Consider the following 113,598-nt stretch of genomic DNA (forward strand, 5'->3'; position numbering starts at 1 on the left):
CGATCACGGCGGTCGCCGCGACGTCCCGGGCGAACCGCCGGACTTCCGCCACGCTGAGGCGGTCGTCGAGGGGAGCGACGATGCAGCCGCCATCCAGCACCCCGTGCTGCGCGATCACCACCTGGCGCGCGTCGGCCGTATCGACCCAGACCAGAACCGGGGTCTTGGGCCAGTAGGCGCCGGACGACCTGAGCCTTACGGACACGGCCCGGGCGCCGTCCAGCCATTCGCCGAAGCGCAGGCTGCCCGCGGGCGACCGGACGGCGACCGCATCCGGCGTCGCCCGGACACGTTTTTCGAGGAGATCCGGCAGGGTCAGTCCGCCCGCTCCCTCGAAATCGAGGGTCCTCAGAAACTCACTGATTTCCTTGCGGCTCACTTTCCACCCCGGCGATCACTTGCGGTCCGTCAGAAGATCGACCAGAAGCGCCCATTCGGCGGGCCAGCTTTCCGGCGTCGTGTAGTTTTCCTCGCTGCGGATGCGATCGACATGGCTCGCCACGTCCTCGACCGTCAGTCCGCCCCGATCGACGGGATGCTTGAAGAAACCCGGCGTGCGTCCCACGAAGATCCGGGCGACCGAGCCGGAACCGGCGGACCAGGTCTCGCCGGTCCATGGGCATTCGCGCGACGCGAAATAGCCCACCACGGGCGCCACCAGCTCGGGGACGACCATATCCTCGCCGACCTGATGGTATTGGGGCATCTCGACATCCTCGGTGAGCTGCGTGGAGGCCATGGGGGCGACGGCGTTCACCCGGATGCCGTGTCTGGCGCCTTCGAGCTTGAGCACCTGCAGGAGCCCGAACACGCCTCCCTTGGCCGCCGCGTAAGGCGCGATGCCCCCGTTGCCGAACAGCGCGACCCCGGACGTGGTGAACACGATCCGGCCGTACTGCTGCCGGATCATCTGCTGATAGCACGGCTGCGTCACATTGAAGGCGCCCCACACGTGCACGTCGAAGATCGGCGCGGCGTCGGCAAGGTCGAGTTTGTTGAACGATGTGAGCGAAATATTCCCGGCGTTGTTGACCAGAATGTCGATGCGCCCGTATTCCGACAAGGCCAGGTCGGCGATCGCCCGCCCGCCTTCGCGAGTGGATACCGAGGAGGTGTCCGCCACGGCCTCGCCTCCCAGCGCGCGGATTTCCCGGGCGGTGAGTTCCGCCGAGCTCGCAGACGCGCCGTCGGGCCCTGTGCGGACGCCGATGTCGTTCACCACGACCCGGGCGCCACGAGAGGCCAGCAGCATGGCATACGCGCGGCCCAGCCCGCTGCCCGCGCCGGTCACGATCGCGACCTGGCCCTCGTAACGGAAATTCGCATCCGACGCACCACTCGATTGATGTACCATGTCTCCATCCTTGCCAGCCAAGTTTTTTCTTGTATGTCCATACTCTAAGTGACGCCGCACAAAAAAGCAATAGTGACGTCACTTTTTTTAAAAAGCAGGAAATGCTCAAGAAAGCTCCGGAACCGAACCTTCCCCAGCCCACCACCCCGAAGGGGCGGGCGACCCTGGCCCGCATCCTGTCGAGCGGCCGAGAAATCTTCGGCGAAGCCGGCTACGTCTCGATGCGCATGAGCGATCTGGCGGAAAGGGCCCAGTTGTCGATGGGCGCCCTTTACCGCTACTTCGACAACAAGGACGACGTCTTCCTGGCGATCATCCACGACATCCACAACGAGCTGTACGCCGCCAGCCGGCCCGACGAACGCCAGATCTTCCGCGATCGCCCCGGCGACGCGATCCTCGAATCCAACCGCGGCTACCTGGGCCACTACCGCAACCACCGCAAGGTGATGCGGGCGTTCATCGAGGCGACCATGGTGGACCAGCGCTACGATGACATGTGGTGGTACATGCGGGAACGCCACATCGTCCGGGTCGCCACGGCGCTGGAGCGCGACCACGGCATCACCGAGATCAATGGCATGCCGGCGCGGACCTCCCTGGAAGCCCTGGCCTCGATGACGGAACAGTCCGCCTACGTCTGGTATGCGCACCCCGATACCGCGGCCGACATGCTGCCCGTGGACGACGCGGCACGCATCGTCAGCGAAATCTGGTGCTGCACCCTCTTTTCCAGGAACATGGCGGACCGCTGATGCTGGCTACGGACGAGTTCTGCAATACAATGGCCCGCAACATGGCGAGGCCCGGCCTCGCTTAAGGATACTCGGAACAAGTCCCCGCGCCGCGTGCATCCGCGGGCTCGGGCGGTCTGCGGCGTTGCCCATCCTCGCGATAGCACCGGCTGTCGCTGCGATTCGCGCCTTGCCGCCCACCCCGATTCGCGGCGCCCGCTTTCCGCTCGACTTGTTCCGAGTATCCTCAACGCTCATCAAGCAACGGGAACGACCCATGACTGAACGTGAATCGATGGAATACGACGTCGTCGTCGTCGGAGGCGGTCCGGCCGGGCTTTCAGCTGCGATCCGCCTGAAGCAGCTGACCGCCGAACGCGGCCAGGATGTCAGCGTCTGCGTGCTGGAAAAGGCCGCCGAGATCGGCGCCCACATCCTTTCGGGCGCCGTGATGGATCCCCAGGCGCTGAGCGAACTCATCCCCGACTGGAAGGAACGCGGCGCCCCGCTGGACGTGGCCGTCTCGGACGATCGGTTCCTGTTCCTGACCGAATCGGGCGCGCGCGCCACCCCGGCCTGGCTGCTGCCGGACTGTTTCAAGAACCACGGCAACTACATCGTGCGCCTGGGCCACTTAACCCGCTGGCTGGGCGAGCAGGCCGAGGCCCTGGGCGTGGACGTGTTCCCCGGCTTCGCCGCCGCGCAGATCCTCTATACCGAATCCGGCGCCGTGCGCGGCGTGCTGACCGGCGACATGGGCGTGGCGCGCGACGGCAGCCACACCGACGCCTACCAGCCCGGCATGGAGCTGCTGGCGCGCTACACGATCTTCGCCGAAGGCTCGCGCGGCCACCTGGGCCGCCAGTTGATCGAAAAATACCGCCTGGACGCCGGCCGCGACCCGCAGAGCTACGCGATCGGCATCAAGGAACTCTGGGAAGTCGATCCCGCGCAGTCGCGCCCCGGCATGGTCATGCACACCGCCGGCTGGCCGCTGGATTCGGACACCTACGGCGGCTCCTTCCTGTACCACCTGAACGACAATCTGGTGGCCGTGGGCCTGGTCGTGGGCCTGGACTACGCCAACCCGTGGCTCTCGCCCTTCGAGGAATTCCAGCGCTACAAGACCCATCCGGCGATCCGCGCCACCTTCGAGGGCGGCAAGCGCATCGCCTACGGCGCGCGCTCGCTGACGGCGGGCGGGCTGCTGTCCCTGCCCAAGCTCTGCTTCCCCGGCGGGGCGCTGGTGGGCTGCGAGGCCGGCATGCTGAACGCTTCCCGCATCAAGGGCAGTCATTCGGCCATCAAGTCCGGCGCCCTGGCCGCCGAAGCCGCTTTCGACGCCCTGGCCGCGGGCCGCAGCCACGACGAACTGACCGCCTACCCGGCCGCCTTCGAGCGCTCCTGGCTGCACGCCGAACTGAACAAGTCGCGCAACTTCAAGCAATGGTTCAAGAAAGGCCGCACCATCGGCACGCTGATGACCGGCATCGAGCAATGGCTGTTCAAGGGCAGGATGCCCTGGACCATTCACCGCACCAAGCCGGATCACGCCTGTCTGCAGCCGGCGGCCGAATGCGCGCGCATCGACTACCCGAAGCCCGACGGCAAGCTGACCTTCGACCGTCTCAGCTCGGTATTCATCTCCAACACCAACCACGACGAGAACGAGCCCGTCCACCTGACGCTGAAGGACGAATCCGTCCCGGTCGCCGTCAACCTGGCAAAGTTCGGCGGCCCCGAGGCACGCTTCTGCCCGGCCGGGGTCTACGAATTCGTCAAGACCGAGACCGGCGAGGACCGCCTGCAGATCAACGCCCAGAACTGCGTCCACTGCAAGACCTGCGATATCAAGGACCCGACGCAGAACATCGTCTGGGTGACGCCTCAGGGCGGCGAAGGGCCGGTCTACAACGGCATGTAAAATGCGCTCCGGGCGCCGCGCGGGGCGGTGCCCGGTTCCGATCACGCAGGTCTGCCGGGCGGGAGCCCATCACCGATGGATATCGCCTTCGCCACCAAATTCCTGGGCGCCCTGTTCGCCATCATGAACCCGTTCATCACCCTGCCCCTGTTCCTGGCGGTCACGGCCAACAAGACCGTGGCCGAGCAGCGCAGCCAGGCGGCGGCGATCCTGCTCTACACCTTGGCGATGTGCGTCGTCATCTCGCTGGCCGGCAGCCACATCATCCACTTCTTCGGCGTCAGCCTGGATTCCTTCCGCGTCGCCGGCGGCCTGGTGCTGAGCGGCATCGCGCTGTCCATGCTCAACGGCCAGCCGATCACCTCGCATGAACGCGCCACCCAGGAAAAGAATGTCGGAGGCCTGGCCGCCCGCGCCGAGGTCGAGGACAACCCCGCGTTCTATCCGCTGACCTTTCCCATGATCGTCGGGCCAGGCACCATCGCCACGCTGATCATCTACGGAGCCCAGGCCCACCAGTCGAGGCAGTACCTGGCCTTCGGCGTCGTGCTGGCGATCGTCCTGGCCGCCCTGTTCGCGGTGCTGTATTTCGCCGCATCCATCGGCAAGCTGCTCTCGACCAAGATGCGCGTCATCATGGCCCGCGTCATGGGCATGATCCTGGCGGCCATCGCCGTGGAAATGATGTTCGCGGGCATCAGGGCGCTGCTGCCGGGGCTGGCGCACTGACATCCGGACAGCACCGGATCCCGACACCGCCAACAGGCCCGGCACAGCCTGCCGCTGGAGGCGGCCTGACCAATCCAGAGGGCAGGCTTGTCGTCGCGGATGGGCTTTGCCCCCGAAGCAAGCGAATACCGACGGTTCGTGACCCGTGAGACACGGTGAAGTTTCACAGGCTTTTCATGTCGGACGCGGCGGGGAAAGCCGCACCCATCGGCTTCAAGCGAATTCCCGGCGCCAGGCGTTTCCACGGCAGATCCGCGGGATCGGCCGTCATCGGTCCGGGAGCTTTGGCGACGAGCACCGCATGGGCGATAGGCTGAAAATCGGCCCGGAAATGCACGGAACTCTTATTGACAAGAATCTTCATCGCCTCTGGCGTCACGCCCGCCATGCGGTAGAGGTTGCGATCCAGCATCTGAGCTTTGCCACTGCTCGCAACGATCAGTACGCCCTCGATTCGCAACAGCGCCACAGGGCCGACATCCGCCATCATTCCATTCATCATCGGTCCGTCATAGCGGCAGATCCCATCGGAAAGGCCAACCACATCGAAATGGCCGAGGAGCGGCGCATCGCCCGTCGTGCCAGAGATGCCGCCCAGCGCCAACTCCACTGTGGCGCCCATACCGGCACGCTGCGCCTCGGCCACTGCATGCGGGTCCCAGATCAGCCCGATGGCGGCTTCGCGCGCGCCGTTATGCAGCAATGCCCGCAACATGCCCATGGTATTGGAGTCCCCGCCGGCACCAGGATTATCTTGCGTGTCGGCAATGACGACAGGCCTATCGGCATGTTCAGCAAGGCGCATGGCCTCACGCACCGCGTCGTCCGGCGAAAGAAAAGACACATCCCATGCGGCCTCGTCGGCCAGCATCTCCTCGTGCAATGTCCGCACGGCATCCTCCACCGCGGCGGCGTCCTCGCCATAGCCCCAGATCACCGGGCCGCATTCCGGGAAATCCGCCGCGGGAAAGCCCGGGGCGAAGGACAGCGAAGCGACCCCTCCCTTCTCCAGCGCACCCAGCCGCGCATACATGCTCCGGGAAGGTTCCAGCAAAGTGCACATGCCATTGATGGGAATCAGGAAAGGCAGGCGCCTCGCGGCGCGATGCAGCGCCTTCTTGGCCTGAAACAGATGTTGCAGCAGTTGCGCGGCGCGTTCGCCGGTCTCCGCCATATCGACGTGCGGATAGGTGCGGAAGGCCACCAGCGCATCGGCGGTATCGAGCATGCATCGCGTGACATTGGCGTGCAGGTCGAGCGATGCCACCAGCGGGACGTGCGGCCCGATGACACTGCGCAACCGCGTCAGCAGAGTACCTTCTCCATCGTCCAGATGCTCGGCCACCATCGCACCGTGCAGGTCGAGATAGACCGCATCAAAGCCGCCCGCACGCGCCGCGGCAACGATCTCGCCCGCAATACGCTCGTAGGCATCTTCCGTGACGTGCGCCGACGGACTGGCGCCCGCCCAGATCACGGGCCGCGGTATCCAGCCGTTGCGTTCCGCCGCGCGAATGAATCCGCCCGCCGGAATATTGACGTCGCGCAGCGCCAGCACGTCGGCGCCGCGCGCCAGTGCCGGAAACCCTTCGCCGCGCTCGAAGCTGGCATAGGTGGCTTTGGAAGGTGCGAACGTATTGGTTTCGTGCTGGAAACCAGCAATCAGAATACGGGTCGTCACGGGTTTCTCCGGTAGGAATGATTTCAAACGGCCGCTGCGCCTTGCCGCAGTGTCGGTGTACGCGCAAGCACCAGCATTGCGGCGCCCGCGATCAGCAGCGCCACCATGACGAGCAGGCCCGCCTGCATGCTTCCGGTGGCCGTGCGCACCCAGCCGATGATGGTTGGGCTGAGAAAGCCTCCCAACAGGCCGATCGTGTTGATCAGCGCAATTCCGCCGGCGGCGGCATCGCCCTTGAGATATTGGGAAGGAATGGCCCAGAACACGGTATAGGCCGCCCACAGCATCGCGGTGGCAATCGTCATGCAGACCAAGGACACGGCCAGCTGGCCGCTGTACAGTGTGGCCGCCGCAAGCGCAGCCGCGCCGATGAGCGCGGGCACCGCACTGTGCAAACGCCGTTCGCCACGACGGTCGGACCGGCGGCCGAGCACGACCATCGCAATCGCGGCGCCGATGTACGGGATCATTGAATACAAGCCGATTTGCATGGTGTCCGTCACACCATCGGCCTTGAGGATGGATGGCAACCAGAAGCTGACGGCGTAGATGCCACAGATCATGGTGAAATAGGTGAACGCCAGTTGGTACACGTGCGGATCCCTTACCACTCGGCCAAAGGAATGTTGATTCGCATCCGGTGTGCGCAGTTCGGCCGCAATCATGCGCTTCTCACCGTCTGTCAGCCACTTGGCATCGGCGGGCCGGTCCGCAAGCACACGCAGCGTCAGCAGCCCCAGCAGCACGCAAGGCAGTCCTTCGACCAGAAACATCCACTGCCAGCCCGCCAGGCCATGGACGCCGGACATCGACGTCATGAGCCAGGTGGACAACGGAGAGCCGAAGATGCCGCCGATCGGCCCGGCCAGCATGACGACGGCCATGACGCCCGCCATGCGCTGCTGGCCATACCAATAGGTCAGGTAGAAGATCATCCCGGGAGCGAATCCGGCCTCGAACACACCGAGCAGGAAGCGCAATACATAGAACATCGTCTCGCTGTGCGCGAACATCATGCCTGCCGAGGTGAGGCCCCACAACACCAGGATGCGCGCGATGGTCTTGCGTGCGCCGATACGCGGCAACAGCAGGTTGCTGGGAATCTCGAACAGGACATAGCCCAGGAAGAAAATGCCCGCGCCCAGTCCATACGCGGCATCGGACAACCCGAGATCGCTTTGCATCTGGAGCTTGGCGAATCCTATGTTGACGCGATCCAGGTAGGCAAACGTGTAGCACAGCAGCAAAAAGGGAAGCAATCGCCAATTGAGCTTGCGATATAGCGCCCGGTGCTCCGGACCCTCATGCTTCCGCGGCTCGTTTTGGGGGGTGGAAATGAACATGAGGTCTCCTTTATTTAATATTGCCGCGTCATGACTGCGCGTGACTGGAATCGTCATCCAATCGCGTGATTTTAGAAAGAGCAACTTAAGTATGATATCGTTGCTCAAAGAGCAACATTCGGAGGCCGGCATGCGAGAACTGAACCAGCGCAGACTACGCTACTTCCACGAAGTATTGACACACGGTTCCATCCGAGGCGCGGCGGACAGCCTGAACACATCGCCATCGGTGATCACACGCCAGATCAGGCTGCTGGAGGATGAAGTCGGCGCCCCTCTGTTTGATCGCTATGCCCGCGGCGTACAACCGACCGAGGCGGCGACCTGCCTGCTCGAATACTGGCGCGGCTGCCAATCACAACAGGAATTGTTCGAGGGCCGATTGCATGCTTTGCACGGCTTGCGGCACGGGCGGGTGCGCATCGTGTCCAGCGAAGGCTTCATAGACAGCCTGATGGACGAAGTACTGACCGACTTCTGTGCACGCTACCCGGACTTGGACGTGACGGTCGAGGTGCTGCCGGTCAACAATGTATTGCAGGAAATAGCGGAAAGCCGCGCACACATCGGCCTGGCCTACAACCCGCCGCCACATGCGGAGATCCGCTGCGTCGCAACCTCTCCACAGCCGGTGGTGTTGCTGGTCCGGCCCGGCCATCCGCTTGCAATGCGCGGCGGCATGGTTGCTGTGCAAGAACTGAGCCATTACCCGCTCGCGATCATGCCGCCCGCCTTTGGGCTGGGCCAGATTGTGCAAACGCTGGCCTATGTTGAAAACATCCGGCTACAACCCACGCTGACAACCAACTCCCTTGCTGCGCTGCGGAGCTTTGTCAAGCGCAACGACGGCATCACCCTGATCAGTGCTTTCGCCGCCTATCGGGAACTGCGGTCGGGGGAACTCGTGACGCTGCCTGTTTCTCATCCCTTGTTCGCGGCGGCCAAGGCGCAAGTTCTGACCAAGACGGGCAGAACGCTCGGAGTGGCCGCGGAAACGCTGATGTCGAAAATCCTCAGTGACATGTCGATGCTCAACGGGCGGAATCATGCCCAGTGACCCGCAGACCCCGGGATTCCAGGCGGAAGTGCCTGGCTAACGCATTTTGAGTACCCATCACAAACTGTGGACGCCGGTCCGGGGCCCTCACCTCGTGATTTACGTTCCACGCTTCCTCTCCACACTCGGTCGCCCTCGTGCAGTTGCGCTTCGCTTCGTTCGTCGTGACCAACTGACGGCGGGACTTTCACCTGCAGGTATGCGCCCATGTCGGGCACACCAGGAGTGCGCCCATGCCGGGCGCACCTGAAAAAAGGGGCAAGGGGAATCCCCCTGCCCCTTCGGCTGTGTCCGGCGCTCTGGATCACAGAGCGCCTTCCAACACGCTTTACCGCACCTGGGCCAGTTGCTCCAAGATGCCGGGGTTTTCCAGAGTGGACACGTCCTGGGTGATGGGCTCGCCCTTGGCGACCACGCGCAGCAGGCGGCGCATGATCTTGCCAGAACGCGTCTTGGGCAGGTTTTCGCCGAAACGGATCTCGCGCGGCTTGGCGATGGGGCCGATTTCCTTGGCCACCCAGTCGCGCAGTTGCTTGGCCACGGCGGCGGCCTGGTCGCCCTCGGGCAGCGAGCCGTTGAGCACCACGAAGGCCACTACGGCCTCGCCGGTCGTGTCGTCCGGACGGCCGACCACGGCGGCCTCGGCCACCATTTCGTGCGCCACCAGGGCCGATTCGACCTCCATCGTACCCAGGCGGTGACCCGAGACGTTCAGCACGTCGTCGATGCGGCCCATGATCCAGAAATAGCCATCCTTGTCGCGCTGCGCGCCGTCGCCCGCCAGGTAGTAACCCTTGAGCTCTTCCGGAAAGTAGGTCTTCTTGAAGCGCTCCGGGTCGCCCCAGATCGTGCGGATCATCGAGGGCCACGGACGGCGGATCACCAGGAAGCCGCCCTTGCCGCGCTCGACCTCTTCGCCGGTCTCGTCGACGATGGCGGCGTCGATGCCCGGCAGCGGCAGCGTGCAGGAACCCGGCTTCAGCGGAGTGACACCCGGCAGCGGCGTGATCATGTGCGCGCCGGTCTCCGTCTGCCACCAGGTGTCGATCACCGGGCAGCGCTGCCCGCCGACGTTGTTGTAGTACCAGACCCAGGCCTCGGGATTGATGGGCTCGCCCACTGAACCGATGATGCGCAGGGAGCTCAGATCGAAGGACTTGGGATGGACCTTGGGATCGGCCTCGGACAGCTTGGTCAGCGACCGGATGGCCGTCGGCGCGGTGTAGAAGACCGTGACCTTGTGCTCCTGGATCATCTTCCAGAAGCGCCCGGCATCCGGATAGGTGGGCACGCCCTCGAAGACCACCTGGGTCACGCCGGCCGCCAGCGGGCCGTAAGTGACATAGGAGTGGCCCGTCACCCAGCCCACGTCGGCCGTGCACCAGAACACATCCGCCGGCTTGGCGTCGAAGGTCCATTTCATGGTCATCAGCGACCACAGCAGGAAGCCGGCGCTGGAATGCTGCACGCCCTTGGGCTTGCCGGTGGAACCGGACGTGTACAGGATGAACAGCGGATGGTCGGCGTCGACCGGAACCGGCGGGCAGTCGGCGGACTGGCCCTGGACGACGTCGTGCCACCACAGGTCGCGGCCGGCGTTCCACTGGACGCTGGAACCGGTGCGCTTGTAGGTGATGACCTTGCGCACGGCGTCGCAGCCGCCCATGGCGATGGCCTCGTCCACGGCGTCCTTCAGGGGGATGGACTTGCCGCCGCGCATCTGCGCGTCGGCCGTGATCATCAGCGTGGCGCCGACGTCCACGGTGCGCTCATGGATGCTCTTGGACGAGAAGCCGCCGAATACCACGGAATGGATGATGCCCAGGCGGGCGCAGGCCTGCATGGCGACCACGGCCTCGATCGACATCGGCAGGTAGATGATGGCGCGCTCGCCGGCCTGGTAGCCCAGGGATTTCAGGGCGTTGGCGAATTGCGAAACCCGCGCGTGGAGTTCCTTGTAGGTGACCTTGGTCACCTGGCCGTCGTCGGCCTCGAAGATGATGGCGGTATGGTTCTCGACCGGAGTGCCCAGGTGCTTGTCCAGGCAGTTGGCCGAAACGTTCATCTGCCCATCGGCATAGAACTTGTAGAACGGCTTGTTCGACTCGTCCAGCACTTGGGTGAAGGGCTTGGACCAGACCAGGTTTTCATTGGCCAACCGGGCCCAGAAGGCGTTCGGATCGCGTCTGGCTTCGTCGCACAGGGCCTGGTAGCCCTCCATCCCCGACACGTTCGCCTGCTTGACGAGGTCCGCCGGCGGCGGAAACACCCGGTTTTCCACCAATATGGATTCAATTCCCGTGGTCATGGCTCGCTCCTGAGTTTAGTGATGTTTAATGACGCGTTCACTTTATGTTTGAATGTTGCAACCGTACCGCACGATACTTACTCGACACTGACAAATGCAACCCGGCCCCGGCGGGAAGGCGCTCCAGCGCGCGGTCAGGCGACGGGGGCCCGGTCCGGCCCGGCGCCCGCGGACGCATCCGCGTCCCGGGCGCGCATGCCGCGTTCGAAATCCAGGCGTCCCAGCAGCGCCAGCCCGGCCAGGAAGAACAGGCCGGTCGTCAACAGGGCGGCGCGGTGATTGCCCCCCGTGGCCCAGACCAGCATGCCGTAGGACAGCGGCCCGAAGACGGCCGCCAGCTGCACGGCGAAGGTCCACAGGGCGAAGAATTCCGCCGGGCGGCCGACCGGCGCCAGCACCCCGACCATGGCCCGACCCGCGCTCTGGCTGGTCCCCATGCACAGTCCGGCCAGCGCGGCGGCCGACCAGAACACCGGCAGCGAGCGGGCCGAGACCGCGAGCAGCACCATGACGATCCAGCCCAGCAGGGTCAGGGCCAGCGCCCCGCGGTGCCCGATGCGGTCCTGCAGGTAGCCGAAGCCGAAGGCCCCGGCGGCCGCGCCGATATTCACCAGGAACACCAGCAGCATGGTCTCGCGCATGCCGAAGCCCATGACCTCGGTGGCATAGACGGCCGACAGAGTGATCACCACCGCGATCCCCGCCTGATAGCAGACGATGCACAGCAGCAGGCGGCGGAAGTCGGGAAAATCGCGGCGGGTCTCGCGCCAGGCCGTCCGCAGTTGGGCCAGTATCGCGACCGGCTCCCGGTCCGCCCCGGAACCGGGCTCGCGCAGCCACAGGAACGCCGGCAGCGCCGCCGCCGCGAACAGGACGGCCGTCAGCCCCATGATCCAGGGCACGTAAGCCTGGGCCGGCAGTCCGCGGGATTCCGCCGAGGCCGCCACCCACAAAGCCAGGCCCAGGGCCAGCATGCCGCCGAAATAGCCGAAACCCCAACCCCAGCCGGACACCCGTCCCATGGCTTCGGGACGGGCCAGCCCCGGCAGGAACGAGGCCGCCGCCGATTCGCCGATGCAATAACAGACATTGGAGAGCGCCAGCCACAGCAGCCCCCGGAAGATGTCGCCCGGCCCCACGCTGGCCAGCGCGGCGGTGGCCAGCACGCACCCGGCGGTACTGGCGAACAGCAGCCGGCGATGCCCGGCCCGGGCATCCGCCCGTGCGCCCAGGCCCGGCATCCACAGCATCACCGTCAGATAGGACAGGGACAGGGCCGCCGTCAACGCCAGGGTGCCCCAGCTTTTCCCGGCCGCCACCACGCCGACGAAATAGGCGTTGAAAACCGTCGTCAGCACCACGGTGGTATAGCCGGAATTGGCGAAGTCGTACATCGCCCAGGACCAGACTTCGCGCCGCCCCACCCCCGGCTTCAACAGCGGAACAGCGGCGGCCTCGCTCCTGCCGGGGCCGGCCCGGCCCGCTTCGGACGGATCCGGGCGCCCCCCGGCCCCGGGCCCGGACGCGTCCCGGTTCCCGCTCACAGCGCGGCGCGGATCTGGTCGAGCGCGCCCGGATCCTCGATCGTCGTCAGATCGCCCGGATCACGGCCTTCGCACAACGCCACGATGACCCGTCGCAGGACCTTGCCGGAACGCGTCTTGGGCAGGGTATTGACGAAGAAGATGCGGGCCGGACGGGCCACGGCGCCGTTGCGCTGCTCGATGACGCGCTTGATCTCGGCTTCCAGGCGGTCGCGGGCGCCAAGCTCGTCGAGCGCGGCGGGGTTGCGCAGCACGGCGAAGGCCATGGCCTCCTGGCCCTTGAGCTGATCGGCCACCCCCACCACGGCCGATTCCGCCACGGCCGGATGGGTGTTGACCGATTCCTCGATCTCGCGTGTGCCCAGGCGGTGCCCGGCAACGTTGATCACGTCGTCGGTGCGGCCCAGGATATACCAGTAGCCGTCGTCGTCCACCAGCCCCCAGTCGGAGGTCGAATAGCAGAGGCGGCCGGGGAAGGATTGGAAATAAGTGCGCACGAAGCGCTCGTCGTTGCCCCAGATCGTGCTCATCGCGCCCGGCGGCAGCGGCGGCTCGATCGCCACCACGCCCTTCTGGTTCGGACCGCAGTCCCGGCCGGTGGATTCGTCGATCACCCGCGCGTCATAGCCGTAGACCGGGAAGGACGGGCTGCCGAAACGGGTGGGGACTTCCTCGATCCCGGGCTGGGCCGAGAGGATCGGCCAGCCGGTCTCGGTCTGCCAGTAGTTGTCGATCACCGGCTTGTCCAGGGCCTCGGACAGCCATTGGCCGGTGAGTTCGTCGAGCGGTTCGCCCGCCAGGTAGATGCGCTCCAGACTGGACAGGTTGTGGCGGCGCAGCAGGGCAGGATCGTGCTTCTTCAGGACGCGGATCGCCGTCGGCGCGGAGAACAGCACGTTGACGCGATAAGTCTCGACGATGCGCCAGAGAATGGCGGCGTCGGGGCGCACCGGCGTGCCTTCGTACATGACGGTCGCCTGGCCGTTGAGCAGCGGCCCGTAGACCACATAGGAGTGCCCCACCACCCAGCCCACGTCGCTGCTGGAAAAGTAGACGTCGCCCGGCTTGCCGCCATAGATGTATTCCATGGACGCGCACAGCGCCACCGCGTAGCCGCCGACGTCGCGCTGGACGCCCTTGGGGTTGCCCGTCGTGCCCGAGGTGTACAGGATGTAGCTGGGCTTGTTGGACTCCAGCCAGACCACCGGCACCTGGGCGTCCAGGTGGCGCGCCCGCAGCGGCGCGTACTCCAGGTCGCGTCCCGCCGTCAGGTCCATGGGCGCCAGGCCCCGGTTCACCAGCACGACGCGCTCGGGCGCGTGGGACGACTGGGCGATCGCCTGGTCCAGCAGCGGCTTGTAGGCGATCGGCCGCCCGCCGCGCGAACCGGCGTCGGTGGACACGATCACCCGGGGCCGGGCGTCGTCGATGCGCTGGGCCAGGTTGTGCGCGGCGAAACCGCCGAACACGACGGAATGAATGGCGCCGAGACGGGCGCAGGCCAGCATGAAGAAGGCGGCCTGGGGGATCATGGGCAGGTAGATCAGCACGCGGTCGCCCTGGACGATCCCCAGTTCCTGCAGAGTGGCGGCGGCCGCGTTGACCTCGCGCGCGAGGTCAACGCGGGTGTAGACGATTTCCTGGTCGACTTCCGTGGACACCCAGATCAGGGCGGGCTGGTCGCCCCGGGTGTCGAGCCAGCGGTCGACGGCGTTGTAGCACAGGTTGGTGCGCCCGCCGACAAACCAGCGCGCGAACGGCGGCCGGGAATAGTCCAGGACCCGGGTGAAGGGGGTTTCCCAGTGGATGCGCCGGGCTTCGTGCGCCCAGAAGGTCTCCCGGTCCTGGACCGACTGGCGATGGAACTCGCGGATTTTCTGCATGGATTCGTCTCCGGTGCCACCCTGTGGCCCGAGCGGACCGCGGGTGTTTCTATGAGGAATTGAATGGGTGACATGCTACACCCTGGCCGGACCATACAATGCCAGTCTGACACGAGACTGACGGAAGACGGCGAAGGCGGCGTGGAGGCCGGCACAGTCTTTTCCAAACCGTAGATGAGTCTGAACTTGCAGAGAACAGGCTGTTCAGGCGGCCTTGGCGGCGGATCGTCGATGGATGGTTGCAAACAGCGCCGAGCGTGCCTTTTGCAGCTGTTCGGCGGCTTCATTATCACTCATGGCCCGCGCCTGGATGAGCAGGCTCTGTAGGGTGATACCGGGCTTGAGCCCACGGGCAGGCGCCGGCAGACTGTGCAGCTTCTCCAGCGGGGTTCGCACGAGCGCTTGAGGGTAGGTGGTGCGGATCTTGCCTTTGGCATCGATCGTCTGTTCGGGGAACAGGCAAGGGCGGTGCATGTTCAGGTAGGGCACGAGGTGCTGCTCACAGAACGCGTTGATGGGCCGGGCGTGCTTTTGCGGGATGTGGGCGTAGCCGAAGGTGCGCCGGATGACCACGCCGTTCTTGGCCTCGACCAGGGCATTGTCGTTGGTGTGGCGGGGCCTGGACTTGGTGAACTCGGCGTTCAGCTTGTCGAGCAGGGCGGCCACGCGGTGGTTGATGTATTCGCCGCCGTTATCGGCATGAACCCCGCGGATGCGAAACGGGAAGCAGGCGAGCATCTGTTCGAGCACGGGCAGCAGGAACGCCTCGGAGATGCGTTCGCAACAGGCGACGACCTGCCACTGGGTGATGCAATCCACGGCGTCGATGTAGTACACGCCCTTGATGCCGTCGTAGTCGCCCTGGTGCACGCTGTCGATGCGAATGAAGCCTGCGCGGCCTGCGGGCTCGGGGGCCTTCCTGATCGCGATGGAGACGGCTCGGCTGGGTCGGGTCGGCTCCCAGTGGCCGCGCGTCTGCCGGTAGCGCGCCTGGTGGCGTAGGTTGTACAGGTGGGAGACGGAGATCGTGGCCAGGCGCTCATAGCGCGCGTCGCCGTAGACCAGCCAGGCGCGTTGGCACAGGTGGCGAGTGGCCGCCCCGCTCAGGTTCTCGTGCAGGGCATCGAGCCTGGCCAGCGCGGTGATGTCCCCCTCGGTGTAGCGGCGCGTAAAGCCGTGCGCGGGCGCGTGGCGCTGCCCAAGCGGGGTGTGATCGCGGAATCGGGCGATCAATCGGCTCAGGTGCTGGCGTGAGTAGCCACTGGTCGCGAGCAGGTAGCGGATGACCAGTCCCTTCTGGACGCGAGTGAGCGAGGGGTATCGAAAGCGCTGCAGCACCGACAGGACGTGCACCTGGCGCTGCGCTTGGGTGCCAGCGGCGACCTGTGGCTCCAGGCCAGCGGTGCCGGCCAGGAATTGTTCCAGGCTCTCCAGGCTGGTGAGCCGTTCGTCGTGTAAGGTCAAGATCATCTCCCGATGATCGACGACCCGCGGCCAAAGCTCCAGACTCATCTGATGTTGGAATCACCAGGCCCCCTTCAGACTCATCTGATATTGGACAGGGCTGGCACTTTACTCAATCCGGCCGATCCACTACACTCGGAGAGTTGTCCGCAGGGCGGGCAACCTACAAGATCAACCCGGCGTCCGGTATCCGGCCAGCCTGCGATCCACGTCCCGGTTCTTCGACCGCCGTGGCCACGCGAGGCGACCGCGGACGGCGACATCCGAAGATCCGCCCATGCCTCCGCCTCACTCCGCCCCAGATCAGCCGAATCCGCTCCGCCCCCTGGCGACCCGTTCCCTGAAACTGCTGCTGTGCGCTGGCCTCGTCGCGCTGACTGGCTGCGCGACCCAGCCCCGCAAGACGGCCGAAGCGGACCTCACCTCCAACCATCTGCTGCGCGACAGCTATCTGCTCAGCACGCAATCGGATCCGCTGGGCGCCTGGCTCGACAACAAGCGCAGCCTGGCCATCGACTATCCCGAATCTTATGGCGCCAGCCAGGCGCCCAGGAGCATGGCGTCCACTGCCATGAAGTTCCTGGGAGTCAAGTACCGCTACGGAGGCGACGCCCCCGGAGAAGGCTTCGACTGCAGCGGCCTGGTCGCCTACGCCGCCGAAAAATCCCTGGGCCTGAAACTGCCCCGCCGGGCGCGCGAGCAGGCTCAGCAAGGCGTTTCCGTGGACCGCGACGAACTGCGGCGCGGCGACCTGGTGTTCTTCAATACCCTGGGCCGCCAATTCTCGCACGTCGGCATCTATCTGGGCGACCATAAGTTCCTGCATGCGCCGCGCACCGGCGCCAGCATCCGCGTCGACAGCATGGACATGGCCTACTGGCGCAAGCGCTACAATGGCGCCCGGCGCCTCCAGGCGCAGTCCGACACCAGCCAGCCCGTGACCCTCGAACCCGCGGTCGTCGAACCCGCGGCCAGCAAGAAGCAGGCAATCGGCAAGAAGCAGGCAAGCACCAAGCGCGTGGCCGCCAAACCCGCGACCGCCAAGCGCACGGCCGCCAAGCATACGACCGCCAAGCGCACGGCCACCAGGCACACAACCGCCAAGCGCTAGTGTCCTGTCTGGCTAATTCCGATCCTTACCTTCGGCGCCCGGGCTGGCCATGCTGCGTTGCTTGTCCACCTCACCGCTTGCAAGCCGTGAGCCGGTCCAAGCCACAGGTGCAGAGATACAAGGTGGAGAGGTACCGCAATCCGGGACGTGCCGCGCAGCGCGGGGGCGCCATTTCTCATCGCCAGGCACATTGCCCGCGCGCTCTTTCCGTGACCGCCTACACCTGCAGGACCAGCCTGCCCCGTGCGCCCCGTCCTTTGCACGCCACGCGCACCACCGGCCGGTCCGTGTTTTCCTCGCGCAACGGGCACGCTTTACAGTAGCCGCACTGGTCCAGGGCCTGCTGCATGCTGCACACCGACCGCCGGCAAGCCAGTACCCGGATGCCGGCGCGCTGCGCCGCCAGGCGGAACGTCTTCATCACGTTGTGCCCGAGAAAATCCGTCAGCAGGATGACCAGGTCCGTTCCGGAGGGCAACACGGGCGCCTTCTTCTGATGCGAGGGATCGCGGCCGCTGATGTGATGGCGGATGGCGATGTTGTGGTCGCGCAGCAGGTCCGGAATATTGCCCAGCCGGTCCGCGCCGACGATCAATGCACTGACTTGGGATTGCGCCATGGGATGGACTCCTGGAGGTGGGCCGGCGCGGCATGACCGGCTTGTCATCGTGGTTTTGATAGTTAATGATAATCATTCCCATTAACAAACGCAATTCTGTTTTGTGTAAAAAGTCTTCGCGCAACCTCCGGATTTACCCCGAGGCCGGCTGTCCGCCCTCAGGGAAATTCAGCTTTCAGTCAATTTTCATTCAGAAAGTTGTTACCAGGCGTGGCGCACAATTTCCGGAAAAGAATCCTTTCCAACCGGAGACACATCATGCTGCACACTCTGTTGCGCGACGGGCTGCCTTGCGCTGCCCTGGCCCTGGCCCTGAGCCTGAGCAGTCCCGCCAGCCAGGCGGCCGGCAACGAGATCATCCTGGGCGCGTCGGTCCAGTTGACCGGTCCCGTGGCCAACACCGGACGCTACTACAAAGACGCCTACCAACTGGCGGTCGACCAGATCAACCGCAAGGGCGGCGTCGAGATCGGCGGCAAGAAATACACGCTGGCGCTGAAGATCTACGACAACCAGTCCGACGTGAACCTGAGCGTGCGCCAGTACACGCAGCTGGTCTCCAAGGACAAGGTGAACTTCCTGCTCGGACCCTTCGCCAGCAACTTCGCCCTGGCCGACTCCGCCGTCTCGGAAAAGTATCAGATCCCGATGGTCCAGGGCGGCGGCGCCTCTGACCAGATCTTCTCGCGCGGATTCAAGTACGTCTTCGGCACCCTGGCGCCGGCCAGCAACTACTTCGGCAGCACGATCTCCATGCTGAAGCAGCTCAAGCCGGCCCCCGCCCAGGTCGCCCTGCTCTACGCGGATGACGCCTTCGACGTGTCCGTGGCCAAGGGCACCCGCCCCCTGCTGGAAAAGGCCGGCCTGAAGACGACGATCGACGAGCGCTACAGCAGCAACGCCAGCGACTTCAATACCCTGCTGTCGCAGATCAAGGCCAAGCAGGCCGACGCCGTGCTGGTCGCGGGGCATGAAACCGAGATCCTGAACTTCATCCGCCAGGCCAAGAGCCTGGACGTCTCGCCCAAGCTCTATTCCTTCACCGTGGGCGTGCCCAGCGAGGACTTCCGCAAGGCCCTGGGCGCGGACGCCGAATACGCCTTCGGCATGACCGCCTGGCTGCCCAGCGAAACGCAAAAAGACGACTGGTTCGGCGACGCCGCCCAGTTCGCCAAGGCCTGGGGCGCCCAGTACCGCTACGAACCCGACTACCACGCCGCCTCCGGCGTGGCCGATGTCGAAGCGATCGTGAAGGCCATCGAGAAGGCCGGCACGCTCGATCCCAAGGCCGTGCGCGACGCCCTGGCCGCCAGCGACTTCCAGAGCCTCTACGGGCACATCGCCTTCGCCGACAACGGCCAGATCAACCTCGATCAGGTCGTCATCCAGGTGCAGAACGGCAAGCCGGCGGCCGTGTTCGACGGCAGCAAGTTCCTGCGCGACGCGAAGTACCCGATGCCCGACTGGTCCAAGCGCTGATCCCCCCTCACGATCCCGAGAGAGCCCGTCTTGGACCTTTTGCTGCAAGTCCTCGTCAACGGCATCCTGCAGGGCGGGCTGTACGCCATCATGGCGCTCGGCCTGGCCCTGGTCTGGGGGGTGCTCAACATCGTCAACCTGGCCCATGGCGCCTTCATCATGCTGGGCGCCTACATCTCCTGGTACAGCTTCACCTGGCTGGACCTGGATCCCTTCCTCGGGCTGCCCATCACGGCGGTCCTGATGTTCGGCGTCGGCTACGCCGTGCAGCGCGGCATCCTGAACCTGGTCGCCCGGGCGCCCATGTTCAACACGCTGCTGATCACCTTCGGCCTGGAGGTCGTCCTGACCTATCTGGCGCAGCTGGTGTTCTCGGCTGATTTCCGCACCATCAACCCGTCCTATTCCGGCCAGAACATCGACGTCCTGGGCCTGACCATCCCGATGGTCCGCCTGGCGGCGTCGGGCCTGGCCATCCTGCTGACGCTGGTCATGTGGCGCTTCCTGCTGCATACCCGGCTGGGCCGGGCGATCCGCGCCACCGCCCAGAACCTGTCGGCGGCGCGCCTGCACGGCGTCGAGCCGCGCCACCTGTACGCCGTGACCTTCGGCCTGGGCCTGGCCCTGGCCGGCGCGGCCGGCGGCCTGTACGGCACCGTGTCGCAGATCAACCCCTACATCGGCGCGACCCTGACCGCCAAGTGCTTCGCCATTTCCATCATCGGCGGACTGGACACGCCCCTGGGCGTGATCGCCGGCGGCCTGGTGCTGGGCCTGATCGAGGCGCTGGCCACCCTGTACATCGGCCCGACCTTCGCCGACGTCGCCAGCTTCGGCGTCCTGGTGCTGGTGCTCATCGTGCGGCCCAGCGGCCTGCTGGGGAAGACGGCATGAAAACCTTACGCATCCCGTTGATCCTGGCCGTGCTGGTCGCGCTCGCGCTGCTGCCGCTCTATGGCTCGGACACCGTCATCCAGTTCGGCATCAGCACCCTGCTGCTGGCGGTGCTGGCCCAGGGCTGGAACATCATCGGCGGCTACGCCGGCTACCCGTCCTTCGGCAATTCCACGTTCTATGGACTGGGCGCCTACGGTGTGGGCATCGCCATGGTGCAGTGGCACTTGCCCTTCGCCGCCGGCCTGGCCTTCGGCGTGGTCCTGGCCGTGGTCTTCGCCATCTGTCTGGGCATTCCGGTGCTGCGCCTGAAGGGCCATTATTTCGCCATCGCCACCCTGGCCCTGGCTCAGGTCATGGCCGCCATCGTGTCCAACGTCGAACTGGCCGGCCAGAACATCGGCCTGGTGCTGCCGCCGCTGAACAACGATCCGCTGTTCTATGAACTCTCCCTGGGGCTGCTCGTCCTGGCTACCCTGACAGTCTGGTGGCTGACCCGCAGCCGCTTCGGCTTCGGCCTGATCGCCATCCGCGAAAACGAGGAAGGCGCGGTCGTGATGGGCGTGGACACGACGCGCTACAAGGTCCTGGCCTTCGCCCTGGCGGGGCTGTTCAGCGCCCTGGCCGGCGGCATCCAGGCCTACTGGATCACCTTCCTGGACCCGGCCAGCGCCTTCGACATCACGCTGAACGTGAAGATGATCATCATGGCGGTCTTCGGCGGTCCGGGCACGATCCTCGGCCCCATCATCGGCTCCTTCATCCTGTCGGCCATCTCCGAATTCCTGTCCAGCGAGGTCACCAGCATCGCCGGCCTGTTCTTCGGCGTGGTCATCGTGATCGCCGTGGTGCTGATGCCGCGCGGCCTGGCCGACGTGGCGCGCCGCTTCCACCAGACGGGCTGGCGCTATTTCATCGAAAACATCCGGATGCATCGGCTATGAGTTCAAGTGCGATCCTCGAGGCTCGCGGCCTGACGCGCCGCTTCGCCGGGCTGGTGGCCGTGCACGACGTCAGCTTCGCGCTCGCGCCCGGCGAGATCCTGGGCTTCATCGGCCCCAACGGCGCGGGCAAGACCACGCTGATCAGCCTGCTGAGCGGCACCCTGGACCCCTCCGAAGGCGAGGTCTGGTTCGACGGCAGGCGCATCGACCGCATGGCGGCCTTCCGCCGCGCGCGCCTGGGCATCGGCCGCACCTTCCAGATCATGCAGCCCTTTCCCGGCCTGTCGGTGCTGGACAACGTGGCGGTCGGCGCCCTGTTCGGCCGCGGCCAGGGCCAGGCCAGGCTGGCGCTGGCGCGCGAAAGCGCCCGCGAATGCCTGCGCTTCGTCGGGCTGGGCAAGCACATCGACCACCGCGCCGAGGACCTGGGCGGCCCCGACCGCAAGCGCCTGGAACTGGCCAAGGCCCTGGCCATGCAGCCACGCGTGCTGCTGTGCGACGAGGTCATGGCCGGCCTGAACCTGGTGGAGATCGACGAGGTCATCGACATCATCCGCAAGGTGCGCGACACCGGCATCAGCATCATCGTCATCGAACACGTCATCAAGGCGATCCGCACCCTGTCGGACCGCATCATGGTGCTGCACCACGGCGAGAAGATCGCCGACGGCGCGCCCGACAGCGTGCTCACCGACAGCCGCGTCGTCGAAGCCTATCTCGGGAAGAAGCGCTCATGAACGCCACCTCCTCCCCGCAGGACGCGCTCCTGCGGATCCGCGACCTGTCGGCCGGCTACGGTCTGGTCGGGGTGCTGCAATCGATCTCCCTGGACGTCCGGCCGGCCGAATTCCTGGCGCTGGTGGGCGGCAACGGTGCGGGCAAGACCACCCTGCTGCGCACGATCTCGGGCCTGCTGCCGATTCAGTCGGGCACCATCGAATGGGAGGGCCGGCCCATCGGCGGGCTCACGCCCGACGGGATCTTCCGCCTGGGCATCGTGCAGGTGCCCGAGGGTCGCCAGCTCTTCCCCCGCATGTCGGTGCAGGACAACCTGCTGATGGGCGCCTACCGGCGCGACGACAAGGCGGGCGTGCGGGCCGACCTGGAGAAGGTCTACGGCCTGTTTCCCCGCATGGCCGAGCGGCGGCGCCAGCTGGCCGGCAGCATGTCCGGCGGCGAGCAGCAGATGTGCGCCATGGCGCGCGCCCTGATGGCCCGGCCGCGCCTGCTGCTGGTCGACGAGATGAGCCTGGGGCTGGCTCCGATCATCGTGGACCAGCTGATGGACAACCTGACGGCCATCCGCGACCAGGGGGTCACCATCCTGCTGGTCGAGCAGGACATCCACCTGGCGCTGGCGGCGGCCGACCGGGCCTACGTGCTGGAGACCGGCCGCATCGTGCGCGAGGGGCCGGCTCGCGATCTGATCGAGGATCCGGAGCTGAAGCGGGCCTACCTGGGAGTCTGAATCACCCGGGTTCCGCCTAAGCCGCGTCCCGCACCGGCGGCGCCAACTGGGCGACAGCCTCGGCCACCACGTCGCGCGACAGCTCCGGCGCCAGCATTTCCATCAGCACGTAGACGAAATCGCGCAGGAACACCCCGCGCTTGATCGCCACGCTGGTGGTGTGCCGGCCGAACAGGTGCCCGGCGGGCAGGCCGACCAGCCCCTTGTCGCGGCGCGGGTCGAAAGCCATGCCGGCGATGATGCCGATCCCCAGGCCGATGTCGGCATAGGTCTTGATCACGTCGGCGTCGATGGCCTCCAGCACGATGTCGGGTTCGATCCCGGCCTTCTCGAAGGCCGCGTCGATGGCGCGCCGGCCCGAGAAAGCCCGGTCGTAGGTCACGATGGGATACCGGGCCAGGTGCTCCAGCGACAGGTTGCGGGCGGCGCTGGAAGTCAGTTCCGTCAGGGGATGATCCGGCGGCACCACCAGGGTGTGCTCCCAGGAGTACACCGGCAGGGCCACCAGGCCCGGGGTCTGCGCCAGGGTCTCGGTGGCGATGGCCAGATCCGCCTGCTCGTGCAGGACCAGCCTGGCCAGGTGTTCGGGGTTGCCTTCGGCCAGCGACACGTGGACCTTGGGGAAGCGCGCGCGGAATGCCGGGATCACGCGCGGCAGCAGGTAGCGGGCCTGGGTATGGGTGCAGGCGATGACCAGGGAGCCTTCGTCGCGCTGGGCGAATTCGTCGCTGACCTTCTTCAGGTTGTCGACCTCGCGCATGATGCGGTCGATGACTGCGGACACGGCCTGGCCCGGCTTGGTCAGGCCCTTGAGGCGCTTGCCGTGGCGCTCGAAGATCCGCACGCCGAGCTCGTCCTCGAATTCGATGATGGCCTTGGACACCCCCGGCTGGGACGTGTACAGCGAACGGGCGGCTTCGGTGAGGTTGAAGTTGCGCCGGATCGTTTCACGGACGAATCGGAATTGCTGCAGGTTCATGACGATGGCCCTATAGGAAGAGCCATTATATGTAATATAGAACCTGGTTAATATGACTTTTTGTTATTTGTTTAGGTTCAAGGATATCCTGGTCCGGCATCCTGGACCGCCTCGCCCGCCGGCGGGACGGCCGACGAGGCGCGGCGGGCCGCCGTCCCGCGCGGGGGGCGGCGATCCCGTGAAGAACTCCGGTCCGAGGGCCGGAGCTTCTCCGGCACCATACGGAGGAGCCTCCGGCACCGGGCAGGAATGACCTCGTCCTGACGGACGAGGCTTGCGCTTTGGCACGTGGTCACGCCATCGAGATCGTGGTGTTGATCTCGCGCGGGTGCGCCTGCCAGCGGGCGGTCACGGTCTTGGTCTGGGTCCAGAAGTAGATCGACTGGCGGCCGTTGGGGCCCAGGTCGCCCAGCTTCGAGGCGCGCGAGCCCGTGAAACTGAACCAGGCCACCGGCACCGGAATGGGGATGTTGATCCCGACCTGGCCGACGTCGATGTTGTTCTGGAAGTAGCGCGCATGGCCGCCGTCCTGCGTGAAGATCGAGGTGCCGTTGCCGTTCGGGTTGGCGTTGATGAATTCCACCGCCTCTTCCAGCGTGTCCACCAGCACCACCGACAGCACCGGCCCGAAGATTTCCTCGCGGTAGATGCTCATGCCGGACTTCACGCCGCCGAACACCGTCGGCCCGACGAAGTTGCCTTTCTCGTAGCCGGCGACCTTGACGCCGCGGCCGTCGAGCAGCAGTTCGGCGCCCTCTTCCACACCTTTCTGGATAAAGCCTTCGACGCGCTGCTTGGCGGCGGGCGAGATCAGCGGCCCCAGGTCCGCCTGGCGGTCGGTGCCGACGTTGATCTTCAGCTTGCGCGCACGCTCGACGAAGTCGGGCAGCCACTTCTGCGCCTCGCCCACCAGCACCAGCACGGAAATCGCCATGCAACGCTCGCCGGCTGCGCCGAAGGCGGCGCCCAGCATCGAGTTCAGGGCGGCCTCGCGGTCGGCGTCGGGCATGACGACACTGTGGTTCTTGGCGCCCATCATGGCCTGGCAGCGCTTGCCGGCGTTCGAGGAGCGGCGGTAGATCTCCGTGCCGACGCGGGTCGAGCCGATGAAGGACACGGCCTTGATGTCGGGATGGTCGCACAGGGCGTTGGCGACATCCGGACCGCCGTGCACCACATTCAGCACGCCCGGGGGCAGACCGGCCTCCAGGGCCAGCCGGGCCACCATCAGCGAGGCCGTGGGATCCTGTTCGGATGGCTTGTAGACGAAGGTGTTGCCGCAGGTCACGGCGATGGGGAACATCCAGCACGGCAGCATCACGGGGAAGTTGAAGGCCGTGATCCCGGCGCAGACGCCCAGGGGCTGGATGACCGAATAGACGTCGATGCCGGTGGCGGCGTTCTCGGCGTAGTCGCCCAGCTGCAGGGTATTGGCCGACACCGCATGGTCGACGCCTTCGAGGCCGCGCGCAACCTCGCCCTCGGCATCGGGCAGGGTCTTGCCGTGCTCGCGGGAAATGGCCTCGGCGATCTCCGGGGTGTGTTCCCGCAGCAGCTGGGCAAAGTCCGCCATGATCTGGCGGCGCTTGGCCTGGCTGGTGTTGCGCCAGGTCTTGAAGGCCTCCTTGGAATTGGCCACCGCCCGCTCGACTTCGGCGGGCGTGGCGAAAGGCACCCGGGCGACCACTTCCTGGGTCGCCGGATCGATGACGTCGCGCCATTCCTTGGTTTCGGACTGGACGAATTCCCCGCCGATCAGCAGCGGGACGCGTGGGATGTCGCTCATTAAAACCTCCTGGGTGAATTCGGTGGACGTCCGGTTCCGATGGGCGTCCGGTGGACATTCGATCGACGCGGGACTCAGTGCTTGACCAGCGGGCAGGCCGAGGCCGACAGGGGCTGGAAGGCGTCCTTGGCCGGAATGGTGGCCACCAGCTTGGACAGATCCCATTCACCCTTGGATTCGGCCGGCGTCTTGACCTCGTACAGGTACATGTCGTGGATCACCCGGCCGTCGGGGCGGATGGAGGCATTGTGCATGATCGGGTCCTGGATCGGAATCTCGCGCATCTTCGCCGCCACCACGCCGCCCTGAGTGGAACCGGTGGCCGCCACGGCCTTCAGGTAATGCAGCACGCTGGAATACACGCCGGCCTGCGTCATGGTCGGCTTCTTGCCCTGGTAGGCCCGGGCGAAGCGGTCGGACCAGGTGCGCGAGGCGTCGTCGAAATCCCAGTAGAAGCCGTCCACGTAGCTCAGACCCTGAGCGTTTTCCAGGCCCAGCGCACGCAGGTCGGACAGGAACACCAGCAGGGACGCCAGGCGCTGGCCGCCCTTGACGATGCCGAATTCGCGCGCCTGCTTGATCGCGTTGACGGTGTCCTGGCCGCCGTTGGCCAGGGCCACGACCTGGGCGCCGGAACTCTGCGCCTGCAGCAGGTAGGAAGCGAAGTCGGGCGCGTTCAGCGGATGCGGGACGGACCCCTCGACCGTGCCGCCCAGGGCCTTGACCATGTCGGAGGCGCCCTTCTCCAGGGAATGGCCGAAGGCATAGTCCACCGTGATGAAGAACCAGGACTTGCCGCCCTTGTCGAACATGGCCTTGACGCCGCCGATCGACTGGGAATACACGTCGAACATCCAGTGGAAGCCCACCGGGGAGCAGTTCTTGTTGGTCAGGTCCGTCGTGGCCGGGCCGGAGAACATCACGACCTTGTCCTTTTCACGGGCGATGTTCTGCACCGCCAGGGCCACCGCGGAATTGGTCAAGTCGGCGATCGCCGTCACCCCGTCGCGGTCGAACCATTCGCGGGCGCGCGCCGCCCCCACGTCCGCCTTGTTCTGGTTGTCGGCCGACACCAGGTCGATCTTCATGCCCTTGCACTCGGCCTTCAGGCAGTCGTCGATGGCCAGTTGCGCCGCCGCCACCGAACCCATGCCGCCCATGGACGCGTAGGTGCCCGACATGTCGGTCAGCACTCCGATCTTGACGGGCGGAGTCGCCGCCTGCGAAACAGGCATGGACATCGCGGCGGCGCACAACACGGCCGCCAGGGTGGGCGTGAATTTCTGCATGGTCTCGTCTCCGTTGTCGTTCAGACCCGCCCTCTGCGCGGCGGGATCGGGAGTCATTGCTCCCCGGCTCAGTTTAGTTGTGTAAAAAACTTATTACCATCAAAATATTTGCACATTCATTGACGATATTTGCACAAGGAAAATCATGGCCGACTGGGATGCGATCCGCTATTTCCTGGAAGTCGCCCGCACGCAGCGGGCCAGCGCCGCCGCCCAGCGCCTGGGGGTGCGGCACAGCACCGTGACGCGGCGCATCCGCGCGCTGGAGCAGGACCTGGGCGTGACACTGTTCGAGAAGTCCCGCGCCAGCGGCTACACCCCGACCGAGGAAGGCCTGCGCTTTTTCGCCCACGCCGAACAGGTGGAGAGCACCCTGCTGGCAGCCCGTGAATCCCTGTCCGGCGCCGCCCAGATGCCTTCGGGCCACCTGCGCATCGGCTCCACGGAAGGCTTCGGCAGCACGATCCTGACCCCCCTGATGGTGGACTTCCAGCGCCGCCACCCGGCGATGACGCTGGACATCATGCCGGTGCCGCGCTTCATCAGCCTGTCCAAGCGCGAAGCCGACATCGCCATCGCGCTCGAACGCCCCCAGCGCGGCCCCTACCTGTGCACCAAGCTGGCCGACTACAGCCTGCGGCTGTACGGCACCCGCGACTACCTGACCCGCCACACGCCGATCCGGCGCCAGGCCGACCTGGGCCGGCACACCTTCATCGGCTATGTGGACGAGCTGCTGTTCAGCGACCGGCTGCGCTACCTGGACGACCTGGTGCAGCCTTCGCGCGTGGTGTTCCGCAGCACCAGCGTGCTGGCCCAGTACCAGGCGACCCTGGGGGGCCAGGCGCTGGCGATCCTGCCCTGCTTCCTGGCGGCCCAGGACGAGCGCCTGGAGCCCGTGCTGGCCGACTCGATCCTGGTCACGCGCAGTTTCTGGATGTACTGCCACGAGGACCTGCGCCGCACGCGCCGCGTGATGGCATTGTGGGACTATCTGAAGCAGGCCGTGGCCTTGAACCGCGATTTGCTGCATGGCCGCGCCCGGGGGCTGCGCACCCCGGCCGGGGACTGGACGCCGTCCTACGCCGCCGGACGCCCGGCATCCGGCGCGGACCGCGCCGCACCGGCGGCGTCCACCGCCTGAACGGGCGTCAGGCCGGCCGGATCTTGCGGCGCCTGGGCTTGGGCATGCGCACCCGCCGCCACATCAGCCCCAGGCCCAAGGCCAGGAAGGCGGCGTGCACCAGCCACAGGCCGACACCGAAGGACAGCGCGCCGTTGGCGATCCAGCCGCGCGACAGGTTGATCAGGTTCATGTACAGCAGCGCCAGGAGGCCGGCGACCAGCAGGTCGCCCGAACGCCCCAGGCGTGGATTGACCGCCCCCAGCGGCAGGGCGATGAGCGCCAGGTTCAGGACCGCCAGCGGCAGCGACAGCCGCCACATCAGCTGGGACATGGATTCGGAGTCGCCCTGGGCGATCAGGTCCAGTGTCGGGCGCGCCTTGATCTGTTGCAGGGCCTGCTGGCGCCTGGTTTCCAGCGCCCCGGGGTCGGTGCGGCTTTCGATGCGCACGCCGTAGTGGTCGAAATCCAGCAGGCGCATTTCGGGCGAGCCCGGCTTCAGGTCGTAGCGATGCCCCGGCCCCAGCACCAGGAAGCGGTCCCCATTGGCCTCGGTGCGGATGGCGGCGCTTTCGGCCGTGACCACGCTGAGCCAGTCGGGCTCGATGATACGGGCCACCACCCGGCCCAGTTCATCGGCCGGCCGGGTGGGCGATTCGGCGAAGAAGACCCGCCGGCCGTCGTCGGTCTCGATGAACTGGCCGGCCGAGACCTTGGACAGATCGGAACGCTGCTCGAAACGCTGGCGGTATTCGGCGATCTGGCCGTAGGCCCAGGGCGAGGCGGACAAGGTCAGCACCGCCACCACGGCCGCCACCGGCAGGGCGAAGCGCATCACCGGCCGCAGCCACTGTCCCAGCGACAGGCCGCTGGCGAACCAGACGGACATCTCCGATTCCCGGTAGCTGCGCGTGACGGTGGTCAGCACCGCCACGAACAGGGTCACGGACAGGATCACCGGCAACGCGGTGATGCTGGAAAAAGCCGCCAGGCCCAGCACCACGTTGGCCCCGATGTCGCCATTGGCGGCCTCGCCCAGCAGACGCACGATCAGCACGCTCAGCCACACCACCAGCAGCGTGGAAAACACGATGCCCGCGTGGCTGGTGATCTCGGAAAAGACGGCGCGCTTGAACAATGACATGGGAAAATGCGGAATAATGGACCGTCTACTCCCGAATCCACCGGACCCAAGGAAAACGAATGGAATTTAGCACAACGACGTCGGCATCCCTGCACACGCTGAAAACCCAGGCCCTGGCCGTGGGCGTGTTCCTGGACGGCGTCCTGAGCCCCGCGGCCGACGCCCTGGACCAGGCGTCCAAGGGCGCGATCAGGGCCCTCGTCAAGGCGGAATTCGACGCCGCCCCCGGCGGCATCCTGACCCTGCACGCCCCCGCCGGCATCGCCGCCGAACGCGTCATTTTACTCGGCCTGGGCTCCCAGGACCGCCTTCTTGCGGCCACGCTGGCGCGCGCCCACGAGGCCCTGGCGGCCTACTGCGTGCGCGCCGGGCTGGGTCACGCGGTCTCCACCCTGTGCGCCCTGCCCTGCGCGGACGCCGACGTCGCCGATTGCGCCCGCGCGGCGGCCCGGCTGGCGAGCGCCGCCACCTACCGCTACGACACCACCTTCAGCAAGCCCAAACCCGCGGCCAAGCTGCGCTCCTTCATCCTGCACCTGGGCCGCGGCCAGGCCGCCCGCGCCCGCACGGGCCTGGACCAGGGCGCCGCCATCGGCGCGGGCATGAATCTGGCCCGCCTGCTGGGCGACCTGCCTCCCAACGTCTGCACCCCCACCTATCTGGGCAATACGGCACGCGGCCTGGCCAAGCAGTTCAAGACCCTGAAGGCCGAAGTCCTGGACCAGAAAAAGATCGAAGCCCTGAAGATGGGCTCCTTCCTGTCGGTGGCGCGCGGCTCGGCCGAACCTCCCGCCTTCATCGTCCTGCGCCACACTCCGGCCGGGGCCGCCGCCCGCAAGGCCGCCCCCATCGTGCTGGTCGGCAAAGGCATCACCTTCGACGCCGGCGGCATCTCGCTCAAGCCCGGCCCCGGCATGGACGAAATGAAATTCGACATGTGCGGCGCCGCCGGCGTGCTGGGCACGATGCGCGCCGTGGCCGAGCTGAACCTGCCACGCGAAGTCATCGGCATCGTTCCCAGTTGCGAAAACCTCCCCAGCGGCACGGCCAACAAACCCGGCGACATCGTCACCAGCATGTCGGGCCGCACCATCGAAATCCTCAATACCGACGCCGAAGGCCGCCTGATCCTGTGCGACGCCCTGACCTACGCGGAACGCTTCAAGCCCGCCGCGGTGATCGACGTCGCCACCCTGACCGGCGCCTGCGTGATTGCCCTGGGCCACGTCAACAGCGGCCTGTTCACCCAGGACGAGACCCTGGCGGCGGACCTGCTCGCGGCCGGCCGCCAGGCGCTGGATCCGGCCTGGCGCATGCCCCTGGAAGATACCTACCAGGATCTCCTGAAATCCAATTTCGCCGACATGGCCAACATCGGTGGCCGACCCGCCGGCTCGGTGACCGCCGCCTGCTTCCTGTCGCGCTTCACCGGCAAGTACCCCTGGGCGCACCTGGACATCGCCGGCACCGCCTGGCTCGAAGGCAAGCAGAAAGGCGCCACCGGCCGCCCCGTGCCCCTGCTGGTGAGCTACCTGCTGGGGCAGTGCCAGGCATGAGCGCGCCGGGCCGTCGCAAGCATGGGGACATGATCCGATGAGCCGGGTGGATTTCGCCTACGGCGCGGTCCACCGGCTGCGCATGGCCTGCGGCACGGCGGCGCGCCACGTCGGCGCGGGCCGCCGGCTGCTGGTGTACTGTACCGACGAACGCCGCCTGCGGCGCTTCGACGCCCTGCTCTGGGAATTCGAGCCGGCCAGCTTCATCCCGCACGCCCTGGCCGGCGATCCCCTGGCCGGCCAGGCCGACGTGCTCCTGGTGGCCGACGCCGCGACCCTGGCCGGCACGCCGCCCCTGGGCTGGCTGCTGAACCTGGACCTGGACTGCCCGCCACAGGCCGAACGCTTCGAACGCATCCTGGAAATCGTCTCCGGCCACGAGGCCGACATCCAGGCCGCCCGCAGGCGCTGGAGCCTGTACCAGCAGGCCGGCCACGACGTCCGGGGCCACCGCCTGCCAGCCGGCCACCCCGTCGCCGGGAACCATCGCGGCGCCTGAGTGTCCAATGATTCGAACCGCCATGCCGCGCCTGCCCGGGATAGCTCCGATCGATGTCTCTTTCACATGGACGACACCGTTCAGCTTGTTGTAAGATTGAAATGATTCCGGCCGCTGCCATGCACCGGCCCCACGCACCACAGGAAACCGCCATGTCCGACTTCCGCCACACCCTCCCCGACGCCGGCGCCTATGCCGCCCCGGCCGCCGCCCGCAACCGCGTCCTGCGCAACACCTACTGGCTGCTCGCGCTGTCGATGATTCCCACGGTCCTGGGGGCCGCCGCCGGCCTGGCCTTCGGCATGAACCAGGCCATGGCCACCAGCCCCGGCGTCAGCACGCTGGTGTTCCTGGTGGGCGCCATCGGCCTGATGTTCATGATCGAGCGCAACAAGAACTCCTCGCTGGGCGTCGCCCTGCTGCTGGGGTTCACGTTCTTCATGGGCCTGATGCTGTCGCGGCTGCTGGGCCACGTCCTGGGCCTGGGCAACGGCGCCCAGCTCATCATGCTGGCCTTCGGTGGCACGGCGGCGGTCTTCGGCACCATGGCCACCGTCGCCACCACCACCAAGCGCGACTTCACCCACCTGCAGAAATTCCTGTTCGTAGGCGTGGTGCTGCTGCTGGTCGCCATGGTGGCCAACATCTTCCTGCAGATCCCGGCCCTGATGCTGACCCTGTCGGTGCTGGCCATCGGCATCTTCTCCGCCTTCCTGCTGGTCGATCTGCAGCGTGTCGTCCAGGGCGGCGAAACCAACTACGTCTCCGCCACCCTGGCGGTCTACCTGGACCTGTACAACATCTTCACCAACCTGCTGATGCTGCTGGGCATCTTCGGTGGCAACCGCGAATGATTCCCCGACCGGGACACACGGAATGGCGGGCTTCGGCCCGCCGTTTTTTATCCGCGGTCGATTAAGAACGTCTTTTTACCGCCGGGCCGTCCCAAGGCAGAAAGCGCCCCCCGGGGGGATGAGCCCGGACGCGGGAAGTCCCCGCGGACTGGCCTGCGCCTGGCGCATCCGAGCGGCATGCGGGCCGCGAGATGGACGGCAAGCAAGCATCAGCTTGCGCAGCGCGGGGGCAATTTCCTTATCCCCTCCGCGGCCACCAGGCCCACCGCGATCCAGATCGGCACATAGGTCAGCCACTGCGCCGGGGCCACGGGCTCGCCCATCAGCAGGAACGCCACCCAGAACAGCAGCACGGGCTCCACGTAGCTCAGCAGCCCGAACAGGGACATGGGCAGCATCCGGCTGGCCGCCAGGTACATGGACAGCGATACCGCGCTCAGCAGGCCCAGCAGGGGCACCTGCAGGATCAGGCGCGGATGGGCGGCGAACAGGCGCATGGCCTCGGTCGCCTGCGCCTGCAGGATCACGATGGCCACCGGAAGCAGGAAAAACATGTCGAACCACAGGCTGGTGAGCGCGTCGACCCGCAGCCGCCGGCGCAACATGAAGTACGGCGGATAGCCCAGGGCGACCAGCAGCGTGGTCCAGGACACCGTCCCCAGCCGCCACCACTCGTGCCCGACGCCCAGGGCGGCGAACGCCACCGCCCAGGCCTGCCAGGCGCTGAGCCGCTCGCGATAGAACAGCCGCCCGACCAACACCATCACCAGCGGCAACAGGAAATAGCCCATGGACACGTTCAGCGCATGGCCGTGCAGCGGCGCCCAGACGAACAGCCACAGCTGCACCCCCAGCAGGGCCGAACACACGATCATCGCCGCCAGGAAACGGCTCCGGGAGAAATCCCGTGCGGCCTGACGCACCGCCCCCCAGCCGCGTGCCCGCTGCACCACCAGCGCCAGCATCGGCAGCCCCATCAGGATCCGCCAGGCGAACACGATATCGCCGTCGAAGGGCCGCATCAGCGTCGCATAGAAATACATGGCGGCGAACAGCGCCGAGGACGCCACCGACAGGAGGATGCCTTTTTTCATCGCCGGGCCGTCCCAAGATGAAAAGCGCCCCTCCTGGGCGGGCGGCAAGCCGCAGGCGCAGCGTGGGGGGTATTTTTCATGCGTGCTTCAATAGCGCTGCAGGTCCATCAGCACCTGGCGCGTGCGCAGTGGCACATCCAGCAGTTCGTCCAGACGTTCCCGCAGCGCCTGGCGCAGCGCCGGCTCGGCGCCAGCCAGGTCGAAATCCGGCATCGGCGCGTCCAGCCCGTAGCCGGCCTGCTCCAGCAGCAGCCACTCGAAGCGGCGCAGCGCGGCGGCGTGGGGACGGCCGCCCCGCGCGCCGGCCAGCGCGTCCAGCGCGGCCTCGTAGGCGTCGAACACGCCCGGATGCGGATCCTCGCGCGCCAGCAGGCGCAGGATCAGCTCGTTCATGTACCAGCCCGACATCATGGCCCGGCCGTCGAGCAGCCGGATCGGGCCGGACTCGGCGCGCGTCAATGTATGCACCTCGGCCGAGCCGGTCCAGGACAGCCAGAGCGGCTGGAAACCGACCAGCACCGGGCGCAGCGCCGAATAGGGACGCTTGGCGCCCTTGGCCACCAGCGCGACGCAGCCATGGTCGCGGGTGAAGGCCTGGACGATGAGGGAAGTTTCACGCCAGGGACTGGCATGCAGCACGTAGCCGCGCGCATCCAGGATGCGCTGGCCGCGTCTACTCATAGCCCAGTTCCCGCAGGGCAGCCTCGCGGTCCGACCAGCCCTTGCGGACCTTGATGTAGACGTCCAGGAAGACCGGCTTTTCCAACAACCGCACGATGTCCTGGCGGGCCTCGGTGGCAATGCGCTTCATGTGCTGGCCGCCCGCTCCCAGCAGGATGGGCCGGTGACTGTCGCGCTCGATCACGATGCAGGCCGCGATGCGCGCGCCTTCGGCGTTTTCTTCCCACTGCTCAATGACCACGGTGCAGCCGTAGGGCAGTTCGTCGCCCACCAGGCGGAAGATCTTTTCCCGGATCAGTTCGGCCGCCAGGAAGCGCAGCGGCCGGTCCGTCAGGGTGTCGGGCTCGAACAGGTGTTCACCCTCGGGCAGGTGGCGCGCGATCTCCTGGAGCAGGACCTCGAGCTGCACGTCGCGCAGCGCGCTGACCGGCACCACGGCCGCATAGGGGAATTGTTCCATCAGGCGCGACACGTAGGCGAACAGGGCGTTCTTGTCCTTGATCGCATCGACCTTGTTGACCGCCAGGATCACCGGCCTGTTCTTCGGCAGCAGCGGCACCACGCCGGCGTCGCCCGCCGACCATTTCCCGGCCTCGACCACATGGACCACGACGTCGACTTCCGCCAGGGCCTGGGTGACCACGCGATTCATCATGCGGTTCATGGCCCCGCCGTGACGCGTCTGGAAGCCGGGGGTGTCGACGAAGACGAACTGGTCCCGGTCGCGCGTCAGCACGCCGTGGATGCGGTGGCGGGTGGTCTGCGCCTTGCGCGAGACGATGGACAGCTTCGCCCCGACCAGGGCGTTGCCCAGTGTGGACTTGCCCACGTTGGGGCGTCCCACGATAGCGACGAAACCGCAACGACTGGGGCTGGGAGCGTTCATTTCTTGTCCTGAGTCTTCGGGTCCTGGGGCTTCGGGTCCTGGGGCTTGTCCTGAGCCACGGCCACGGGCAGGGACAGCTGCGCCGGCTTGCGACGGCGCGCCGGCCGGCGCGCCGGACCCAGGGATTCGATAGCGGCGATCGCCTGGCTGGCGGCGGCCTGCTCGGCCGCCCGCCGGCTGCCGCCGGAGGCCTGCGCCCGGACGCCGAGCGCCGGGATCTCGCACGCCACGTCGAACATCTGGTCGTGCGCCGCCCCCCGGGTGGCGACGACCTCGTAGTGCGGCAGGGGATGGCCGCGCCCCTGGACGAGCTCCTGCAGCAGGGTCTTGGGATCCTTGCCGAAGGTGCGCAGGTCGATGTGCGCCAGGATCGGACGGTACAGGCGTTCGATGACGCGGCTGATTTCCGGATAGCCTCCGTCCAGGTAGACGGCGCCGAAGACGGCTTCGAGCGCGTCGGCCAGGATCGAGGGCCGGCGGAAGCCGCCGCTCTTCAGCTCGCCCTCGCCCAGACGCAGGTGGGCCGACAGGGACAGGGTCTGGGCGATGTCGGCCAGAGCGGACTGCTTGACCAGGTTGGAGCGCACCCGCGACAGATCGCCCTCGTCCATTTCGGCGTGCTCGTCGAACAGCAGCGTGGAGACGATGAAATTCAGCACCGAGTCCCCCAGGAATTCCAGGCGCTCGTTGTGCGGCATGCCATGGCTGCGGTGGGTCAGTGCCCGCTCCAGCAGGCCCGGATCCCGGAAGCGATAGTCCAGAGCGGACTGCAGGGAATCCAGGGAGGCCATCACTCGAATCCGCCGATCCGGCTGGGCGAACCGAAGTTCATCCAGATGAAGAAGGCGCGCCCGACGATGTTGCGGTCCGGCACGAAGCCCCAGTAGCGGCTGTCCAGGCTGTTGTCGCGGTTGTCGCCCATCATGAAGTAATGGCCGGCCGGCACCGTGCAGCGCACCCCGTCGGGCAGGTAGGAACAGGCCTGGAAATCCGGGAAGCGCGTGATGGGCATCAAGTCCTGCGGCGCCTGGGTGTTGAGCAGGATGCGGTGCGACACATCGCCCAGCTGTTCCCGGTACTGCCCCACGTAGACCGCGCGGTCGGGCTCGTAGTAATCGCCGTCGCGGACGCGCTTGACCGGTTCGCCATTGACCGACAGGACCTTGCCGCGGTATTCGATCACATCGCCCGGCACTCCGACCACCCGCTTGATGTAGTCCACCGAGGGATCGACCGGGTAGCGGAAAACGACCACGTCGCCGCGCCGGGGCGAGCCCAGGTCGAGGACCTTGCGGTCGATCACCGGCAGGCGGATGCCGTAATCGTACTTGTTCACCAGAATCAGGTCGCCGTTTTCCAGGGTCGGCAGCATGGAGCCCGACGGGATCCGGAAGGGCTCGACCACGAAGGAACGCAGCACGAACACGAACAGGATCACCGGAAAGAAGCTGACGCAGTATTCCACCCACCAGGGCGGGCGGGCGGCCTGCTCGTAGATCTGGTCGCATTCGGTCTGCAAGGCGGAGGGATCGAGCCCGGCGGCGTTGTTGCGGCAGGCCTGCGAGGCCGCTTCGGCGCGGGCGCGGCGCCGGCCACGCAGGACCCCGACGTCCAGCAGCCAGACCAGGCCCGTCACGACCAGTGCGACGAACAGCAACAGGGCGAAATCCCAACTCATGCGGTATGTCCTTGCTTATCTTGCTTATTTGTCTTCGACCTGCAGGACGGCCAGGAAGGCCTCCTGCGGGATTTCCACGTTGCCGACCTGTTTCATGCGCTTCTTGCCGGCCTTCTGCTTTTCGAGCAGTTTCTTCTTGCGCGTGATGTCGCCGCCGTAGCACTTGGCCAGCACGTTCTTGCGCAGGGCCTTGACATTCTCGCGCGCGACGACCTCCGCCCCGATGGCGGCCTGGATGGCGATGTCGAACATCTGGCGCGGGATCAGGCCGCGCATGCGCGTGACCACGTCCCGTCCCCGGTGACGGGCATTGGCGCGGTGCACGATCATGGACAGGGCGTCGACCCGGTCGCCGTTGATCAGCAGATCCACGCGCACCACATCGGCGACGCGGTATTCCTTGAACTCGTAGTCCATGGACGCATAGCCGCGCGACACGGACTTCAGGCGATCGAAGAAGTCCAGCACGATCTCGGCCAGCGGGATCTCGTAGCGCAGGTGCACCTGGCGGCCGTGGTAGCTCATGTCCAGTTGCACGCCGCGCTTGGCCGTGCACAGCGACATCACCGGCCCCACATATTCCTGGGGCATGAACAGCGTCACGGTCATGACGGGTTCGCGGATTTCCTGGATGTGGCCGACCTCGGGCATGCGCGAGGGGCTGTCCACCATCAGCAGCGTACCGTCGCGGTGCAGGACCTCATAGACCACCGACGGCGCGGTGGTGATGATGTCCATGTCGAATTCGCGCTCCAGCCGTTCCTGGACGATGTCCATGTGCAGCAGCCCCAGGAAGCCGCAACGGAAGCCGAATCCCAGCGCCTGTGAGACCTCGGGCTCGAACATCAGCGAGGAATCGTTGAGCTTGAGCTTCTCCAGGGAATCGCGCAGTTGATCGTATTCGCTGGATTCGACCGGATAGACCCCGGCGAACACCTGCGGCTTGACTTCCTTGAAGCCCGGCAGGGGCACGGCGGCGGGCTTGCCGGCCAGCGTCAGGGTGTCGCCGACCTTGGCGTGTTCCAGTTCCTTGATGCCGGCGATGATGAAGCCGACCTCGCCGGCCGACAAGCGATCGCGCGGCTGGGACTTGGGCGTGAAGACGCCCAGTTGCTCGCACAGGTGGGTGGCGCCGGTCGCCATCAGCAGGATCTTGTCCTTGGGCCGCAGGGTGCCATTGACGATGCGCGCCAGCATCACCACGCCGACATAGTTGTCGAACCAGGAGTCGATGATCAGGGCCTGCAGCGGCGCATCGGGATCGCCTTGGGGCGGCGGTATCCGCGCCACGACGGCTTCGAGGATCTCGTCGATACCCAGGCCGGTCTTGGCGCTGGCCTGGATGGCGTCGGTGGCGTCGATGCCGATCACGTCCTCGATCTCGGCGGCGGCGGCATCCGGGTCGGCCGAAGGCAGGTCCATCTTGTTCAGGACCGGCACGACCTCGACGCCCAGTTCGATCGCGGTGTAGCAGTTGGCCACGGTCTGTGCCTCGACGCCCTGAGTGGAGTCCACCACCAGCAGCGCGCCCTCGCAGGCCGACAGCGAACGGCTGACCTCGTAGGAGAAGTCCACGTGGCCCGGAGTGTCGATCAGGTTCAGGGCATAGACGCGGCCATCGGCCGCCATGTAGCTCAGCGCCGCCGTCTGGGCCTTGATGGTGATGCCGCGCTCGCGCTCGATGTCCATCGAATCCAGGACCTGGGCTTCCATTTCGCGGTCCTGCAGGCCCCCGCAGCGCTGGATCAGGCGGTCGGCCAGGGTCGATTTGCCATGATCGATGTGCGCAATGATGGAAAAGTTGCGGATGTGGTCCATAGGAAGCCAGAAAGAAAAGAATGGAAAAGGGAACGCCGCAGGGCGTCCCCTTCTCGTTCAGGCCGTATTTTAGCTTTTTCCCGGGCGGGGGATCATTGGGGCTTGATGATCACCCACTGGGACTGCTGGTCGCGGCTGACCAGCAACACGGCCGGGCGGGATTTGTCCAGGCCCTTGACGATCTGGGCGTACTGCTTCGGGCTGGAGATGTCGGTGTCGTTGATCCGCAGGATCACGTCGCCCGGCTCGAGTCCGGCTTCCGCCGCCGCGCCCTCGGCCTGGTCGACCACCACGCCCTGGTCGCCGGCGTCGGCCGGCAAGGCCTTGACCTTCAGGCCCAGGCGGTCCGCGCTGTCACTGGAGGACGGCGCCTCGCCGCTCTGGACCGCGGCCTTGTCGTCGAGTTCGGCGACCGTGGTCTTGAGCTCCAGCGACTTGCCCTTGCGCCAGACCTGGATCGCGGCGTCGGTGCCCGGGCGGGTCGCCCCCACCAGGCGCGGCAGGTCGGTCATGTGCTTGATGGCCTGGCCGTTGAAGGCCGTGATCACGTCGCCCGGATGCACGCCGGCCTTGGCGGCCGGGCCATCGGCCTCGACACTGCTGACCAGGGCGCCCTGGCCCTTGTCCAGCCCCAGGGCCTTGGCGACGTCGTCCTGGACCTCGGTGATCTGCACGCCGATGCGGCCGCGGGTGACCTTGCCGTGGGCCTTGAGCTGCTCGACCACGCGCATGACCTCGTCGATGGGAATGGCCAGGGAAATGCCCATGAAGCCGCCGCTGCGAGAGACGATCTGGGAATTGATGCCGACCACTTGGCCCTGCAGGTTGATCAGCGGGCCGCCGGAATTCCCGGGATTGACGGCCACGTCGGTCTGGATGAACGGCAGGTAGTCGCCCGTGTCGCGGTTGATCGCGCTGACGATGCCGGCCGTGACGGTCGAGTCCAGGCCGAAGGGCGAGCCGATCGCCAGCACCCACTGGCCCTTGCGCAGCTTGTCCGAGTCGCCGACGGGGATCGGCTTGAGGCCGGAGGCCTCGATCTTGATCAGGGCGATGTCGGTGCGCGCGTCGGTGCCGATGACCTTGGCCTTGTATTCCTTGCCGTTGGTCATGGTGACGAAGATACCGTTGGAATTATCCACGACGTGGTTGTTCGTCAGGATGTAACCATCGCTGGAGATCACGAAGCCCGAGCCGATGCCGCGCGGCACCGTGCGCTCGCCCTGTGCCTGGGGCGGCTGCTTGGGGCGCGCGCGCGGGTTCTGGTTCTGCTGGCCGAAGCCGGGCGGCATGAAGTCCGGCCCGAAGAACCAGCGGAACAGCTCGGAGGGATCGCCATCCCCGGGCATCATGGGCGAGCGGCGAACCGGCACGGCCTCGGTGGTGCGGATGTTGACCACCGAGCCTTCGGTCTCGGCCACCACCTGGGTGAAATCGGGCAGCGCCGCGCTGGGGGCGGCCACCGCCTGCGCCTGGGCGGCGCCGATGGGCAGGGCGGTCGCCAGCGCCAGGCAAACGGCGGCGCTCGCCGCCGCGCGCGTCGCGGCGGCGGCATACGGCAGATGAAAAGCCATGGAATTCTCCTTGGAGGATACGAGGATCACTGGGCGGCCCGGGGCAGGTATTGCACCGCGTGGGCCAGGTCATGCACAGTCTGCGCGGGCACCTCGCCGACGGCGGTCAGCCAGTAGGAAGCCAGCCGCATGCGGTAGATGCTCATTGCGCCCTGTCGCAGGCCGCCCTGTCTGACGGTTTGATCGCGTTTCGGGTCAAAGGTTTCAATGAAGATCGAAATCGCCGCCAGACCATCGGACAGCACCAGTTGGTCCACCGTGTGGTCCGGCCCCATCTGGCGCGTCAGTTCGGCGATAGGCTGGAAGCCGGCGGGGGGCGTGAAGCGCCAGCCCCGCGCAGCCAGATTGGCCGGCTGGCTGGATTCCGTCCGCAGTTGCCAGTCGCGCGTATTCCAGCGCGAGGCCAGGGCCCCCGGGGGGATTTCGGCGCCGAAATGGACGCTGCTGAAGGCCACCTGATCCACCAGCCGGCCCTGGGCGTCCAGGGTCTGGCTCTTGAGCAGCAGATGGTTCTTCAGGTCGGTGCAGATCCGGTAGCTGTAGCGCAGGGTGTCGCGCGCCCGCAGTTCCGAGACGGTGCATTCGCGTCCCGCCACGCGGTAGGCGCGGTCCAGGGTCTTCCAGTCGTAGTGCTGGGCGATGGCCGCGTCCTCGCCCAGCAGCAACGCCGGGAAATGGTCGCTGTGCGCGGGCCGTATCACAATGAGCCTGTGCTCCGGCAGCAGGCACTGTTCCATGCCGTTCTGCCGCAGGCATTCCTGGGGGGAACCGTCCAGGACTTCCTGGCGTTCCCGCTCGCCGGTGCCGTCGACCTGGTGCACCAGATGCGTGGCCTGCAGCATGCGGCCCTGCTGGTAGACGGTGACGCCGGCATAGTCCAGGGTACGCGCGGCGGACTGGACTCGGCGCAGAAAAGCCAGCGGATCGGCCTCGGCCGCGCCGGCGACGGCGGCCCACGACAAGGCCAGGCCCAGGCACAACCCGACCTGGCGTGCGGTCCGTGCCCAGGCCGGCATCAGCGCGCCCCCATCCCGTCGTAGGAAACCTGGCGCACCGCTCCGGCGCCCGCCATCGACTGATGCGCGGCCATGTAGTCTGCCAGCTCCGGATCGGCGGCGTCCGGCTCGGCGGCCTGGGCCACGACCGGAGCGGCGGGCAGCGCATCCGGAGCGAAGAAAACGGGACGGGCCATCCAGACGACGGATGCCACGGCCGCGGCAACCGCCAGCCCCGACAGACCGTTGCGCACCAGGTGGCGCCGGGCCAGCGGCGACGGCGCGACGATCGGCGGTTCGGCCTCGAGGGCGGCCGACACGCGCACGTAGAAGCGGTCGGACGGGCGGATCGCAAGATCCGGGCTGCGCATGACGTCGCCGATCAGGTGATAGGTATCCCAGAGCTGGCGCCCGTAGGGCGTGTCGAGTTCTTCGGCTCGGACGTCGGCCTCGCCATCCACCCAGGAGGACACCGAGGCCTCCCAGGCACGTTCGGTCGCAGCGGAATCGGGTTTGGCGTTCATGACGGCTCCTTACCAGCGGTGTTCCGAATCGCGTTCCATGACCGGCCGCAGGCGGGCCGCGATGGCTTCGCGGGCGCGATAGATGCGCGAACGGACGGTGCCGATGGGACATTGCATGGTGCTGGCGATCTCTTCATAACTCATCCCTTCGATTTCCCGCAGCACGATCGCGACGCGCAGATCGTCCGGCAGTTCGTCGATGGCCTCGTTGACGGCCTGGGCGACCTGCCGGCTGGCCATCAACGATTCAGGGGTACTGTGATCGCTTAGGCCATCGATCTGATCAAAAGTTTCACCGTCCTCGTTTTCCAGGGGACTCACGGTGGCGGGCCGGCGGAAGCTGGCCGCCTGCCAGTTGCGGGCTGTGTTCAGAGCGATGCGATAGAGCCAGGTGTAAAAGGCGCTCTCGCCCCGGAACTGGGGCAGGGCGCGGTAAGCCTTGATGAAGGCCTCCTGGGCGACGTCCTCGACCTCGGCCGGGTCGTGGATCATGCGCGACAGCAGCCGCATGATCTTGCGCTGGTACTTGATCACCAGCAGATCGAAGGCGTGGCGCTCGCCGCGCCTGACGCGCTCGACCAGCGCGAGATCGACGTCGCGCTCGGTCATGCCGATGCTCCCGGTCGCGCGATCAGAGGCGCCCCACCAGCATCGAACCGTTGGTGCCGCCGAAACCGAAGGAATTGGACAGCGCCACGTCGATCTTCATGTCGCGCGCCTGGTTGGCGCAGTAGTCCAGGTCGCATTCGGGATCCTGGTTGAACAAATTGATGGTCGGGGGCGAGACCTGGCGGTGCACCGCCAGGGTCGTGAAGACCGCCTCGATGCCGCCCGCGGCGCCCAGCAGGTGCCCGGTCATGGACTTGGTGGAGTTCACCACCAGCTTGTATGCATGGTCGCCGAACGCCAGCTTGAGCGCCGCCGTCTCATTCTTGTCCCCCAGGGGGGTGGACGTGCCGTGGGCGTTCACGTAGCTGATCTGGTCGGGATTCACGCCGCTGTTGCGCAGGGCGTGCAGGATGCCCCGGCGCGGGCCGTCCTGGTCCGGACTGGTGATGTGGTGCGCGTCGGAGCTCATGCCGAAGCCCAGGAACTCAGCGTAGATCCGGGCGCCGCGGCGGCGCGCATGCTCATATTCTTCCAGGACCAGCACGCCGGCGCCTTCGCCCAGGACAAAGCCGTCGCGGTCGCGGTCCCAGGGACGCGAAGCGGTCTCGGGATCGTCGTTGCGGGTGGACAGCGCGCGCATCGCGGCGAAGCCGCCCATGCCCAGGGGGGACACGGAGCTTTCCGCGCCGCCCGCCACCATGATGTCGGCGTCGCCGTATTCGATCAGGCGCGCGGCGTCGCCGATGCAATGCAGGCCGGTCGTGCAGGCCGAGACCACGGCGTAGCTGGGTCCCTTCAGGCCCAGCATGATGGACAGCTGGCCCGAGATCAGGTTGATCAGCGAGGCCGGCACGAAGAACGGCGAGATGCGCCGTGCGCCGCGCTGCAGGTATTCGATCTGGGTTTCCTCGATGCGCGGCAGGCCGCCGATGCCAGAACCGATGATGGTGCCGACGCGGTCGGCGTCCTCGGCGGAGATGTCCAGGCCTGAATCGCGCCAGGCCTGGATACCGGCCGCCACGCCGTAATGGATGAAGGAATCCATCTGTTTGGCTTCCTTGGCGCCCATGTAATCAGTGACGTTGAAACCCTTGACCTCGCCCGCGATCTGGCTGTTGAGCACCGAGGCGTCGAAACGCGTCACCCGGCCGATGCCCGAACGCCCGTGGATGAGATTGTCCCAGGCGGTCTGGACATCGTTGCCCACGGGCGACACGATGCCCAATCCGGTTATGACGACACGTCGTTTCACTGACTCGGCTCCTGAGGCTGAAAAAAAACGAAAAAGGACCCCCACGCCGCGCGGGCTGTACCCGCTTGCTGCCCCCCGAGGGGGCATTTTCATCTTGGGGCGGCCCGGCGATGTAAAAGGGCGGCCCGCGACGGGCCAGACAGGACGGACTGTTTCAGCCCGCCGATGGCGCCCGCCACGAACCGCCCCGGCAGCCTGTCCGGCTCGGTGCGACAGGCCGTCGAGCCCTGGCGCGGCAAGCCGCAGCAGGGTGGTGCTGATTATTGCTTGCTGTGCGAGGTGATGTAGTCGACCGCCTGCTGGACCGTCGTGATCTTCTCGGCTTCCTCGTCGGGAATCTCGGTTTCGAATTCGTCTTCGAGGGCCATCACGAGCTCGACCATATCGAGCGAATCGGCACCGAGGTCGTCAAGGAAGGAAGATTCGTTCTTGATCTCGGCTTCGTTGACGCCGAGTTGCTCAGCGACGATCTTCTTGACGCGCTGTTCGATGCTTTCCATGCATATCTCCAGTTAGGAAAAATCCCGCGAATTATAGCCAAATGAGACCAACGGAGCTGCGGGTTTGTGTCAAAAAAAACAGTCCCGGCCGTCGGACGGCTTCCATGGGGGAAGCGCGGTCGCGCCCGGGCCTGCCTGCTGAGGTTGAACGGATTTTACCTTAGACGGGCCGGCTCCGTTCCCGATGCCTACATGTACATACCACCATTGACGTGCAGCGTCGTCCCTGTTACGTAGCCCGCCTGGGGGCTGGCCAGGTAGGCGACCGCGTGGGCGATTTCCGCCGCCGAGCCCAGCCGGCCCAGGGGAATCTTCCCCAGGATCGCGGCGGTCTGTGTCTCGTTCAGGGCGCGGGTCATGTCGGTGTCGATGAAGCCCGGGGCCACGCAGTTGACCGTGATGCCGCGGCTGCCGAGTTCGATCGCCAGAGCGCGCGACAGGCCGGCCACACCGGCCTTGGCGGCGGCGTAGTTGGCCTGGCCCGCATTGCCGCTGTAGCCCACCACGGACGTGATGCTGACGATGCGGCCCCAGCGGGCCTTCATCATGGTCTTGGCCACGCCACGCGACAGGCGGAACACGGCCGACAGGTTGGTATTCAACACGGCGGCCCAGTCCTCGTCCTTCATGCGCAGAATCAGGCCGTCGCGGGTGATCCCGGCGTTATTGACCAGGATGTGCGGCCCACCCTGCCCGGCCAGTTCGGCCAGCAGGGCGTCGCAAGCCGCCGCGTCGTTGACTTCGAGCACCGCGCCGCGTCCGCCTTGCGGCGCCAGGGCCTCGGTGATGGCCTGGGCACCGGTCTCGGACGTCGCCGTCCCCACGACCGTGGCGCCCGCGGCCGCCAGTTCCAGGGCGATGGCGCGGCCGATACCGCGCGATGCGCCCGTCACGAGGGCGATCTTGCCCGCCAGCACAGGTTCCGACATGTCAGCCTCCCAGAGCTTCCAGCGTCTCATGCAGGGACGCCGGATCGGTGATGTTGAACGTATTGATTTCACGGTCGATGCGTCTGACCAGGCCCGACAGGACCTTGCCCGGTCCGCATTCGACGATGTGGGTGACGCCGTCGCGCTTCATGGCCTGGATGGTCTCCACCCAGCGAACCGGATGCCAGGCCTGGCGCACCAGCGCGTCGCGGATGGCGTCCGGATCCGCCGGACGGGCGACGTCGACGTTGTTGATCAGGGGGATGGCCGGGGACGACAGGGCCACGCCGGTCAGCGCCCGGGCGAGCACGGCGGCGGCCGGCTCCAGCAGACGCGAATGGAAGGGCGCCGACACCGGCAGGGCCACGGCGCGCTTGGCGCCGGCGGCGCGCGCCCGCTCGCAGGCGCGCTCGACGGCGGCCGTGTGGCCGGCGATCACGACCTGGGCCGGAGCGTTGTAGTTGACGGCCTCGACGACCTGGCCGTCGGCGGCCTGGGCACAGGCCTGGCGCACGGCTTCGTCGTCCAGCCCCAGGATAGCGGCCATGCCGCCCTCGCCCACCGGCACGGCGGACTGCATGGCCTCGGCCCGCACGCGCACGGTGCGCACCGCGTCGGCCAGGTCCAGGGCGTCGGCTGCCACCAGGGCGGAATATTCGCCCAGGCTGTGGCCGGCGACCAGGACGGGCGCCGCTCCGCCCGCCTGCCGCCAGGCGCGGTACATCGCGACGGAGCACAACAGCATGGCGGGCTGGGTATGGGTCGTCAGGTTCAGGGTTTCGGCGGGACCCCGGGCGATCAGACCGGAGAGGTCCTCGCCCAGCGCTTCGTCGCCGGCCCGCAGCGTGGCCTGGACGCCGGCGTCGTCCGCCCAGGCGTCCATCATGCCGACGGTCTGCGAGCCCTGGCCGGGAAATACGAATGCGATCTTCATGGTGTGGTCTTCAGATTTTCACGAGGACGGAGCCCCAGGTGAAGCCGCCGCCCACTCCTTGCAGCAGCACGGTCTGGCCGGCACGGATGCGGCCGTCGCGCCAGGCGACGTCCAGCGCCAGCGGCACGCTGGCCGCCGAGGTGTTGGCATGCCGGTCCAGAGTGACGATGAGCTTTTCTTCTGGCAGGTTGAGCTTGCGGCCAATGAAATTCAGGATGCGGATATTGGCCTGATGCGGCACCATCCAGTCGAGTTCGGACACGTCGATGCCAGCCTCGTCGCAGACTTCGTGCGCGGAGCGCACCAAGGAATTGACGGCCAGCTTGAACACGGCCTGGCCGTCCATGCGCAGGAAGGGATCGCCCGTGACCTGGCCGCCGACGATGTTGCCGGCGGCGCACAGGATGTGCTGCTGGCGCCCGTCGGCGTTCAACCGGACGGCCAGGACGCCGGGTTCGTCGGATGCGCTGAGGACCACGGCTCCGGCCCCGTCGCCGAACAGCACGCAGGTGCGTCGGTCGTTCCAGTCGAGGATGCCGGAAAAGACCTCGGCGCCAATCACCAGGGCATGGCGGGCGCGCCCGGCACGCACGAAAGCATCGGCGGTGCCCAGCGCGTAGACGAAGCCGCTGCACACGGCCTGGACGTCGAAGGCGGCGGCGCCGCCCACGCCCAGGTTGGCCTGCACCAGGCAGGCGGTGCTGGGGAAAATGAAATCCGACGTGGAAGTGGCGACGATGATCAGGTCGATCTGGTCCGCCGTCAGGCCGGCGTTGTCCAGGGCCGCGCGCGCGGCCGCCGTGGCCAGCGTGCTGGTCTTGGTGCCCGGTTCGGCGATGTGGCGCTGACGGATGCCGGTGCGTTCCGTGATCCAGGCATCGGAAGTCTCGATGCCGCGCGTGGCCAGGTCGGCGGCCAGATCATCGTTGCTGACGATGCGTGGGGGCAGATAGCCGCCCGTTCCTGTGATCCTGGCGTAAGGCATATCGGTTCCGGAAAAAGAGACTAGGCCGTCGGGGCCGGGTCGCCCGCGGCGGGGGCCTGCGGCCGGCCGCGCAGGGCATCGAGGCGCTGGATGGTGCCTTCGAGGAGGCCGTTGAGCACAGCCTCGCGGGCGCGCTGCAGCGCCTGGCCGTAGGCATAGGCGTCGGCCGAGCCGTGGCTCTTGATGACGATGCCGCGCAGGCCCAGCAGGGCCGCCCCATTGTAGCGGCGATTATCCACGCGGGCGCGGAAGCGCTGCAGGACGGGCGTGGCCACCAGCCCCGCCGCCATGGTGAAGGGGTTGCGGCGGAATTCCTCGCGCATCATGGCGCCGATCATGCGCGCCAGGCCCTCGATGGATTTGAGGACCACGTTGCCGACGAAGCCGTCGCAGACGACCACGTCCACCGTACCCTTGAAGATGTCGTCGCCCTCGACGTTGCCGTAGAAGTTCAAGCCGCTGCCGCGCAGCAGGTCGGCGGCCTGCTTGACGACCTCGTTGCCCTTGATGAGCTCCTCGCCGATGTTCAGCAGGCCGACGGAAGGCTGCGCGCGGCGGTCCACGGCGGACACCAGCGCGGCGCCCATGAGGCCGAACTGCAGCAGATGCTCGGCCGTGCAGTCCACGTTGGCGCCCAGATCCAGCACCGTGGTGGAACCGCCCTTCTGGTTGGGCAGCGCGGTGGCGATGGCCGGGCGGTCGATGCCGTCCAACGTCTTCAGCACGTAGCGGGAGATCGCCATCCAGGCGCCGGTGTTGCCGGCCGACACGGCGGCGTCGGCGCGGCCATCCTTCACGGCCTGGGCCGCCACCCGCATCGAGGAGTCTTTCTTGCGACGCAGGGCGACTTCCACCGAATCGTGCATGGTGACGATTTCGGAGGCATGCAGGATCTCGAACTGGCCGGCGGACGCCGCGTTCTGCTGCAGGGCCTGGCGGATCAGGGACTCGTCGCCGACCAGCAGACACCGGGTATCGGGATGCGACTGCGCGAAGGCCATCGCCGCCGGTACGGTGACCGGCAAGCCATGGTCGCCGCCCATGCAATCGATGGCGATGGTCGGATTGGAATGGGACATCGGCGCGTGGAAAGACCGTGGCGCGGATGGCTTATTCGTCGTTCTTGGTCTTCAAGACCTTGCGGCCGCGATAGATGCCGTTCGGGCTGATGTGGTGGCGCAGGTGCAGTTCGCCGGTCGTGGGCTCGATGGCCGTGGAAGGCGCCGTGAGGGAATCGTGCGAACGATGCATGCCGCGCTTGGACGGGCTCTTTTTGTTTTGCTGGACAGCCATGATGACTCCTGTGATCGGGGCCGCTCATTTTAAGGTAAGCACAAGCCCGTGTGTTGAATGAAAAATTCAGTCTTTCCCGAACCGTTCCAGGACAGCGAACGGCGAGGGTCGCCGGGGCGGTTCCGGCGCATCCCCGTCCCCCGGACATACGTCGTGGCGGGGAGCATAGGGCAACGCCAGGATCAGCTCGTCCTCGACCAGGCCCAGGACGTCCAGACGCTGCTCGGCCACGAGGTATTCGATCTCGGGGCCCTGGCCTTCGGCTTCGAGCGCGTCCATGGCATCCAGCTGCGCCTGAGTGTCCACCAGGCCCAGCGTGCTGGACACCCGCAGCGTCAGGCTGAAGGTTTCCAGACAACGCTGGCAGATGACCCGCACAGGCCCCTCGGCCTCGACATCCAGCCAGGCCCGCCCGGACGGCGTGTCAGCCCGCCCGCGCACCTGCCAGCGGACTTCGCCGTCCTGGGGTCCGGGCAGATCCTGGCACAGGCGTGCCAATCGCTTCGCGCCGATCCAGCCATCCAGGGCCTGTCCGGCCCGCGCGAACCCGATCGCATCGATGACCATGACGTTTTGTTGCTCGGGAAAACTCTAGATGATACTCGATCATGGCGGGCAGGGTCAATGCTCCACCGCTCCACCGCGGCCTCGCCCGCCGCACTCTTCCCCTGAACCGGCCCAGGGCCGCCCCCGACAGCCGGGCGGCCTCGCACGGTAAACTGGCGGACGCTCATCAGGATTTTCCCATGCCGCTCATACTGGCTTCCAGCTCGCCCTACCGCCGCGCCCTGCTGCAACGACTGAACCTGCCCTTCTCCGTCCAGTCCCCGGACATCGACGAAAGCCCGCGCCCGGGCGAAGCGCCGCTCGATCTGTCGCTGCGCCTGGCCCGGGAAAAAGCCGCCGTGATCGCCGCGCGCCACCCCGGCGCCCTGGTGATCGGCTCGGACCAGGTCGCCGCGTTCCAGGACGAACCCATCGGCAAGCCAGGCTCCTTCGAGGCCGCCCGCGACCAACTGCGCCGCTTCGGCGGCCACGACGTCCTGTTCCTCACCGCCCTGTGCGTCACCGACGGACGGCGGCATCTGCTGGAACAGGTGCCGACCGAATGCCGCTTCCTGGCCCTGGACGACGCCCGGATCGAACACTACCTGCGCGTCGAGCAGCCTTTCGACACGGCCGGCAGCGCCAAGGCCGAACGGCTGGGCGTCGCGCTGATGGAGCGGATGCGCAGCGACGATCCCACTGCTCTGATCGGCCTGCCCCTGATCGCCCTGTGCCGCATGCTGCGCGCCTTCGGCCTGGAGCCCCTGGCGCCCCACCCCGGGATCGAACCATGACCACCCTGCACCTGATCCCCGTCGGCCTGGGCCAGGCGGATCCGGAACGCTGGCTGCCCCGGGCCGCCCGCGAAATCGCCGCCACGCTGCGCTGCTTCATCGCCGAGAACGCGAAAACGGCGCGCGCCTTCCTGAAACAGATCGAGACCGCCGTCCCGCTGCAGGAGATCACCATCCACACCCTGAAGCCGGACACGCGGGCGGGTGAAATCCGCGCCTGGCTGGCCGCCGTGCCCGCCGACCAGGACGTCGGTCTGGTTTCCGAAGCGGGCTGCCCGGCCGTCGCGGATCCCGGCGCGCTGGTCGTAGCCCAGGCGCACGCCACCGGCATCCGGGTCGTGCCCTGGACGGGGCCTTCGTCCATCATGCTGGGCCTGATGGCCAGCGGCCTGCAGGGCCAGCGCTTCGCCTTCCACGGCTACGCGCCGGTCAAGGCGCACGAACGCGATACCCAGTTGCGCGCCTGGGAATCGGCGTCCCACAGGCAGCAGCAGACCCAGATCCTGATCGAGACCCCCTACCGCAATGCCGCGCTGTTCGAAGCGCTGCTGCGCACCCTGCGCGACACGACGCGGCTGTGCGTCGCCAGTTCGCTGACCTGCGACGACGAGGCCATCGCCACGCGCACCATTGCCCAATGGCGCAAGGCCGGACCGCCGGATTTCGAGCGCAAGCCGACGCTGTTCCTGTATCTGGCGGGATGAGGCCGGACACGGGGCAGTCCCTGCGGACTGCCCCGTGCCTGACGAATCCGAGCCGCGTGCAAGCGGCGAGGTGGGCCAACAACGCAGATCGGTTCAGCCTGACGCGCCGGGACTGCTACGCCGCCCGGCGCGCCGGCCGCGCCACCACCCCGGCAGGCGCGCGGCCAGCAGCAACACCAGGATCAGGGCGTACAGGCGCGGCTCCAGGAAATCGTTCTTGCCCGCCCGCATCCAGTCGAAATGCAGCGCCGACAGGACGGCGGCCGGGTAGACCAGCGCATGCAGGCGCTTCCAGTTCCGGCCCAGGCGCCGCATCCAGCCCTGGGTGGAAGTCGCCGCCAGCGGGACCAGGCACAGCACGGCCAGCGCGCCCACGCCGATGAAGTCGCGCCGCCAGAGGTCCGTCCACATCGAGGCCGGCGCCCCGCCCCGGTCCCAGACCGCCCAGGCCAGGACGTGCAGCGCGGTATAGAAGAAGGCGTACAGCCCCAGCGTGCGCCGGTGGCGCAGCAGGCCGGACCAGCCCAGGCGGCGCACCGGCGTCACGGCCAGAGTAGCCCACAACAGCGCCAGCGCCCAAAGACCGGAGGAACGAGTCAGGAATTCCTGCGGATTGACTCCCAGGCCCCCGGCCGCGCCCAGTGCGATCCAGCGCAGCAGGGGAAACAGGCCGCAGGCATGGACGCAGGCGCCCAGGACCCATCCGCCGCCCGGGCGCGGCCGGCGCGCGCCGGCATCCGGCGCCACAGGCCGCGACCCGCCCGCGCGCGCCTCCATCAGAAATTACGCGCCAGGTCCATGCCCGCATACAACCCGGCCACCGCCTCGGCATAGCCGTTGAAGGACCGGGTGGGCAGGCGGGGCGCGAAGAATCCGGTGCCGATGCGGCGTTCGGTTTCCTGGCTCCAGCGGGGATGCGGCACCGCCGGGTTCACGTTGGCATAGAAGCCGTATTCCCGAGGCGCGGCGCGCATCCAGCTGGTGACTGGCGGTTCCGCCTGCAGGCGGATGCCGACCAGCGACTTGGCCGACTTGAACCCATATTTCCACGGGATGATCACCCGCAGGGGCGCGCCATTCTGCGGCGGCAGAGCGCGGCCGTAGACACCGAAGGCCAGCAGCGCCAGCGGATGCATGGCTTCGTCCATGCGCAGGCCTTCGACATAGGGCCAATCCAGGACGCCGGCCGCCACGCCCGGCATGGCGTCGGGCTGCAGCGCCGTCGTGAACACCACGTAGCGGGCGTCCGCCGTCGGCTCGGCCTGCCGCAGCAGATGGGACAGGGAATAGCCGGTCCAAGGCACCACCATGGACCAGGCCTCGACGCAACGCAGCCGGTAGACGCGCTCTTCCAGGGGGGCCAAGCGCCGCAGCGCGTCCAGATCCAGGGTCAGGGGCTTGCGCACGGCGCCGTCGATCCGCACCGTCCAGGGCCGCAGCCGCATCCGCCCCGCATATTCGGCGGGATCGCCCTTGCCGGTGCCGAACTCGTAGAAATTGTTATAGGTGGTGATGTCCCGCCAGGTATTGGGTGGCTCGTCGGTCGACCAGCGGGCGTTGCGCGAGGCGTCCAGCGCGGAGCCCTCGGGCCCGTCGGCGTCGGCGCCGGCGGCCCGGACCAGGCCGGCCGCGCCCAGCGTCAACGATCCCAGGGCCGCCTGCCGCAGCCAGCGCCGCCGCCCCCGCCAGACGGGTTCGGGCGTGATTTCAGAGGGCCGGATGTCGATTTCCCAGGGTGCGCGCATGATGATCCGCCGGTCGGAAGACAATCCAGTTTAGGCCTCAATCGTGCAGAAAGGTTCCCCGCCCGGCGGCGGATTGCTTGCTAGTCTGAACGCTCAGTTTCGGATGCATGGGCTTGTCAGGCAAGGCGCAAACCGCGGCGATAGTCTGACTATCGCGAGGATGAGTCCGGACACGGGGCAGTCCCTTGCGGACTGCCCCGTGTCTGACGAATCCGAACCGCTTGCAAGCGGTGAGGTGGACAAGCAACGCAGCATGGCGAGGCCAGACGCCGAAAATCAGCCCGCGCGCGCCCGGATCCAGGCCTGCATGTCGGGCACCGTGGCCGCCAGCGCCGTCGGCCGGGCGGATTCCAGCAGGGACGGCGCATGCGCCCCATAGGCGACCGCCAGGCTGTCCACCCCGGCGGCCCGCGCCATCAGCACATCGTGCGTGGTGTCGCCCACCATCAGCACCGTCTCCGGCGCCAGGTCCAGCTCGGCCAGCAGTTGCAGCAGCATGTCCGGGTCCGGCTTGCCGCGCGCCTCGTCGGCCGTGCGCGTGGCGTGGAACAGATCGCGCAGGCCCAGCCGCTCGATCGACTCGTCCAGGCCACACCGGCTCTTGCCCGTGGCCACGCCCAGCACCGCCCCGCCCGCGCTCAGGTCGCGCAGCAGCCCCGCCTGGCCCTCGAACAGGCGCATTTCATGCTGCAGCGCCATGAAATGCGCGCGGTAGCGGTCGACGAAGACATCCACGCGGTCAGTTCCCAGGTCCGGCACCAGGCGGTACAGGGCCGCCTGCAGCGACAGCCCGATCACCCAGCCGGCCTCTTCGCGGGACGGCTCGCGCAGCCCCAGATCCCGGCAGGCGCCCAGCAGCGCCCCGACGATATGGTGTGTGGAATCCAGCAGGGTGCCGTCCCAGTCGAAGATCACGGCGCGATACTGTTTCGCCAAAGGGTTCGGGGACGTCATGGGCGAGCGTGTTCCAGATGATCCAGCAGCGCCAGACAGGCGGGCGGCAACGGGGATTCGAAGACCAGGGGCTCGCCGGATACCGGATGGGGAATCTCCAGCCGATGCGCATGCAGGAACATGCGCCGGAAGCCCTGGGCGGCCAGGGCGGCGCGCACGGTGTCCGGCCCGTATTTCTCGTCTCCGGCGACCGGATGCCCCTGGGCCGCCAGGTGCACCCGGATCTGGTGGGTGCGTCCGGTGCGCAGCTCGGCCCCCACCAGGGAATAGCACCCGGCGTAGCGGCGTTGCAGGGTGACGATGGTATGGGCGGGCTTTCCCAGGGCATCGACACGCACCCGGCGCTCGCCACCCGGCGTCAGATATTTCAGCAGGGGCAGGCGGATGTGCTGGCGATCGTTGACCCAATCGCCCACGACCAGCGCCAGATAGTGCTTGCGCCCCCGGCTCTCGCGCATCATGTCGTGCAGGGCCACCAGGGCCTTGCGGCTGCGCGCCACCATCAGCACGCCGGACGTTTCCCGGTCCAGGCGGTGCGCCAGCTCCAGCAGGCGCTCGTCCGGCCGCGCCGCGCGCAATTGCTCGATCACACCGAAGGACACGCCGCTGCCGCCATGCACCGCCACCCCGGCGGGCTTGTCGATCACCAGCAGATGGGCATCCTCGTACAGCACGGGGAAGGCGGCCGGCGGCGCCGGCGGCGCCGTCCCCGGCGCGGGCAGGCGCAGCGGCGGAATGCGCACAGAATCACCGGCCGCCAGGCGGGTCTCGGCCCGGCAACGACCCTTGTTGACCCGGACCTGACCGTCGCGGATGGCCTTGTAGATGTGACTTTTAGGGACGCCTTTGCAGATCCGCAGCAGGAAATTGTCCAGCCGCTGCCCCTCGTGCTCGGTCCCCACGACCACCTGGCGGACGGCGGGTGGAGGAACCGGGGAATCAACTATTTTGCGCATAGGGAAAAGCGGCATATAATCGCAACAGCCCATAGAGGCTGGAAACCGCCGGACGTAGAGACGCAATGGATGCATCTCCGTCGGGCAAGCAGGGACTCCATTGTACTGCCTCACTTCCAGCCTCCAGGTCCTTGGTCGCCGGCTCCGTCCCGCTTCCTTCCCCCGCGCACTGCCGCCGGGCGCTGGAATCGACGTCAGGTCGCACGCGACGCCGCAGATTCTGCTCGCTCTTCCGCACCGGACGCGGCCCACCGCTCGCGTTCGCCGTTCCCAGCAATCATTTCGTCAACCACACATCGTGCCCTTGACCTCCCTGCTGACCGAACCCCGCGCCTACCGGCGCACCGTGCCCCCTCCCCAGGAGATCGGCGCGGTCTGACTTCGTCAGCGCACCGACCCCCTCGCAGACTGTCGCATCGCACACCGAGTGACCCGTGGCCGTGCGCCGAATCCGGCGCGCCCTGACTACGGAGAAACCCGCTCATGAAACGCATGCTGTTCAATGCGACGCACCAAGAAGAACTACGCGTCGCGATTGTCGATGGCCAGAAACTGATCGATCTGGACATCGAAACCGCCGGGCGCGAGCAGCGCAAAGGCAACATCTACAAAGGCGTCATCACCCGGATCGAACCGGGCCTGGAAGCCTGCTTCGTCAACTACGGGGAAGACCGCCACGGCTTCCTGCCCTTCAAGGAAGTCGCCCGCAGCTACTTCAAGGAAGGCGTGGACGTGCGCAGCGCCCGCATCCAGGACGCCCTGTCCGAAGGCCAGGAACTCATCATCCAGGTCGAGAAGGAAGAACGCGGCAACAAGGGCGCGGCCCTGACCACCTTCATTTCCCTGGCCGGCCGCTACCTGGTGCTGATGCCCAACAATCCGCGCGGCGGCGGCGTATCGCGCCGGGTCGAGGGAGAGGACCGCCAGGAACTGCGCGAGGCCATGGACCAGTTGGAAATCCCCGCCGGCATGAGCATGATCGCCCGCACCGCCGGCATCGGCCGCGGCGTCGAGGAACTGCAATGGGACCTGAACTACCTGCTGCAGCTCTGGACCGCCATCGACGCGGCCGCCCGCGAGAACAAGGCGCCGATCCTGATCTATCTGGAATCCAGCCTGGTCATCCGCGCCATCCGCGATTATTTCTCGCCGGAAATCGGTGAAATCCTGATCGACACGGACGACATCCACGACCAGGCGACCGCCTTCATGAGCGTGGTCATGCCCGACAACGTCAATCGCGTGAAACGCTACCGCGACGACGTGCCCCTGTTCTCCCGCTTCCAGATCGAACACCAGATCGAAACCGCCTACTCGCGCACGGTCACGCTGCCCTCGGGCGGCGCCATCGTGATCGACCACACCGAGGCCCTGGTGGCGGTGGATGTCAACTCCGCGCGCTCGACGCGCGGCGCCGACATCGAAGAAACCGCCCTGCGCACCAACCAGGAGGCCGCCGACGAGGTCGCCCGCCAGTTGCGCCTGCGCGACCTGGGCGGCCTGATCGTGATCGACTTCATCGACATGGAGGACAGCAAGAACCAGCGCGCCGTCGAGCAGCGCCTGCGCGACGCCCTGCATTTCGACCGTGCCCGTGTCCAGATGGGCAAGATCTCCCGCTTCGGCCTGATGGAACTGTCCCGCCAGCGCCTGCGCCCGGCCCTGAACGAAGGCTCGCACGTCACCTGCCCGCGCTGCACCGGCACCGGCGTGATCCGCGACGCCGAATCCAGCGCCCTGCACGTGCTGCGCCTGCTCCAGGAAGAAGCCATGAAGGAAGGCACGGCCGCCCTGCACGCCCAGGTGCCGGTCGACGTCGCCACCTTTCTGCTGAACGAAAAGCGCCGCGACATCGGCCAGATCGAATCCCGCCTGAAGGTCAATCTGGTCCTGATCCCGAACAAGTCCCTGGAAACGCCGCACCACCACATCGAGCGCCTGCGCCACGACGATCCTCGACTGGACGAGAACAAGACCAGCTTCGAACTTGCGCAGGAGCCCGAGGACAAGCTCGTCTGGCAGCCGAACAAGGCCCAGGAAGCCAAGGCCCGGCCCGAGGCCCTGGTCAAGGGCATCCAGCCCGCCCAGCCGGCCCCGGTCCATGTGGAACGCGCGCCCCGCGCGGCCGAAACCGCTTCCGTCGCCGCGGCGCCGGCCGCTCCGCAGGGCGGTCTGCTCAAGCGTCTGTTCGGCTGGATTACGGGTTCGGCCCCCGAGGCCGCCCCCGCCGCCGAACCGGCCGCACCCGCTCCGTCCCGCGAATCCGGCGATGGCCGCCGGCGCGGCGCCGCCGGCCGCAACGGCGGACGCCGGAGCGAACGCCGCCCGGACGCCCCGCGAGGCGAGCGTGCCGGCCGCACGGAACGCTCCGACCGTACCGAGCGTGGCGACCGTCCGGAACGCGGCGAGCGCGCCGAACGGTCGGAAGGCCGTCCGTCCTCCCGACGCGAACGTCCGGCCGCGGACGCCGCGCTGCCGGTCCTGGCCGACGCCCCCATCGCCGAGCTCCAGGACGAATCCGCCGAACCGCGCCGTGGTGGCCGCAACCGCCGTGGCCGTGGCCGCAACCGCCCGGAAGAATCCGCCGTCCAGACGAACGAGGCGATCGACCTCCAGTCCGACGAAGCGACCGCCGATCAGGCCGACGTGACGGCCGCCGTCCCGGCCCGCAATGACGCGAACCCCTACGGCCTGCCCGACGCGCCGCAAAGCCCGTTCGCCGAAACGCGGGACGATGACGAACCCGTCGCCGGCCCGGCCGTGGACGCCGAAGCCGACACCGACCTGGACAGCCCGGATCCGGAACGCAAGCGCCGTCGTCGTCGCGGCCGTCGCGGCCGCCGCAGCGGCGATGCCGCCGACATGGTCGCCACCGAGGACACCTCGGCCGACGGCGACACGCCGGCCATCGAAACGCACGAAACGCCGCGCTTCGACCCCGAGGCCCTGGCGACGGAAACGCCGGCCGAGGCCGACGAATTCGACACCCGGCCCGCCGCCGCGTCCGAAGACGAACCGGCCGCGCCGGCCCCGGTCCAGGCCGAAGCCGAGCCCCGGGCCGAGGCGCCCCACGCCGAAGCCCCCGTGGAAACGGCGCCCGTCGCGCCGGCCCCGGTTCAGGCCGAACCCGCTCCGGTGGCCGAACCCGTCGCGGACACCGAAGCCGAAGCCGAAGCCGACACGCCCGCTCCGGTCGCGGCCCAGGCGACGCCCGACGCCATCCCGGCGGCTCCGGTGGTGGAACCCGCCCCCGTTGCCGAAGCGCCCGCCCCCGTGGCCGCTCCGTCGGCGCCGGCCTCCCGCCCGATCGCCCTGCCCTCGGATGCGTCCCTGCAAGCCGCCGGCATGCAGATGATCGAGACCCGGTCCAGCGCGCCCTACGCGCCGCCCGCGCCGCCCAAGCCCCTGGGCCGCGCCCGCAAGCCGGTCGCGGTGGTGCAGGACGAACCGCTGCAGCAGGTGGAAACCTCGGACTGAGGCTCCTCCCGTGAAAATGCCCGAAACTCCGGTTTCGGGCATTTTTTTCGACATCGTCAGCCAAGCCATGAGAAACGACCGGGAACCCAGCCTCCTTCACTCCCCTGCCGCGCGGGGCGGGCACGCGGCATGAGCGCGCTCCAGGACACGCGCCTGCGGCTGGTGATGTGCCTCGTCACCGGCGCCATGTTCATGGAAGTGCTGGACGGCAACATCATCGCCACCGCCCTGCCGGACATGGGCCGCTCGTTCGGCGTCGACGCGGTGCAATTGAATATCGCCATCAGCGCCTACCTGCTGGCGCTGGGCGTCTTCATCCCGGTCAGCGGCTGGATGACCGATCGCCACGGTCCGCGCCGGGTGTTCGCCTGCGCCATCGCCGGCTTCACCCTGACCTCGCTGGCCTGCGGCCTGGTCGAACACCTGCACGCCTTCATCGCCCTGCGGGTGCTGCAGGGCGCCTGCGGCGCGATGATGGTGCCCGTCGGCCGCTTCGCCAGCCACCTGGACTGGCACTGGATCTTCTTCCTCAACGTGCCCCTGGGCATCCTGGGCCTCGTCCTGGCGCTCTGGCTGATCCCGCCGATGGCGCCGGCGCCGCGCCAGCCCTTCGACTGGACGGGCTTCATGCTGTGCGGCCCGGGCATCTTCTCGCTGCTCGGCGCGCTGGAATGGCTGGCCGCCTCGGCCGATGCCGCCGGTCTCGCCCTGTTCGCCTGCGGCATCGTCCTGATCGTGGCGGCGCTGCGGCATCTGCGCCGCGCCGCCGCGCCGATGCTGAACCTGACGCCCATGCGCGTGGACACCTTTCGCGTCGTGATGCTCGGCGGCTCGGTCACCCGGATGGCCATCGGCAGCCTGCCGTTCCTGCTGCCGCTGATGTTCCAGCTCGGCTTCGGCATGAACGCCTTCGAGGCGGGCCTGCTGTTGCTGGTGGTGTTCGCCGGCAACCTGGGGATGAAGGCGGTCACCACGCCCATCCTGCGCCGTTTCGGCTATCGCCAGGTGATGCTGTGGAACGGGCTGCTGGCCTCGGCCAGCCTGGCCGCCTGCGCGCTGCTGACCCCGGCCATGCCGCTGGCCGCGCTGCTGCCCATCCTGTTCATCCACGGCATGGCCCGATCGATGCAGTTCACCTGCCTGGGCACGCTGGCCTTCGCCGACGTGCCCGAGGCGCGGATGGCCGACGCCAACGGACTGTTCAACGTCGTCTCGCAACTCAGCATGGCGGCGGGCATCACCCTGGGCGCCATGACGATCCGGCTGGGAGAGGCACTGGGCGGCGCGCTGGCGGTCACGGGGCCGGCGTTCCCCTACCGGACCGCCTTCATGATCGCAGCCGTCATCGCGCTGATCGGCCTGCTGGACACCCTGCGGCTGCCCCGGGGCGCCGGCGACCGCTTCGTGGGCCGGGCCTGAGGCCCGGACCCGGTCAGGCCGCCTTCACGACCTCGATCGGCTGGCGCGTGAACAGCGCCAGCAAGTGGGCCAGCTCGGTCCGCATCTCGCGGCGGTCGACCACACGGTCGATGGCGCCTTTCTGCAGGAGGAATTCGGCGCGCTGGAAGCCTTCCGGCAGCTTCTCGCGCACGGTCTGCTCGATCACGCGCGGGCCGGCGAAACCGATCAGGGCGTTGGGCTCGGCCAGGACCACATCGCCCATGAAGGCGAAGGAGGCCGACACCCCCCCCATGGTCGGATCGGTCAGGATGCTGACGAACGGCAGGCCGGCCTCGGACAACTGGTGCAGCATGGCGGTGGTCTTGGCCATCTGCATCAGCGAAAACAGGGATTCCTGCATGCGCGCGCCGCCGGAGGACGACACGCAGACGAAGGGCAGCCGCCGCTCGATGGACGCCTGGACGCCGCGGGCGAAGCGCTCGCCCACCACCGAACCCATCGATCCCCCCATGAAGGCGAACTCGAAGCACGCCAGCACCGTCGGCACCGACAGCACCATGCCGCTCATCACCACCATCGCCTCGGTCTCGCCGGTCTGCTTGACAGCCTCGGCCACGCGTTCCGGGTATTTGCGCGAATCCTTGAATCTCAGCGGGTCCATGGGGCGCGTCTGGGCGCCGATTTCCACGCGGCCTTCCGGGTCCAGCAGCGCGTCGATGCGCGCCCGGGCGCCGATGCGCATGTGGTGGCTGCACTTGGGGCAGACGTTCAGGGTCGCCTGCAGGTCTTCCTTGTAGAGGACCGATTCGCAGGACGGGCACTTGACCCACAGGCCTTCGGGCACGCGCTTGGAGGCCGAATCGCCGCTGCGATTGATACGCGGGGGGAGGATCTTTTCAAACCAGCTCATGGTCAACCTTCTTTCCGGATGGGTTCGATGGCCTGGCGCACCTGGGCCAGCCACTGGGCCGCCGCGCCGATGGCGGCCTGCGGGCCGTCGCGCAGAGACGCTTCCTCGATGATCTGTATGAGTTTGCTGCCGATCACCACGGCGTCGGCGTGCCGCGCCACGCGCGCGGCACTGTCGGCGTCGCGGATGCCGAAGCCCACGCCCACGGGGATGCTCACATGGCGACGGATTTCCGCCAGGCGGCGCGCCACGTCGTCGGTGTTCAGGTGGCCGGCGCCGGTCACGCCCTTGAGCGAAACGTAATAGACATAGCCGCGGGCCAGGCGGGCGACATCGCGGATGCGGGACTCGACCGACGTCGGCGCCAGCAGATAGATGGGATCCAGGCCGGCCCGCCCCAGCAGGGCGGCGAATCCGGCGGACTCCTCGGGCGTGTAGTCCACGGTCAGCACGCCGTCGACGCCCGCCTCGGCGGCCCGCCGCGCGAAGGCTTCCTGGCCCATGCATTCGATGGGGTTGGCATAGCCCATCAGGACGACCGGCGTCCCGGCATCCTGCCGGCGGAATTCGGCGACGATGTCCAGCACCGCGCCCAGGCTGACGCCCGCGGCGATGGCGCGTTCACCGGCCTGCTGGATCACCGGGCCGTCGGCCATGGGATCGGAGAACGGCACGCCCAGTTCGATCACGTCGGCGCCGGCCGCCGCCAGGGCGTGCATCAGCGCGGGCGTGGACGCCACCAGGGGATCGCCCGCCGTCACGTAGGGAATCAGGGCCGCCCGTCCCCCCAGGGAGGCAAAGCGGGCCGCCAGGCGGGCATTCGAAGAAGTCTTGGTCATTCCTGAGCCTTAGAGCGTGATGCCGCCGTATTCGGCCACGGTGTGCATGTCCTTGTCGCCCCGGCCGGACAGGTTGACCAGGATGATCCGGTCGCGCGGCAGGGTCGGGGCGAGCTTCACCGCCTGGGCGATGGCGTGCGAGGACTCCAGGGCGGGCATGATGCCTTCGATACGGCAGCAATCGTGAAAGGCGGCCAGGGCTTCCTGGTCGGTGATGCCGACGTACTGCGCGCGCCCGCTGTCGTGCAGCCAGGCGTGTTCAGGCCCGACGCCGGGATAGTCCAGACCCGCGGACACGGAGTGGGTCTCGGTGATCTGGCCGTGCTCGTCCTGCAGCAGGTAGGTGCGATTGCCGTGCAGCACACCGACCACGCCGCGGTTCAGCGACGCCGCGTGGCGACCCGTCTCCAGGCCCTCGCCGGCGGCTTCGACGCCGATCAGTTGCACGGCTTCGTCTTCGATGTAGGGATGGAAGATGCCGATGGCATTGGACCCGCCGCCCACGGAGGCGATCACGTAGTCGGGCTGGCGGCCCGCGTCGCGCGGCATCTGCTCGCGGCACTCGCGGCCGATGACAGTCTGGAAGTCGCGCACCATCCGGGGGTAGGGATCGGGACCGGCCACGGTGCCGATGATGTAGAAGGTGTCTTCCACATTGGTGACCCAGTCGCGCATGGCCTCGTTCAGGGCATCCTTCAGGGTGCGCGAGCCGGACTCGACGGGCACCACCCGGGCGCCCAGCAGCTTCATGCGGTAGACATTGGACGCCTGGCGGCGGACGTCCTCGCTGCCCATGTAGACTACGCATTCCATGCCGTAGCGCGCCGCCACGGTGGCCGTGGCCACGCCGTGCTGGCCCGCCCCGGTCTCGGCGATCACGCGCGGCTTGCCCATGCGCCTGGCGAGCAGGGCCTGGCCGATGCAGTTGTTGACCTTGTGGGCGCCGGTGTGATTCAGGTCTTCGCGCTTGAACCAGATCTGCGCGCCGCCCAGTTGCTCGGACCAGCGCCGGGCATGGTAGACCGGGCTGGGCCGGCCGACGAAGTGTTCGAGCTCGTAAGCGAATTCACGCTGGAATTCGGGGTCGTCGCGATAGCGCGCATACGCCTCGCGCAGCGCATCCAGGGCGTGCACGAGCGTTTCGGCGACGAACGAACCGCCGAACTTCCCGAAGTGCCCCCGGGCATCCGGCAGATGATAGGGTTTCAAGTCCAGTCTCGCATCAAAGGGCGCCGCCGGAAATCAGGCGCACGCACGGGCCAAACGGGCATTTTAGCAGCCCCGTCCGACCGAGTGCCCCCGGCCGCCGCGCCCCCTTTCACCCAAGGGGGAGTCCGCGGCCGGGGCGGACCGGCGCGCTCACTGCCGCCCGGCCTGGACTCCGGACAGTTCGTTGACGGCGGCCAGCGCCTGGCGGATCTGCTCGCCGTCGCGCACCTCGACGGTGAACACCATGTGCGCCAGCGAGCGGCGGCTGTGGGTCGTGACGCGCACCACCCGCAGCCGCAGGCGCGCGAAGACTTCGGACAGGTCGCGCAGCAGATTGGGCCGGTCCTGGGCATGGATGCTCAGGTCCACGGGATAGACGGCCTGGCCGGTCCGGCCCCAGGCGACCTCGATGCAGCGTTCCGGGTGGCGCTGGACCAGGGCCGCCCAGGACGGGCAGTCGCTGCGGTGGATGGACACCCCCCGACCGCGCGTGACGAAACCCTCGATGGCGTCGGGCGGCACCGGCCGGCAGCAGCGCGCCAGCTGCGTCATCAGGGAATCGACCCCCACCACCAGCACCCCGCTCTTGCCCGTGCGGGCGACGCTGCCGGCGTCGCTGGCGTAGACGCGAGCCTCGTCGGGCTGCTCGCGGGCCGGCTCGGGCTCGCGCAGGACGTGATCGATCTGCCGCAGGCTGAATTCTTCCTTGGCCGCCGCGACATACAGATCATCGGCGCGGGCGAAGCCCAGCTGCTGGGCCAGGTGTTCCTGGTTGACGGCGGTACGGCCCAGGCGCTGCAGTTCCTTTTCGACCAAGGCCTGGCCCTGGGCGATGCGCTGCTGCAACTCGATCGCATTGAACCAGGCCCGGACCTTGGCCCGCGCGCGCGGGCTGGCCAGGTAGCCCAGCTGGGGGTTGAGCCAGTCGCGCGAGGGACCGCCGGACTTGGCGGCGATGATTTCCACCGTCTGGCCCGTGCGCAGGGGGGTGGACAGGGGCACGATCTGGCCGTCGACCCGGGCGCCCCGACAGCGGTGGCCCAGGTCGGTGTGCAGCAGGTAGGCGAAGTCCACCGGCGTGGCGCCAGCGGGCAGTTCCAGCACGCGCGCCTGGGGCGTCATCACGTAGATGCGCGCGTCCGCCCGCGCCTCGGGCGCGGGCGCGGCCCCGCCCTCGTCCTTCCAGGACAGCAGCTGGCGCATCCAGGCGATCTTCTGGTCGTATTCGCCGGCGGCGGAGACCTGGCCGCCCCGGGCTCCGGCCTCCTTGTAGCGCCAGTGGGCCGCCATCCCGTATTCGGCGAAATGGTGCATGTCGCGGGTGCGGATCTGAACCTCGAAGGCCCGGCCTTCGGCGTCGGCCACCACGGTATGCAGGGAACGGTAGCCGTTGGGCTTGGGACGGACGATGTAGTCGTCGAACTCCTCGGGCACCGGCGTCCACAGCGCATGCACCAGGGCCAGCGCGGCGTAGCAGGCCCGCTCGTCCTCGACGATGATCCGCAGGGCGCGCAGGTCGAACAGCCGGCGGAATTCCAGGTGCTTGATACGCATCTTGTTCCAGATGCTGTAGATGTGCTTGGGCCGGCCGCTGAGCTCGGCCCGGATGCCGGCCTCGGCCAGCGCCGTCCGCAGACGCGCCATCACGTCCTCGATGAAGGCCTCGCGCTCGGCGCGTTTCTCCTCCAGCTGCCGGGCGATGGTCTTGTAGGTGTCCGGCTCCAGGAAACGGAAGGACAGATCCTCCATTTCCCATTTCAGTTGCCAGATCCCCAGGCGGTTGGCCAACGGCGTGTACAGCGCCATGGTTTCCCGGGCGAACTCCGGCGGACAGGGCGTGCGGCTGGCCGCGTGCCAGCGCAGCGACTGCAGGCGCGAGGCCAGCCGCATCAGCACGATGCGCAGGTCCGCCGCCATGGCCAGCAGCATCTTGCGCTGCATTTCCTTCTGGTCGGTGCCGGACACGTCGCCGGCCCGGCCCGCGACAACGCCCAGGCGCAGCAGGGCGCGCACACCCTGGACCAGGGTGGTGACCTCGGGGCCAAAGGCCTTGTGCAACGGGTCGGTGCGCGACACTTCGCCCGCCGGCACCGGCTGCACGGCCAGCAGGGCCGCCGCGCGGGTGGCCGCGTCCGAATCCAGGTCGCGCAGGATCAGAACCACGGCGGCGGCGTGCGCGTCCAGGGCTTCGCCCGTGCTGGCCCGCGCGCCGCGCAGGGATTCGCGCACCCACTCGGCCGCCTGGCGCAGGATCGCCGCGCCCGCGTCGTCGAGTCCGCCGCGGGCGGCCTGGAACCACTCGGGGCCGAAAGGATCTGCGGAAGCGGATTGCGGGGGGACACTCATGACGCCGGACCAGGGGAAACGGGGCCTTCGAACCGGGCCTCCAGACTCTGAGCCTCTATACTACTTGAGTGAGTCCGTCCCCGCAGGAACGAGCAGGAATGCACCCCATGACGACCCAACTGCTGATCATCTGGCATTCCCGCACCGGCGCCGCCCGTCAGATGGCCCAGGCGGCCGCCGCCGGCGCGCAAGCCGTGGCCGACGAACTCGGGGCGGGCGACCGCTTCGACCTGCAGGTACGCCCCGCCGATACCGTACGGGCCGAGCACCTGCTCGCCGCCGACGGCTACCTGTTCGCCGCGCCGGAAAACCTGGCGGCGCTCAGCGGCGCCATGAAGGAGTGCCTGGACCGCAATTACTACCACGTGCTGGACCGGATCAACGGCCGGCCCTACGGCGCCCTCATCACTGCCGGCTCCGACGGCGACGGCGCCCGCCGGCAGCTCGAGCGCATCTGCACCGGCTGGCGCCTGAAGGCCGTCGCGCCGACCCTGATCGTACCCATGCGGGCCCAGACGCCCGAAGCCATCCTGGCGCCCAAGACCGTACCCGATGACTGGCTGGCGCGCGGCGCCGAACTGGGCGGCACCCTGGCCGCCCTGTTGCTGTAGCGCAACCGCGACACCTTCCCGGGCGGAGCCGCCGGCGGCCCGTCCGCTTGCGGCGCCAGCCCTACCCACCACACGGGATCTTCGGGTTCTCCCTGATAAATTCGGTAAAATCCCCACTGGCCCGTTTCAAGGTCCCTGTCTGCAAGCCCGGAGTGCTCATGACCCACGTCGTCACCGAAAACTGTATCAAGTGCAAATACACCGACTGTGTCGATGTCTGTCCCGTGGACTGTTTCCGCGAAGGGCCGAACTTCCTGGTCATCGACCCCGAGGAATGCATCGACTGCGCCGTCTGCGTGCCCGAGTGCCCAGCCAACGCCATCTTCGCCGAGGAAGACGTTCCGCAGGACCAGCTCGACTACATCCCTCTGAACGCCGAACTGTCGCCGACCTTCAAGCCCATCAACCGCTCCGGCAGCCCGTTGGACGGGGCCGACGACTGGAACGGCGTCGCCGACAAGCTCAAGTACCTGGAACGCCCCTAGTGTCCTGTTCGACCGCTTCCGAGTGCATGAACCAATCAAGCAGAATACCAGGCCCGCCTCCGCCGGGCGGGCGCCTGCGTCCGATCCGTCTGTAAAACCCCACATTCCGGCCGTATATGACTCATATACGGGAAAGTCCGGTAGCGTCCCTTCATGATTACCGGTACTTTAGATCCGGATGACCGATACTCCGGCGCGCGACCCGCGCCGGACCAGACCGACGGGAACGCAACCCATGCTGTATGACTTGCACGAGCTTCAGCGCTCAATCCTCGCCCCCTTCACGGCTTTCACTGAAACCGGTTCGCGCCTGTTTTCGAACCCCTACAGTCCGCTGGCCTACACTCCGCTGTCGCGGCAGTTCGCCGCCGCCTACGAGCTTGCCCACCGCGTGGGCAAGGACTACGAAAAACCGGCCTGGAACCTGCCATCCACCCAGATCGGCGGGCGCGAGGTCGCCGTGCACGAGGACATCGCCCTGGCCCAGCCTTTCTGCCGCCTGGTGCATTTCCGCCGCGACACCCGCCGCCATGATCCGCGTGTGCTGCTGGTGGCGCCCCTGTCCGGGCACCATGCCACCCTGCTGCGCGACACGGCGCGCACCCTGCTGCCCGACCACGAGGTCTACGTCACCGACTGGATCGACGCCCGCATGGTGCCGGCGGCCGAAGGCACCTTCGGCCTGGACGACTACGTTCGCTACGTCCAGACCTTCCTGCGCCACCTGGGTCCCGACACCCACGTGATCTCGGTCTGTCAGCCCACGGTGCCGGTCCTGGCCGCGATTTCCCTGCTGGCTTCGGCCGGCGACTCCTGTCAGCCGCGCAGCATGGTCATGATGGGCGGCCCCATCGACACGCGCAAATCGCCCACCCAGGTCAACCGCCTGGCCACGACCAAACCCTACGAATGGTTCGAGGACAACCTGATCCACCGGGTGCCGTCCCGCTATCCGGGCGCCGGCCGGCTGGTCTACCCCGGATTCCTGCAGCACGCCGGCTTCGTCGCCATGAATCCGGACCGGCATGTGAAGTCCCACTACGACTTCTATCTGCACCTGCTGGGCGGCGACGACAGCGATGCGGAAGCCCACCGCCGCTTCTACGACGAATACAATGCCGTGCTGGACATGCCGGCCCGTTTCTACCTGGACACCATCCGCACCGTCTTCCAGGAATTCCGCCTGCCGCGCGGCACCTGGACGATCGATGGCGAACGGGTCGATCCCGCCGCCATCCGCAAGACCGCCCTGCTGACCATCGAGGGCGAGTTGGACGACATCTCCGGCCAGGGCCAGACGCACGCGGCCCACCACCTGTGCGCCAATCTGGCCCCCTCCATGCGGGAAATCCATACCGCATCCGACTGCGGCCACTACGGCATCTTCTCCGGGCGCCGCTGGCGCCAGCAGATCTGTCCTAAAATATCTTCCTTCATCCGATCGCATGCTTAACGGGCCTGCATTCGGCCGGAGCACCAGGATGAGGCTGGATATGGAATAGTCCCTGCGGACTATTCCATGCCTGTCGAATCCGGGCTGCCTGCAAGCGGCGAGGTGGAAAGCCGAAGACAGTGCTCTTGCACGGCGAGGCGAACCAACGACGCGATCCGGTTGAATGCAAGCCCGTTTCCCGGGGACGGCTCGCGCCGTCCCCTGTGCGTTTCCGCCCGCCGTGCCCACACTGACCGACACTCTCGACGCCCTGCTGCCGCAGACCCAATGCACGCAATGCGGCTATGACGGCTGCCGCCCCTACGCCCAGGCCATGGCCGAGGGACAGGCCGACACCAACCGCTGTCCGCCCGGCGGCCCGCGCGTCATCGATGCCCTGTCGCGTGCACTGAACCGCCCGGCGCGTCCCCTGGATCCCGCCTGCGGCACGCACCAGCCTTTCCGGGTGGCGCTCATCGACGAAGCTCACTGCATCGGCTGCACCCTGTGCATCCAGGCCTGCCCGGTGGATGCCATCCTCGGGGCCAACCAGCGCATGCACACTGTGATCGAGGCCGACTGCACCGGCTGCGAGCGCTGCGTGGCGCCCTGCCCCGTGGACTGTATCTCCATGATCCCCGCCGGCCGCGACTGGACGGCGGACGACGCCGACGCCGCCCGCCAACGCTACCAGGCGCGCAACGCCCGGCTGCGGTCGCGCCACGACGAGGCCGCCGGCCCCGCCGCGCGCACGCTGGCCAACAAGCCCGTCCTGGCCGCCCCCGACCCCCACGACAAGCAGGATCGCATCGCCCAGGCCCTGGCCCGGGCGCGCGCCCGACGCCCATGAAACGCGCCGCCATCGATGAATGCTTCCGCCGCCTGCGCGAAGCCAACCCCCATCCCAGGACCGAGCTGGAATACGGCAGCGTCTTTCAGCTGCTGGTGGCCGTCATGCTCTCGGCCCAGGCGACCGACCGTTCCGTGAACCTGGCCACCCACGGCTTCTTCCCCGAGCACGGCACGCCCGAAGGCCTGCTGGCGCTGGGCGAACCAGGGCTGACCGAGGCGATCCGCACCATCGGCCTGTACAAGACCAAGGCGCGCAACGTCATCCGCACCTGCGAACTGCTGCTGGAACGGCACGGTGGCCAGGTTCCCGACCGCCGGGAAGACCTGGAAGCCCTGCCCGGCGTCGGCCGCAAGACCGCCAATGTGGTACTGAACACGGCCTTCCGCCAGCCCACCATGGCCGTGGACACACACATCTTCCGCGTGTCCAACCGGACCGGCATCGCCCCGGGCAAGACCGTGCTGGCCGTGGAGCAGGCGCTGCTGCGCCGGGTGCCGAAGGAATACCTGCTGGATGCCCACCACTGGCTGATCCTGCACGGACGCTACGTCTGCGTGGCCCGCAAGCCGAAATGCCCCCAATGTCCGATCGCCGACCTGTGCGACTATCCGGACAAGACCCGCCTCGACTGACTCCGGACTGACTTCGGCAGGGCCGGCGCCCGGGCCGCCGAGCCTCGTTATTGCACCGCAATATCCGGACGACGCGGCGGCAACTCTGTAAAACCCCTATGGAGCCACGGCCGAGACCGTTCCATACTTGAAGCATTCCGCCATCGGGCGCCGCACTGCGACATTGGACACAGGGCATCATGGGCACAGAACCCACCATCATTCTCGAAACCCGCCGACTCTCGAAAACCTTTCTAGGTTTCACCGCCGTGGATTCCGTGGATCTGAAGATCCGGCGCGGCCACATCCACGCGCTGATCGGCCCCAACGGCGCGGGCAAGACCACCTGCTTCAACCTGCTCACCAAGTTCCTCGTGCCCAGCCAGGGCCAGATCTTCTTCGACGGCAAGGAAATCACCGGCGACAAGCCGGCGGAAATCGCCCGCAAGGGCATCATCCGCTCCTTCCAGATCTCGGCCGTCTTCCCGCAACTGACGGTGCTCGACAACGTGCGCATCGCCCTGCAGCGGGCCACCGGCACCTCCTTCCACTTCTGGCGCAGCGAATCCAGCCTGCGCCACCTCGATGGCCGGGCCATGGAACTGCTCACCGAAGTCGATCTGGCCGACTTCGCCTCCCAGATGACCGTGAACCTGCCCTACGGCCGCAAGCGCGCCCTGGAAATCGCCACCACCCTGGCCATGGAGCCCAGCCTGATGCTGCTGGACGAGCCCACCCAGGGTATGGGTCACGAGGACGTCGATCGCGTCACCCGCCTCATCAAGCAGGTCGGCGCCGGGCGCACCATCCTGATGGTCGAACACAACATGAAAGTCGTCTCCTCCATCGCCGACCGCATTACCGTGCTGGCGCGCGGCGCCGTGCTGGCCGAAGGCGACTACGCCGCCGTCTCGAACAACCCCGCCGTGATGGAAGCCTACATGGGCACCACCCAGGGCGAACTCGAAGGAGCCCACGCATGAGCACACCGGGCCGCTCCCAAGCGCAAATTCCGGAGCGCATCGCGCGGAGGACAATCCAATGAGCGCCGCACTCGAAATCTCCGACCTGCACGCCTGGTACGGCGAATCGCATGTACTGCACGGCGTGGACATGCGCGTCGAGCCCGGTCAGGTCGTCACCCTGCTGGGGCGCAACGGCGCCGGGCGCACCACCACGCTGCGCGCGCTGCTGGGCCTGACCAGCCGGCGCACCGGCTCGATCCGCATCCGGGGCACCGAATCGATCCACCTGCCCACCTACCGCATCGCGCACCTGGGCATCGGCTACTGCCCGGAGGAGCGCGGCATCTTCGCCTCGCTGTCCTGCGAGGAGAACCTGCTGCTGCCGCCCACCGTGGGCGACACCCTGGGCGGGGGCATGTCGCTGGCCGAGATCTACGACATGTTCCCCAACCTGCTCGAACGGCGCCACTCGCCGGGCACCCGCCTGTCCGGGGGCGAACAGCAGATGCTGGCCGTCGCCCGCATCCTGCGCACCGGGGCCAACCTGCTGCTGCTCGACGAAATCTCCGAAGGCCTGGCCCCGGTCATCGTACAAGCGCTGGACCGCATGATCCGCACCCTCAAGGCCAAGGGCTACACCATCGTCATGGTCGAACAGAACTTCCGCTTCGCCGCGCCCCTGGCCGACCACTTCTACGTCATGGAACACGGCCAGATCGTCGAACAATTCCCCGCCAGCCAGCTCCAGGAAAAACAGTCCACCCTCGACAGCCTGCTGGGCGTCTGACCGACGCCCGCTTCCCTCTTTTCACTGATTCGCCGGCACAACCGGCACATACAGGAGACTTCCCATGAAACTGCGTACCCTATCCGCCGCGCTGGCCGTTGCCGGCCTGGGCTTCGGTCTCTCGGCCCAAGCCGCGGGGATTTCAGACGACGTGATCCGCATCGGCTTCATCGCCGACATGTCCGGCGTGTATGCGGACATCGACGGCAATGCCGGCGCCGACGCGATCCGCATGGCGATCGCCGACATGGGGGGCGAGATCAACGGGAAGAAGATCGAACTGCTGACCGCCGACCACCAGAACAAGGCCGACATCGCCTCGGCCCGCGCCCGCGAATGGTTCGACCAGCAGCATCTGGACATGCTGATCGGTGGCACCAATTCCGCCACCGCGCTGGCCATGGCCGCCGTCGCGGCCGAAAAGAAGAAACCCTTCCTGGTGGTGGGGGCCGGCTCCTCGGCGCTGACCAATGCGCAATGCACGCCCTATACCATTCACTACGCGTACAACACCGTCGCCCTGGCCAACGGTACCGGCTCGGCCGTGGTGCGCGAAGGCGGCAAGTCCTGGTTCTACCTGACGGCCGACTACGCCTTCGGCCACTCGCTGGAACAGGACACGATGAAGGTCGTGGAGAAATCGGGCGGCAAGAACCTGGGCGCCGTGCGCGCGCCGCTGGCCACGACGGACTTCTCCTCCTTTCTGCTGCAGGCGCAAAGCTCCGGCGCGCAGGTCCTCGGCCTGGCCAACGCGGGTGGCGACTTCATCAACTCCGTCAAGGCCGCCAAGGAATTCGGCGTCACCAACACCATGAAGCTGGCGGGCCTGCTGGTGTTCATCAATGACGTCCACGCCCTGGGCCTGGAGAACACCGCCGGCCTGTACCTGACGACCGCCTGGTACTGGAACCAGGACGACGCCTCGCGCGCCTGGTCCAAGCGTTTCTTCGAGAAGCACGGCCGGGCGCCGTCCTTCCTGCAGGCGGGTGACTATTCCGCCGCCAAGACCTACCTGGAAGCCGTCAAGGCCACCGGCACCGACGACGGGGACGCCGTCATGAAGCAACTCAAGAGCGTCAAGATCAACGACATGTTCATCAAGAACGGCCACATCCGCAAGGACGGCCTGACGATGCACGACATGTACCTGGCCCAAGTGAAGAAACCCGACCAGTCCAAGGCGGCCTGGGACTACTACAACATCGTGCGCACCCTGCCGGCCGAAGCGGTCTTCGGCGCGGAATCGACATCCACCTGCGCACTCAAGTAAGCGGCGCATGAACGCCGGATCCCCGCCCCCGGGCGGGGATCCGCGATCCGCATCACCCCTTCCGCCCGATTCCGCCGCAGCCCTATGACACAACTTTTCGGTGTTCCCCTCCAGGCCCTGCTCGGCCAGCTCCTGCTGGGCCTGGTCAACGGCTCGTTCTACGCCGTGCTCTCTCTGGGGCTGGCCGTCATCTTCGGCCTGCTCAACATCATCAACTTCGCCCACGGCGCGCTCTACATGCTGGGCGCCTTCGTCGCCTGGATGGGCCTGCAATACCTGGGCCTGAACTACTGGGTGATGCTCGTCGCCGCCCCTGTGGTCGTGGGCCTGTTCGGCATCGTCCTCGAGCGCCTGCTGCTGCGCCGCCTCTACAAGCTCGATCCCCTCTACGGGCTGCTGCTCACCTTCGGCCTGACCCTGCTCATCGAGGGGCTGTTCCGCAGCTTCTACGGCGTCTCCGGCCAGCCCTACAGCACCCCGGCCCTGCTGCAGGGCGGCGTGAACCTGGGCTTCATGTTCCTGCCCATCTACCGCGCCTGGGTCGTCGTGGCCTCGATCCTGGCCTGCCTGCTGACCTGGTTCGTCATCGAGAAGACCCGCCTGGGCGCGCTGCTGCGCGCCGGCACCGAGAACCCCAAGCTGGTCGAGGCCTTCGGGGTGAACGTGCCGCTGATGATCTCGCTGACTTTCGGCTTCGGCGTCGGACTGGCGGGCTTCGCCGGCGTGCTGGCCGCGCCCATCCTGCAGGTCTCGCCGCTGATGGGCTCGAACCTGATCATCGTCGTCTTCGCCGTGGTGGTCATCGGCGGCATGGGCTCGATCCTGGGCTCGATCGTCACCGGCCTGGGGCTGGGCGTCGTCGAAGGCTTCACCAAGGTCTTCTGGCCCGAGGCCTCCAGCACCGTGGTGTTCATCATCATGGTGATCGTACTGCTGACCCGCCCGGCCGGGCTGTTCGGGAAGGAATCATGAATCGACAACTGATCGCCTATCTGGCCGCCCTGGTCCTGCTGGCGGCGCTGCCCGCGCTGGGCGGCTATCCGATCTTCATCATGAAGGTCATGTGCTATGCGTTGTTCGCCTGCGCCTTCAACCTGCTGCTGGGCTATACCGGACTGCTGTCCTTCGGCCACGCCGCCTTCCTGGGACTGGCCGCCTACGCCTGCGGCCAGTCGCTGACCGCCTGGGGCTGGCCCACGCTGGGCGGGCTGCTCTTCGGCACGGTGGCCGCCGGCGTGCTGGGCCTGGTCTTCGGGCTGCTGTCCATCCGGCGCAGTGGCATCTATTTCGCCATGATCACCCTGGCCCTGGCCCAGATGCAGTTCTTCTACTTCCTGCAGGCGCCGTTCACCGGCGGCGAGGACGGCCTGCAAGGCATCCCGCGCGGCAGCATTCTGGGGCTGGACCTGAGCCGGGACATCAACCTGTACTACGTGGTGCTGATGATCTTCGTGCTGGGCTACGCTCTGATCTGGCGCACCGTGCACTCGCCCTTCGGCCAGGTCCTGAAGGCCATCCGCGAGAACGAGCCGCGCATGATCTCGCTGGGCTACGACGTGGACCGTTTCAAGCTGCTGGCCTTCGTGCTCTCGGCCACGCTCGCCGGACTGGCCGGAGCCACCAAGTCGCTGGTGTTCGTCTCGGCCACGCTGTCGGACGCCACCTGGCAGATGTCGGGCATGGTGATCCTGATGACGCTGATCGGCGGCATGGGCACGCTCACCGGTCCTGTGCTGGGCGCGGTCATCGTCGTGGCCCTGGAAAACAAGGTCGGCGAGTTCGGCCGCTTCCTGATGCAACAGACCGGCATCGAATGGTTCCGCGTCCTGGGCGAATCGGTCACCATCGTCATCGGCCTGATCTTCATCGTCTGCGTGCTCGCCTTCCGGCGCGGCATCGTCGGCGAGTGGATGGCCTGGCGGCAGCACAAGACGGGTTGAGCCACAACGCGGGCCCCACCATGACAGACTGTCCACGCGCCCTGCTCCTGGCGAGCTGGATCGCCCTGGCGATGGGCGCGGGTCTTGCACAGGCGGACGAGATGGCCTGCGGACCGATCGACGCGGTCACGGGCCGGCCCGTGACCGAGGCCCCCGCCGTCGCTTTCGCCGAGGGCCTGGACGTCGCACTGGCGCAGACTTGCCGCGAACTGGCGATGTCGGTGGACGAAACAGACCCGCCGGCCTGCCGCATCGGCGAATCCGGCATCATCGGCACGGTCGGCGCCACCATGACCCATTACGCGCTCTATTGCCTGGGACCGGAAGCCGCCGCCGGCGCCTGCGAACTGCGGGGCGCCGCCCTGTTCCTGGAAGACCGCGCCGACGGCCGGATCAGCCGCTTCCTGACCCGCCTGGACGAGCCCGACCTGCGCGCCGGCGCTCCCTCGATCGAGACCGCCGGTCGAGACACTTTGCTGGAACTTCCGGTCTCCGTCAGCGGCACCGGCGCCTTCGACGACAACGACACCTTCCTCTTCGAGCGGGACCACTGGACACGACTGGACACCCATTGCTGGGAGTCCGGCCTGCAAAAGCGAATCCCGCGCGGTACTTCCATCGACAAGGGCGTGAACCTGAACCTCGGCGGCCTCTCGGCCCAGGCCTGGCTGTACCGCGAGGGGGACGCGAATTGCTGCCCGACAGGGGGCTCGGTGGACGTGACGCTGAAGCGGACCGGCCACCGCCTGGCGATCGAATCGCTGCGGATCGATCCGAAGGCCCGGCCGGACTGAGCCAAGACCCGGACCGAACCAAGGCCAAAACTTCCGCAAACCAGAGCAACTCCCCCACGTCGCGGCCTGCGGGCCGCTCCGACCTGCCAGGCGCCCCCACGGAGCCGCCTGCAAGCGGTTCCGGCTCGTCAGGCTGATCGCAGTCCGCAAAGGACTGCGATCAGTCCCGACTCGCCCCGGCAAGTCCCAAATAGCTTTCGATGACCCGAGGGTGGCCGGCCAGCATGCGGGCCTCGCCTTCCAGGACGACGGCGCCGGTCTCCAGGACGTAGCCCCGGTCGGCCACGTGCAAGGCCGCGCGAGCGTTCTGTTCCACCAGCAGGATGGACACGCCGGTGCTGCGCAGTTGCGCGATGGTCTGGAAAATCTCGCGGACCACCCGGGGTGCCAGGCCCAAGCTGGGCTCATCGAGCATCAGCAGCGCCGGGCGCGCCATCAGGGCGCGGCCCAACGCCAGCATCTGGCGCTCGCCGCCCGACAGCGTCCCCGCCGCCTGACCGGCGCGCTCCTTCAAGCGCGGAAACAGGGCGTAGACCTCGTCCAGGGTATCGCGCCAGCCTCGCACGCCGGCGCGGTACAGGCGGAATCCCCCCAGCAGGAGGTTGTCGCGCACGGACATGCTGGCGAACAATTCCCGCCGCTCCGGCACCAGCGACAGGCCCTGGCCGACGCGGCGCTCGATGTCCCAGCCCCGCACTTCGCTGCCCTGGAACATGATCGAGCCCCGGCTGTGTCCCCGCAGGGGCAGCGCCCCCATGATGGCGCCCAGCAGCGTCGATTTCCCGGCGCCGTTGGCGCCGATGACGGTCACGATCTCGCCCCGGCCCACCGTCAGGTCGATGGGATCCAGGGCGGCCACCTTGCCATAGTGCGCCGACAGGCCCCGGACCGACAGGATGGGGATGGCCGTGGACGGATTCCCGGCGCTCATGAGGCTCCCCCGGGCTGCGCGCCGTCCACCCCGCTGCCGGCCAGCCGTCCGGATCCTCCTGGCACGGGACAGTCCGCGGGAACTCCGCGTCCAGGCTCCTCATCCCAGCTCTCGTCCAGACCACCCAGGTAGGCTTCCAGCACGGCCGGATTGCGCTGGATGTCCGCCGGAACGCCCTCGGCCAGCTTCGTGCCGAAATCCATGACCAGCAGATGATCGGTGAGGTTCATCACGAAATCCATGTCGTGCTCGACCAGCAACAGGCTCATGCCCTCGCTGCGCAACTGGTCCAGCACCGCCGCCAGTGCCTGCTTTTCCTGGTAGCGCAGGCCGGCCGCCGGCTCATCGAGCAGCAACAGGATAGGATCGCAGCACAGCGCCCGGGCGATTTCCACGATGCGCTGGCGGCCCAGCGGCAGGCTGCCGGCCGGCCGGTCGATCACGTCGCCCAGGCCCACCCGCTCGATCTGGCGCGCGGCCTCGCGCAGCAGGGACGCCTCGGCGGTCCGGTCCAGGCGCAGCGCGGCCGTCACCACACCGGCATGGCTGCGCAGATGGGCGCCCAGCGCGACATTTTCCAGCACGCTCATGTCCGGCAGCAACTGCACGTGCTGGAAGCTGCGCGCCATCCCCAGGCGGGCGATCTCGCGCGCCGGCAGGCCGTCGATGCGGTCCCCCATGAAGCGCACCGCGCCACCGGACAGGGGCGCCACGCCGCTGATGAGATTGAAGGTGGTGCTCTTGCCCGCCCCGTTGGGGCCGATCAGCCCCATGATCTCGCCCGCCCGCAGACGGAAGCTGATGTCGTTGACCGCCACCAGACCGCCGAATTCCTTGCGCGCGCGATCGACCTCCAGGACCAGGTCGCCGGCATCGGGCGCGGGCCGGCGCGCCAACTCGGGCGCGGCGGCCAGAATCGCGGGATCATGGCCATCGGACTCGGCGCGCCCACCCAGCAGCCGCCACAGCCGTGCCAGCACAGGCCACAGGCCGTCGCGGGCGAACTGCAGCACCAGGATCATCAGCACACCGAAGGCCAGCATTTCCAGGTTGGCGGTAGTGCCCACCAGGCCGGGCAGGACGTTCTGCAACTGGTCCTTGACGATCAGGATGGCGGCGGCGCCCGCCACCGCGCCCCAGACGCTGCCCGAACCACCCACCACGGCCATGAACAGGTATTCGATGCCGTAACCCAGGCCAAAGGGGCTGGGGCTGACGGCGCGCTGCATGTGCGCGTACAACCAGCCCGACACGCAGCCCAGCAGCGCGGCGTAGACGAAGATGACGACCTTGTAGTGCGCCAGATCGACGCCGAAGGATTCGGCCATGGAGCCGCTGCGCAGGGCGCGGATCGCCCGCCCCGACCTGGAATCCAGCAGGTTGTGCGTGGCCCACAGGGCGAGCAGCAGGACCAGCCAGATCAGCAGGTACATGCGCGGCCCGGTCCCCAGGGACCAGCCGCCGACCGACAGCGGCGGTATGCCCGCGATGCCGTCGTAGCGCCCCAGGAAATCCAGGTTGCCGTACAGGTAGTACAGTGCCAGGCACCAGGCCAGGGTGCACAGAGGCAGGTAGTGGCCGGACAGGCGCAGCGTAATGGCCCCCAACACATACGCCACCAGGCAGGTCAGCAGCAGGCCCGCGACCAGGCCCAGCCAGGGGGACACGCCCGCCGCCGTCGTCAGCCAGGCCGTGGAATAGGCTCCCAGGCCGACGAAAGCCGACTGGCCGAAGGACGTCAGCCCGCCGACGCCGGTCAGCAGGACCAGCCCCAGCACCACCAGACTGTAGAGCCCGATGTAGTTCATCTGGGTGATCCAGAAGGCGGACACGCCCGGGATCCAGGGCAGCAGCGCCAGGACCGGGACCAGGATCATCAGGAGCTGGCGCGGCCGCATCAGTCCTCCTCGTCCAGGTGGACGCTGCCGAACGAGCGCCACAGCAGGACCGGGATGATCAGGGTGAAGACGATGGCTTCCTTGAAGGGACTGGCCCAGAAGGAGGCGAAGGCCTCCAGGACGCCGACGAACAGGGCGCCCGCCGCGGCGGCCGGGTAGCTGACGAGGCCGCCGAAAATGGCCGCCACGAAGCCCTTCAGGCCGATCAGGAAGCCCGTGTCGTAATAGATGGTGGTGATGGCGGCGATCAGCATGCCCGACAGCGCGCCGATGCCGGCCGCCAGGGTGAAGGTCAGGCTGCCTGCCACCCGCGTGCTGATGCCCACCAGCCGCGCGCCGCGCCGGTTGACGGCGGTGGCCCGCAGGGCGCTGCCGTACAGGGTGCGGCTGAAGAACAGCCACAGCCCGCCGATCAGTACGGCGCAGGTGGCCAGCACCGCGAAGGTCTGCGCGGTCCAGGCCACCGGCCCGATCTGCACCGTGCCCTCGACCAGGGCCGGGGCGCGCCAGCCCTCGGCGCCGAAGAACAGCAGTCCCAGGCCGGTCAAGGCGAAATGCACGGCGACCGATACGATCAGCAGCACCAGCACACTGGCCTGCTCCACAGGCTGGTACACCAGGCGGTAAATCATCGGCCCCATGGGCACCACCAGTGCCAGCGCGAACAGCACGCGCAGGGCCAGCGGCACGTCCGGTCCGGCCGCCAGCGGCGCCAGGGCCTCCAGCGCCAGGGGCAGTACCAGCGCCCAGCCCAGGGTGCGGCCGTAGCCGCGCCACTGGCGCGCCCGCCAGCAGGAAACCGCCTCGGCCAGGCACACCAGCACACCCATCAGCACCAGCAGGTGCGCCGTCCCCGGCACCCGGCCATTGGCGAGAAAGGCCAGGGACAGGGCGCCGAAGGTGACGAATTCCCCCTGGGGGATCAGGATCACCCGCGTCACCACGAACACCAGCACCAGCGCCAGGCCCAACAGGGCGTAGATGGCGCCGTTCAGGATGCCGTCCTGCAGCAGGATCAGCGCGATGGTCAGATCCACGGCGCCTCTCCGCCGGCGTCCGGAACGGGCCGCCGGCCGGCCCCGGACAAGGAGGGTGGGAAGGCGCCGCGCGACATCACAGATCCGGCTGGTAGGTCCACTTGCCGTCGACGACCCGCACCATGACGCGGCCACGCTCGTCCAGGCCGGCGTGGTCGGTCGGGCTCAGGGTGAAGACGCCCTGGGAGGCGGGCAGTTCCTTGACCTGTTCCAGCGCGTCGCGCAGGGCCGCGCGGAATTCCGGCGTGCCCGGCTTGGCGCCGGTCTTCAGGGCGCGAGGGATGGCGTCGTTGATCAACTGGCCCGCGTCCCACATGTGGCCGCCGAAGGTGTTGGTCGTGCCCGCGCCGTACTTGGCCTCGTAGGCCTTGACGTACACCAGGGCGCTGGCCTTGACCGGGTTGCTGTCGGGCAGCTGGGCCGCCACCAGCAGCGGGCCGGCCGGCAGGATCATGCCTTCGCAGGCCTTGCCGCAGACCCGCAGCACGTCGTTGTTGGCCGCACCGTGGGTCTGGTAGATGTGGCCCTTGTAGCCGCGGTCGACCAGTTCGCGCTGCGGCAGGGCCACCGGCGTGCCCGAGGCGGCGATCAGGATGCCGTCGGGCTTGGCCGACAGCAGCTTCAGGACCTGGCCGGTGACGCTGGTATCGGGCCGGGCGAAGCGTTCGGCCGCCACGACCTTGATACCCTTGGCCTCGGCGGCGGCCTTCATTTCCTGCAGCCAGCCGTCGCCATAGGCATCGCTGAAGCCGATGAAGCCCAGGGTCTTGACGTGCTGCTTGACCATCGCGTCCGCCAGGGCGGCGGCCATCAGCGCGTCGTTCTGCGGCGTCTTGTAGACCCACTTGCGCGGGCCGTCCACGGGCTCGACGAGCTTGGCGTTGGCGGCCACGCTGATCATGGGCGTGCCGGTTTCGGCGGCCACATCCGACATGGCCAGCGAGGCCGGGGTCACGGAGGTGCCCAGCACCACGTCGACGTGGTCGTCGGCCGTGAGCTTGCGGATGTTCTTCACCGCCTGGGTGGTGTCGGTGGCATCGTCCAGCACGATGTACCGCACGGCCTGGCCGCCGATCTCCGTGGGCAGCAGGGCCACCGTGTCGCGTTCGGGAATGCCCAGGGAAGCGGCCGGCCCGGTGGACGACACCGTCACGCCGACCTTGATCTGGGCCGTGGCGGCCAGGGGCAGCACGGCCAGCAGCGCGGCCGCGCCCAGAGTGAGCCGCATGGAAACCGGGAATGTCATGTTTGTCTCCGAATGTTTTTGACGGATCGTGCAATTCATGGCCGCGAACCCGGCGGGCCGAGGCATAAGCACATGAACGGGCGTCATATTATCGCAGCCCGACGCAATTTGCTGCCACGCGGTGGAAGATCACCGTGTGGTCGCGCCAGATCTCCCCTTGAACATCCTCCGCCATCAGGGCCAAAGTCGATTAAGATGGAGGATTGAAGTGAAGTTCTGGACAGATTCCTCGTGGACAAGACAGACGCCGAATGGCGCGCGCGGCTTTCCCCCGACGAATACGCGGTCACGCGGCTGAAGCACACCGAACGGCCCTTCTCGGGACGCTACTGGGACACCGCCCGGACAGGCACCTACGTCTGCGTCTGCTGCGGCACCCCGCTGTTCGCCTCGGATACGAAATTCGACGCGGGCTGCGGCTGGCCCAGCTATTTCCAGCCGGTGGCCGCCGACCGCGTGCGCGAACTGCGCGACACCAGCCACGGCATGATCCGCACCGAGATTCTGTGCGCCGTCTGCGACGCCCACCTGGGCCACGTGTTCCCCGACGGCCCACCCCCCACCGGACTGCGCTACTGCATCAACTCCCTGTCCCTGAAATTCATCCCGGCTGAATGACCGAGCGAATGCCTGAATGAAAAAATTCCTCTTCGACCTCTTCCCGCTGATCCTGTTTTTCCTGGCCTTCCGCTTCGCCGACATCTACGTCGCCACCGGAACGGCCATGGCGGCGGCCGTTCTGCAGATTCTCTGGCTGCGGTTGACCGGCCGCGCGATCGAACCCACGCACTGGATCAACCTGACGGTGATCGTCGTGTTCGGTGGCGCGACCCTGCTGCTCCACGACGACACCTTCATCAAGTGGAAGCCCACGGTCCTGTACTGGCTGTTCGCCGCCATCCTGATGGGCGCGCGCCTGTTCACCGGCCGCAACCTGATGCGCCACCTGATGGGCGACAAGGTCGCCCTGCCCGAGCGCGCCTGGAACCGCCTGAACGACAGCTGGGCCGGGTTCTTCGTCGCCTCCGGCGTCCTGAACTTGTATGTGGCCTTTTCCGGCCGCTTCACCGAGGCGCAGTGGGTCAATTTCAAGGTCTTCGGCCTGATGATCCTGCTGCTGCTGTTCGTGGTGGCGCAGTCCCTGTGGCTGGGCCGGCACATCCAGACCGAAACCGCCGCGCCCGGGGCCGACGCGCCCGACAGCGAGCCGCGCGGATGAGCCCGCGCGCCGCGGCCGTCGCCCCGGGAGACCGCCCATGAACCCCGCCGACACCGACCTGAAGGCCGTACTGGCCGAACGACTGGCCGCGCTCGATCCCGCGCGGCTGGATCTCGTCGACGAATCCCATCTGCACGCCGGCCACGCCGGCGCCCGGGGCGGCGCGCAGCACTTTCGCGTCCGCATCGTGTCTAAGCAATTCCAGGGGCTCGGCACCCTCGCCCGCCATCGTCTTGTGTATGATTGCGTGCGGGATCTGATGCCCCATCCGATCCACGCCCTGGCCATCGAGGCCGGCACCCCTCCCATCGAAGGATTTTCATGAAACGTATCGCTGCTGTCGCCCTGGCCTGCTCCCTGACGCTGCCGGTCTGGGCCAAGGACATCGCCACCGTCAACGGCCAGGGCATCTCCCAGGCCAAATTCGACCAGTTCGTCGGCATGCTGGTCACCCAGGGCGCCCAGGATACGCCGCAATTGCGCGCCCAGGTCAAGCAGGAAATGATCAACCGCCTGGTGGCGGTCCAGGCCGCCGAGAAGGCCGGCCTGCAGAAGGACCCCGCCGTCCAGCAGGAAACCGAGCTGGCCTCGCAAAGCATCCTGGTACGCGCCCTGATGGCCAGGTACCTGAAGGACCATCCCGTCAGCGAAGCCGACCTGAAGAAGGAATACGACACGATCAAGGCCGAGCAGGCCTCGCGCCAGGAATACAAGCTGCGCCACATCCTGGTCAAGGACGAGGCCAAAGCCAAGGACCTGATCAAGTCGATCAAGGCGAAGAAGACCTCGTTCGAGGCCGCCGCGAAGAAGGACTCGATCGACACCGGCAGCGGCAAGAATGGCGGCGAACTGGGCTGGGGCCCGACCAGCAACTACGTGCCCGAATTCGCCCGGGCCGTGGAAAGCATGAAGAAGGGCGACCTCAGCGCCCAGCCCGTGCAGACGCAATTCGGCTGGCACGTGATCCAGGTCGAGGACGTGCGTCCGATCGCCTTCCCGTCCTTCGAGGAAGCCAAGCCCCAGCTGGAGGAGATGATGCGCCAGCAGACCCTGGCCAATTACCAGAAGAGCCTGATGAAGGACGCCAAGATCGTGGACAAGGAAGCCGCGAAGTAAAGGCCCCCCACCCCCCACGCCGCGCAGTCTGCCTCGCGCGAATGGCCTCCCGACGGGAGGCCATTTTTCATTGGTTCAGAGGCCCAGCAGCGCCTTCAGACCGGCCTCGTCGATCACGGATACGCCCAGATCCTCGGCCTTGGCGAGCTTGCTGCCGGCCTCGTCGCCGGCCACCACCCAGGCGGTCTTGCGCGACACCGAGCCGCTGACCTTGCCGCCGGCGGCAAGGATCAGGCGTGTGGCCTCGTCGCGGCTCAGAGTCGGCAGGGTGCCCGTCAGCACCAGCGTCTTGCCCGCCAGAGGCTTCTCGCCGACAGGTGCGGCGTCGGCCTGGGGTTCGACCCCGACGGTCCGTAGCGCGGCGATGACCTCGCGGTTGTGCGCCTCGGCGAAGAAGCGCCGGATCGAGGCCGCCACCACCGGGCCGACGTCCGGCACCCGCAGCAGTTCCTCCTCCGAGGCATCCATGATCGCCTCGATGGAGCCGAAATGCCGCGCCACGTCGCGCGCCGTGGTCTCGCCGACATGGCGGATGCCCAGGGCGTACAGCAGGCGGGACAGGGCCGGGCGGCGGCGCTGGTTGATCGCCTCCACCAGGTTGCGCGCCGACTTCGCGCCCATGCGGGGATAGGTGGACAGCTCCAATTCTCCTCCACCGGACGGATCCGCCAGCTTGTACAGATCGGCCAGGGTGCGGACCTTGTCGTTGTCCACCAACTGCTCGATCAACTTGTCGCCCAGGCCGTCGATGTCCAGGGCCTTGCGGCTGGCGGCATGCCACAGGGTCTGCTTGCGCTGCGCAGGGCAAAACAGCCCGCCGGTGCAGCGGGCGATGGCCTCGCCCTCCGGACGTTCCACCGCCGAGCCGCAGACCGGGCACGTCTTGGGCAGCACGAAATACGTGCCTTCGGCCCCTTCGGAAGTTCGATCCACCGCCGCCGGGCGCAACGCGAGCACCGGCCCGACGATTTCGGGGATCACGTCGCCCGCGCGGCGCACCACCACGGTGTCGCCGATGCGCACGTCCTTGCGGCGGATCTCGTCCTCGTTGTGCAGCGTGGCGTTGGTGACGGTCACGCCGCCGACGAAGACCGGCTGCAGCCGGGCCACCGGCGTCAGCGCCCCGGTGCGCCCCACCTGGACGTCGATGCCGATCAGCCGGGTGGTTTCCTCCTGGGCCGGGAACTTGTGCGCGATGGCGAAGCGCGGCGCGCGCGCGACGAAGCCCAGGACGTCCTGGGCGCGCAGGTCATCGACCTTGTAGACCACCCCGTCGATTTCGTAGGGAAGGCTCGCGCGGGACACCCCCGCGATCTCGTAGAAACGCAGCAGGGCCAAGGCTCCCCGGCACAGCGTCCGGTCGGGGCTGACGGCGAAGCCGAAGCCGGCCAGCCAGTCGAGCATCCCGGAATGGGTCGGGCGCGGCCGCAGTTCGACGCCGGCGCCGTCCTGGATCCGCCCCCAGCCATAGGCGTAGAAGCGCAGCGGCCGGGTCGCCGTCACGCGTGGATCCAGCTGGCGCAGGCTGCCGGCCGCCGCATTGCGCGGATTGACGAAGGGCTTCTCGCCCCGGGCCACCTGGGCCTCGTTCAGCCGCGCGAAATCGGCCCGCGCCATCAGGACCTCGCCACGCACCTCCAGCACGGCGGGCACGTCTCCGCCCCGCAGGCGCAAAGGCACCGAGCGCAGCGTGCGGATATTGGCGGTGATGTCCTCGCCCCGGGTGCCGTCGCCCCGGGTCGCCGCCTGGACCAGACGCCCCCCCTCGTAGCGCAGGCTGACCGCCAGGCCGTCGAACTTGTATTCCGCAACATAGGCCACGCCGGGCCCCGGCGGTCCGCGGCGTGGCTTGTCCACCTCGCGGCCTGCATGCCGCTCGGATTCGTCAGGCACGGAGCCGTCCGCGGGGACCGCTCCGTGTCCGGACTTGTCCACCTCGCGGCCTGCATGCCGCTCGGATTCGTCAGGCACGGAGCCGTCCGCGGGGACCGCTCCGTGTCCGGACTCATCCAGCAGGCCGGATCCGATCAGGGTGGAAACGACCCGCTCGTCGAAGGCGACGATGTCCCCGGCTTCGAAAGCGTTGCTCAGCGACAGCATGCGCACAGCATGCCGCACGGTGGCGAAATGATCCAGCGGCGCCGCGCCGATCCGTTGCGTGGGAGAATCCGGCGTCACCCAGTCGGGATGATTCCGCTCGATGGTCTGCAGTTCGGCCATCAGGCGGTCGTACTGCGCGTCCGAGACGGAGGGCGCGTCCTCGATGTAATAGCGGCGGTTGTGGGTCTCGATCTCGACGCGCAGGTCCTCCAGGCGTCGCCTATCGGCGGCTTCGCGGGCTTCGGTGTCCACACCGTCCGGCGCGGCCGTGTCCGGCCGCGCGTCGTCCCGGCGGGCGGCGTCCTTGTCGGAGCGTCCGGTCACGAGAATACCCGTGCCGCGCGGTCCGTGCCGGCCAGGAAGCCGGCCTGGTCCAACTGGTCGTACAGGGCGCTGATCTGCCGGTCGATGGCGGGCGACGAGCTGTCCTGGAAAGTGCGGCCCTGGTCGTCCAGCACGTGGGCATCCAGGCGTGCGGCCAGGTCGCGCCCCACGGTCACCATGCGGCTGAAGGCCTGGTCGTCGGGCAGGCTGTTGGGCACGTCCAGGACCAGGTCGACGCGATGCGCGGATTCGTCTTCCGGAGCCTCGATCTGCAAGGCGAAACGCGGCAGGCCGTTTTCCGCCATCCAGGCCCACTGCCCGCGCGACTGGACGAAGCCCGCCTCGGCGGCCGACCGGATGATCGCGGATACGGGACGCGGCTGAGCCAGTTGCAGGATCAGCCCGACCTGGGCGTCCATGGCGGCGCAGCGCGCGTCCAGATCAGCCGCCTGGCGCAGCACCACGTCCTGGTCCGGAGCCTCGATCAGGCCCTCGAAGCGCTCGGCCAGATTCTGCGCCAGGGTCCAGAGATTCGACCATTCGATGGCCGTCAGCGGACCGCCGCGGTTGGCCAGCACCACCGCCAGCTGCAGCGACACGTAGGACTCGCCCGGCAGCGCCTCGGCGCGATGGCCGCCCCCCTCGCGCTCCACGAACACGCGGACGGGCTTCTTGCCGACGCGGCCGATGGAGCGCAGGGCCTCGGCCAGGGACTCGCCCGCCACGGAATGGGCCAGGGCGATGTCGATGACCGCTTCGCAGACGGGGTCGGCTTCCGCGCCGTCGTCGGCCGCGGGACGGCCGGCCGGCCACAGGCCCGGCTCTCGCCGGGGCCCGGCGTCGCGCATCAGCACGTCGTGGCCGGCCTCCGGCAGCGACTGGCGCATGCTGCGCCGCGCCCGCCAGTCCTGCCACGCGTTGTACAGCAGGACGACGACGATCAGCGCCACCCCGATCGAAATCAGCAAGATCTGCAAGTCGCTCATAAAGTCCTCTTATCCGGATCAGGCTACCTCGGCCGCCCATTGCAGGGCCGAGTCCATGTCCACGGCCACGATCCGCGACACGCCCTGTTCCTGCATGGTCACCCCGACCAGTTGCCGAGCCATCTGCATGGCGATTTTGTTGTGTGAGATGAACAGAAACTGCGTCTGGTCGCTCATGCCGCGCACCAGGTTCGCGTACCGTTCGGTATTGGCGTCGTCCAGCGGCGCATCGACCTCGTCGAGCAGGCAGAACGGCGCCGGATTGAGCTTGAACAAGGCGAACACCAAGGCCGTCGCCGTCAAGGCCTTCTCGCCGCCCGAAAGCAGGTGGATGGTGCTGTTGCGCTTGCCCGGCGGCTGCGCCATGACCTGTACGCCGGCGTCCAGGATCTCCTCGCCTGTCATGGTCAGGCGGGCCTCGCCGCCGCCGAACAGCCGGGGGAACAGCTCGCCGAAATGACCATTGACCGTCTCGAAAGTCTGCGACAGCAGTTCGCGGGTCTCGCGGTCGATGCGGCGGATCGCGTTCTCCAGGGTGTCGATGGCCGCCAGCAGATCGGCATGCTGGGCGTCCAGGAATCCCTTGCGATCCCGCGCCGCCGTCAGCTCGTCCAGCGCCGCCAGGTTCACGGCGCCCAGCGATTCGATGTTCCGCGTGATGCGCTGGACTTCGGACTGCAGCCAGTCCAGGCGCCGCCACTGGGGCGGTTGCTCGTCCAGGTGGCGGCGCAGGGCGTCGCGGTCCACCTGGCGGGCGTCGAGCTGTTCGGCGAACTGCTCGACCGACAGGCGCGAGGCCTGTTCCTTGAGCTGCAATTCGGTGATGCGCGCCCGCAAGGGATCCAGGCCGCGTTCCAGCGTCAGCCGGCCCTCGTCGGCCTCGCGCAGGGCGGCGGCCGCCCGATCCTGCTCCAGCCGCGCCTCGCGCAGGGCTTCTTCGCTCGCGGCCCGGGTCTCGAGCGCCTCCTGCAGGCCGGCCTGGGCCATGGATTCGTCCAGTTCGAACAGCTCGCCCTGGAGAGACTCGAGCTCGGTTCCCGAGCGACGGGCCTGGTCCTCGGCCAGCTGCAGGGTGCGGCGCAGTTCGTCCAGCCGGTGGCGCAAGGTGCGCACGGCGTATTCGGCCTCCTGGGCGGCGCGCTCCTGGTCGCGGCCCCGCTGGCGGGACTGCTCGGCCTGCCGGGACAGGTCTTCCACCCGCAGGTCCAGGTCCGCCAGGCGTTCCTGCTGTTCGGCCAGAACCTGGTCCAGGGACTCGAAACGGGCTTCGGCTTCGGCCCGCCGGGCGTCCAGCGCGGCCTGCTGCTCGGCCAGTTCCCGCAGGTCGCGTTCCAGGCGGCGGGATTGCTCGTCGGACTGCGCCGCCTGCTGGCTGAGCTGCTGGTGGCGGATCTGCGCGTCGTGCTGCGCCCGCATGCGCTCGGCGATCTGCTGGCGCGCGGGCGGCAGCGCCTGGGCCAGGTTGCGGCAGACGGCATCGGCCTGGGCGTGGGCGTCCAGGGCCTGATCGGCGATCAGTTGCGCCGCGCGGATTTCCAGGGCCAGGTTGTCGATCTGCTGCCGGCGCGCCAGTTGGCCGGCCTGTTCCGAATCGGCCGCGTAAAAGCGCACGCTGCAGGCATCGACCCGGTGGCCGTCGCGCAGCACCCAGACGCCGCCCGGGGGCAATTCGCCGCGCCGGGCGATGGCGGCGCCCAGGTCGCCGGCCACGCGCACATCGCGCAGCCACACGGCCAGCAGGGACTGCAGGGCGGCGTCGCGCGCATGGACGAAATCCAGCAGGCGCGCGTCAGGCCCCGCCGCCGCGGGCTGCCCGGCATCGCCGGGCACCTGGTAGAAGGCCAGGCGCGCGGGCGGCGCGTCCTGGGCAAAGGCGCGCACGTGATCCAGCGTGCGCAGGCCCAGGGCGTTCATGCGTTCGTGCAGCACGGCTTCCAGGGCGGTTTCCCAGCCCGCGTCGACCTGCAGCTGCTGCCACAGGCGCGTCAGGCCGCCTAGTTCCTGGCGCTGCAGCCAGGGCTCCAGCGCGTCCTCGGACTGGATCTTCTCCTGCAGCGCGATCAGGGCCTGGCGGCGCGCGTCGAGCCTTTCGAGGTCCAGCCGGGCCGCCTGGCTGGCCTGCAGAGCATCCGCCCGTGCGGCTTCCAGGTCCGGCAGGCGGGACTCGAGTTCCAGCAGGCGCGCCTGGGCTTCTTCCAGGCGTTCCTGGGCGACGGCGCATTCCCCCGCCCAGCGCTGCAGTTCGGCCGGGTCGGGCGCCCCCAGGGCGGCGCGTTCGTCTTCCAGGCGCGCGCGGCGGTCCTCCAGGGCGCGCCACTGGCCGTCGGCGTCCCGCTGGGACTGCGCGACCAGCGCCAGATCCTGCTCGGTGCGCGCCAGCACGCGGCGCCATTCGTCCCGCTGGGCGGCCAGGTCGCGCAGCCGGGCGTCGAGTTCCGGCAGGCCGTCCTGGGCGCTTTGCGCCTGTTCGGCCAACTGTTCCGCCCGGGCCTCGGCTTCCTCGATTTGCGCCTGGGTGTCCTCGATCGAGGCCTGGCTGTGCGCGCGCTGGTCGCCCCATTCCTGCTGCTGGGCCTGCAGTTGCGCGCGCCGGACCTGCAGACGGTTGCGCGAATCGACCACGTGGCGGATCTCGGCTTCCAGGCGGCTGACCTGGGCACCGGCCTCGAACAGATGGCCCTGGGCTTGGTGGACCCGTTCGCTGGCCTCGAAATGCGCGGCGCGACGGGCCTCCAGGTCCGATTCCAGGGCGCGCAACCCGGTCACCGCCGATTCGAGTTCGGCCTGGGCCCGTTCGGTCTCGGCGGCCAGGGACTGACGGCTCTCGCGCGCGGCCTGCTCGCGCAGCAACCACAGGGCGTGCTGCTTGAGCTCGCCTTCGGCCTGCAACGCGCGGTAGTCGGCCGCCACTCGGGCCTGGGATTCGAGCTTTTCGAGCTGGCTGGCGAGCTCGCGCAGAATGTCGTCCAGGCGGGTCAGGTTTTCGCGCGTGTCGTTCAGGCGGTTCTCGGTCTCGCGGCGGCGTTCCTTGTAGCGCGACACCCCTGCGGCCTCTTCGAGATAGACGCGCAGTTCCTCGGGGCGGGCCTCGATCAGGCGGTTGATCATGCCCTGGCCGATGATGGCGTAGCCGCGCGCGCCCAGCCCGGTTCCCAGGAAGATGTCGTGGATGTCGCGGCGGCGCACCGGCTGATTGTTGATGAAGTAGCTGCTGGCGCCATCGCGGGTGAGCACCCGGCGCACGGCGATTTCCGCGAAAGTGGACCACTGGCCCGCCGCCCGACCCTGGCTGTTGTCGAACACCAGTTCGACCGAGGCGCGCGCGGCCGGCTTGCGCTGGCCCGAGCCGTTGAAGATCACGTCCTGCATCGAAGACCCGCGCAGTTCGGATGCCTTGGTCTCGCCCAGAACCCAGCGCACGGCGTCGATGATGTTGGACTTGCCGCAGCCGTTCGGACCCACCACGCCGACCAGCTCGCTGGGCGTGGGAATCACGGTCGGATCCACGAAGGACTTGAATCCGGCAAGTTTGATCTGCGTGAGGCGCACGGTGCTCGGGCTGACGGAAAATCGGGGCGCGTGGATGACAGCGTATGATAACGCACCGGGCCCGGGCGGCAGTTCGCGCCCGGCGCCGGCGCCGGGCGGCAACCCGCTATACTGCAACTCTTTTTTACGGGCGAGCCTCGCGGCATCCGCCCCCTTCGTCAACCACTTCGGGGTCCGCGATTGAACAAGGGCTTTTACATGGTCATGGCCGCGCAGGCGCTCTCGTCCGTCGCGGACAATGCCCTGCTCATCGCCGCCATCGGCCTGATCGCCGACCTCAGCGGCCCGGACTGGATGGCACCCATGATGAAGTGGTGGTTCGCCCTGGCCTATGTGGTGCTGGCAGCCTTCGTCGGCGCCTTTGCCGACGCCTTCCCCAAAGGTCGGGTCATGTTCGCCACCAACGCGCTCAAGACCTGCGGCTGCCTGCTGATGTTCAGCTATGGCGCGTTCGGACTCGGCCACGAACACCAGCTGATCCTGATCTTCGTGGCCTACACCGTCGTCGGCATCGGCGCCGCCGCCTACTCTCCGGCCAAGTACGGCATCGTTACCGAAATGCTGCCGCCCGAACTGCTGGTCAAGGGCAACAGCTGGATCGAGGGCCTGACCGTACTGTCGGTCATCGTCGGCACCGTGCTGGGCGGGCTGCTCATCAGCCCGGCGGTCTCGGCCTGGCTGATGTCATTCGGCTGGGTGGACCGCCTGGCCGACAACGCCGCGCAAAGCGCCATCCTGATCATCGGCCTGGTCTATGTCGCCGCTGCCCTCTGCAATCTGCTGATCCCCGACACCCACGCCTTCTACCCCCGCCAGCAGACCCGCCCCGCGGCCCTGATCGGCAACTTCATCCGCTACGTCCGCATCCTGTGGTCCGACAAACTCGGCCAGATCTCTCTCGCGGTCACCACGCTGTTCTGGGGCGCGGGCGCGACCCTGCAGTTCATTGTCATCGAATGGGGCGCCCAGCATCTCGGCTACCGCCTGGACCAGGCGTCCGTGCTGATGGGCGTGGCGGCCTTCGGCACCGTGATCGGCGCGGTCTGCGCCGGCCGGGTGCCGCTGCGCCGCGCGCTGGCGGTCCTGCCGGTGGGCGTGGTCATGGGTCTGGTGGTGCTGCTGATGCCGGCCATCTACACGACCTGGACGGTGTACTGCCTGCTGCTGCTGATCGGCGGCCTGTCGGGCTTCTTCGTCGTCCCCATGAACGCCCTGCTGCAACATCGCGGCCACGTCCTGCTGTCGGCGGGCCATTCGATCGCCGTGCAGAACTTCAACGAACAGCTGAACATCCTGCTGATGCTGGCCATGTACAGCCTGATGCTGTGGCTGGGCCTGTCCATCAACCTGATCATCGCGCTGTTCGGCATTCTGGTGGCCTGCCTGATGCTGGTCTTCATCCACTGGAACCGGCTCAACCACCGCGCCCATCCCGAACTGAGCCAGCTCATCGGCCAGACGGGCCATGGAACGGCGCTGCGCTGACGCGGCCCGGCGGCGAAAAATACCCCCCCACGCCGCGCCTTCGGCTTGCTGCCCCCCGAGGGGGCGCTTTTTGCCTTGGGGCGGCCCGGCGGCGAAAAATACCCCCACGCCGCGCCTTCGGCTTGCTGCCCCCCGAGGGGGCGCTTTTTGCCTTGGGGCGGCCCGGCGGCAAAAAACACGAAAGACGATTACTCCTGCGGCCCGGCCCGCACCGCCTGCGCCAGTCCCGCCAGATCGCGCCAGGCCTCGGCCTTCAGGGCGGATCGCACCAGCAGCGACGAGGGCTGGTGCGTGACCCAGACCGGGATCGGCTCGCCCTGGTCGGGCACGTGCCGATGCGGACCGCCGCGCAATTCATCCAGATCCCCGTCCATCCCGATCACCGACCGCGCAGCCACCCGGCCCAACGCCAGGATCCAATGCGGCCTCAGCAAGGCGATCTGCCGCCGCAGCCAGGGCAGGCAGGCCGCGACGTCCTCGGGGGACGGTTCCCGTCCGCCCACGACACGGCATTTCACGACGTACGTCAGATAGGCCGATTCGGCCCGCGGCAGGCGCGCGGCCTCCAGCATGGCCGCCAGCAGGCGGCCCTGGTCGCCCTGGAACGGCCGGCCGCTGGCGTCATCCTCGATCCCTGGCTGCTCGCCGACGATCAGATAGTACGGCCGGGCGGCCGGGCCCGCCCCGGGCACCGCCAGGGCGCGATGGGCATGCCGTCCGCACCGGCGGCATGCCGACACCGCCGCCTCCAGCGCGGACAGGTCAGGGCAATCCGCCGGCGCGACGGCATCAAGCGCCGGCTCTTGCGGCGCGACGAGCCCCGCCGGAGCGCGGACACGCGCCAGCCCGGGAATCGACGAAACACGGGATTCCGGCCGGACAGCCGGAGAGGCTTGCGCAACGGCAACGCCATCGTCTCCGGCGGGCGCCGCATCGGCGTGCACGCCGATCGCCGATCGGGCTTCGGCCGGCATGAATGCCCGCTCCGCCGGCATGGACGCGTCGGCATGTCCCTCGGCCATGGGCATCCCCGCCTCCGGCGCCGGGCGCTCCGCCAGCCAATGGGTGTCCAGGCCGATCTCGGCCAGCCAGGCGAGCTGGCCCGGACGCAGCGACGCGCGCGGCGTCATGAGCGCCCCCGGGGCCGGGCGATGCCCGGCCCGCCCCCCGTGGCGGTCAAGGAAACTTGGGGCGGCCCGGCGTTTCCTTGAGCGGCGTCCGCCGCCAGGGTCAGGGTCATGATCCAGGCGTCCTCCCGGCCCTGAGCCGCCGGATAATAGCCTCGCCGCAGCCCGACCTGGGCGAAGCCGTACCGATGATAGAAGGCGATGGCGCGCTCGTTGCTGGGGCGGACTTCCAGCGTCAGGGCCGGGAGGCCGGCCTGCCGGCAATGGTCGGTGCAACGGCGCAGCAACCGCGCGCCCACGCCCTGGCGCTGGGCGTCCGGACGCACCCCGATGACCAGCAGGTGCGCCATGTCCGGCGCGTCCATCACCAGGGCGAAGCCCAGCATCGCTCCCATGCGGCGCACCACCCAGCCGCGGTAGCCGGCGGCCAGACCGTCGGCGAAATTCTTCCGGGTCCAGGGAAAGGACTGCACCCGGCCTTCGATGGCGGCGACCTCGTCGACGTCGGCGGGCATCATGTCGTGCAGGGTCAGGGTCGCGGCGTCGACTAGAGGATTGCCCCCCAGTCCGCCAGCGCGCTCGACCGTGGTGTAGGCGACCTTGTCGCGCACGTAGGCGGGCGACGCCAGGGCGGCGTCCACCGCCCGCCCTTCCCGCCAAGCCCGTTCCGCCAGCCGGGCGATGGTGCCCGCCTGGGCGTGCGCGCCTTCCGGCGCCGCCGCGGCGCGCCGCGCGCCCAGGGCCTCGAGCTCGCGATCCAGGCCGGGGAAGACGTCGAGCGCGTCGCCATGCGCCGTCCAGCCGCCCCCCGCCCGCATGCCCCAGCCCGCCGACTCGCGGGCGGCCCAGCCGGCCACGTCGGCGCGCGCCAGCAGGGCCGGAGCCTGCAGCGTGGCCCAGTCCGCGCCGCCCGCCCGGTAGGCGGCGGCGTAGACCTCGTTCATGCGAGCATCCTGCAGCACCACGTGGACCCCGGCGGGATCCTCACCGGCCCCCTGCAGCGCCACTGCGCACAGAGAATCCACTGGCAGCACGGGAACATCCAGCGCCACGGCCAGGCCCTGGGCGACCCCGCAGGCCACGCGCAGTCCCGTGAACCCGCCCGGCCCCTGGCCGAACGCGATCGCCGACAGGTCGCGCCGCGCCAGGCCCGCCTGGCTCAGCAGTTCCTGCGCCATGGGCAGGATGCGCTCGGCGTGCTCGCTGCGGCCCTCGTGCCGGACCGCGCGCAGCCGCGACCGGCCGGCCGTGCGCGACAGCAGCGCGACGCCGCACAAAGTGCTTGATGTCTCAAACGCGAGAATGTGAAAATCGTCCATGGCCCGGCCATTTTAAAGGAGTCGCCGGCAGTTTCCGCCTTATTCCCGAAACGACGACCAAACGCTTATTGTGTAATTTCTTGTGATAAGCGCTGGTGCCCCTTTCCCGACCCTGTTACATTTTCCGCATGAATACGCAAACCCAGACCCTCACCCGCAAGATCCTCATCGTCGACGATGATCCCCGGCTGCGCGATCTGCTGCGCCGCTACCTGTCCGAACAGGGCTTCAACGTCTACGTCGCCGAGGACGCCAAGGAAATGGCCAAGCTCTGGCAGCGGGAACACTTCGATCTCCTGGTGCTGGATCTGATGCTGCCCGGAGAGGACGGCCTGTCCATCTGCCGCCGCCTGCGGGGCAGCCATGACAACACGCCCATCATCATGCTGACCGCCAAGGCCGAGGAAATCGACCGCATCGTCGGCCTGGAAATGGGTGCCGACGACTACCTCACCAAGCCCTTCAACCCGCGCGAACTGCTGGCCCGGGTCAACGCCATCCTGCGTCGCCGCGGCACGGAAGAACACCCTGGCGCCCCCAGCCAGGAAAACGAATCCGTCGAGTTCGGCCCCTATGTGCTGAATCTGTCCACCCGCACCCTGACGCGCAACGGCGAGGCCGTGCCCATCACCACCGGAGAATTCTCCGTGCTCAAGGTCTTCGCCCGCCACCCCAAGGTCCCGCTGTCGCGCGACAAGCTCATGGAACTGGCCCGGGGCCGCGAATATGAAGCCTTCGACCGCAGCCTGGACGTCCAGATCTCGCGCCTGCGCAAGCTGATCGAACCCAATCCCTCCAAGCCGGTCTTCATCCAGACGGTCTGGGGCCTGGGCTATGTCTTCGTGCCCGACGGCGGCCAGTAAGGAACCCCTTTCCGGTCACGGGCCGCGCGCACGTATCATCCCATGATCTTCCTGAGGCGGCTCCGGCACGGCATCCGTCCCCGGCTGCGCCTGGGGCTGTTCAGCCGTTCCTTCCTGCTGATCGCCTGCCTGATGCTGGTCAGCCTGGGGGCGTGGCTGCAGATCGTCTTCAACATCGAGGAAGGCCCCCGGGCCGCCCAGCTGGCGCAGCGGATCGCCACCACGGTCAGCATCACGCGCTCGGCTCTGGTGTACGCGCCGCCGCCCGTGCGCCCCTCCCTGCTGCTGGACCTGGCCACCCAGGAGAGCCTGCGCGTCCAGCCCCGCGACCCGTCCGACGTGCTGGAGCCTCTGCCCCACACAGACTACTGGCTCAACGTATCCGGCGAGATCCGCAACCGCCTGGGCAGCCAGACAGCCATCATGTGGTCCGTGAACCAGGTTCCCGGCATCTGGATCAGCTTCAACATCAACGAGGACCTGTACTGGCTGGTCTTCGACCGCGACCAGCTGCGCCTGACCACCGGCCGCGAATGGCTGGGCTGGGTGGCGGCGTCCCTGATGCTGGCGCTGCTGGGGGCGGCCATCAGCGTACGCTTCATCAACCAGCCCCTGGCCCAGCTGGCCAAGGTCGCCCAGCAGCTCGCGCGCGGCGAGACGCCCACGCCCCTGCCGGAAAAGGGGCCGGTCGAGATCCGCGACATGAACATCGCCTTCAACCGCATGGCGCGCGACCTGCGGCAGAACGAGGCCGACCGGGAAATCATGCTGGCGGGGATTTCCCACGATCTGCGCACCCCCCTGGCGCGGATCCGCCTGGAAATCGAGATGAGCCACATGACCGACGAGGCCCGCCAGGCCATCGACGAGGATCTGGCCCAGATCAACCACAGCATCGGCCAGTTGATGGAATACGCGCGCCCGGCCGGCCAGGTGCCGGAAGCCGGCATCGATGTATCCCGCGTGCTACTGGACCTGTTCGAGCGGGAGCGCAGCCACACCGAGTCCCTGGGCGGCGAACTGAGCGCCTCCATCCAGCCCGGCCTGCAGGCGCGGATCAGCGCCAACGACCTCAAGCGCATCGTCAGCAACCTGATCGAGAACGCCCGCCGCTACGGCCGCAGCGCCAGCGACGGGCGCGCCCGCATCAGCCTGGTCGCCTACCAGACCGGCAACCAGTTGACCATCGAGGTCCGCGACCAGGGCATGGGTATCCCCCAGACCGACATCCAGCGGCTGCTGCGGCCCTTCGCGCGCGGCGAATCCGCCCGCACCGGAGTCAGCGGCGCCGGCCTGGGCCTGTCCATCGTCGAACGGCTGCTGGGCCAGGTGGGGGGGAAATTCACCCTGGCGCCCAACGCCCCCCAGGGCCTGCTGGCGCGCATCGAGATCCCCAAGGCCAAGGCCCAGGCGAAAACATGACGCGGCGCATCCGCGGCTCGGGAAGGCTCCCCCAGGCGGCGCGGCGGACGGGCCCCATGGCGTAGAATGGGGTGGCGGCCGCGATGGCCGTACTCATCTCAGGAGCCCCGATGAAAACCATAGGCGACAAGCTCGAGGCCTTCCGCGTCACCGGCGTCAAGCCCGGATTCAACCAGCACGAGGAAAATGGCGTCTCGGCCTTCGAGGACATCACGGAGTCATCCTTCCCCGGAAAATGGAAGGTGATCTATTTCTACCCCAAGGACTTTACCCAGGTCTGCCCGACCGAGATCATCGGCTTCAACGCCCTGGCCGACGAATTCGAGGAACGCGGCGCCGTCCTCATGGGCGGCTCGACCGACAACGAATACGTCAAGCTCGCCTGGCGGCGCGCCAGCCCCGAACTGGGCAAGCTCAACCACTATCAGTTCAGCGACACGGCGGGCGCGCTGGTCGATCCGCTGGGCATCCGCGAAAAGTCCGAAGGCGTCGCCCTGCGCGCCACCTTCATCGTCGATCCGGACAACATCATCCAGCACGTGTCGGTCAACAGTTTCAATGTCGGCCGCAGCCCCGAGGAAACCTTGCGCGTCCTGGACGCGCTGCTGACCGACGGCCTGTGCGCCTGCAACCGCCCCATCGGAGGCGGCACGCTGTAGCAGCCTATTTGGTTAATTCGCACACCACCTTCAGCCGTGGCGGTTCTCCACGTCGCGGCCCGCGTGCCGCTCCGATCCGATAGGCATGAAATGATCCGCCGGGACCATTTCATGCCCTATCCCATCCACGCCAACAGCGCCACGGCGCTGGCCGCGATGCCCTCGCTCCGCCCCAGGTAGCCCAGACCCTCGTTGGTCTTGGCCTTGACATTGATCGCCGCCGGCTCGACCCCCAGGTCGCCGGCGATGCAGGCTGCCATGGCCGGCGCGTGCGGCGCGATCTTCGGCGCCTGCGCGTGCACCGTGGCATCCACGTTGACCACGGACCAGCCCGCCTCGCGGGCCAGGCGCGCGGCCTCCCGCAGGAACAGGCGGCTGTCGGCCCCGGCCCAGCGCGGGTCGCGATCGGAGAAATGGCGGCCGATGTCCCCCAGCCCCGCGCCCCCAAGCACCGCGTCGGTCACCGCGTGCAGCAGCACGTCGGCATCCGAATGGCCGACCAGGCCGCGCTCGTAGGGAATGCGCACGCCGCCGATGACGAGCGGCCGGCCCTCGGCCAGGACGTGCAGATCGTGGCCCTGGCCGACGCGAAAAGGAAAGGGGGACGTCATGATGGTGTCGCTCCAGTGGGGTGCCTTTCAGCGGGCTCGCGGCGCGCCGCGAGCCGATCCTCGAACCAGTCGAAATCTTCCGGCCAGGTCAGCTTGTCGTTGGCTCGCGCGCCGCGCACCAGCAGCGGGGCGCGGTCGGGTGCGCAGGCCAGTTCCACCGCCGATGCCTCATCGGTCACCCGCGGGTCGCCGGCGCATGCGTCCAGCGCCGCACGCAATTCCCCGGCGCGGAACATCTGCGGCGTCTGCGCCAGCCACAGGCCCTCGCGCGGCAAGGTCCGCGCCACCCGGGCGGGGTCGCCGGGCTCGTCCCCGGCCTGCTTGACGGTATCGGCCACCGGCAGCGCCAGCAACCCGCCCCGATCCCGCGACAGGCAGGCGTCGATCAGGCGCCCCAGGGCATCGGCCGGCAAGCCCGGCCGGGCGGCGTCGTGCACCAGCACCCAGGCTTCGTCGGCCAGGTCCGCGTCCCGCAGGGCGGCGCGCACGGTCTCGGCCCGCGTGGGGCCCCCGCAGGGGCGCCGGACCGTGCGCGGCAGGCCGGCGAGCGCCTCGTCCACCCAGGGATCGCCGGGCGCCACCGCCACCCGCACCTGAACGATGCGGGGATCGGCCAGCAGCGCGCGCACGGCATGGCGCAGCATGGGCTCGCCGCCCAGGCCGCGGTACTGCTTCGGCCGGCCGCCGGGACTGCCGGCGCGCGTGCCGGCACCGGCGGCCGGCACCAGGGCGATCAGGGGAGCGCTCATCGGGTAGGACTCCCGTCCATGCCGTCCGGAATCGCGGGCCATGCCGCGTCGGGCAGGCGAAAGGATGCGTTCATGAGGAGCGATTTTAGCGTGAAAGACAGGCATTTCTGACCGAGCGCCCCCCCAGCCATCGAAGGCTGTAAGGGCTAGGGCGGTGCGGCTCAGGCGCTGGCAGGTTGGATAAATCCGAACTTGGTCAGAGCCTTGATCCAGCGTGGAGCGTTGCGTTGAACGGATAGGGCCTCATAGTCGGTGGCGCTGTCCCGGTAGTGTTCGCCACGCTGGAGTATGAAGAAGATCGTTCGCAGTATTTTGTGGCCGATGGCGATGATGGCCCGTTTATAGCCACGGCGCACCATCAAGGCCTGGAATTTCGATTTGAAGACGGATTGAGTACGGCTAGCGGCGTGAGCGAACTCGCACAACAGGCGCCGGACATACAGATTGCCCTTGCGAACACGACCGGATTTACGCTTGCCGGCTGATTCGTTGTTGCCGGGGCAGATGCCGACCCAGGAGGCAAGACGATCGGCACTACCAAAGACATCCATGTCGGAGCCGATTTCGACCAACAGCATGGCAGCCCCGATCTGATCGACGCCGGGAATGGTTTGCAGCAGGGCCAAGGCGTTGTGTTCGGATTTCAGTTCGGCGAGCAGCCGGGTATCGAAGCGAACGATACGGGCCTCGATTTCCTCGACATGCTGCATCAGTTCATCCAGGACGAAGTGATGGCTGGCCGTCAGGTCGCCTTGCAGGGCGTCGAAGATTTCCTCGCGGCTGGCCTTCAGGCGGCGACTGGCAAGCTTGAGCACCTCCTGCGGCGCTTGTCCGGCGATGATCGCCTTGACCATGGCGCGTGCCGACTGGCCGTGCAGATCACTGACCACCACCCCCAGGCGCACGCCGCTATCGGTGAGCACCTTGTGCAGACGGTTCTTCTCGCTGGCCAGTTGCCCGACAAGTTTCTGTCGTTGGCGGGCGATCAGGCGCAGTTCCCGCAGCTTGGCCGGCGGTACAAACGAGCCGCGCAGTAATCCCGCTCGCGCCAGCGTCGCTAACCAGTGGGCATCACCCACATCGGTCTTGCGGCCCGGCACGTTCTTCACATGTCGCGCATTGACCACCTTGGCGCAGATGCCACGCGCTTCCAGTGCCGCATACGGGCTCTTCCAGTAAATGCCGGTGCTCTCCATCACGACTTCGTCGGGGCGTAGTGACGCCACCCAGTCGGCCAGTTCCCGACGGTCTCGCTTGAACGCGCCGAATTGACGTTGCTCGATGCGTGCGCAGCCGTCTGCTTCCTCGATCAGCGCACAGGCCGTGATCTGCGCCTGATGAATGTCCAGACCGATCACCCGTTTGTATAACGCTCCCAGTTCCATACCACCTCCTGTCGATTAGACTTAAGGGTGGAAGGTGGCGGGTGCCGGGACTGAACGTGCCTGAAGGCGACATGTCGCCAACGGCCTGTTTAGCGTGCGCTCTCTAGGGAAGCAATCCGGGGTGCGAGTCAGTCCGGCCGGTCACGTTAGCCGCGGGGTCGAGCCGCCAAAAACTTTTACGACCTTCACCCAACACCTTCCACCCCAAAGTCTCTTTCATCTTCAGGGGTGGTGCCTACCACCATGATCGTTAGCCCACCACGCACGACGAGCCCCGGATCCGGCGCGGCTGGAAAGTAGTCGAAATATCATAATAATGAAAATGCCGATGACATTCTCTTTCGCATGTAGAATGGCTACATTTCCCGTTTCGGCGCACCGCCCTCCATCTCCATGAATGCCCTCGAACTGATCGAACTCAGCCCCGTCATGCCGGTCATCGTGGTCCGCGACCCGGACACGGCCGTGGGCCTGGCCCGCGCGCTGGTCGCCGGCGGTGTCCGCACGCTGGAAATCACACTGCGCTCGGCGGCCGCGCTGGACGCGATCGCCGCCATCCGGGACCAGGTGCCCGACGCCGTGGTCGGCGTGGGCACCGTGCGCACGCCGCAGCAACTGGACACCGCCATGCGCGCCGGCGCCCGCTTCGGCATCAGCCCCGGCCTGACCGAAGACCTGGCCCATGCCGCGCGCGCCTCGGGCATCCCGTTCCTGCCGGGGGTCTCCACCGCCTCCGAAGCCATGCGCGCGGCGGAACTGGGCTTCCTGGTGCAAAAGCTGTTCCCGGCGGAAGCCGTGGGGGGCGAGGCGCTGCTGAAGGCTTGGCACGGTCCCCTGCCCGACCTGATCTTCTGCCCCACGGGGGGCATCCACGCGGGCAATGCGGCCCGGTACCTGGCCCTGCCCAACGTCGGCTGCGTGGGCGGCTCCTGGCTGACGCCCGCCGTCGCCATCGAGACCCGGCAATGGGACGCCATCACCGCCCTCGCCCGCGAGGCCTGCGCGCTGGGGAATCTCTGAGTCAGTCGAGCGGATAAGCCGCGCGCGGCGCCTCGCCCCGCAGCACCTGCAGCAGATTGTCGACCGCCATGACGGTCATGGCCGCGCGCGTCTCGTGCGTGGCCGAGCCGATGTGCGGCAGCGCCAGGATGCGCGGATGGCCGCGCAACGGCGAATCCGGCGGCAGCGGCTCGACATCGAACACGTCCAGCCCAGCCGCGCGCAGGCGTCCGCCATCCAGCGCATCGAGCAGGGCGCGCTCCTGGACGACAGGGCCGCGCGCGCCGTTGATCAGGATCGCGCCGGGCTTCATGCGGGCGAAAGCCCGTGGCCCGATCAGGCCGCGAGTGGCCTCGGTCAGCGGCAGGACCAGCACGACGAAATCGGCCGTCTCCAGCAGTTCGTCCAGTCCGGCGGCGCGCGCCTTGCCGGAAGGCAGGCCGCTTTCGACCGGCCGCCGGGCATGATAGACCACCGGCATGCCGAAGCCCAGGGCCGCCCGGCGGGCCAGCGCCTGGCCGATACGGCCATAGCCGACGATGCCCAGGGTCTTGCCGTGCACGTCCCAGCCGTACTCCTCGGGGCCGACGTTGCGCACCCACCGTCCCTCGCGCACCAGACTTGCCATGTCGCACAGCCGGCGGCTGGTGGCCAGCACCATGCCGAACAGCAGGTCCGCCACCGATTCCGTCAGCACGCCGGGGGTGTGGCACAGCACGATGCCGCGCTCGCGCAACGCGGCCAGCGGATAAGCGTCGACACCGACCGAGATGCTGGACACCACCCGCAGGGCCGGCGCCCGGTCCAGCATCTCCGCGTCGAGGCGGAAACTGGAGCCGATCATGCCCCGGGCCCGGCTCAACGCCTGGAAGAACGCCTCGCGTTGGTCCTCGCGCCGGGGATCGACCTGGATGACCTCGTGTTCCGCCCGGATCCGCGCCAGCTGCGATTCGGGAAGGTCACGGTAGACGAGGACGGTTTGGCATGGCATGCAAGACTCCCGGGAAGACGAGCCGGCCGCCGCGCCGCCCGGCGGCAAGACACAGCGGGCCGACGGCGAGCGGACGGACCTGTTGGAACTCCACAACTAATGTCCTGTCTGGTTAGTTTGGTCACTTGAATTCGGATGCATGGGCTTGTCAGGCAAGGCGCAAACCGCGGCGATAGCCGGTGCTATCGCGAGGATGAGTCTGGACACGGAGCAGTCCCTGCGGACTGCTCCGTGCCTGACGAATCCGAACCGCGTGCAAGCGGTGAGGGGGGCAGCAACGCAGCATGGCCAGCCCAGGCGCCGAAGGTAAGGATCGGAATTAGCCAGACAGGACACTAGAGTCCGACCAGCCGCAGCGCGGTTCGCGTGGGCAGGCCCTCGGTGTCGCCCGGCACCTGCACCGCGCAGGCGCCGATCCAGGCCCCGCGCGCCACAGCGCGTTCCAGGGGCAGCCCCTCGAGCAGGCCGCTGATCACGCCCACGGCGAAACCGTCGCCCGCGCCCACGGTATCGACGACCCGCTCCACCGGGCTGGCCGGTACGCGGCCGCCGCGCGTGCCGTCATCATAATACGCCCCGTCGGGGCCGAGCTTGACCACCACCACCCGCGCGCCCCGCTCCAGGTAGAAGCGCGCGATCATCTCGGGCTCGCGCTCGCCGGTCAGCAGGCGGCCTTCCTCCAGTCCCGGCAGCACCCAGTCCGCCAGGGCGGCCAGCTCGTTGACGCCTGTGCGCATGGCCTCGGCCGAGGCCCACAACGCAGGCCGCAGGTTGGTGTCGAAGGACACGGTCCTGCCCGCCTCGCGCATCAGACGCATGGTCTGGCGCGATACCTGGAAGCTGTCGGCGGACACCGCCGCGAACACACCGGTGGCGTGCAGATGGCGAGCGGACAGCAGCCAGCCCCGGTCCACGTCGTCCGGACGCATGCGGCTGGCGGCCGAGCCCGCGCGGTGGTATTCGACCAGGGGATCGCTGCCGTCCGTGACCCGGCTCTTGAACAACAGACCGGTCCGTTCACCCGGCGCCAGGACCACGCGCGAGCAGTCCACGCCCTCGCCGCGCAGGCTGTCGAGCAGGTAGCGGCCCAGGGAATCCTGTCCCAGCCGGCTGCCCCAGCCGACCCGCAGGCCCAGGCGGGCCAGCCCGATGGCCACGTTGGTCTCGGCACCCGCCGTGCGCTTGTGAAAGATTTCCACCTGTTCCAGCGGTCCGGGTCGCCCGGCCACCAGCATCGCCATCGCCTCGCCCAGCGTGACGACGTCGAGCGATTCACTCGTTGTCATTGAAAACTTGCTCCAGTCGGCGCAGCGCGTCCAGCGCCCGGCCGGTGATCCGGGTGAGATCCGCGCCGGTCAAGGGATATTCGATGGCCCGGGGAGCGGCGGCGGGCAGCGCCCGCAGCACCGCGCGCCAGGGCGCGGCGGACGATTCCAGCGGCACGGCCACCCAGCGGTCGGGACGCCGCAGCGCCCCCTTGCAATGCACGTAGTGGACCCGGGGCGCGAACGCATCGGCCGCCCGCAGGGGGCATTCGCCCACCCAGTGCCAGTTGCCCATGTCGAAGGTCATGCCCAGCGACACCCCAGCGGCGTCGGCCGCACGGAAGAAGGCCGTCAGAGCTGGGACAGTCCCCGCCGATTCCGTCTGATCGTTCTCCACCAGCAGTTCGACCGAATGGCCCGCCAGCAGGGTTCGCAGGGTGGCCATGCCGGCCGGCGCGCGCGGCGCGAAGCCGCCGATCGACATCTTCAGCCAGCCGGCGCCTAGCCGGGCCGCGCGGTCCAGACCTTCGCGGACCGCCGCCTCGTCGAGGCGGCCGGCGGCGTCCCACATGCCCCGCGGGCTGGAATAGACCCGGGCCAGACCCGCCTCGGCGGCCAGCGCCGCCAGCGCGGCGAGTTCGCCGCCGGCGTCCTCGCCCAGCAGCTCGCCGCGCACCTCGATGCCGTCGGCGCCGGCCGCGAGGGCCAGCCGCGCAAACCAGGCCTGTCCATGGCGCCGGACTTCGTCCGCGCCAAACGCCGCCAGGGAAACCAGTGCGCCGCGCGCCGGGACAGGTATGTGCATGGGAAAGATCCTCAGTGGTTCAGGATCTGGCCGAGGAAACCGCGCGTCTTCTCGTGACGCGGGGCCTCGAAGAACTGGTCCGGCGGCGCCTGCTCGATGATCCGGCCGTCGGCCATGAAGATCACCCGGTCGGCCACGCTGCGCGCGAAACCCATCTCGTGGGTCACGCACAGCATGGTCATGCCGTCGCGGGCCAGACCGATCATGGTGTCCAGGACTTCCTTGACCATTTCCGGGTCCAGCGCGGAGGTGGGCTCGTCGAACAGCATGACTTTCGGGGTCATGCACAGGGCGCGGGCGATGGCCACGCGCTGCTGCTGTCCCCCGGACAGCTGGCTGGGGTATTTGCGCGCCTGCTCGGCGATCCGCACGCGAGACAGGTATTCCATCGCCAGGGCCTCGGCCTGATCGGCCTTCAGCCCACGCGAGCGCATCGGCGCCAGCATGCAGTTGCGCAGCACCGTCATGTGCGGAAACAGATTGAATTGCTGGAACACCATGCCGACTTCCTGCCGCACGGCGTCGACTCCGCGCCCGTCGATGCCCAGAACGATGCCGTCCACCACGATGCGCCCGTCCCGGATGGTCTCCAGGCCGTTGATGCAGCGGATCAGGGTGGACTTGCCCGAACCCGAAGGTCCGCAGATCACGATGCGCTCGCCCGCCGCCACCGTCAGATCGATGTCGGTCAGGGCATGGAACTGCCCATACCATTTATTGAGCTTCTCGATCTGGATGATCGGAGCGCCGGAAGGCGCATCGCGGGTCGGGGTCGAAATCATGGCGGCGAGTCGGGTCGGGATTATTGCTTCAATTCCGGCAGCGGCGTGCCCAGCCATTTCTGGTAGAGCTTGCTGAATTCGCCGTTCTGGATGTTGCGGTCGATCAGTTCGTTGATGGCCTTGAGCGTTTCCGGCTGGTCCGGACGCATGGCCACCGCCATTTCCTGCTGCAGCAGCACAAACTTGTTGTCGAAGCGGTCCGGGGCGCGCTTGGCGATGCCGGCGGCCACCGTGGTGGAGCAGCCGATCGCGTCGACCTGGCCGGACAGCAGGGCCTGCATGGCCGAGGCGTCGTCATCGAAGCGGCGGACGTCGGCGTCCTTCGGGGCGATCTTGCTGACCGCGATGTCCTGGGTGCTGGCGCGCGCCACGCCGATCTTCTTGCCCGACAGGCCTTCCGGACCGGAGATCTTCAGGTCCTTGCCGCCGAACACCACGATCTGCGCGGCCGAGTACGGATGCGAGAACCGCACCTGCTTGGCGCGTTCCGGCGTGATCGCCAGCGAGGCCACCAGCACGTCGACCTTGTCGGTCAGCAGATAGGGGATGCGGTTGGGGCCGGTCACCGGCACGATCTTCACCTTCGCGCCCAGATCCTTGGCCAGGAGCCTGGCCACGTCGGCGTCATAGCCGTCGGGCTGGTTCTCGGTGTTCATGATGCCGTAGGGCGGGAAGTCGACCAGCATGCCGACCGTCAGTTCGCCTTTCTGCTTGACCTGGTCGATGGTCTCGGCCGAGGCCGCGGGCGCCAGGCCGACGGCCAGGGTGGCGCAGGCGGTCAGCAGGGCGCCGCCCAGCATGCCGCGCAAGGTGTGATTCTTGAACATAGAACGTCTCCGTGAGGTTGTCGGCCTGGGGCCTGTTGACACAGCAATGGGGCCGGACGCGCCCCGGAATCTTCCGTCCGCCTGTCAGCGCGCCTGGGCCAGCGACAGGCGCCGTTCCATCCGCCCCGCCAGCAGCGACAGGGGCCAGCACAGCAGGAAATACAGGGCCGCCACGATGGAGAACACCACCATGGGTTCGAACGTGGCGTTGTTCACGATCTGCCCCGCGCGGGTCAGTTCGGTGAAGCCGATGATGGCCGCCAGCGACGTGCCCTTGATGACCTGGACCAGGTAGCCGACCGTGGGCGGCACGGCGATTTTCAGCGCCTGCGGCAGGATCACGTCGCGCAGCCGGTCGCGGTAGTTCAGCCCCAGGGCGGCGGCGGCTTCCCACTGGCCGCGCGGCACGGCCTCGATGCAGCCGCGCCAGATCTCGCCCAGGAACGATCCCGCGTTCAGCGTCAACGCCACGGCGGCGGCGGTCCAGGGATCGACTTCGAGGCCGATCACCGGCGCGCCGAAGAACACCAGGAACAGCTGCAGCAACAGCGGCGTGCCCTGGAAGATCTTGATGAACCCCGTGGCCAGCGCCCGGGCGGCGCGATGCGTGCCGGTGCGCGCCAGGGCCACCGCCAGCCCGACCAGGCCGCCGCCGATGAAGGCGATGATCGACAGCAGCACGGTCCACTGGGCGGCCTGCAAGATGTACCAGAAGTCGGAGGATCCGAAGGTTCTCATGAGCGGCCGTCCGGATAACTGAGGTACCGGTCGTGAACCCGGCGAAAGACGTAGGAGAAGCACAGTGTCAGCGCCAGGTAGATCAGCGTGATGACGATGTAGATCTCGAAGCTGCGGAAGGTCTCGGACTGCAGGGTGGCGGCCACCGAGGTCAGGTCGTCGGCCGAGATCACCGACACCACGCTGGAAGCCAGCATCAGCAGGATGAACTGGCTGGTGAGCGCCGGATAGATGGCGCGCAGCGCGGGCTTGAGCACGACGAAGCGGAAAATCTCGACCCGCGTCAGGTTCAGGGCCAGGCCGGCCTCGATCTGGCCGTGGGGAATGGCCTCGATCCCCGCACGCACGATTTCCGTGGCGTAGGCGCCCAGGTTGACCGTCATGGCCACCAGCGCCGCCGTGTAGGGCGACCAGCGCACGCCGACGGCCGGCAGGGCGAAGAAGAAAAAGAAAAGCTGGACCAGGAACGGCGTGTTGCGGATGAGTTCGATGTAGACCTGGATCAACGCCCGCGCGGGCGCCGGACCGGACGTCTTGCCCCAGGCGCACAGCACCGCCACCGCCAGGCCGAGCAGCATCGCCAGGCCGGAGAGCTGGATCGTCATCCAGGTGCCATGCAGCAGCAGCGGCCACGCCTGGAACACCGGACCGAACTGGAAGGTGTAATTCATGAGGATCGCCGGGAAATCCGCATCGATGAAACCGGTTTCATTGTACTGAAGCGCACCGGCTTTGAAAATCGGTGCTAACCCTGCAGTCACCGGATTTCATCGGGATCCCGCGGGGCGCTCCGATCCGGCTGGCGGAGGCGGCTGGCGGAGGCGGCTGGCGGAGGCGGCCGGCGGAAGGCGGCGGTCAGTCCGGCTTCATTCGAGTCGAGCCCCGGGGCATCAGCGTCCCGGGCAGGCGGATCGCGCGGGCCGGGACGGCCAGCCCGCCGATGCGCTCGATCAGGCATTGCGCCGCCAGGCTGCCCAGGGCGTCCGTCGGCTGCGCCACCGCGCTGATGCCCGGCCCGACATACGGCGCCCAGGGGGTGTCGTCGATACCGATCAGGCCGATATCCGGCCCCAGGCTCCAGCCCAGCGCCGCCACGGCGGCCACGATGCGCATGGTCACGACCCCGTTGCCCGCGATCACGGCCGGCGGACGGCGCGCGCCGGCGCTCAGATCCCGCAGCGCCCGCGCCAGACCGTCGGGATCGTCGGCGCCCGCCTCGACCCATCGGCCCGCCGCCCGCGGCGCCAGGGCCGCCAGCCGGGCTTCGTAGGCGCGGATGCGCTCGATGCGTGAACTGACCGCGCCCAGCGGCTCGCTGACGAACAGGAAATCCCGATAGCCCGCCGCCATCAGGTGATCGAGACAGGCGTCGACAGCCTGGACGTTGTCCAGCGATACGAAATCGACTTCCAGGCCCTGGTGCAGACGATCGACCAGCACCACCGGCCGGCCGCGCAGGGCCGGCGTCAGTACCGAGCCCTGCTCCAGGCCCATGGTGTTCAGGATGAAGCCCTCGACCTGGTAGGTGGACAGCACCTGCAGCCCCACGCTTTCACGCTCGCGCTCATTGCCCAGGTTGAACAGCATCATCAGGTAGCCCGCCTGGCGGCAGGCCTGCTCGGCCCCGCTGAGCACGGCGACGGAATAGGGATTGGTGATGTCGGCCACCACCAGGCCGATGAGGCGGGATCGGCCGCGCTTGAGCGCACGGGCCATCGGGCTGGGCGTATAGGACAGCGCCTCGATCGCGACCTCGACCCGCCGGGCGATTTCCGGCGACAGCAGGGTGTCGCGGTGGTTGAGGAACCGCGACACCGTGGCCTTGGAAACTCCGGCGTGGCGGGCCACGTCGGCGATCGTGCTGCGCGGCGGATGAAGGCTCATGGGCGAAGGGATGCGGATGGAGCGCGCGGCGCGCGCGAGCGGGACGCCCCATTGTATCCATCGGGCGGCCGGGCGCTCAGCATCCCGCCCCTCAGCGTCCCGCCCACTGCGGCCACTGAAAGAAACAGGCGCCCTGCTCGGCCCCGTCCGCGTGGGCGCGGGCCACGCCGAACAGATCCCGGCCGATCCCCTGCGCGGACGCTTCCGGATCGAAGCCCGCCGGCTCGCGCGCCAGCCAGTCCGCCCCTCCCAGCACCTCCAACGTGCCTGCGGTGGCGTCCAGCCGCACGAGATCCCCGTCGCGCAGGCGCGCCAGCGGTCCGCCCACGCAGGCCTCGGGGGTGACGTGGATCGCGGCGGGCACCTTGCCCGAGGCGCCCGACATCCGGCCATCGGTGACCAGGGCCACCCGGTGGCCTCGGGCCTGCAGCACGGACAGCGCGGGCGTCAGCTGATGCAGTTCTGGCATGCCGTTGGCGCGCGGTCCCTGGAAGCGCAACACCGCCACCATGTCGCACTCCAGTTCGCCGCGCCCGAAGGCCTCGAGCAGCGCGGCCTGGGTCTCGAAAATCCTCGCGGGGGCCTCGACCACGAGATGCCCGGACGCGACGGCGGACACCTTGATCACCGCGCGCCCCAGATTGCCGCGCAGCAGCTTGAGTCCGCCGTCCGGACTGAAGGGCGTATCCGCCCCGCGCAGCACCGACTCGTCCGCAGACGCGCGCGGGCCGTCTTCCCAGACCAGGACGCCGTCGCGCAACGCCGGGCGGCGCGTGTAGGCCTCCAGCCCCCGGCCCATGATGGTGGTCACGTCCTCGTGCAGCAGCCCGGCCTCGCGCAGGCCGCGGATCAGGAAGGCCATGCCGCCCGCCGCCTGGAACTGGTTCACGTCGGCCCCGCCGTTCGGATAGACGCGCGCCAGCAGCGGCACCACCGCCGACAATTCGGAAAAATCGTCCCAGTCGATCGCGATACCCGCCGCGCGGGCGACGGCCACCAGGTGCATGGTGTGGTTCGTGGAGCCGCCGGTGGCCAGCAGGCCGACGATGCCGTTGACCAGCGCGCGCTCGTCGACGACTTCGGCCACCGGCGTGAAGCGCCCTCCCCCGGCGGCCAGGCCCAGGGCATGACGGGCGGCTTCGCGCGTCAGGGCCTCGCGCAACACGGTGCCCGGCGGCACGAAAGACGCCCCCGGCAGATGCAGGCCCATGATCTCCATCAGCATCTGGTTGGAATTGGCCGTACCGTAGAAAGTGCAGGTGCCGGGCGCGTGGTAGGCGCCCATTTCCGAGGCCAGCAGGGCGTCGCGGCCCACTTCGCCCTGCGCGTGCAGTTGCCGCACCCGGGACTTTTCCTCGTTGGAGATGCCCGAAGGCATCGGCCCGGCCGGCACGAAGACCACCGGCAGGTGGCCGAAGGCGAGCGCGCCGATCAGCATGCCCGGCACGATCTTGTCGCACACCCCCAGGCAGACCGCCGCATCGAACATCTGGTGGCTGAGCGCGATCGCCGTGGACAGGGCGATCACATCGCGGGAGAACAGGCTCAGTTCCATGCCCGCCTGGCCCTGGGTGATGCCGTCGCACATGGCGGGCACACCGCCCGCGAACTGGGCGCTGCCGCCGGCGGCGAACGCGGCCTGCCTGATCCAGGTCGGATAGCGCCCCAGCGGCTGGTGCGCCGACAGCATGTCGTTGTACGCCGACACGATCGCCAGATTGGGCCGCTCGGTGCCGGCCAGGCGCGCCTTGGCGGCGTCCGGCTCGGCGGCCAGGGCATGCGCCAGATTGGCGCATGCCAGCTGGGCGCGATGCGTCTTTTTCCCGTAGGCGGCGCGGCTGCGCGCCAGGTAGCGTTCGCGGGTGGCGCGACTGCGGGCGGCGATGCGCCCGGTCACGGACTGGACGACGGGATGAAGGGTCACGACAGCCTCCGGACGACGGGAATGGACGAGGTCTCAGTATAGGCTTATTTTTAGTTGAACTACATTTACCATGACAAGAAAGAAATATTACTGATTTTATGTAGTTTTATTACCTATCTGTCCGTCCGGACCTGTTCCCGTCGGACGCGGCCCCGGCGGCCCGCCTTTATACTGATGCCCTCATGAACACATCCATCCTGCCCGAGCTGCGCGCCCGCCTGCCCGGCCTGAGCCGCGCCGCCGCCCGCGTCGCGCGCCTGGCCATCGCCCATCCCGGCGACGTCGCGCGCATGACCATCGGCGAGATCGCCCAGGCGGCCGAGGTCAGCGAACCCACGGTCATCCGGTTCTGCCGCGCACTGGGCCACGCGGGATGGCCCGACTTCAAGGTCCGGCTGGCCGCCAGCCTGATGACCGGGGTGCCCTACGTGCACTCCTCGCTGCGGCCCGACGAAAGCGTGGCCGGCCTGACCGGCAAGGTCTTTGAAAACGCCGTCTCTGCGCTGCTGCGCGTGCGCGACGGACTCGATCCCGCCGTGATCGAATCGGCCATCGGCCTGCTGGCGCGAGCCCGCCGCATCGAGTTCTACGGCGTGGGCAATTCCGGTATCGTCGCCGCCGATGCGCAGCACAAGTTCTTCCGCTTCGACCTGGCGGTCACCGCCTATTCCGACAGCCACGTCCAGGCCATGGCGGCCTCGCTGCTGGGCCCGACCGACGCGCTGGTGGCCATTTCGCACTCGGGCCGTTCGCGCGAACTGCTCGAAGCGGTCGGTCTGGCGCGGGCCAATGGCTGCCCGGTCATCGCCATCACCGCCTCCGGCACGCCCCTGGCCGAACTGGCGACGCTGCTCCTGCGCGCCGACACCCAGGAGGACACCGCGCTCTACAGCCCCATGATCTCGCGGCTGGCGCACCTGGCGATCATCGACGTACTGGCCCTGGGCGTGGCCCTGCGGCGGGGCGACCAGGCCAGCCGGGTGCTGGAAAAGACCAAGAAAAGCCTGATCGGCAAGCGCCGGACGTAACTCTCCGAACATCCCATGGATTCCTCGAACCCACTTCTGTCCCTGCCCTCGATCAGTCCCGCCCTCGCCGCCCTGCGGCCCGGCCAGCGCTATGCCCAGCCCCGCCCGCCGGGCTCCGGCGACGCTCTGCTGCTGGCCGCCCTGGCCCGCGAGGCCCTGCACCCGCTGGCCGCCTTCTGCGCCGACCCGCTGGCCGCCCGGCGCCTGGCCGACGAAATCGCCCTGTTCGACCCCGACCTGCGCGTGCGCTTCCTGCCCGACTGGGAAACTCTGCCCTACGACAGTTTTTCCCCGCACCAGGATCTGATCTCCGAGCGCCTGCGCACCCTGCACGCCCTGGGCCAGGGCGCCGTGGATATCCTGGTGGCGCCCGTCACCACCGCCCTGGTCCGACTGGCCCCGCCCGCCTTCCTGGCGGCCTACACCTTCCATTTTCGCCAGGGCGACACCCTGGACGAGGAGCGCCTGCGCACCCAGCTGACCCTGGCCAACTACAGCCACGTCACCCAGGTCGGCGCGCCCGGCGAATTCTGCATCCGCGGCGGCCTGATCGACCTGTTCCCCATGGGATCGGCCCTGCCCTACCGCATCGACCTGTTCGACCGGGAAATCGAGTCCATCCGCAGCTTCGACGGCGATACCCAGCGCAGCCTGTACCCGGTGCGCGAGATCGAACTGCTGCCGGGCCGTGAATTCCCCATGGACGAGGCCGCGCGCAACCGCTTCCGCGCGCGCTTCCGCGAAGTCTTCGAAGGCGACCCGTCGCGCGCCCTGCCCTACAAGGACATCGGCAACGGCATCGCCTTCGCCGGCATTGAATACTACCTGCCGCTGTTCTTCGAACAGACGGCCACGTTGTTCGACTATCTGCCGCCCGACACCGTGGCCGTCACGCTGGGCGACGCCCCGGAAGCCATCGCCCGCTTCTCCCAGGACGCGCGCAACCGCTGGCAATTCCTGAAGTCAGACCCGGAACGCCCGGTCCTGCCACCCGACGCCCTGTTCCTGGACGACGAAGCCTTCCACGCCCGCCTGCGCGATTTGGCCCGCCTGGCGCTGACCGACGAGGGCACGCATCCGGACTTCGCCCTCTGCCCGGCCGCGGCCGTCAACCGGCGCGCCGACGACCCCCTGGCCGACCTGCGCCGCCACCTGGACTCGACCCCGCTGCGCACGGCGCTGTGCGTGGATTCCGCCGGACGCCGGGAGACCATCGCCGAGCTGCTGGCCGACTATCGCCTGAAGCCCGACGCCATCTTCGATACCTGGCAGGACTGGCTGCGGAGCGAGGCGCATTCTCCATCGCCGGGCCGCGAGGCGGACAGCCAGCCGAAGGCGCGGCGCAGGGGCCATTTTTCCCTGGTCGTCGCCCCGCTGTCCGGGGGCTTCCAGGCGCCCTCCGCCGGACTGGCGGTGCTCACGGAAAACGACCTCTATCCCGCCCAGGCCGGCCGCCCCGCGCGCGCGCGCCGCCGCCACGAGCACGGCAGCGACATCGATGCCATGGTGCGCGACCTGGCCGAGCTGCACGTGGGCGATCCGGTGGTGCACGCGCAGCACGGCATCGGCCGCTACCGCGGCCTGGTCAGCATGGACCTGGGAGAGGGCCCCATCGAACTGCTGCACCTGGAATACGCCCGCGACGCCACCCTGTATGTGCCAGTCTCGCAGCTGCACCTGATCGCCCGCTACAGCGGCGCCGATCCGGACCAGGCGCCGTTGCACCCGCTGGGCTCCGGCCAGTGGGAAAAGGCCCGCCGCAAGGCCGCCCGCCAGGCGCGCGACACGGCCGCGGAATTGCTGGCCCTGTACGCCAAGCGGGCCGCCCGGGAAGGGCTGCGCTTCAAGTTCCCCGCCCGCGACTACCAGGCCTTCGCCGAAGGCTTCGGCTTCGAGGAGACCCCGGACCAGGCCGCCGCCATCACGGCGGTGATCCAGGACATGACCTCCGGCCGACCCATGGACCGGCTGGTCTGCGGCGATGTGGGCTTCGGCAAGACCGAGGTCGCCCTGCGCGCCGCCTTCCTGGCCGTCATGAACGGCCGCCAGGTGGCGCTGCTGTGCCCCACCACCCTGCTGGCCGAACAGCACGCCCAGAACTTCGCCACCCGCTTCGCCGACTGGCCGGTGCGCATCGCCGAACTCTCGCGCTTCCGGACCGGCAAGGAAACGGCCAAGGCCATCGACGGCCTGGCCGAGGGCTCCGTGGACATCGTCATCGGCACGCACAAGATCCTGTCCAAGGAAGTGCGCTACAAGCATCTGGGCCTGGTCATCATCGACGAGGAGCACCGCTTCGGCGTGCGCCAGAAGGAAGCCCTGAAGGCCCTGCGCGCCGAAGTCGACGTGCTGACCCTGACCGCCACGCCGATCCCGCGCACCCTGGGCATGTCCCTGGAAGGCATCCGTGACTTCTCCGTGATCGCCACCGCGCCGCAGAAGCGCCTGGCGATCAAGACTTTCGTGCGCCGCGAGGACGGCAGCACCATCCGCGAGGCCATCCTGCGCGAACTCAAGCGCGGCGGACAGGTCTATTTCCTGCACAACGAGGTCGAGACCATCCTCAACCGCCGCGCGCGGCTGGAGGAACTCGTCCCCGAAGCCCGCATTGCCGTCGCCCACGGCCAGATGGCCGAGCGCGAACTGGAAGAGGTCATGAAGGGCTTCTACCAGCAACGCTTCAACGTGCTGCTGTGCACCACCATCATCGAGACCGGCATCGACGTGCCCTCGGCCAATACCATCCTCATCCACCGCGCCGACAAACTGGGCTTGGCCCAGCTGCACCAGCTGCGCGGCCGAGTGGGCCGGTCCCACCACCAGGCCTATGCCTACCTGCTCACCCCGGGCGAGGACGCCATCACCGCCAACGCCAGGAAGCGCCTGGAAGCCATCCAGTCCATGGAGGAACTGGGCGCCGGCTTCTTCCTGGCCATGCACGACCTGGAGATCCGCGGCAGCGGCGAGGTCCTGGGCGAATCGCAGTCCGGCAACATCCAGGAAATCGGCTACAGCCTGTACAACGACATGCTGGCCGCCGCCGTGCGCGCCCTGAAGTCCGGCGAGGAGCCCGACCTGGAATCGCCGTTCGGCAGCCAGTGCGAGGTCAACCTGCACGCCCCGGCGCTGCTGCCCTCGGACTACTGCGCCGACGTCCAGGCCCGGCTGGGCCTGTACAAGCGCCTGGCGCACGCCGCCGACGCCGATGCGCTCACCCTGCTGCAGGAAGAGCTGATCGACCGCTACGGCAAGCTGCCCGAGGCCGGCCAGACCCTGCTGTCGCTACACCGCCTGCGGCTGCTGGCCGAACCGCTGGGCGTGATCAAGATCGACGCCGGCGAGACCCAGGCCTCGATCCAGTTCGCCGCCCAGCCCGATGTGGATCCGATCCGCATCATCGAACTGGTGCAGCAGGACCGCCAGGTCCGCCTGAACGGCCCCGACCGCCTGAAGATCACCTTCGGCGGCGCCGTGGACGTACCCGGCCGCGTGCAGAAGCTGCGCGGATTGCTGCAAAGGCTGGGGGGCGCGGCGGCGTAGCCGTTCGCCCCCCAGCCCACGCGGCAGCCACACGGGTGGACGGCCGCGCAAGCGGCCGGATAGCGGCTGAAGCAGCCACGGATTCACAGCGCCACCCCCCTCCCCGGATTTCCTGCCATCCAGGATAAGGACGGCTGATTTTGTATCCGCTCTCCATGATTCCTTCACATTTCTATTTTTTTAACATAGAATGCGATTCGTTCTTATTTAGATTCTTATAACATTTAATGGAGAAGCTCTTGGCATCGCACCCTTCCGCCTCCCGGACTCTGCTGGGCTCGTCCCTCGCCCTGGCGCTCGCCGCTCCGGGGACCTTCCTGCCGACAGGCGCGCAGGCTCAGTCCGCGGGCAAGCCCGCCACCCTGAGCCCCGTGACGGTTCAAGGCGACCGGGGCGACAACTACAAGACCGACGAGGCCTCCCAGGCCAAGTTCACGGCGCCGCTGCTGGATACGCCCAAATCCGTCCAGATCATTCCCCAGGCCATCATTCAGGACACCAACGCCACCTCGCTCGAAGACGTCCTGCGCAACTCTCCGGGCATCACCTTCGGCGCCGGCGAAGGCGGCCAACCACTGGCCGACCGCCCCTTCATCCGCGGCGCCTCCTCGGCCAGCAACATCTACGTGGACGGGATCCGAGACGCCGGCGGACAGACGCGCGAAGTCTTCGACCTGGAAAGCGTGGAGATCATCCGCGGCGCGGATTCCACCCTGGGCGGGCGCGGCACGGGCGGCGGCAGCATCAACCTGACCAGCAAGCACGCCCACCTGGGCAACGCCGCCAGCGCCAGCCTGGGCATCGGCACCGACAAATACTTCCGCGCCACCGCCGACGGCAACTGGCAGTTCAGCGACACCTCGGCATTCCGCCTGAACGTCCTGGGCGCCTCGGGCGATGTGCCCGGCCGCAGCGCCGTGGACTACAAGAACTGGGGCGTGGCGCCCACGATCTCCTTCGGCCTGGGCACGCCGACCCGCGCCTCGATCAGCTTCTATCACTACCAGACGGACGGGATGCCGGACTACGGGGTGCCGGTGATCCGCAACGCAAAAGACAGCAAAGGAAACGTGACGCGAGAGTTTCCCTACATGACCGACAACGGCATCCTGGACGTGGGCCGCGACACTTTCTACGGCGTCCATGACAGGGACTACCGCAAGACGCAGGCGGACATCGGCACCATCGAGATCGAACACGACATCACGGACCGCCTGACGGTGCGCAACGCCACGCGCTACGGCGAAACACTGAACGACTATGTCCTGACCAATCCTGGGGATGGGCAGGTCAGATATGATGCGGGCACGGACCGGTACTGGTTGCTGCGCGGCCTGAAATCACGCTGGCAGAAAAGCACTACGCTGGCCAACGTGACAGAATTGACCGGAAAATTCGAAACGGGCAGTCTGAAGCACAGCTTCAACGCCGGTATTGAACTGTCTCAGGAAACGACGAAAAACGCCGGTTACGACGTCACCACAACCAATGGCTCCGCCTGCCCGGCCGTGTTCGCCGGCAAGATGGACTGCACGCCGCTCTTCAACCCCAACCCCAACGACCCCTGGTCCGGCAGCATTGCACGCGGCCCGCTGAGCCTGGACGCCAAATCCACCACCCAGGCCGCCTACTTCTTCGACAG

Annotated in this window: 101 protein-coding genes (2 of these 101 cut by a window edge); 41 read left to right on the forward strand and 60 right to left on the reverse strand. The window is 68.0% G+C overall.

What is annotated here, in order from left to right; translation table 11 throughout:
* Positions 1 to 379, reverse strand: partial view of a class I adenylate-forming enzyme family protein gene (locus ACTPOE_RS07190; protein ID WP_458871522.1) — the 5' end (the start) only. The gene continues 1,295 nt to the left of window position 1, outside the view; the window shows 379 of its 1,674 coding nt (coding positions 1-379); its start codon is at positions 377 to 379; the stop codon falls past the left edge of the window.
* Positions 380 to 394: 15 nt separating this feature from the next.
* Complete coding sequence (locus tag ACTPOE_RS07195) at positions 395 to 1,354, reverse strand: SDR family NAD(P)-dependent oxidoreductase (RefSeq protein ID WP_458871523.1); 960 nt, start codon at positions 1,352 to 1,354, stop codon at positions 395 to 397.
* A gap of 101 nt (positions 1,355 to 1,455) precedes the next feature.
* On the opposite strand from ACTPOE_RS07195, the gene ACTPOE_RS07200 reads away from it, so the two are divergent.
* From ACTPOE_RS07200 to ACTPOE_RS07210, 3 genes are all read left to right on the forward strand, one after another.
* The gene (locus ACTPOE_RS07200; protein ID WP_458871524.1) at positions 1,456 to 2,109 is read left to right on the forward strand and encodes a TetR/AcrR family transcriptional regulator; all 654 of its coding nucleotides are present in this window, start codon (positions 1,456 to 1,458) and stop codon (positions 2,107 to 2,109) included.
* A gap of 256 nt (positions 2,110 to 2,365) precedes the next feature.
* On the forward strand, positions 2,366 to 4,012 hold the full coding sequence (locus ACTPOE_RS07205; protein ID WP_458871525.1) for an electron transfer flavoprotein-ubiquinone oxidoreductase: 1,647 nt from the start codon (positions 2,366 to 2,368) through the stop codon (positions 4,010 to 4,012).
* Positions 4,013 to 4,087: 75 nt separating this feature from the next.
* Positions 4,088 to 4,741 carry a MarC family protein gene (locus ACTPOE_RS07210; protein ID WP_458871526.1) on the forward strand — a complete coding sequence of 218 codons (654 nt, stop codon included), beginning with the start codon at positions 4,088 to 4,090 and terminating at the stop codon, positions 4,739 to 4,741.
* Positions 4,742 to 4,904: 163 nt separating this feature from the next.
* On the opposite strand, the gene ACTPOE_RS07215 is transcribed toward ACTPOE_RS07210, so the two are convergent.
* Positions 4,905 to 6,422 carry a M81 family metallopeptidase gene (locus ACTPOE_RS07215; RefSeq protein WP_458871527.1) on the reverse strand — a complete coding sequence of 506 codons (1,518 nt, stop codon included), beginning with the start codon at positions 6,420 to 6,422 and terminating at the stop codon, positions 4,905 to 4,907.
* A 23-nt stretch (positions 6,423 to 6,445) separates the two neighbouring features.
* Entirely contained in the window at positions 6,446 to 7,765 is a 1,320-nt protein-coding gene (locus ACTPOE_RS07220; protein ID WP_458871528.1) for an MFS transporter, read from the reverse strand.
* A 130-nt stretch (positions 7,766 to 7,895) separates the two neighbouring features.
* Here ACTPOE_RS07220 and ACTPOE_RS07225 point away from each other — a divergent pair, with 130 nt between their 5' ends.
* Positions 7,896 to 8,822, forward strand: coding sequence for a LysR family transcriptional regulator (locus ACTPOE_RS07225; RefSeq protein WP_458871529.1), 927 nt, complete (start codon positions 7,896 to 7,898; stop codon positions 8,820 to 8,822).
* Positions 8,823 to 9,150: 328 nt separating this feature from the next.
* Here the strand turns inward: ACTPOE_RS07225 and acs are convergent, their stop codons facing one another.
* From acs to ACTPOE_RS07245, 4 genes are all read right to left on the reverse strand, one after another.
* A complete protein-coding gene (gene acs / locus ACTPOE_RS07230) occupies positions 9,151 to 11,130 on the reverse strand; it encodes an acetate--CoA ligase (RefSeq protein WP_458871531.1) in 1,980 nt (659 codons plus the stop codon).
* 134 nt (positions 11,131 to 11,264) lie between these two features.
* Positions 11,265 to 12,554, reverse strand: a complete 1,290-nt coding sequence (locus ACTPOE_RS07235; protein WP_458871532.1) for an MFS transporter — start codon at positions 12,552 to 12,554, stop codon at positions 11,265 to 11,267.
* 116 nt (positions 12,555 to 12,670) lie between these two features.
* Entirely contained in the window at positions 12,671 to 14,557 is a 1,887-nt protein-coding gene (locus ACTPOE_RS07240) for a propionate--CoA ligase (RefSeq protein ID WP_458871533.1), read from the reverse strand.
* 204 nt (positions 14,558 to 14,761) lie between these two features.
* On the reverse strand, positions 14,762 to 16,027 hold the full coding sequence (locus tag ACTPOE_RS07245) for a transposase family protein (RefSeq protein ID WP_458870343.1): 1,266 nt from the start codon (positions 16,025 to 16,027) through the stop codon (positions 14,762 to 14,764).
* A 271-nt stretch (positions 16,028 to 16,298) separates the two neighbouring features.
* On the opposite strand from ACTPOE_RS07245, the gene ACTPOE_RS07250 reads away from it, so the two are divergent.
* Positions 16,299 to 17,132 carry a C40 family peptidase gene (locus ACTPOE_RS07250; protein ID WP_458871534.1) on the forward strand — a complete coding sequence of 278 codons (834 nt, stop codon included), beginning with the start codon at positions 16,299 to 16,301 and terminating at the stop codon, positions 17,130 to 17,132.
* Positions 17,133 to 17,349: 217 nt separating this feature from the next.
* Here ACTPOE_RS07250 and ACTPOE_RS07255 read toward each other — a convergent pair whose 3' ends face one another.
* Positions 17,350 to 17,751 (reverse strand): DUF2325 domain-containing protein, encoded by a 402-nt coding sequence (locus ACTPOE_RS07255; RefSeq protein WP_458871535.1) that lies wholly within the window; start codon positions 17,749 to 17,751, stop codon positions 17,350 to 17,352.
* Positions 17,752 to 18,009: 258 nt separating this feature from the next.
* Between ACTPOE_RS07255 and ACTPOE_RS07260 the strand changes: the two genes are divergently transcribed.
* From ACTPOE_RS07260 to ACTPOE_RS07280, 5 genes are read left to right on the forward strand one after another with little or no spacing between them, the layout of a single operon-like run.
* Positions 18,010 to 19,230, forward strand: coding sequence for an amino acid ABC transporter substrate-binding protein (locus tag ACTPOE_RS07260; RefSeq protein ID WP_458871536.1), 1,221 nt, complete (start codon positions 18,010 to 18,012; stop codon positions 19,228 to 19,230).
* 30 nt (positions 19,231 to 19,260) lie between these two features.
* Positions 19,261 to 20,124, forward strand: a complete 864-nt coding sequence (locus ACTPOE_RS07265) for a branched-chain amino acid ABC transporter permease (RefSeq protein ID WP_458871537.1) — start codon at positions 19,261 to 19,263, stop codon at positions 20,122 to 20,124.
* Complete coding sequence (locus ACTPOE_RS07270; RefSeq protein ID WP_458871538.1) at positions 20,121 to 21,068, forward strand: branched-chain amino acid ABC transporter permease; 948 nt, start codon at positions 20,121 to 20,123, stop codon at positions 21,066 to 21,068. Before ACTPOE_RS07265 ends, ACTPOE_RS07270 begins: the two co-directional genes overlap by 4 nt.
* Complete coding sequence (locus ACTPOE_RS07275) at positions 21,065 to 21,805, forward strand: ABC transporter ATP-binding protein (RefSeq protein ID WP_458871539.1); 741 nt, start codon at positions 21,065 to 21,067, stop codon at positions 21,803 to 21,805. The genes ACTPOE_RS07270 and ACTPOE_RS07275 overlap by 4 nt, the downstream gene beginning before the upstream one ends.
* On the forward strand, positions 21,802 to 22,536 hold the full coding sequence (locus ACTPOE_RS07280; RefSeq protein ID WP_458871541.1) for an ABC transporter ATP-binding protein: 735 nt from the start codon (positions 21,802 to 21,804) through the stop codon (positions 22,534 to 22,536). Before ACTPOE_RS07275 ends, ACTPOE_RS07280 begins: the two co-directional genes overlap by 4 nt.
* A 16-nt stretch (positions 22,537 to 22,552) precedes the next feature.
* Here ACTPOE_RS07280 and ACTPOE_RS07285 read toward each other — a convergent pair whose 3' ends face one another.
* The 3 genes from ACTPOE_RS07285 to ACTPOE_RS07295 all read right to left on the reverse strand — a co-directional run bounded on the left by ACTPOE_RS07285 (position 22,553) and on the right by ACTPOE_RS07295 (position 26,542).
* A complete protein-coding gene (locus tag ACTPOE_RS07285) occupies positions 22,553 to 23,515 on the reverse strand; it encodes a CysB family HTH-type transcriptional regulator (RefSeq protein WP_458871542.1) in 963 nt (320 codons plus the stop codon).
* A 292-nt stretch (positions 23,516 to 23,807) separates the two neighbouring features.
* Entirely contained in the window at positions 23,808 to 25,301 is a 1,494-nt protein-coding gene (locus ACTPOE_RS07290; RefSeq protein ID WP_458871543.1) for a CoA-acylating methylmalonate-semialdehyde dehydrogenase, read from the reverse strand.
* Between the two features lie 74 nt (positions 25,302 to 25,375).
* Positions 25,376 to 26,542, reverse strand: coding sequence for an ABC transporter substrate-binding protein (locus ACTPOE_RS07295; RefSeq protein WP_458872779.1), 1,167 nt, complete (start codon positions 26,540 to 26,542; stop codon positions 25,376 to 25,378).
* A 193-nt stretch (positions 26,543 to 26,735) separates the two neighbouring features.
* On the opposite strand from ACTPOE_RS07295, the gene ACTPOE_RS07300 reads away from it, so the two are divergent.
* Positions 26,736 to 27,734: a LysR family transcriptional regulator gene (locus ACTPOE_RS07300; protein WP_458871544.1), complete on the forward strand. Its 999-nt coding sequence runs from the start codon at positions 26,736 to 26,738 to the stop codon at positions 27,732 to 27,734.
* 7 nt (positions 27,735 to 27,741) lie between these two features.
* Here the strand turns inward: ACTPOE_RS07300 and lptF are convergent, their stop codons facing one another.
* Positions 27,742 to 28,857, reverse strand: a complete 1,116-nt coding sequence (lptF, locus tag ACTPOE_RS07305) for an LPS export ABC transporter permease LptF (RefSeq protein WP_458871545.1) — start codon at positions 28,855 to 28,857, stop codon at positions 27,742 to 27,744.
* 59 nt (positions 28,858 to 28,916) lie between these two features.
* Here lptF and ACTPOE_RS07310 point away from each other — a divergent pair, with 59 nt between their 5' ends.
* The 3 genes from ACTPOE_RS07310 (at position 28,917) to ACTPOE_RS07320 (ending at position 31,766) form a co-directional block, all read left to right on the forward strand.
* Positions 28,917 to 30,413 (forward strand): leucyl aminopeptidase, encoded by a 1,497-nt coding sequence (locus tag ACTPOE_RS07310; RefSeq protein ID WP_458871546.1) that lies wholly within the window; start codon positions 28,917 to 28,919, stop codon positions 30,411 to 30,413.
* 37 nt (positions 30,414 to 30,450) lie between these two features.
* Entirely contained in the window at positions 30,451 to 30,912 is a 462-nt protein-coding gene (locus ACTPOE_RS07315; RefSeq protein WP_458871547.1) for a DNA polymerase III subunit chi, read from the forward strand.
* A gap of 152 nt (positions 30,913 to 31,064) precedes the next feature.
* Positions 31,065 to 31,766, forward strand: a complete 702-nt coding sequence (locus tag ACTPOE_RS07320) for a Bax inhibitor-1/YccA family protein (RefSeq protein ID WP_458871548.1) — start codon at positions 31,065 to 31,067, stop codon at positions 31,764 to 31,766.
* A gap of 209 nt (positions 31,767 to 31,975) precedes the next feature.
* On the opposite strand, the gene rarD is transcribed toward ACTPOE_RS07320, so the two are convergent.
* The 18 genes from rarD to ACTPOE_RS07410 all read right to left on the reverse strand — a co-directional run bounded on the left by rarD (position 31,976) and on the right by ACTPOE_RS07410 (position 48,085).
* Entirely contained in the window at positions 31,976 to 32,860 is an 885-nt protein-coding gene (gene rarD, locus ACTPOE_RS07325; protein ID WP_458871550.1) for an EamA family transporter RarD, read from the reverse strand.
* 87 nt (positions 32,861 to 32,947) lie between these two features.
* Positions 32,948 to 33,541 (reverse strand): DNA repair protein RecO, encoded by a 594-nt coding sequence (gene recO, locus ACTPOE_RS07330; RefSeq protein ID WP_458871551.1) that lies wholly within the window; start codon positions 33,539 to 33,541, stop codon positions 32,948 to 32,950.
* On the reverse strand, positions 33,534 to 34,427 hold the full coding sequence (gene era, locus ACTPOE_RS07335; protein ID WP_458871552.1) for a GTPase Era: 894 nt from the start codon (positions 34,425 to 34,427) through the stop codon (positions 33,534 to 33,536). Before era ends, recO begins: the two co-directional genes overlap by 8 nt.
* Positions 34,424 to 35,218, reverse strand: coding sequence for a ribonuclease III (gene rnc / locus ACTPOE_RS07340; RefSeq protein WP_458871553.1), 795 nt, complete (start codon positions 35,216 to 35,218; stop codon positions 34,424 to 34,426). The genes era and rnc overlap by 4 nt, the downstream gene beginning before the upstream one ends.
* Positions 35,218 to 36,105 (reverse strand): signal peptidase I, encoded by an 888-nt coding sequence (gene lepB / locus ACTPOE_RS07345; RefSeq protein WP_458871555.1) that lies wholly within the window; start codon positions 36,103 to 36,105, stop codon positions 35,218 to 35,220. The genes rnc and lepB overlap by 1 nt, the downstream gene beginning before the upstream one ends.
* A 24-nt stretch (positions 36,106 to 36,129) precedes the next feature.
* Positions 36,130 to 37,923 (reverse strand): translation elongation factor 4, encoded by a 1,794-nt coding sequence (lepA, locus tag ACTPOE_RS07350; RefSeq protein ID WP_458871556.1) that lies wholly within the window; start codon positions 37,921 to 37,923, stop codon positions 36,130 to 36,132.
* A 92-nt stretch (positions 37,924 to 38,015) separates the two neighbouring features.
* On the reverse strand, positions 38,016 to 39,497 hold the full coding sequence (locus ACTPOE_RS07355) for a Do family serine endopeptidase (RefSeq protein WP_458871557.1): 1,482 nt from the start codon (positions 39,495 to 39,497) through the stop codon (positions 38,016 to 38,018).
* A gap of 26 nt (positions 39,498 to 39,523) precedes the next feature.
* On the reverse strand, positions 39,524 to 40,513 hold the full coding sequence (locus ACTPOE_RS07360; protein WP_458871558.1) for a MucB/RseB C-terminal domain-containing protein: 990 nt from the start codon (positions 40,511 to 40,513) through the stop codon (positions 39,524 to 39,526).
* Complete coding sequence (locus ACTPOE_RS07365; RefSeq protein WP_458871559.1) at positions 40,513 to 41,016, reverse strand: sigma-E factor negative regulatory protein; 504 nt, start codon at positions 41,014 to 41,016, stop codon at positions 40,513 to 40,515. Before ACTPOE_RS07365 ends, ACTPOE_RS07360 begins: the two co-directional genes overlap by 1 nt.
* A gap of 9 nt (positions 41,017 to 41,025) precedes the next feature.
* On the reverse strand, positions 41,026 to 41,625 hold the full coding sequence (rpoE, locus tag ACTPOE_RS07370; protein ID WP_458871560.1) for an RNA polymerase sigma factor RpoE: 600 nt from the start codon (positions 41,623 to 41,625) through the stop codon (positions 41,026 to 41,028).
* 22 nt (positions 41,626 to 41,647) lie between these two features.
* Positions 41,648 to 42,877, reverse strand: coding sequence for a beta-ketoacyl-ACP synthase II (gene fabF / locus ACTPOE_RS07375; RefSeq protein ID WP_458871562.1), 1,230 nt, complete (start codon positions 42,875 to 42,877; stop codon positions 41,648 to 41,650).
* A 260-nt stretch (positions 42,878 to 43,137) separates the two neighbouring features.
* Positions 43,138 to 43,377 (reverse strand): acyl carrier protein, encoded by a 240-nt coding sequence (gene acpP / locus ACTPOE_RS07380; protein ID WP_043680887.1) that lies wholly within the window; start codon positions 43,375 to 43,377, stop codon positions 43,138 to 43,140.
* Between the two features lie 188 nt (positions 43,378 to 43,565).
* Complete coding sequence (fabG, locus tag ACTPOE_RS07385) at positions 43,566 to 44,306, reverse strand: 3-oxoacyl-ACP reductase FabG (protein WP_458871563.1); 741 nt, start codon at positions 44,304 to 44,306, stop codon at positions 43,566 to 43,568.
* A gap of 1 nt (position 44,307) precedes the next feature.
* Entirely contained in the window at positions 44,308 to 45,240 is a 933-nt protein-coding gene (gene fabD / locus ACTPOE_RS07390) for an ACP S-malonyltransferase (RefSeq protein ID WP_458871564.1), read from the reverse strand.
* 10 nt (positions 45,241 to 45,250) lie between these two features.
* The gene (locus ACTPOE_RS07395) at positions 45,251 to 46,225 is read right to left on the reverse strand and encodes a beta-ketoacyl-ACP synthase III (protein ID WP_458871565.1); all 975 of its coding nucleotides are present in this window, start codon (positions 46,223 to 46,225) and stop codon (positions 45,251 to 45,253) included.
* 20 nt (positions 46,226 to 46,245) lie between these two features.
* Positions 46,246 to 47,304 (reverse strand): phosphate acyltransferase PlsX, encoded by a 1,059-nt coding sequence (gene plsX, locus ACTPOE_RS07400; protein ID WP_458871566.1) that lies wholly within the window; start codon positions 47,302 to 47,304, stop codon positions 46,246 to 46,248.
* 31 nt (positions 47,305 to 47,335) lie between these two features.
* Complete coding sequence (rpmF, locus tag ACTPOE_RS07405; RefSeq protein WP_458871567.1) at positions 47,336 to 47,518, reverse strand: 50S ribosomal protein L32; 183 nt, start codon at positions 47,516 to 47,518, stop codon at positions 47,336 to 47,338.
* Positions 47,519 to 47,584: 66 nt separating this feature from the next.
* Positions 47,585 to 48,085: a YceD family protein gene (locus tag ACTPOE_RS07410; RefSeq protein ID WP_458871568.1), complete on the reverse strand. Its 501-nt coding sequence runs from the start codon at positions 48,083 to 48,085 to the stop codon at positions 47,585 to 47,587.
* Between the two features lie 179 nt (positions 48,086 to 48,264).
* Here ACTPOE_RS07410 and ACTPOE_RS07415 point away from each other — a divergent pair, with 179 nt between their 5' ends.
* Positions 48,265 to 48,858: a Maf family nucleotide pyrophosphatase gene (locus ACTPOE_RS07415; RefSeq protein WP_458871569.1), complete on the forward strand. Its 594-nt coding sequence runs from the start codon at positions 48,265 to 48,267 to the stop codon at positions 48,856 to 48,858.
* Positions 48,855 to 49,562, forward strand: a complete 708-nt coding sequence (locus tag ACTPOE_RS07420) for an SAM-dependent methyltransferase (protein WP_458871570.1) — start codon at positions 48,855 to 48,857, stop codon at positions 49,560 to 49,562. The genes ACTPOE_RS07415 and ACTPOE_RS07420 overlap by 4 nt, the downstream gene beginning before the upstream one ends.
* Before the next feature lie 93 nt (positions 49,563 to 49,655).
* Here the strand turns inward: ACTPOE_RS07420 and ACTPOE_RS07425 are convergent, their stop codons facing one another.
* The 4 genes from ACTPOE_RS07425 to ACTPOE_RS07440 form a co-directional block, all read right to left on the reverse strand.
* A complete protein-coding gene (locus ACTPOE_RS07425; protein ID WP_458871571.1) occupies positions 49,656 to 50,339 on the reverse strand; it encodes a protein-methionine-sulfoxide reductase heme-binding subunit MsrQ in 684 nt (227 codons plus the stop codon).
* Positions 50,339 to 51,313 (reverse strand): protein-methionine-sulfoxide reductase catalytic subunit MsrP, encoded by a 975-nt coding sequence (gene msrP / locus ACTPOE_RS07430; protein ID WP_458872780.1) that lies wholly within the window; start codon positions 51,311 to 51,313, stop codon positions 50,339 to 50,341. Before msrP ends, ACTPOE_RS07425 begins: the two co-directional genes overlap by 1 nt.
* Positions 51,314 to 51,583: 270 nt before the next feature.
* Complete coding sequence (locus tag ACTPOE_RS07435) at positions 51,584 to 52,261, reverse strand: HAD-IA family hydrolase (RefSeq protein ID WP_458871572.1); 678 nt, start codon at positions 52,259 to 52,261, stop codon at positions 51,584 to 51,586.
* Positions 52,258 to 53,217 (reverse strand): RluA family pseudouridine synthase, encoded by a 960-nt coding sequence (locus ACTPOE_RS07440; RefSeq protein ID WP_458871573.1) that lies wholly within the window; start codon positions 53,215 to 53,217, stop codon positions 52,258 to 52,260. The genes ACTPOE_RS07435 and ACTPOE_RS07440 overlap by 4 nt, the downstream gene beginning before the upstream one ends.
* Before the next feature lie 483 nt (positions 53,218 to 53,700).
* Between ACTPOE_RS07440 and ACTPOE_RS07445 the strand changes: the two genes are divergently transcribed.
* Together ACTPOE_RS07445 and ACTPOE_RS07450 are read left to right on the forward strand one after the other, a co-directional pair.
* Entirely contained in the window at positions 53,701 to 56,694 is a 2,994-nt protein-coding gene (locus ACTPOE_RS07445) for an Rne/Rng family ribonuclease (RefSeq protein ID WP_458871574.1), read from the forward strand.
* A gap of 129 nt (positions 56,695 to 56,823) precedes the next feature.
* A complete protein-coding gene (locus tag ACTPOE_RS07450; RefSeq protein ID WP_458871576.1) occupies positions 56,824 to 58,113 on the forward strand; it encodes an MFS transporter in 1,290 nt (429 codons plus the stop codon).
* 13 nt (positions 58,114 to 58,126) lie between these two features.
* On the opposite strand, the gene accD is transcribed toward ACTPOE_RS07450, so the two are convergent.
* The 4 genes from accD to ACTPOE_RS07470 form a co-directional block, all read right to left on the reverse strand.
* The gene (gene accD, locus ACTPOE_RS07455) at positions 58,127 to 59,005 is read right to left on the reverse strand and encodes an acetyl-CoA carboxylase, carboxyltransferase subunit beta (protein ID WP_458871577.1); all 879 of its coding nucleotides are present in this window, start codon (positions 59,003 to 59,005) and stop codon (positions 58,127 to 58,129) included.
* A 2-nt stretch (positions 59,006 to 59,007) separates the two neighbouring features.
* Positions 59,008 to 59,844, reverse strand: coding sequence for a tryptophan synthase subunit alpha (trpA, locus tag ACTPOE_RS07460; protein ID WP_458871578.1), 837 nt, complete (start codon positions 59,842 to 59,844; stop codon positions 59,008 to 59,010).
* A 9-nt stretch (positions 59,845 to 59,853) separates the two neighbouring features.
* Complete coding sequence (gene trpB / locus ACTPOE_RS07465; RefSeq protein WP_458871579.1) at positions 59,854 to 61,053, reverse strand: tryptophan synthase subunit beta; 1,200 nt, start codon at positions 61,051 to 61,053, stop codon at positions 59,854 to 59,856.
* A gap of 150 nt (positions 61,054 to 61,203) precedes the next feature.
* Positions 61,204 to 63,399, reverse strand: coding sequence for a RelA/SpoT family protein (locus ACTPOE_RS07470; protein WP_458871580.1), 2,196 nt, complete (start codon positions 63,397 to 63,399; stop codon positions 61,204 to 61,206).
* Positions 63,400 to 63,506: 107 nt separating this feature from the next.
* On the opposite strand from ACTPOE_RS07470, the gene ACTPOE_RS07475 reads away from it, so the two are divergent.
* The 11 genes from ACTPOE_RS07475 (at position 63,507) to ACTPOE_RS07525 (ending at position 73,147) form a co-directional block, all read left to right on the forward strand.
* Positions 63,507 to 64,010 carry an NAD(P)H-dependent oxidoreductase gene (locus ACTPOE_RS07475; protein ID WP_458871582.1) on the forward strand — a complete coding sequence of 168 codons (504 nt, stop codon included), beginning with the start codon at positions 63,507 to 63,509 and terminating at the stop codon, positions 64,008 to 64,010.
* A gap of 158 nt (positions 64,011 to 64,168) precedes the next feature.
* Complete coding sequence (gene fdxA / locus ACTPOE_RS07480; protein WP_458871583.1) at positions 64,169 to 64,495, forward strand: ferredoxin FdxA; 327 nt, start codon at positions 64,169 to 64,171, stop codon at positions 64,493 to 64,495.
* 235 nt (positions 64,496 to 64,730) lie between these two features.
* On the forward strand, positions 64,731 to 65,948 hold the full coding sequence (locus ACTPOE_RS07485) for a polyhydroxyalkanoate depolymerase (protein WP_458871584.1): 1,218 nt from the start codon (positions 64,731 to 64,733) through the stop codon (positions 65,946 to 65,948).
* 163 nt (positions 65,949 to 66,111) lie between these two features.
* Positions 66,112 to 66,777, forward strand: coding sequence for an RnfABCDGE type electron transport complex subunit B (locus ACTPOE_RS07490; protein ID WP_458871585.1), 666 nt, complete (start codon positions 66,112 to 66,114; stop codon positions 66,775 to 66,777).
* Positions 66,774 to 67,412: an endonuclease III gene (gene nth / locus ACTPOE_RS07495; RefSeq protein WP_458871587.1), complete on the forward strand. Its 639-nt coding sequence runs from the start codon at positions 66,774 to 66,776 to the stop codon at positions 67,410 to 67,412. Before ACTPOE_RS07490 ends, nth begins: the two co-directional genes overlap by 4 nt.
* Before the next feature lie 179 nt (positions 67,413 to 67,591).
* Entirely contained in the window at positions 67,592 to 68,374 is a 783-nt protein-coding gene (locus ACTPOE_RS07500) for an ABC transporter ATP-binding protein (RefSeq protein WP_458871588.1), read from the forward strand.
* A gap of 58 nt (positions 68,375 to 68,432) precedes the next feature.
* Positions 68,433 to 69,143, forward strand: coding sequence for an ABC transporter ATP-binding protein (locus tag ACTPOE_RS07505; RefSeq protein WP_458871589.1), 711 nt, complete (start codon positions 68,433 to 68,435; stop codon positions 69,141 to 69,143).
* 64 nt (positions 69,144 to 69,207) lie between these two features.
* Complete coding sequence (locus ACTPOE_RS07510) at positions 69,208 to 70,413, forward strand: ABC transporter substrate-binding protein (RefSeq protein ID WP_458871590.1); 1,206 nt, start codon at positions 69,208 to 69,210, stop codon at positions 70,411 to 70,413.
* Between the two features lie 84 nt (positions 70,414 to 70,497).
* Positions 70,498 to 71,385 carry a branched-chain amino acid ABC transporter permease gene (locus ACTPOE_RS07515; RefSeq protein WP_458871592.1) on the forward strand — a complete coding sequence of 296 codons (888 nt, stop codon included), beginning with the start codon at positions 70,498 to 70,500 and terminating at the stop codon, positions 71,383 to 71,385.
* Positions 71,382 to 72,353 (forward strand): branched-chain amino acid ABC transporter permease, encoded by a 972-nt coding sequence (locus ACTPOE_RS07520; RefSeq protein ID WP_458871593.1) that lies wholly within the window; start codon positions 71,382 to 71,384, stop codon positions 72,351 to 72,353. The genes ACTPOE_RS07515 and ACTPOE_RS07520 overlap by 4 nt, the downstream gene beginning before the upstream one ends.
* A gap of 20 nt (positions 72,354 to 72,373) precedes the next feature.
* Positions 72,374 to 73,147, forward strand: coding sequence for a hypothetical protein (locus tag ACTPOE_RS07525; protein WP_458871595.1), 774 nt, complete (start codon positions 72,374 to 72,376; stop codon positions 73,145 to 73,147).
* Between the two features lie 160 nt (positions 73,148 to 73,307).
* Here ACTPOE_RS07525 and ACTPOE_RS07530 read toward each other — a convergent pair whose 3' ends face one another.
* From ACTPOE_RS07530 to ACTPOE_RS07545, 4 genes are all read right to left on the reverse strand, one after another.
* Positions 73,308 to 74,078: an ABC transporter ATP-binding protein gene (locus tag ACTPOE_RS07530; protein WP_458871596.1), complete on the reverse strand. Its 771-nt coding sequence runs from the start codon at positions 74,076 to 74,078 to the stop codon at positions 73,308 to 73,310.
* Complete coding sequence (locus ACTPOE_RS07535) at positions 74,075 to 75,976, reverse strand: branched-chain amino acid ABC transporter ATP-binding protein/permease (RefSeq protein WP_458871599.1); 1,902 nt, start codon at positions 75,974 to 75,976, stop codon at positions 74,075 to 74,077. The genes ACTPOE_RS07530 and ACTPOE_RS07535 overlap by 4 nt, the downstream gene beginning before the upstream one ends.
* Complete coding sequence (locus ACTPOE_RS07540; RefSeq protein ID WP_458871600.1) at positions 75,976 to 77,013, reverse strand: branched-chain amino acid ABC transporter permease; 1,038 nt, start codon at positions 77,011 to 77,013, stop codon at positions 75,976 to 75,978. Before ACTPOE_RS07540 ends, ACTPOE_RS07535 begins: the two co-directional genes overlap by 1 nt.
* 76 nt (positions 77,014 to 77,089) lie before the next feature.
* The gene (locus tag ACTPOE_RS07545) at positions 77,090 to 78,259 is read right to left on the reverse strand and encodes an ABC transporter substrate-binding protein (RefSeq protein WP_458871601.1); all 1,170 of its coding nucleotides are present in this window, start codon (positions 78,257 to 78,259) and stop codon (positions 77,090 to 77,092) included.
* Positions 78,260 to 78,490: 231 nt separating this feature from the next.
* Between ACTPOE_RS07545 and msrB the strand changes: the two genes are divergently transcribed.
* From msrB to ACTPOE_RS07565, 4 genes are read left to right on the forward strand one after another with little or no spacing between them, the layout of a single operon-like run.
* Positions 78,491 to 78,877 (forward strand): peptide-methionine (R)-S-oxide reductase MsrB, encoded by a 387-nt coding sequence (gene msrB, locus ACTPOE_RS07550; protein ID WP_458871602.1) that lies wholly within the window; start codon positions 78,491 to 78,493, stop codon positions 78,875 to 78,877.
* A 16-nt stretch (positions 78,878 to 78,893) separates the two neighbouring features.
* Positions 78,894 to 79,478 (forward strand): septation protein A, encoded by a 585-nt coding sequence (locus tag ACTPOE_RS07555; RefSeq protein WP_458871603.1) that lies wholly within the window; start codon positions 78,894 to 78,896, stop codon positions 79,476 to 79,478.
* Between the two features lie 37 nt (positions 79,479 to 79,515).
* Complete coding sequence (locus tag ACTPOE_RS07560) at positions 79,516 to 79,803, forward strand: BolA family protein (RefSeq protein WP_458871604.1); 288 nt, start codon at positions 79,516 to 79,518, stop codon at positions 79,801 to 79,803.
* The gene (locus ACTPOE_RS07565) at positions 79,800 to 80,594 is read left to right on the forward strand and encodes a peptidylprolyl isomerase (protein WP_458871605.1); all 795 of its coding nucleotides are present in this window, start codon (positions 79,800 to 79,802) and stop codon (positions 80,592 to 80,594) included. Before ACTPOE_RS07560 ends, ACTPOE_RS07565 begins: the two co-directional genes overlap by 4 nt.
* A 75-nt stretch (positions 80,595 to 80,669) precedes the next feature.
* Here the strand turns inward: ACTPOE_RS07565 and ligA are convergent, their stop codons facing one another.
* The 3 genes from ligA to smc form a co-directional block, all read right to left on the reverse strand.
* Positions 80,670 to 82,946, reverse strand: a complete 2,277-nt coding sequence (gene ligA / locus ACTPOE_RS07570) for an NAD-dependent DNA ligase LigA (protein WP_458872781.1) — start codon at positions 82,944 to 82,946, stop codon at positions 80,670 to 80,672.
* Between the two features lie 68 nt (positions 82,947 to 83,014).
* Positions 83,015 to 84,004, reverse strand: a complete 990-nt coding sequence (locus tag ACTPOE_RS07575; RefSeq protein WP_458871606.1) for a cell division protein ZipA C-terminal FtsZ-binding domain-containing protein — start codon at positions 84,002 to 84,004, stop codon at positions 83,015 to 83,017.
* Positions 84,005 to 84,022: 18 nt separating this feature from the next.
* Complete coding sequence (gene smc, locus ACTPOE_RS07580) at positions 84,023 to 87,553, reverse strand: chromosome segregation protein SMC (protein WP_458871607.1); 3,531 nt, start codon at positions 87,551 to 87,553, stop codon at positions 84,023 to 84,025.
* A gap of 180 nt (positions 87,554 to 87,733) precedes the next feature.
* Here smc and lplT point away from each other — a divergent pair, with 180 nt between their 5' ends.
* Positions 87,734 to 89,038, forward strand: coding sequence for a lysophospholipid transporter LplT (gene lplT / locus ACTPOE_RS07585; RefSeq protein WP_458871608.1), 1,305 nt, complete (start codon positions 87,734 to 87,736; stop codon positions 89,036 to 89,038).
* Positions 89,039 to 89,226: 188 nt separating this feature from the next.
* Here lplT and ACTPOE_RS07590 read toward each other — a convergent pair whose 3' ends face one another.
* The gene (locus tag ACTPOE_RS07590) at positions 89,227 to 90,168 is read right to left on the reverse strand and encodes a uracil-DNA glycosylase (RefSeq protein WP_458871609.1); all 942 of its coding nucleotides are present in this window, start codon (positions 90,166 to 90,168) and stop codon (positions 89,227 to 89,229) included.
* Positions 90,165 to 91,484: a tRNA (adenosine(37)-N6)-threonylcarbamoyltransferase complex dimerization subunit type 1 TsaB gene (tsaB, locus tag ACTPOE_RS07595; protein ID WP_458871610.1), complete on the reverse strand. Its 1,320-nt coding sequence runs from the start codon at positions 91,482 to 91,484 to the stop codon at positions 90,165 to 90,167. The genes ACTPOE_RS07590 and tsaB overlap by 4 nt, the downstream gene beginning before the upstream one ends.
* Positions 91,485 to 91,612: 128 nt before the next feature.
* Here tsaB and ompR point away from each other — a divergent pair, with 128 nt between their 5' ends.
* From ompR to ACTPOE_RS07610, 3 genes are all read left to right on the forward strand, one after another.
* Positions 91,613 to 92,347: an osmolarity response regulator transcription factor OmpR gene (gene ompR / locus ACTPOE_RS07600; RefSeq protein ID WP_043680797.1), complete on the forward strand. Its 735-nt coding sequence runs from the start codon at positions 91,613 to 91,615 to the stop codon at positions 92,345 to 92,347.
* A 42-nt stretch (positions 92,348 to 92,389) separates the two neighbouring features.
* Positions 92,390 to 93,769 carry an ATP-binding protein gene (locus ACTPOE_RS07605; protein WP_458871611.1) on the forward strand — a complete coding sequence of 460 codons (1,380 nt, stop codon included), beginning with the start codon at positions 92,390 to 92,392 and terminating at the stop codon, positions 93,767 to 93,769.
* A gap of 110 nt (positions 93,770 to 93,879) precedes the next feature.
* Positions 93,880 to 94,428: a peroxiredoxin gene (locus ACTPOE_RS07610; RefSeq protein WP_458871612.1), complete on the forward strand. Its 549-nt coding sequence runs from the start codon at positions 93,880 to 93,882 to the stop codon at positions 94,426 to 94,428.
* Between the two features lie 116 nt (positions 94,429 to 94,544).
* Here the strand turns inward: ACTPOE_RS07610 and ispF are convergent, their stop codons facing one another.
* The 3 genes from ispF to ACTPOE_RS07625 form a co-directional block, all read right to left on the reverse strand.
* Positions 94,545 to 95,039 carry a 2-C-methyl-D-erythritol 2,4-cyclodiphosphate synthase gene (ispF, locus tag ACTPOE_RS07615; protein ID WP_458871614.1) on the reverse strand — a complete coding sequence of 165 codons (495 nt, stop codon included), beginning with the start codon at positions 95,037 to 95,039 and terminating at the stop codon, positions 94,545 to 94,547.
* Positions 95,036 to 95,788 carry an IspD/TarI family cytidylyltransferase gene (locus ACTPOE_RS07620; RefSeq protein WP_458871615.1) on the reverse strand — a complete coding sequence of 251 codons (753 nt, stop codon included), beginning with the start codon at positions 95,786 to 95,788 and terminating at the stop codon, positions 95,036 to 95,038. The genes ispF and ACTPOE_RS07620 overlap by 4 nt, the downstream gene beginning before the upstream one ends.
* Positions 95,789 to 95,949: 161 nt before the next feature.
* Entirely contained in the window at positions 95,950 to 97,173 is a 1,224-nt protein-coding gene (locus ACTPOE_RS07625) for an IS110 family RNA-guided transposase (protein ID WP_458870713.1), read from the reverse strand.
* Between the two features lie 393 nt (positions 97,174 to 97,566).
* Here ACTPOE_RS07625 and eda point away from each other — a divergent pair, with 393 nt between their 5' ends.
* Positions 97,567 to 98,193 (forward strand): bifunctional 4-hydroxy-2-oxoglutarate aldolase/2-dehydro-3-deoxy-phosphogluconate aldolase, encoded by a 627-nt coding sequence (gene eda, locus ACTPOE_RS07630; RefSeq protein WP_458871617.1) that lies wholly within the window; start codon positions 97,567 to 97,569, stop codon positions 98,191 to 98,193.
* Position 98,194: 1 nt separating this feature from the next.
* On the opposite strand, the gene ACTPOE_RS07635 is transcribed toward eda, so the two are convergent.
* From ACTPOE_RS07635 to edd, 9 genes are all read right to left on the reverse strand, one after another.
* Positions 98,195 to 99,163, reverse strand: a complete 969-nt coding sequence (locus ACTPOE_RS07635) for a 2-hydroxyacid dehydrogenase (protein WP_458871618.1) — start codon at positions 99,161 to 99,163, stop codon at positions 98,195 to 98,197.
* 335 nt (positions 99,164 to 99,498) lie between these two features.
* A complete protein-coding gene (locus ACTPOE_RS07640) occupies positions 99,499 to 100,449 on the reverse strand; it encodes a sugar kinase (RefSeq protein WP_458871619.1) in 951 nt (316 codons plus the stop codon).
* Entirely contained in the window at positions 100,436 to 101,233 is a 798-nt protein-coding gene (locus ACTPOE_RS07645; protein ID WP_458871620.1) for a sugar phosphate isomerase/epimerase family protein, read from the reverse strand. Before ACTPOE_RS07645 ends, ACTPOE_RS07640 begins: the two co-directional genes overlap by 14 nt.
* An 11-nt stretch (positions 101,234 to 101,244) precedes the next feature.
* On the reverse strand, positions 101,245 to 102,015 hold the full coding sequence (locus ACTPOE_RS07650) for an amino acid ABC transporter ATP-binding protein (protein WP_458871622.1): 771 nt from the start codon (positions 102,013 to 102,015) through the stop codon (positions 101,245 to 101,247).
* 20 nt (positions 102,016 to 102,035) lie between these two features.
* Positions 102,036 to 102,842, reverse strand: coding sequence for a transporter substrate-binding domain-containing protein (locus ACTPOE_RS07655; protein WP_458871623.1), 807 nt, complete (start codon positions 102,840 to 102,842; stop codon positions 102,036 to 102,038).
* An 84-nt stretch (positions 102,843 to 102,926) separates the two neighbouring features.
* Positions 102,927 to 103,580: an amino acid ABC transporter permease gene (locus ACTPOE_RS07660; RefSeq protein ID WP_458871624.1), complete on the reverse strand. Its 654-nt coding sequence runs from the start codon at positions 103,578 to 103,580 to the stop codon at positions 102,927 to 102,929.
* Positions 103,577 to 104,251 carry an amino acid ABC transporter permease gene (locus tag ACTPOE_RS07665; RefSeq protein WP_458871625.1) on the reverse strand — a complete coding sequence of 225 codons (675 nt, stop codon included), beginning with the start codon at positions 104,249 to 104,251 and terminating at the stop codon, positions 103,577 to 103,579. Before ACTPOE_RS07665 ends, ACTPOE_RS07660 begins: the two co-directional genes overlap by 4 nt.
* Positions 104,252 to 104,435: 184 nt before the next feature.
* Positions 104,436 to 105,464 carry a LacI family DNA-binding transcriptional regulator gene (locus ACTPOE_RS07670; protein WP_458871626.1) on the reverse strand — a complete coding sequence of 343 codons (1,029 nt, stop codon included), beginning with the start codon at positions 105,462 to 105,464 and terminating at the stop codon, positions 104,436 to 104,438.
* A 91-nt stretch (positions 105,465 to 105,555) separates the two neighbouring features.
* On the reverse strand, positions 105,556 to 107,388 hold the full coding sequence (edd, locus tag ACTPOE_RS07675; RefSeq protein WP_458871627.1) for a phosphogluconate dehydratase: 1,833 nt from the start codon (positions 107,386 to 107,388) through the stop codon (positions 105,556 to 105,558).
* A gap of 182 nt (positions 107,389 to 107,570) precedes the next feature.
* On the opposite strand from edd, the gene ACTPOE_RS07680 reads away from it, so the two are divergent.
* From ACTPOE_RS07680 to ACTPOE_RS07690, 3 genes are all read left to right on the forward strand, one after another.
* Positions 107,571 to 108,416, forward strand: a complete 846-nt coding sequence (locus ACTPOE_RS07680; protein ID WP_458871628.1) for an SIS domain-containing protein — start codon at positions 107,571 to 107,573, stop codon at positions 108,414 to 108,416.
* A gap of 15 nt (positions 108,417 to 108,431) precedes the next feature.
* Positions 108,432 to 111,956 (forward strand): transcription-repair coupling factor, encoded by a 3,525-nt coding sequence (gene mfd / locus ACTPOE_RS07685; protein ID WP_458871629.1) that lies wholly within the window; start codon positions 108,432 to 108,434, stop codon positions 111,954 to 111,956.
* Between the two features lie 239 nt (positions 111,957 to 112,195).
* Positions 112,196 to 113,598, forward strand: the 5' portion of a protein-coding gene (locus tag ACTPOE_RS07690) for a TonB-dependent receptor (protein ID WP_458871630.1). The gene runs 880 nt beyond the window's last position; the window shows 1,403 of its 2,283 coding nt (coding positions 1-1,403); the start codon lies at positions 112,196 to 112,198; the stop codon falls past the right edge of the window.

The organism is Castellaniella sp. WN, assembly GCF_054457555.1.

Bases quoted from the DNA above. Each gene is read 5' to 3' on its own strand.
- ACTPOE_RS07420 (WP_458871570.1), top strand. From the start codon at position 48,855: ATGACCACCCTGCACCTGATCCCCGTCGGCCTGGGCCAGGCGGATCCG.
- ACTPOE_RS07650 (WP_458871622.1), bottom strand. From the start codon at position 102,015: ATGATTTCGACCCCGACCCGCGATGCGCCTTCCGGCGCTCCGATCATC.
- mfd (WP_458871629.1), top strand. From the start codon at position 108,432: ATGGATTCCTCGAACCCACTTCTGTCCCTGCCCTCGATCAGTCCCGCC.
- accD (WP_458871577.1), bottom strand. From the start codon at position 59,005: ATGAGCTGGTTTGAAAAGATCCTCCCCCCGCGTATCAATCGCAGCGGC.
- ACTPOE_RS07560 (WP_458871604.1), top strand. From the start codon at position 79,516: ATGAACCCCGCCGACACCGACCTGAAGGCCGTACTGGCCGAACGACTG.
- ACTPOE_RS07425 (WP_458871571.1), bottom strand. From the start codon at position 50,339: ATGGAGGCGCGCGCGGGCGGGTCGCGGCCTGTGGCGCCGGATGCCGGC.
- ACTPOE_RS07505 (WP_458871589.1), top strand. From the start codon at position 68,433: ATGAGCGCCGCACTCGAAATCTCCGACCTGCACGCCTGGTACGGCGAA.
- ACTPOE_RS07515 (WP_458871592.1), top strand. From the start codon at position 70,498: ATGACACAACTTTTCGGTGTTCCCCTCCAGGCCCTGCTCGGCCAGCTC.
- ACTPOE_RS07395 (WP_458871565.1), bottom strand. From the start codon at position 46,225: ATGCCTTACGCCAGGATCACAGGAACGGGCGGCTATCTGCCCCCACGC.
- ACTPOE_RS07245 (WP_458870343.1), bottom strand. From the start codon at position 16,027: ATGATCTTGACCTTACACGACGAACGGCTCACCAGCCTGGAGAGCCTG.
- rpmF (WP_458871567.1), bottom strand. From the start codon at position 47,518: ATGGCTGTCCAGCAAAACAAAAAGAGCCCGTCCAAGCGCGGCATGCAT.
- ACTPOE_RS07665 (WP_458871625.1), bottom strand. From the start codon at position 104,251: ATGAATTACACCTTCCAGTTCGGTCCGGTGTTCCAGGCGTGGCCGCTG.
- fabD (WP_458871564.1), bottom strand. From the start codon at position 45,240: ATGAAGATCGCATTCGTATTTCCCGGCCAGGGCTCGCAGACCGTCGGC.
- ACTPOE_RS07410 (WP_458871568.1), bottom strand. From the start codon at position 48,085: ATGGTCATCGATGCGATCGGGTTCGCGCGGGCCGGACAGGCCCTGGAT.
- nth (WP_458871587.1), top strand. From the start codon at position 66,774: ATGAAACGCGCCGCCATCGATGAATGCTTCCGCCGCCTGCGCGAAGCC.
- ACTPOE_RS07255 (WP_458871535.1), bottom strand. From the start codon at position 17,751: ATGGCGCAATCCCAAGTCAGTGCATTGATCGTCGGCGCGGACCGGCTG.
- lepB (WP_458871555.1), bottom strand. From the start codon at position 36,105: ATGAGTTGGGATTTCGCCCTGTTGCTGTTCGTCGCACTGGTCGTGACG.
- rarD (WP_458871550.1), bottom strand. From the start codon at position 32,860: ATGAAAAAAGGCATCCTCCTGTCGGTGGCGTCCTCGGCGCTGTTCGCC.
- plsX (WP_458871566.1), bottom strand. From the start codon at position 47,304: ATGTCCCATTCCAATCCGACCATCGCCATCGATTGCATGGGCGGCGAC.
- ACTPOE_RS07660 (WP_458871624.1), bottom strand. From the start codon at position 103,580: ATGAGAACCTTCGGATCCTCCGACTTCTGGTACATCTTGCAGGCCGCC.
- ACTPOE_RS07445 (WP_458871574.1), top strand. From the start codon at position 53,701: ATGAAACGCATGCTGTTCAATGCGACGCACCAAGAAGAACTACGCGTC.
- ACTPOE_RS07270 (WP_458871538.1), top strand. From the start codon at position 20,121: ATGAAAACCTTACGCATCCCGTTGATCCTGGCCGTGCTGGTCGCGCTC.
- ACTPOE_RS07610 (WP_458871612.1), top strand. From the start codon at position 93,880: ATGAAAACCATAGGCGACAAGCTCGAGGCCTTCCGCGTCACCGGCGTC.
- ACTPOE_RS07225 (WP_458871529.1), top strand. From the start codon at position 7,896: ATGCGAGAACTGAACCAGCGCAGACTACGCTACTTCCACGAAGTATTG.
- ACTPOE_RS07250 (WP_458871534.1), top strand. From the start codon at position 16,299: ATGCCTCCGCCTCACTCCGCCCCAGATCAGCCGAATCCGCTCCGCCCC.
- acs (WP_458871531.1), bottom strand. From the start codon at position 11,130: ATGACCACGGGAATTGAATCCATATTGGTGGAAAACCGGGTGTTTCCG.
- ACTPOE_RS07365 (WP_458871559.1), bottom strand. From the start codon at position 41,016: ATGAACGCCAAACCCGATTCCGCTGCGACCGAACGTGCCTGGGAGGCC.
- ACTPOE_RS07280 (WP_458871541.1), top strand. From the start codon at position 21,802: ATGAACGCCACCTCCTCCCCGCAGGACGCGCTCCTGCGGATCCGCGAC.
- ACTPOE_RS07290 (WP_458871543.1), bottom strand. From the start codon at position 25,301: ATGAGCGACATCCCACGCGTCCCGCTGCTGATCGGCGGGGAATTCGTC.
- ACTPOE_RS07640 (WP_458871619.1), bottom strand. From the start codon at position 100,449: ATGACAACGAGTGAATCGCTCGACGTCGTCACGCTGGGCGAGGCGATG.
- ACTPOE_RS07545 (WP_458871601.1), bottom strand. From the start codon at position 78,259: ATGACATTCCCGGTTTCCATGCGGCTCACTCTGGGCGCGGCCGCGCTG.
- fdxA (WP_458871583.1), top strand. From the start codon at position 64,169: ATGACCCACGTCGTCACCGAAAACTGTATCAAGTGCAAATACACCGAC.
- ACTPOE_RS07485 (WP_458871584.1), top strand. From the start codon at position 64,731: ATGCTGTATGACTTGCACGAGCTTCAGCGCTCAATCCTCGCCCCCTTC.
- recO (WP_458871551.1), bottom strand. From the start codon at position 33,541: ATGAGTAGACGCGGCCAGCGCATCCTGGATGCGCGCGGCTACGTGCTG.
- ACTPOE_RS07315 (WP_458871547.1), top strand. From the start codon at position 30,451: ATGAGCCGGGTGGATTTCGCCTACGGCGCGGTCCACCGGCTGCGCATG.
- ACTPOE_RS07240 (WP_458871533.1), bottom strand. From the start codon at position 14,557: ATGCAGAAAATCCGCGAGTTCCATCGCCAGTCGGTCCAGGACCGGGAG.
- ACTPOE_RS07285 (WP_458871542.1), bottom strand. From the start codon at position 23,515: ATGAACCTGCAGCAATTCCGATTCGTCCGTGAAACGATCCGGCGCAAC.
- era (WP_458871552.1), bottom strand. From the start codon at position 34,427: ATGAACGCTCCCAGCCCCAGTCGTTGCGGTTTCGTCGCTATCGTGGGA.
- fabG (WP_458871563.1), bottom strand. From the start codon at position 44,306: ATGTCGGAACCTGTGCTGGCGGGCAAGATCGCCCTCGTGACGGGCGCA.
- ACTPOE_RS07210 (WP_458871526.1), top strand. From the start codon at position 4,088: ATGGATATCGCCTTCGCCACCAAATTCCTGGGCGCCCTGTTCGCCATC.
- ACTPOE_RS07500 (WP_458871588.1), top strand. From the start codon at position 67,592: ATGGGCACAGAACCCACCATCATTCTCGAAACCCGCCGACTCTCGAAA.
- ACTPOE_RS07300 (WP_458871544.1), top strand. From the start codon at position 26,736: ATGGCCGACTGGGATGCGATCCGCTATTTCCTGGAAGTCGCCCGCACG.
- eda (WP_458871617.1), top strand. From the start codon at position 97,567: ATGAATGCCCTCGAACTGATCGAACTCAGCCCCGTCATGCCGGTCATC.
- ACTPOE_RS07205 (WP_458871525.1), top strand. From the start codon at position 2,366: ATGACTGAACGTGAATCGATGGAATACGACGTCGTCGTCGTCGGAGGC.
- ACTPOE_RS07535 (WP_458871599.1), bottom strand. From the start codon at position 75,976: ATGCGGCCGCGCCAGCTCCTGATGATCCTGGTCCCGGTCCTGGCGCTG.
- ACTPOE_RS07525 (WP_458871595.1), top strand. From the start codon at position 72,374: ATGACAGACTGTCCACGCGCCCTGCTCCTGGCGAGCTGGATCGCCCTG.
- ACTPOE_RS07510 (WP_458871590.1), top strand. From the start codon at position 69,208: ATGAAACTGCGTACCCTATCCGCCGCGCTGGCCGTTGCCGGCCTGGGC.
- ACTPOE_RS07200 (WP_458871524.1), top strand. From the start codon at position 1,456: ATGCTCAAGAAAGCTCCGGAACCGAACCTTCCCCAGCCCACCACCCCG.
- ACTPOE_RS07565 (WP_458871605.1), top strand. From the start codon at position 79,800: ATGAAACGTATCGCTGCTGTCGCCCTGGCCTGCTCCCTGACGCTGCCG.
- trpA (WP_458871578.1), bottom strand. From the start codon at position 59,844: ATGACCAAGACTTCTTCGAATGCCCGCCTGGCGGCCCGCTTTGCCTCC.
- ACTPOE_RS07220 (WP_458871528.1), bottom strand. From the start codon at position 7,765: ATGTTCATTTCCACCCCCCAAAACGAGCCGCGGAAGCATGAGGGTCCG.
- ACTPOE_RS07275 (WP_458871539.1), top strand. From the start codon at position 21,065: ATGAGTTCAAGTGCGATCCTCGAGGCTCGCGGCCTGACGCGCCGCTTC.
- ispF (WP_458871614.1), bottom strand. From the start codon at position 95,039: ATGACGTCCCCCTTTCCTTTTCGCGTCGGCCAGGGCCACGATCTGCAC.
- ACTPOE_RS07475 (WP_458871582.1), top strand. From the start codon at position 63,507: ATGACGACCCAACTGCTGATCATCTGGCATTCCCGCACCGGCGCCGCC.
- ACTPOE_RS07310 (WP_458871546.1), top strand. From the start codon at position 28,917: ATGGAATTTAGCACAACGACGTCGGCATCCCTGCACACGCTGAAAACC.
- ACTPOE_RS07450 (WP_458871576.1), top strand. From the start codon at position 56,824: ATGAGCGCGCTCCAGGACACGCGCCTGCGGCTGGTGATGTGCCTCGTC.
- ACTPOE_RS07590 (WP_458871609.1), bottom strand. From the start codon at position 90,168: ATGACGCCGCGCGCGTCGCTGCGTCCGGGCCAGCTCGCCTGGCTGGCC.
- ACTPOE_RS07655 (WP_458871623.1), bottom strand. From the start codon at position 102,842: ATGTTCAAGAATCACACCTTGCGCGGCATGCTGGGCGGCGCCCTGCTG.
- ACTPOE_RS07575 (WP_458871606.1), bottom strand. From the start codon at position 84,004: ATGAGCGACTTGCAGATCTTGCTGATTTCGATCGGGGTGGCGCTGATC.
- ACTPOE_RS07555 (WP_458871603.1), top strand. From the start codon at position 78,894: ATGAAAAAATTCCTCTTCGACCTCTTCCCGCTGATCCTGTTTTTCCTG.
- ACTPOE_RS07520 (WP_458871593.1), top strand. From the start codon at position 71,382: ATGAATCGACAACTGATCGCCTATCTGGCCGCCCTGGTCCTGCTGGCG.
- ACTPOE_RS07435 (WP_458871572.1), bottom strand. From the start codon at position 52,261: ATGACGTCCCCGAACCCTTTGGCGAAACAGTATCGCGCCGTGATCTTC.
- ACTPOE_RS07670 (WP_458871626.1), bottom strand. From the start codon at position 105,464: ATGAGCCTTCATCCGCCGCGCAGCACGATCGCCGACGTGGCCCGCCAC.
- ACTPOE_RS07440 (WP_458871573.1), bottom strand. From the start codon at position 53,217: ATGCGCAAAATAGTTGATTCCCCGGTTCCTCCACCCGCCGTCCGCCAG.
- ACTPOE_RS07625 (WP_458870713.1), bottom strand. From the start codon at position 97,173: ATGGAACTGGGAGCGTTATACAAACGGGTGATCGGTCTGGACATTCAT.
- ompR (WP_043680797.1), top strand. From the start codon at position 91,613: ATGAATACGCAAACCCAGACCCTCACCCGCAAGATCCTCATCGTCGAC.
- ACTPOE_RS07195 (WP_458871523.1), bottom strand. From the start codon at position 1,354: ATGGTACATCAATCGAGTGGTGCGTCGGATGCGAATTTCCGTTACGAG.
- ACTPOE_RS07355 (WP_458871557.1), bottom strand. From the start codon at position 39,497: ATGGCTTTTCATCTGCCGTATGCCGCCGCCGCGACGCGCGCGGCGGCG.
- ACTPOE_RS07680 (WP_458871628.1), top strand. From the start codon at position 107,571: ATGAACACATCCATCCTGCCCGAGCTGCGCGCCCGCCTGCCCGGCCTG.
- ACTPOE_RS07320 (WP_458871548.1), top strand. From the start codon at position 31,065: ATGTCCGACTTCCGCCACACCCTCCCCGACGCCGGCGCCTATGCCGCC.
- ACTPOE_RS07645 (WP_458871620.1), bottom strand. From the start codon at position 101,233: ATGCACATACCTGTCCCGGCGCGCGGCGCACTGGTTTCCCTGGCGGCG.
- rnc (WP_458871553.1), bottom strand. From the start codon at position 35,218: ATGGCCTCCCTGGATTCCCTGCAGTCCGCTCTGGACTATCGCTTCCGG.
- ACTPOE_RS07620 (WP_458871615.1), bottom strand. From the start codon at position 95,788: ATGAGCGCTCCCCTGATCGCCCTGGTGCCGGCCGCCGGTGCCGGCACG.
- rpoE (WP_458871560.1), bottom strand. From the start codon at position 41,625: ATGACCGAGCGCGACGTCGATCTCGCGCTGGTCGAGCGCGTCAGGCGC.
- ACTPOE_RS07530 (WP_458871596.1), bottom strand. From the start codon at position 74,078: ATGAGCGCCGGGAATCCGTCCACGGCCATCCCCATCCTGTCGGTCCGG.
- ACTPOE_RS07605 (WP_458871611.1), top strand. From the start codon at position 92,390: ATGATCTTCCTGAGGCGGCTCCGGCACGGCATCCGTCCCCGGCTGCGC.
- lptF (WP_458871545.1), bottom strand. From the start codon at position 28,857: ATGTCATTGTTCAAGCGCGCCGTCTTTTCCGAGATCACCAGCCACGCG.
- acpP (WP_043680887.1), bottom strand. From the start codon at position 43,377: ATGGAAAGCATCGAACAGCGCGTCAAGAAGATCGTCGCTGAGCAACTC.
- lepA (WP_458871556.1), bottom strand. From the start codon at position 37,923: ATGGACCACATCCGCAACTTTTCCATCATTGCGCACATCGATCATGGC.
- tsaB (WP_458871610.1), bottom strand. From the start codon at position 91,484: ATGGACGATTTTCACATTCTCGCGTTTGAGACATCAAGCACTTTGTGC.
- ACTPOE_RS07635 (WP_458871618.1), bottom strand. From the start codon at position 99,163: ATGCCATGCCAAACCGTCCTCGTCTACCGTGACCTTCCCGAATCGCAG.
- ACTPOE_RS07415 (WP_458871569.1), top strand. From the start codon at position 48,265: ATGCCGCTCATACTGGCTTCCAGCTCGCCCTACCGCCGCGCCCTGCTG.
- ACTPOE_RS07490 (WP_458871585.1), top strand. From the start codon at position 66,112: ATGCAAGCCCGTTTCCCGGGGACGGCTCGCGCCGTCCCCTGTGCGTTT.
- ACTPOE_RS07470 (WP_458871580.1), bottom strand. From the start codon at position 63,399: ATGAGTGTCCCCCCGCAATCCGCTTCCGCAGATCCTTTCGGCCCCGAG.
- ACTPOE_RS07295 (WP_458872779.1), bottom strand. From the start codon at position 26,542: ATGTCCATGCCTGTTTCGCAGGCGGCGACTCCGCCCGTCAAGATCGGA.
- ACTPOE_RS07360 (WP_458871558.1), bottom strand. From the start codon at position 40,513: ATGCCGGCCTGGGCACGGACCGCACGCCAGGTCGGGTTGTGCCTGGGC.
- ACTPOE_RS07260 (WP_458871536.1), top strand. From the start codon at position 18,010: ATGCTGCACACTCTGTTGCGCGACGGGCTGCCTTGCGCTGCCCTGGCC.